The organism is Psychrobacter immobilis (genome assembly GCF_904846185.1).
Taxonomy (GTDB): Bacteria; Pseudomonadota; Gammaproteobacteria; order Pseudomonadales; family Moraxellaceae; genus Psychrobacter; species Psychrobacter immobilis_B.
The window spans coordinates 1-115343 of the sequence record NZ_CAJGZQ010000008.1; the positions used below are offsets into that span (position 1 = coordinate 1).

91 protein-coding genes and 1 tRNA gene (1 of these 92 running past the window's edge) are annotated in these 115343 nt (G+C 43.3%); 26 read left to right on the plus strand and 66 right to left on the minus strand.

Annotated elements, in window-relative coordinates; translation table 11 throughout:
• Together JMW94_RS14855 and JMW94_RS05820 are read right to left on the minus strand one after the other, a co-directional pair.
• A partial coding sequence (locus JMW94_RS14855) for a hypothetical protein (protein WP_227685433.1) occupies positions 1–183 on the minus strand: 183 nt, incomplete at its 3' end.
• Positions 184–930: 747 nt separating this feature from the next.
• Positions 931–3864, minus strand: coding sequence for a valine--tRNA ligase (locus JMW94_RS05820; RefSeq protein WP_201602823.1), 2934 nt, complete (start codon positions 3862–3864; stop codon positions 931–933).
• 317 nt (positions 3865–4181) lie between these two features.
• On the opposite strand from JMW94_RS05820, the gene JMW94_RS05825 reads away from it, so the two are divergent.
• Positions 4182–5285: a formate/nitrite transporter family protein gene (locus JMW94_RS05825; protein ID WP_201602826.1), complete on the plus strand. Its 1104-nt coding sequence runs from the start codon at positions 4182–4184 to the stop codon at positions 5283–5285.
• 101 nt (positions 5286–5386) lie between these two features.
• Here JMW94_RS05825 and JMW94_RS05830 read toward each other — a convergent pair whose 3' ends face one another.
• The 6 genes from JMW94_RS05830 to JMW94_RS05855 all read right to left on the minus strand — a co-directional run bounded on the left by JMW94_RS05830 (position 5387) and on the right by JMW94_RS05855 (position 10807).
• Positions 5387–6310 carry a bile acid:sodium symporter family protein gene (locus tag JMW94_RS05830; RefSeq protein ID WP_045443973.1) on the minus strand — a complete coding sequence of 308 codons (924 nt, stop codon included), beginning with the start codon at positions 6308–6310 and terminating at the stop codon, positions 5387–5389.
• 702 nt (positions 6311–7012) lie between these two features.
• The gene (locus JMW94_RS05835; RefSeq protein ID WP_193009056.1) at positions 7013–7483 is read right to left on the minus strand and encodes a YbjQ family protein; all 471 of its coding nucleotides are present in this window, start codon (positions 7481–7483) and stop codon (positions 7013–7015) included.
• Positions 7484–7543: 60 nt separating this feature from the next.
• Positions 7544–7993, minus strand: a complete 450-nt coding sequence (locus JMW94_RS05840; protein WP_193009057.1) for a YbjQ family protein — start codon at positions 7991–7993, stop codon at positions 7544–7546.
• Positions 7994–8078: 85 nt separating this feature from the next.
• Positions 8079–8636, minus strand: a complete 558-nt coding sequence (locus JMW94_RS05845; RefSeq protein ID WP_055124803.1) for a YecA family protein — start codon at positions 8634–8636, stop codon at positions 8079–8081.
• A 283-nt stretch (positions 8637–8919) separates the two neighbouring features.
• Positions 8920–9156: a PA3496 family putative envelope integrity protein gene (locus tag JMW94_RS05850; RefSeq protein ID WP_045443968.1), complete on the minus strand. Its 237-nt coding sequence runs from the start codon at positions 9154–9156 to the stop codon at positions 8920–8922.
• 184 nt (positions 9157–9340) lie between these two features.
• Positions 9341–10807, minus strand: a complete 1467-nt coding sequence (locus JMW94_RS05855) for a hypothetical protein (RefSeq protein WP_201602829.1) — start codon at positions 10805–10807, stop codon at positions 9341–9343.
• Positions 10808–11301: 494 nt separating this feature from the next.
• On the opposite strand from JMW94_RS05855, the gene serB reads away from it, so the two are divergent.
• From serB to hemJ, 6 genes are all read left to right on the plus strand, one after another.
• Positions 11302–12492, plus strand: a complete 1191-nt coding sequence (serB, locus tag JMW94_RS05860; protein ID WP_201602832.1) for a phosphoserine phosphatase SerB — start codon at positions 11302–11304, stop codon at positions 12490–12492.
• A gap of 176 nt (positions 12493–12668) precedes the next feature.
• Positions 12669–13664: a DUF368 domain-containing protein gene (locus JMW94_RS05865; RefSeq protein ID WP_201602835.1), complete on the plus strand. Its 996-nt coding sequence runs from the start codon at positions 12669–12671 to the stop codon at positions 13662–13664.
• A 239-nt stretch (positions 13665–13903) separates the two neighbouring features.
• Positions 13904–14305: an AciT family ciprofloxacin tolerance protein gene (gene aciT, locus JMW94_RS05870; protein ID WP_227685434.1), complete on the plus strand. Its 402-nt coding sequence runs from the start codon at positions 13904–13906 to the stop codon at positions 14303–14305.
• A gap of 402 nt (positions 14306–14707) precedes the next feature.
• Positions 14708–15214, plus strand: a complete 507-nt coding sequence (locus JMW94_RS05875; RefSeq protein ID WP_201602853.1) for an SCP2 sterol-binding domain-containing protein — start codon at positions 14708–14710, stop codon at positions 15212–15214.
• Positions 15215–15549: 335 nt separating this feature from the next.
• A complete protein-coding gene (gene bioB / locus JMW94_RS05880) occupies positions 15550–16611 on the plus strand; it encodes a biotin synthase BioB (protein ID WP_413786187.1) in 1062 nt (353 codons plus the stop codon).
• Positions 16612–16700: 89 nt separating this feature from the next.
• Positions 16701–17135, plus strand: coding sequence for a protoporphyrinogen oxidase HemJ (gene hemJ, locus JMW94_RS05885; protein WP_201602859.1), 435 nt, complete (start codon positions 16701–16703; stop codon positions 17133–17135).
• Between the two features lie 115 nt (positions 17136–17250).
• Here the strand turns inward: hemJ and JMW94_RS05890 are convergent, their stop codons facing one another.
• From JMW94_RS05890 to JMW94_RS05910, 5 genes are all read right to left on the minus strand, one after another.
• Positions 17251–18021: a hypothetical protein gene (locus JMW94_RS05890; protein WP_055124810.1), complete on the minus strand. Its 771-nt coding sequence runs from the start codon at positions 18019–18021 to the stop codon at positions 17251–17253.
• Positions 18022–18369: 348 nt separating this feature from the next.
• The gene (locus JMW94_RS05895) at positions 18370–18861 is read right to left on the minus strand and encodes a hypothetical protein (RefSeq protein ID WP_055124811.1); all 492 of its coding nucleotides are present in this window, start codon (positions 18859–18861) and stop codon (positions 18370–18372) included.
• Positions 18862–18938: 77 nt separating this feature from the next.
• Positions 18939–19655, minus strand: coding sequence for a ribonuclease PH (rph, locus tag JMW94_RS05900; RefSeq protein ID WP_045443953.1), 717 nt, complete (start codon positions 19653–19655; stop codon positions 18939–18941).
• Positions 19656–19896: 241 nt separating this feature from the next.
• Positions 19897–21621, minus strand: coding sequence for an AMP-binding protein (locus tag JMW94_RS05905; RefSeq protein WP_413786188.1), 1725 nt, complete (start codon positions 21619–21621; stop codon positions 19897–19899).
• A gap of 653 nt (positions 21622–22274) precedes the next feature.
• Complete coding sequence (locus tag JMW94_RS05910; RefSeq protein ID WP_055124813.1) at positions 22275–24002, minus strand: AMP-binding protein; 1728 nt, start codon at positions 24000–24002, stop codon at positions 22275–22277.
• A 571-nt stretch (positions 24003–24573) separates the two neighbouring features.
• Here JMW94_RS05910 and parC point away from each other — a divergent pair.
• Both parC and JMW94_RS05920 read left to right on the plus strand, forming a co-directional pair.
• Entirely contained in the window at positions 24574–26880 is a 2307-nt protein-coding gene (gene parC / locus JMW94_RS05915; protein WP_201602865.1) for a DNA topoisomerase IV subunit A, read from the plus strand.
• Positions 26881–26925: 45 nt separating this feature from the next.
• On the plus strand, positions 26926–27933 hold the full coding sequence (locus tag JMW94_RS05920; RefSeq protein WP_201602868.1) for an NYN domain-containing protein: 1008 nt from the start codon (positions 26926–26928) through the stop codon (positions 27931–27933).
• 80 nt (positions 27934–28013) lie between these two features.
• Here the strand turns inward: JMW94_RS05920 and JMW94_RS05925 are convergent, their stop codons facing one another.
• Positions 28014–28493, minus strand: coding sequence for a BLUF domain-containing protein (locus JMW94_RS05925; RefSeq protein ID WP_201602871.1), 480 nt, complete (start codon positions 28491–28493; stop codon positions 28014–28016).
• Positions 28494–28870: 377 nt separating this feature from the next.
• Entirely contained in the window at positions 28871–29386 is a 516-nt protein-coding gene (locus tag JMW94_RS05930; RefSeq protein ID WP_201602874.1) for a hypothetical protein, read from the minus strand.
• A 300-nt stretch (positions 29387–29686) separates the two neighbouring features.
• Between JMW94_RS05930 and JMW94_RS05935 the strand changes: the two genes are divergently transcribed.
• On the plus strand, positions 29687–30517 hold the full coding sequence (locus JMW94_RS05935; protein ID WP_227685435.1) for an HAD family hydrolase: 831 nt from the start codon (positions 29687–29689) through the stop codon (positions 30515–30517).
• A gap of 75 nt (positions 30518–30592) precedes the next feature.
• Here the strand turns inward: JMW94_RS05935 and JMW94_RS05940 are convergent, their stop codons facing one another.
• Positions 30593–30856: a hypothetical protein gene (locus JMW94_RS05940; RefSeq protein ID WP_193009072.1), complete on the minus strand. Its 264-nt coding sequence runs from the start codon at positions 30854–30856 to the stop codon at positions 30593–30595.
• A gap of 404 nt (positions 30857–31260) precedes the next feature.
• Here JMW94_RS05940 and JMW94_RS05945 point away from each other — a divergent pair, with 404 nt between their 5' ends.
• Complete coding sequence (locus tag JMW94_RS05945) at positions 31261–32382, plus strand: ABC transporter substrate-binding protein (protein ID WP_201602877.1); 1122 nt, start codon at positions 31261–31263, stop codon at positions 32380–32382.
• Positions 32383–32627: 245 nt separating this feature from the next.
• On the opposite strand, the gene JMW94_RS05950 is transcribed toward JMW94_RS05945, so the two are convergent.
• From JMW94_RS05950 to pilM, 12 genes are all read right to left on the minus strand, one after another.
• Positions 32628–33863 carry an FUSC family protein gene (locus tag JMW94_RS05950; protein ID WP_087814763.1) on the minus strand — a complete coding sequence of 412 codons (1236 nt, stop codon included), beginning with the start codon at positions 33861–33863 and terminating at the stop codon, positions 32628–32630.
• Between the two features lie 245 nt (positions 33864–34108).
• Positions 34109–35344, minus strand: a complete 1236-nt coding sequence (locus JMW94_RS05955) for an FUSC family protein (RefSeq protein ID WP_201602880.1) — start codon at positions 35342–35344, stop codon at positions 34109–34111.
• Between the two features lie 162 nt (positions 35345–35506).
• Positions 35507–36928 (minus strand): glutamate synthase subunit beta, encoded by a 1422-nt coding sequence (locus tag JMW94_RS05960; protein WP_201602883.1) that lies wholly within the window; start codon positions 36926–36928, stop codon positions 35507–35509.
• A 180-nt stretch (positions 36929–37108) separates the two neighbouring features.
• Positions 37109–41572, minus strand: coding sequence for a glutamate synthase large subunit (gltB, locus tag JMW94_RS05965; RefSeq protein WP_201602886.1), 4464 nt, complete (start codon positions 41570–41572; stop codon positions 37109–37111).
• Positions 41573–42483: 911 nt separating this feature from the next.
• Entirely contained in the window at positions 42484–43557 is a 1074-nt protein-coding gene (locus JMW94_RS05970) for a hypothetical protein (protein ID WP_201602889.1), read from the minus strand.
• Between the two features lie 129 nt (positions 43558–43686).
• Positions 43687–44796 carry a 3-dehydroquinate synthase gene (gene aroB / locus JMW94_RS05975; protein WP_201602892.1) on the minus strand — a complete coding sequence of 370 codons (1110 nt, stop codon included), beginning with the start codon at positions 44794–44796 and terminating at the stop codon, positions 43687–43689.
• Positions 44797–44914: 118 nt separating this feature from the next.
• Positions 44915–45475 carry a shikimate kinase AroK gene (gene aroK, locus JMW94_RS05980; RefSeq protein ID WP_045453412.1) on the minus strand — a complete coding sequence of 187 codons (561 nt, stop codon included), beginning with the start codon at positions 45473–45475 and terminating at the stop codon, positions 44915–44917.
• A gap of 164 nt (positions 45476–45639) precedes the next feature.
• Complete coding sequence (gene pilQ / locus JMW94_RS05985; protein WP_201602895.1) at positions 45640–47991, minus strand: type IV pilus secretin PilQ; 2352 nt, start codon at positions 47989–47991, stop codon at positions 45640–45642.
• Between the two features lie 27 nt (positions 47992–48018).
• A complete protein-coding gene (locus tag JMW94_RS05990; RefSeq protein WP_045453409.1) occupies positions 48019–48552 on the minus strand; it encodes a pilus assembly protein PilP in 534 nt (177 codons plus the stop codon).
• On the minus strand, positions 48552–49286 hold the full coding sequence (locus JMW94_RS05995) for a type 4a pilus biogenesis protein PilO (protein WP_045453405.1): 735 nt from the start codon (positions 49284–49286) through the stop codon (positions 48552–48554). The genes JMW94_RS05990 and JMW94_RS05995 overlap by 1 nt, the downstream gene beginning before the upstream one ends.
• Positions 49283–49945, minus strand: coding sequence for a PilN domain-containing protein (locus JMW94_RS06000; RefSeq protein ID WP_201602898.1), 663 nt, complete (start codon positions 49943–49945; stop codon positions 49283–49285). Before JMW94_RS06000 ends, JMW94_RS05995 begins: the two co-directional genes overlap by 4 nt.
• The gene (gene pilM, locus JMW94_RS06005) at positions 49945–51000 is read right to left on the minus strand and encodes a type IV pilus assembly protein PilM (protein ID WP_201602901.1); all 1056 of its coding nucleotides are present in this window, start codon (positions 50998–51000) and stop codon (positions 49945–49947) included. The genes JMW94_RS06000 and pilM overlap by 1 nt, the downstream gene beginning before the upstream one ends.
• Before the next feature lie 193 nt (positions 51001–51193).
• Between pilM and JMW94_RS06010 the strand changes: the two genes are divergently transcribed.
• Positions 51194–53851, plus strand: coding sequence for a penicillin-binding protein 1A (locus JMW94_RS06010; protein WP_201602904.1), 2658 nt, complete (start codon positions 51194–51196; stop codon positions 53849–53851).
• Positions 53852–54036: 185 nt separating this feature from the next.
• Here the strand turns inward: JMW94_RS06010 and JMW94_RS06015 are convergent, their stop codons facing one another.
• The 15 genes from JMW94_RS06015 to JMW94_RS06085 form a co-directional block, all read right to left on the minus strand.
• Complete coding sequence (locus JMW94_RS06015) at positions 54037–54558, minus strand: DUF6586 family protein (RefSeq protein ID WP_060491871.1); 522 nt, start codon at positions 54556–54558, stop codon at positions 54037–54039.
• A gap of 167 nt (positions 54559–54725) precedes the next feature.
• Positions 54726–58958, minus strand: a complete 4233-nt coding sequence (gene rpoC, locus JMW94_RS06020; RefSeq protein ID WP_060491872.1) for a DNA-directed RNA polymerase subunit beta' — start codon at positions 58956–58958, stop codon at positions 54726–54728.
• 188 nt (positions 58959–59146) lie between these two features.
• A complete protein-coding gene (gene rpoB / locus JMW94_RS06025; RefSeq protein ID WP_201602907.1) occupies positions 59147–63265 on the minus strand; it encodes a DNA-directed RNA polymerase subunit beta in 4119 nt (1372 codons plus the stop codon).
• A gap of 791 nt (positions 63266–64056) precedes the next feature.
• Positions 64057–64428, minus strand: coding sequence for a 50S ribosomal protein L7/L12 (gene rplL / locus JMW94_RS06030; protein ID WP_011514491.1), 372 nt, complete (start codon positions 64426–64428; stop codon positions 64057–64059).
• Between the two features lie 126 nt (positions 64429–64554).
• Complete coding sequence (rplJ, locus tag JMW94_RS06035; protein ID WP_045443904.1) at positions 64555–65082, minus strand: 50S ribosomal protein L10; 528 nt, start codon at positions 65080–65082, stop codon at positions 64555–64557.
• A 446-nt stretch (positions 65083–65528) separates the two neighbouring features.
• The gene (gene rplA / locus JMW94_RS06040; RefSeq protein WP_045443901.1) at positions 65529–66230 is read right to left on the minus strand and encodes a 50S ribosomal protein L1; all 702 of its coding nucleotides are present in this window, start codon (positions 66228–66230) and stop codon (positions 65529–65531) included.
• Positions 66231–66662: a 50S ribosomal protein L11 gene (gene rplK / locus JMW94_RS06045; protein ID WP_010201717.1), complete on the minus strand. Its 432-nt coding sequence runs from the start codon at positions 66660–66662 to the stop codon at positions 66231–66233.
• A gap of 93 nt (positions 66663–66755) precedes the next feature.
• Positions 66756–67286, minus strand: a complete 531-nt coding sequence (gene nusG, locus JMW94_RS06050) for a transcription termination/antitermination protein NusG (protein ID WP_045443893.1) — start codon at positions 67284–67286, stop codon at positions 66756–66758.
• Between the two features lie 57 nt (positions 67287–67343).
• Complete coding sequence (gene secE, locus JMW94_RS06055; RefSeq protein WP_201602910.1) at positions 67344–67832, minus strand: preprotein translocase subunit SecE; 489 nt, start codon at positions 67830–67832, stop codon at positions 67344–67346.
• Positions 67833–67883: 51 nt separating this feature from the next.
• A tRNA-Trp gene (locus JMW94_RS06060) sits at positions 67884–67959 on the minus strand.
• Between the two features lie 380 nt (positions 67960–68339).
• A complete protein-coding gene (tuf, locus tag JMW94_RS06065; protein WP_055124836.1) occupies positions 68340–69530 on the minus strand; it encodes an elongation factor Tu in 1191 nt (396 codons plus the stop codon).
• Positions 69531–69754: 224 nt separating this feature from the next.
• On the minus strand, positions 69755–71881 hold the full coding sequence (fusA, locus tag JMW94_RS06070) for an elongation factor G (protein ID WP_201602913.1): 2127 nt from the start codon (positions 71879–71881) through the stop codon (positions 69755–69757).
• Positions 71882–72226: 345 nt separating this feature from the next.
• Positions 72227–72700, minus strand: a complete 474-nt coding sequence (gene rpsG, locus JMW94_RS06075; RefSeq protein ID WP_021814163.1) for a 30S ribosomal protein S7 — start codon at positions 72698–72700, stop codon at positions 72227–72229.
• A gap of 206 nt (positions 72701–72906) precedes the next feature.
• Complete coding sequence (rpsL, locus tag JMW94_RS06080) at positions 72907–73281, minus strand: 30S ribosomal protein S12 (RefSeq protein WP_011281154.1); 375 nt, start codon at positions 73279–73281, stop codon at positions 72907–72909.
• Between the two features lie 457 nt (positions 73282–73738).
• A complete protein-coding gene (locus JMW94_RS06085; RefSeq protein WP_201602916.1) occupies positions 73739–74932 on the minus strand; it encodes an EcsC family protein in 1194 nt (397 codons plus the stop codon).
• 496 nt (positions 74933–75428) lie between these two features.
• On the opposite strand from JMW94_RS06085, the gene JMW94_RS06090 reads away from it, so the two are divergent.
• Complete coding sequence (locus JMW94_RS06090) at positions 75429–76664, plus strand: beta-ketoacyl-ACP synthase II (RefSeq protein WP_201602919.1); 1236 nt, start codon at positions 75429–75431, stop codon at positions 76662–76664.
• A 2-nt stretch (positions 76665–76666) separates the two neighbouring features.
• The gene (locus tag JMW94_RS06095; RefSeq protein WP_201602923.1) at positions 76667–78367 is read left to right on the plus strand and encodes an anthranilate synthase component I family protein; all 1701 of its coding nucleotides are present in this window, start codon (positions 76667–76669) and stop codon (positions 78365–78367) included.
• A gap of 124 nt (positions 78368–78491) precedes the next feature.
• Here JMW94_RS06095 and hisC read toward each other — a convergent pair whose 3' ends face one another.
• The 8 genes from hisC to JMW94_RS06135 all read right to left on the minus strand — a co-directional run bounded on the left by hisC (position 78492) and on the right by JMW94_RS06135 (position 86672).
• A complete protein-coding gene (gene hisC / locus JMW94_RS06100; RefSeq protein ID WP_201602926.1) occupies positions 78492–79625 on the minus strand; it encodes a histidinol-phosphate transaminase in 1134 nt (377 codons plus the stop codon).
• Positions 79626–79704: 79 nt separating this feature from the next.
• Positions 79705–81000: a histidinol dehydrogenase gene (gene hisD / locus JMW94_RS06105; protein WP_201602929.1), complete on the minus strand. Its 1296-nt coding sequence runs from the start codon at positions 80998–81000 to the stop codon at positions 79705–79707.
• Between the two features lie 289 nt (positions 81001–81289).
• The gene (hisG, locus tag JMW94_RS06110) at positions 81290–81985 is read right to left on the minus strand and encodes an ATP phosphoribosyltransferase (protein ID WP_201602943.1); all 696 of its coding nucleotides are present in this window, start codon (positions 81983–81985) and stop codon (positions 81290–81292) included.
• 130 nt (positions 81986–82115) lie between these two features.
• On the minus strand, positions 82116–83384 hold the full coding sequence (murA, locus tag JMW94_RS06115) for a UDP-N-acetylglucosamine 1-carboxyvinyltransferase (RefSeq protein WP_201540651.1): 1269 nt from the start codon (positions 83382–83384) through the stop codon (positions 82116–82118).
• A gap of 105 nt (positions 83385–83489) precedes the next feature.
• Positions 83490–83741: a BolA family protein gene (locus JMW94_RS06120; RefSeq protein ID WP_010200621.1), complete on the minus strand. Its 252-nt coding sequence runs from the start codon at positions 83739–83741 to the stop codon at positions 83490–83492.
• A gap of 122 nt (positions 83742–83863) precedes the next feature.
• Positions 83864–84871: an alpha/beta hydrolase gene (locus JMW94_RS06125; protein ID WP_227685436.1), complete on the minus strand. Its 1008-nt coding sequence runs from the start codon at positions 84869–84871 to the stop codon at positions 83864–83866.
• 268 nt (positions 84872–85139) lie between these two features.
• Complete coding sequence (locus tag JMW94_RS06130; protein ID WP_087814772.1) at positions 85140–85970, minus strand: BON domain-containing protein; 831 nt, start codon at positions 85968–85970, stop codon at positions 85140–85142.
• A gap of 216 nt (positions 85971–86186) precedes the next feature.
• Complete coding sequence (locus JMW94_RS06135; RefSeq protein ID WP_201602946.1) at positions 86187–86672, minus strand: YraN family protein; 486 nt, start codon at positions 86670–86672, stop codon at positions 86187–86189.
• Between the two features lie 135 nt (positions 86673–86807).
• Here JMW94_RS06135 and rsmI point away from each other — a divergent pair, with 135 nt between their 5' ends.
• Together rsmI and JMW94_RS06145 are read left to right on the plus strand one after the other, a co-directional pair.
• Entirely contained in the window at positions 86808–87776 is a 969-nt protein-coding gene (rsmI, locus tag JMW94_RS06140; RefSeq protein WP_201602949.1) for a 16S rRNA (cytidine(1402)-2'-O)-methyltransferase, read from the plus strand.
• 54 nt (positions 87777–87830) lie between these two features.
• Complete coding sequence (locus JMW94_RS06145; RefSeq protein WP_201554850.1) at positions 87831–88850, plus strand: adenosine kinase; 1020 nt, start codon at positions 87831–87833, stop codon at positions 88848–88850.
• Positions 88851–88989: 139 nt separating this feature from the next.
• On the opposite strand, the gene JMW94_RS06150 is transcribed toward JMW94_RS06145, so the two are convergent.
• Both JMW94_RS06150 and nfuA read right to left on the minus strand, forming a co-directional pair.
• Positions 88990–90312 carry an O-acetylhomoserine aminocarboxypropyltransferase/cysteine synthase family protein gene (locus JMW94_RS06150; RefSeq protein ID WP_201602964.1) on the minus strand — a complete coding sequence of 441 codons (1323 nt, stop codon included), beginning with the start codon at positions 90310–90312 and terminating at the stop codon, positions 88990–88992.
• A gap of 206 nt (positions 90313–90518) precedes the next feature.
• Positions 90519–91202: a Fe-S biogenesis protein NfuA gene (gene nfuA / locus JMW94_RS06155; RefSeq protein WP_201602980.1), complete on the minus strand. Its 684-nt coding sequence runs from the start codon at positions 91200–91202 to the stop codon at positions 90519–90521.
• An 859-nt stretch (positions 91203–92061) separates the two neighbouring features.
• Here nfuA and JMW94_RS06160 point away from each other — a divergent pair.
• The 4 genes from JMW94_RS06160 to JMW94_RS06175 all read left to right on the plus strand — a co-directional run bounded on the left by JMW94_RS06160 (position 92062) and on the right by JMW94_RS06175 (position 96632).
• Positions 92062–93021 carry an alpha/beta fold hydrolase gene (locus tag JMW94_RS06160; protein WP_201602997.1) on the plus strand — a complete coding sequence of 320 codons (960 nt, stop codon included), beginning with the start codon at positions 92062–92064 and terminating at the stop codon, positions 93019–93021.
• Positions 93022–93198: 177 nt separating this feature from the next.
• A complete protein-coding gene (locus tag JMW94_RS06165; protein ID WP_055125886.1) occupies positions 93199–94248 on the plus strand; it encodes a bifunctional nicotinamide-nucleotide adenylyltransferase/Nudix hydroxylase in 1050 nt (349 codons plus the stop codon).
• Positions 94249–94381: 133 nt separating this feature from the next.
• On the plus strand, positions 94382–95779 hold the full coding sequence (locus JMW94_RS06170; protein WP_201603000.1) for a nicotinate phosphoribosyltransferase: 1398 nt from the start codon (positions 94382–94384) through the stop codon (positions 95777–95779).
• Between the two features lie 4 nt (positions 95780–95783).
• Positions 95784–96632: an SGNH/GDSL hydrolase family protein gene (locus tag JMW94_RS06175; RefSeq protein WP_201603003.1), complete on the plus strand. Its 849-nt coding sequence runs from the start codon at positions 95784–95786 to the stop codon at positions 96630–96632.
• 140 nt (positions 96633–96772) lie between these two features.
• On the opposite strand, the gene JMW94_RS06180 is transcribed toward JMW94_RS06175, so the two are convergent.
• Positions 96773–97054 (minus strand): type B 50S ribosomal protein L31, encoded by a 282-nt coding sequence (locus JMW94_RS06180; protein WP_011281173.1) that lies wholly within the window; start codon positions 97052–97054, stop codon positions 96773–96775.
• Between the two features lie 467 nt (positions 97055–97521).
• On the opposite strand from JMW94_RS06180, the gene JMW94_RS06185 reads away from it, so the two are divergent.
• Both JMW94_RS06185 and JMW94_RS06190 read left to right on the plus strand, forming a co-directional pair.
• A complete protein-coding gene (locus JMW94_RS06185; protein ID WP_201603006.1) occupies positions 97522–98145 on the plus strand; it encodes a YceI family protein in 624 nt (207 codons plus the stop codon).
• A gap of 228 nt (positions 98146–98373) precedes the next feature.
• Positions 98374–99462, plus strand: a complete 1089-nt coding sequence (locus JMW94_RS06190) for a GNAT family N-acetyltransferase (protein WP_201603017.1) — start codon at positions 98374–98376, stop codon at positions 99460–99462.
• Positions 99463–99578: 116 nt separating this feature from the next.
• Here JMW94_RS06190 and JMW94_RS06195 read toward each other — a convergent pair whose 3' ends face one another.
• The gene (locus tag JMW94_RS06195; RefSeq protein WP_045447953.1) at positions 99579–100013 is read right to left on the minus strand and encodes a hypothetical protein; all 435 of its coding nucleotides are present in this window, start codon (positions 100011–100013) and stop codon (positions 99579–99581) included.
• A gap of 503 nt (positions 100014–100516) precedes the next feature.
• Here JMW94_RS06195 and JMW94_RS06200 point away from each other — a divergent pair.
• Complete coding sequence (locus JMW94_RS06200; RefSeq protein WP_201603019.1) at positions 100517–102133, plus strand: FAD-dependent oxidoreductase; 1617 nt, start codon at positions 100517–100519, stop codon at positions 102131–102133.
• 138 nt (positions 102134–102271) lie between these two features.
• On the opposite strand, the gene JMW94_RS06205 is transcribed toward JMW94_RS06200, so the two are convergent.
• Positions 102272–102949, minus strand: a complete 678-nt coding sequence (locus JMW94_RS06205) for a TIGR00730 family Rossman fold protein (RefSeq protein WP_201603021.1) — start codon at positions 102947–102949, stop codon at positions 102272–102274.
• A 297-nt stretch (positions 102950–103246) separates the two neighbouring features.
• On the opposite strand from JMW94_RS06205, the gene JMW94_RS06210 reads away from it, so the two are divergent.
• Entirely contained in the window at positions 103247–104134 is an 888-nt protein-coding gene (locus JMW94_RS06210; protein WP_201603023.1) for an alpha/beta fold hydrolase, read from the plus strand.
• Between the two features lie 10 nt (positions 104135–104144).
• Here JMW94_RS06210 and JMW94_RS06215 read toward each other — a convergent pair whose 3' ends face one another.
• Positions 104145–104855 (minus strand): putative quorum-sensing-regulated virulence factor, encoded by a 711-nt coding sequence (locus JMW94_RS06215; RefSeq protein ID WP_201603031.1) that lies wholly within the window; start codon positions 104853–104855, stop codon positions 104145–104147.
• 208 nt (positions 104856–105063) lie between these two features.
• Between JMW94_RS06215 and JMW94_RS06220 the strand changes: the two genes are divergently transcribed.
• Positions 105064–105666 (plus strand): M23 family metallopeptidase, encoded by a 603-nt coding sequence (locus JMW94_RS06220; RefSeq protein ID WP_227685437.1) that lies wholly within the window; start codon positions 105064–105066, stop codon positions 105664–105666.
• On the opposite strand, the gene phoR is transcribed toward JMW94_RS06220, so the two are convergent.
• The 3 genes from phoR to dtd form a co-directional block, all read right to left on the minus strand.
• Positions 105663–106766, minus strand: a complete 1104-nt coding sequence (gene phoR / locus JMW94_RS06225) for a phosphate regulon sensor histidine kinase PhoR (RefSeq protein ID WP_201603033.1) — start codon at positions 106764–106766, stop codon at positions 105663–105665. The two genes, JMW94_RS06220 and phoR, sit on opposite strands and share 4 nt — an antisense overlap.
• Before the next feature lie 81 nt (positions 106767–106847).
• Positions 106848–107552 (minus strand): phosphate regulon transcriptional regulator PhoB, encoded by a 705-nt coding sequence (gene phoB / locus JMW94_RS06230; RefSeq protein WP_193008537.1) that lies wholly within the window; start codon positions 107550–107552, stop codon positions 106848–106850.
• Positions 107553–107708: 156 nt separating this feature from the next.
• Positions 107709–108164 carry a D-aminoacyl-tRNA deacylase gene (dtd, locus tag JMW94_RS06235; protein WP_201603035.1) on the minus strand — a complete coding sequence of 152 codons (456 nt, stop codon included), beginning with the start codon at positions 108162–108164 and terminating at the stop codon, positions 107709–107711.
• Positions 108165–108276: 112 nt separating this feature from the next.
• Here dtd and asd point away from each other — a divergent pair, with 112 nt between their 5' ends.
• On the plus strand, positions 108277–109113 hold the full coding sequence (asd, locus tag JMW94_RS06240) for an archaetidylserine decarboxylase (RefSeq protein ID WP_087814782.1): 837 nt from the start codon (positions 108277–108279) through the stop codon (positions 109111–109113).
• A 272-nt stretch (positions 109114–109385) separates the two neighbouring features.
• On the opposite strand, the gene JMW94_RS06245 is transcribed toward asd, so the two are convergent.
• The 6 genes from JMW94_RS06245 to fadB all read right to left on the minus strand — a co-directional run.
• Positions 109386–109991 (minus strand): DUF1287 domain-containing protein, encoded by a 606-nt coding sequence (locus JMW94_RS06245; RefSeq protein ID WP_045447939.1) that lies wholly within the window; start codon positions 109989–109991, stop codon positions 109386–109388.
• Positions 109992–110106: 115 nt separating this feature from the next.
• A complete protein-coding gene (locus tag JMW94_RS06250; RefSeq protein WP_087814783.1) occupies positions 110107–110736 on the minus strand; it encodes an HD domain-containing protein in 630 nt (209 codons plus the stop codon).
• Positions 110737–110916: 180 nt separating this feature from the next.
• A complete protein-coding gene (locus JMW94_RS06255; protein WP_045447933.1) occupies positions 110917–111492 on the minus strand; it encodes an isochorismatase family protein in 576 nt (191 codons plus the stop codon).
• A gap of 202 nt (positions 111493–111694) precedes the next feature.
• Complete coding sequence (locus tag JMW94_RS06260; RefSeq protein ID WP_201603044.1) at positions 111695–113413, minus strand: rhomboid family intramembrane serine protease; 1719 nt, start codon at positions 113411–113413, stop codon at positions 111695–111697.
• A gap of 235 nt (positions 113414–113648) precedes the next feature.
• Entirely contained in the window at positions 113649–114821 is a 1173-nt protein-coding gene (gene fadA, locus JMW94_RS06265; RefSeq protein WP_201603059.1) for an acetyl-CoA C-acyltransferase FadA, read from the minus strand.
• 258 nt (positions 114822–115079) lie between these two features.
• A protein-coding gene (gene fadB, locus JMW94_RS06270) for a fatty acid oxidation complex subunit alpha FadB (protein WP_201603074.1) crosses the window boundary here: on the minus strand, positions 115080–115343 show its 3' portion. 1896 nt of this gene lie beyond the right edge of the window; only the last 264 of its 2160 coding nucleotides appear in the window; the start codon falls outside the window, past its right edge — the gene reads right to left on this strand; the stop codon is at positions 115080–115082.

The window sequence follows — 115343 nt, forward strand, 5'->3', positions numbered from 1 at the left end:
ACCTACAAACTGTACAGAAACACCCAGTCTAAGCAGAGCCCCCCCATCTGGATAATATATGTATATTAAAATAAAAGGTATTGTAAATCCTATCAAGCTCAACCAAAAAAAATTTAAGTCGAAAAATAACCATTTTATATATTTTTTAATATAATATTTTGATTTAAATATTTTTTTATTCATATATTTCCAAAAATTAAACAACCTTTAAAATCAGTCTAATTAAAGTAAATTGAAATGTTAATCTAACTTTACTCCAAATCAATTATCTAGCAAAACTAATAAATAATAATACGATTTCAAAATTTACATTAGATTGCTTGCATAAAATATTACTAGTCATCGCACCTCAGCTAGCAGAAGTCAATGAACTGGTAGTTTTGCAAGAGTTAAATTCTTTATTACCAAAAAGATAAATTTTAAGATAGTATTTCTAAGCCTTTTATTTTCTTATATATAAACACGACTAATATACATACTATATCCTAAATAAAAAACATTACTTATCACACTCTTAATTCTTATCCCGACTACAAATATCAGTGCAGCTTACCCAAAATTAAAACGGATATATTTGATATACACAGAACTTAGCAAATCGCCTTATGCACATCAAGATATTATTAGAGTCGAGGAAGTACTACAATGCTTTCAACTGCTACATCTGCGCTGTCATGGTGGTTTACTAAACTTCTAGCTCAGTCAATTTCGTCTTCTCTGCCTCGACTACTTCCGTAGGTACTTTATTAGCGATAATTTTTGCAGCTTATATATATTCGAGTTCATACTAAATAGACTGTAAATAATAGCACACGAATATTGAGTTTTTTTCAAGCTTAAGAATTAATTAGTTGACTAATTAGTAGGCAATAAAAAACGCCATCACAATTGTGACAGCATTCTTTACTACTATAGATATTTATGCTTTAGTTACAACGCTTTCAACTGCTCCATCTGCGCCGTCATTGCGGTCAACTGCCCTTCTAGCTCAGCCAGTTTTGCTTTCTCTGCTTCTACCACTTCCGCAGGTGCTTTACTGACAAAGCCTTCATTGCCTAGCTTGCGGGCGATACCTTCAGATTGACCTTTCAACTTATCATATGACTTACCCAAACGTGCCAGCTCAGCCGTTGGATCGATCAGACCTTTCATCGGTACGAGTACGCGTAACTGACCGACCATGCTTGATGATGATAATGGTACTTCATCGCCTTCTTTTAGAATGGTTAAGCTATCGACTTTGGCAAGCGCTTTAAACTGATTGGCGATACGTGATAGACGCTCGTCTTCTGCTAGCGAGATATTTTGTAGCAGCACTGGCAAACGTACGGCGTTGCCCAACTTCATCTCACCACGGATATTACGGACGCTAGCGATTAGCTCCTGTAGCCACGCCATATCCGCCTCAACTTGCTCACTGATTTGTGCCTCATCCGTTTTTGGATAGTCAGCGACGACGATGCTGTCCGTGTTTTTGCGACCTAGCAGTGGCGCAACCGTCTGCCAGATTTGCTCGGTCAGATATGGCATGATTGGATGGCTAAAGCGTAGCGCCGTCTCTAGCACGTGCAGCAGTACATAGCGGATTTGCGCTTTGCGTTCATCCGATACCGAGTCATCATTTAGACTGGCTTTGGCAAGCTCAACATACCAATCACAGTACTCATTCCAGATAAACTCATAGATATCTTGGCTGACCATATCGAGACGATACTGAGCGAAATGCTGATGAATATGGGCAACGGTAGAGTTCAGACGACTCATGATCCATTTTTCTGGCAATTCCCATACCTCAGGGTTTGCCGCTTGGTCGATAGGCTTTGCATTGCCCTCGCTATCGACACAGTTCATGAGTACAAAACGGCTGGCGTTCCAGATTTTATTACAGAAGTTACGATAGCCCTCTACACGCTTGAGATCAAAGTTGATATCGCGACCCGTACTGGCAAGGGATGTAAAAGTAAAGCGCAGTGCATCTGTACCAAAGGCTGGGATACCTTCTGGGAACTCTTTACGCGTTTGCTTTTCGATTTTAGCCGCGTCTTTTGGATTCATCATATTGCTGGTGCGTTTTTCTACCAGCGCTTCTAGATCAATACCGTCGATTAAGTCAATCGGATCTAAGACGTTACCTTTCGATTTTGACATTTTTTGACCATTGCCATCACGCACCAGACCATGCACATAGACGGTCTTAAATGGTACTTGCGGCGTGCCATCTTCGTTTTTCACGAAGTGCATGGTCATCATGATCATGCGAGCAACCCAAAAGAAGATAATGTCAAAACCTGTCACCAACACGCTGGTTGGGTGGAAGGTGTCCATCACGCGTGGATCGGCGTTGACGTCTGCCCAGTCAAGCGTACTAAACGTCCACAGACCTGAGCTGAACCACGTATCGAGTACGTCATCATCTTGGCGCAAGATCACGTCATCGCTGAGACTGTATTTAGTACGGACTTCGGCTTCGTCACGGGCGACATAGATTTCACCCGTCGCATCGTCATACCATGCAGGGATACGATGTCCCCACCACAGCTGACGACTGATACACCAGTCTTGCAGATCCGTCATCCACGACATATACATGTTTTTGTACTGTGCAGGGACGAACTCGATGCTGCCGTCTTCTACCGCGTCAATCGCAGGCTTGGCAAGCTCTTTAACTGCGACATACCACTGATCGGTCAACCACGGCTCAACGATCGTACCGCCACGCTCAGCACGCGGGGCTTTGAGTGCGTAGTCTTCGATATCTTCTAGCCAGCCTTGCTCGCCTGCTTGCGCTACAAGGAACTTACGAGCGGCAAAACGCTCAAGTCCTGCATACTCGCTAGGTGTGGTTTCTAATTCTGGCTCACGCGTTTGCAAGTCAGGATAAACTTCCATCGCTGGCAAAATATTGGCGCGCTCATCGAGGATATTAATCAATGGCAAGCTATGACGACGACCCAACTCATAATCGTTGAAATCGTGCGCTGGGGTGATTTTTACGCAGCCCGTACCGAAGTCTTTTTCGACATAATCATCAGCGACGATAGGCACGACGCGACCAGTGATTGGCAAGGTAATGGTTTTGCCGACTAAATGTGCATAACGCTCATCGCTAGGATTGACCGCGACAGCCGTATCACCAAGCAATGTCTCAGGACGCGTGGTGGCTACGACCAGATAGTTTTTACCATCTTGGGTCAGCAGCTCTGTGTCCGTGAAATGATAGCGGAAATGCCACAAGCTGCCTTTTTCGTCGTGGTTTTCTACTTCTAGGTCAGACAATGCTGTTTGGAATTTAGGATCCCAATTGACTAAACGCTTACCACGATAGATAAGGCCATCATCGAACAGGCGAACGAACACTTCTTTTACCGCATTGGACAGACCATCATCCATGGTAAAGCGCTCACGCGACCAATCAACCGAGCTGCCCAAACGGCGAATTTGGCTGGTGATATTGCCGCCCGACTCTTCCTTCCACTCCCACACTTTATCGACGAAGTCTTCACGCGTCATATCACGGCGCTTAATACCTTGCGCCTCCAAACGACGCTCAACGACCATTTGGGTCGCGATACCGGCATGATCCGTACCCGGTTGCCACAGCGTATTGTCACCATCCATGCGGTGATAACGCGTGAGCGCATCCATAATCGCATTGTTAAAGCCATGACCCATGTGCAGCGAGCCTGTGACGTTCGGCGGTGGTAGTGCGATAGAAAATGACTTTTCTTTGTCAAACGTCGGCTTAAAATAGCCGCTTTCTTCCCAGCCTTGATACATGCCTGCTTCGACTTCCGCAGGATTGTACGCATTCTCTAACTGGCTTAAGGCCGCTTGAATAGATGTAGTGAGGTTGTGGTTACTCATAATGGCATTATCTTTTATTGATTGAATGTGATTAAAGCGAATATAAAAATTAGGAAAATCATGAATAGAGTGATTTTAACGCAGATGACCAGATTTTGTTAGATGCTAAGGCAATTTATCAGACTTGCAGAGTGGCATTGCCCCATTAATAAGCGCAAAAGCCCATAAAGACCCTCAATCGAATGAGATTCCAACAAAATAAGTGCTAGTGATGTTATAAAATATGGGTCATGCTATGAGGTATATTCTATAACATCACTAGCATATAAATGGCGTCTTTATCCTAAAATCATGATCTTATAAACAGCGAGCCGACCGTGTCCAAAGATACCGAGCACACCTATAACAATAGCAGCCACTCTCAAGCTGATGAATCTGACGCTAATGAAATAGACGATAAGCGCTTGATTGATGATAGCGCTTACCAACCATCTGTTACTGAAGATAAAGACGTTAGCAAAACTGAGATGCCAGATGATACCGAGGCGACAGAAAGTTTAGAAGACGAAGATTTCTCTGAAGATATGAGCGAAGCAGATAAAGAAACCATCAAAAAAGTCGCCAATGATGACAACTTGAGTCAAGCAAAGAGCTATGCCAGTATCTTGGTTGAGCAAGTGATGGATGCCAAAGAAACCTTTGAGCGTTCGCTTGGCTCGCTGTTTACCAGTGCCTTTACCGCTGGGCTTGAGATTGGCATTAGCTTCTTTATGATTTTATCGGCTTTTGCGCTGTTGAGTGGCGTACTGCCAAGCCAATACGCAATCGTGCTCGCCTCCCTACTTTACCCAATTGGCTTTATCATCGTCGTCATTGGTCAGTCGCTATTATTCACCGAACAGACATCGCTGTTAAGCCTACCTGTGCTTAACAAGATTGAACCGCTGCATAAACTGCTACGCCTTTGGGGCATTGTCATTGCTGGCAACATCGTTGGCGGTTGTTTGTTTGCCGCATTGATGATAGGTTTGGGTTTAAATATGCAGCTGTTTAGCGTGAGCGACATCGACACTTATGCCGAACACATTTTAGGATTTAGGTGGTGGGTCATATTTGGTAGCGCCATCTTAGCAGGTTGGATGATGGGCGTCACTGCGTGGCTTGTGACCTCAGCACGCGACACCCTTAGCCGCATCGTTTTGGTGACGCTTATTACTGGCAGTATTGGTTTTTTAGGATTGCACCACAGTATCGTGGGCAACATTGAGATTTTTTCTGCCTTGCTATACGGCAATACCGTCAGCTTGGGGCGTTATTTACTGTTTTTAGTAGTGATATTGCTGGGCAATACCGTCGGCGGCGTGGTGTTTGTGGCGGTACTCAAAAACCGTACCTTCTTATTTCAAATCGAAAAAGTGAAAGAACAAACGGCTAGTGAACAAGCGGAATCTAAAACCAGTATAAATACCCGCCGACCTTGATTGGTATTGGTTAATGCTAAATGCTAAATGCTATAAATAGATAACTCACCTATTACCCATAACAAGGTTCAATATTTAAACCTGTTATGGGTTTTCAGCATCTACAGCATACGCGCTGCCAACACGCTATCTTCTATTTCAGATTTTCTCAGCTTATCGTGTTGAGCGCTAAATATACGCACCAAAATCCCCGCGCTTAAGAACATCACCAAGGTATAAATGGCTGGCATCATTGACATATCGTAGTTAGATAATAACGTCAATGCCATAAATATCGACAAGGTACTGTTTTGTAGACCGACTTCTAGCGTCACCGAGGTTCTTTGCGCCCAGTTGAGACCGACCCATTTACTACTATAATAACCGAGCGCCATGGTTGAGAGATTTAATAATACCGATACGGGACCAGTAGCGATAAAGGCGTCGACAATGATATCGCGTTGGACATAGCCCAAAAACAGCACTAAAAACGTTAAAAATATCACCCCAAATCGAGACACATAAACTTGTGAGCGATCGGCAACGGTTGGTGCATAGCGTTTAATCAGCATACCGACACTAATAGGCACTATCGTCAGCACCACCAAAGTCAGCATCGTTTTTACTACTGGTAACTCAAACTCACTACCGCTGCCCATAAAATAAATCAATGAAAAGCTCAGCACAATGGGAATGGTAAAGACGGTAATCACGCTCGCAATCGCGGTCATCGTCACCGACAGCGCCACATCGCCTTTGGCTAAATAGGTAAATAAGTTTGAGGTAGTGCCACCCGGACACAATACGAGGAGCATAACCCCGACGGCATACTCTGGGCGTAATGGCATGATATTGGCTAACGCAAAGCCAATGATAGGTAACAGTATCAACTGATTGGTCAAGCCAATGCCGACTGCCTTTGGATATTTTAAAACCCGTTTAAAATCGTTGGTGACGAGGGTCAGACCCATGCCCATCATGATTAAAAACAGACAAATAGGAATGATAACTGAATTGACTAACGTGACTATGGCAAGACCTTCCATAACTACATCCTTGTAGATAAGAGCTGTTTATAGGTTCATTTTATAGATGAATTTTATAGACCGAGTATGCTGATTAAATGACGCCTGATTAGCAATCCTTGCTGAGGCGTGTCCTCATAATCAATAGCCGTTAAACACCGATAATCAATTAAAAAACAGCAAAAAATAAGACATGGTAAAAGCAAGTATATAGGGGTAAAGTCTGCCTTATCTATTTTATTCAACTACTCACCAGTCAGTATCCAAACGTAGGATATCCGCCATATAAAAGTATAGAAAAACTTTAAGGTATACCGTTATTTATATTTTTAGGCTGAGAACGAGCAGATTTGTCGCTAAGAAAGGAATCAATCACACCCGCCACCATCACCACCACTGTCACCACAAGAGTCATTGCTGCTATATCCGCTATGATTACTGTTGTTGATGTCATCTCCAGAAGATGAGCTGGAAGTACGCTTTGAAAGCTTTGTACGACTAGACCAGAGCATCACTTTAAACACACCATAAAACATCAGTAGCCCAAAAACAATCTGTAAAAGTAGCAGGAAGCCCCAGAAGAAAAGTTCAAGCATAATATAGTCGACTCTCTATAATTTCTTGTTAGACATTGATAGCAACGCAAGGATAACTAAGATAAGTGCTTATTTTGGGGATAAGAAAGAACATAAGATTAAGAATATATCTTAAATTGGCAGGACTTTAGTGACGGTCAGTACTGATAACTGCCGTACCATAGGCAATAGCTTCGACCATGCTGCCCAATTGATTGATATTGCTAACTTCTAGACGTAAGCCGTAGATATGGTTATAGCCTTTGGCTTGTGCTTCGGTACGCATACGTACAAGAGCCTCGCGGCGGGCACGGTCGAGTAAGGTCTCGTAAGTGGTCAAGTTTTTGCCAAAAATGCTCAACAGCCTAGCGATAATCATTTTGAAATAATCTTGGGCAATAACCACGCTACCAAGTACCAGCTCACCTTCAGTATTGGCAACAAGTTTCGGCACATAAAAGCGCTCACTTGAGACCATAATATGGCTTAATTCTTGCTCTGCAACGCTTAACTGCGCGAGATGTTGGCGCTCATGACGCGACCCAAAAAACCAACCAGCAGCGAATAGTAAAATAAACGGTGCGTAATTGATAAGCATTTGGGTAAGGGAATTATTCATGGCACGTCTCTTGTCATAAACTTATCAGAAAAAAATATCGATGCTTTAAGATTTGGTTAGCTAACCAAAAGGGTTGAAACGTGGCAAGTCATCGGTCGCTGTCGGTGCAGAATTTTGTAGATTTGGCTGTTGACCAGACTGATGATGATGAGAGTCGCTTGGTGGGGTTTGATAGACTTGCTGCGGCATCGGTATGGCTTTGACAGCGGTGCCATAGACAAACAATTCAGAAGCGCCTTGGGCAATGCTAGAGGTCGAAAACCGCAGACCTACCACGGCATCAGCACCCAAGGCTTCTGCCTTGATGACCATACGATCGATCGCTTCTTGGCGTGACTCTTCTAACAGCTCGGTGTAGGCCGTCAGCTCACCACCAACGATATTTTTTAGCCCAGCAAACAAGTCTTTGCCGACGTGTTTTGAGCGTACTGTACTGCCGTACACCACATCTAAACGCTCGGTGATCTGATAGTTGGGCAAATGCTCAAGATTGGAGAGTTGCACAGTCATAATACGACCTTATCCGTGACGTTATATAGACAGCGTCAACTTGGATATAGACCAAACCACGCTGTCCGTATATTGATAAAAAAGGCTAATCGTTGGTATGGAACAACAAAAATAACTCAGTCAAATTGCCTTCGATGCTATTGGCCATTTGTGCCAGCTTGTCTTCATCTTTACGCATCTCTGCAAGCTCTGGATCTTCATCATCGATACCGCTTAGCAAAATCATTGGTAAGGTCAAGACAGCCACATCTTCAGCCGTTTCTTCATCTTCAAACCAATCGCTGGCTTCATCGCCATACATCGCATCGACAAAGCCAATTGACCAAGCAACGATATCTGATTCATCTGAAAAATCAACGGCCACTTCTTCATCACCCGCATCTTCACCAAACGGTAGCTCAATAGGTGTCTCGTTTTTTAGCTCAGCGATAATAGAATCGCGCCAGCGCTGGATACCGTCGATGACATTTTCTGGGATTTCGCTAACATGGCCTTCAAACAGTGCATCCAGCCAATTCGGTAATGGACGCCCAATAACTGTCGCTGTCAAAAAACCATGCGCGGCGACACTATCAAGCACAAACGGGCTCTCTTGATTGTCCAAATAGTCTAATAATTCATCGAAGCTTAATTGGTTACTCATGATGTAATTGTCCTTGAAAGATAGAGTGCGGAAGTCGCCATAAACGATCGGTTAAGTGCAGAATAGTGGATAATTTGAAGGTAAAAATGGTTTCGGCAAAGCACCCAAACCATCTTTATAAAATAAGAATAACTGCATAGAGCGGGTTGCGAGCAACCGTCAAAAAGTAACGATCGCGATATCATTAGCATTACACTGTCAGCTAATATGCCGTTATTAAAAGGCTTTAGTCGGCTTAAATGACTGAGCACTTTCACATTAGGCTATGACTTAAGTTTAAAAACTAAAGATCGTCATCATCCCAATCATCGCCATCTTCATCGAAATTGTCTATATCGTCTAGATCATCCTTTAGCTCTTTGGCCAAACGCTTTTCTTCTAGCAAATTATCGATCAGTCGACGCTTCTCAAGACTACTTAAGCGCGTACGCACGCTCGTCTCGGCCTCTTCCACCATCTTTGCATCATCATCGTCGACAAAATCATCATCAAAATCGTCGTCAATATCAGCGTCACTCATGACAAACTCCTATCATTTTTAGCAAGGGTATTAAGAATACATTAATATATATATGCCTTATAAAGTCTCTACTTCACGTTGTCAATGCTTTTTATTATTACCGCCCTATTTTTAGGCTATATAAAGATAACGACAGAGACAATATCTCAGACAATTGTATAGTAATCAGCGAATATAAGTAGCATTAAATAGCCGACTCATCTGCGCTTTCAATCATCAATACCGCATTGCGCACATCTGCTAAGCGTTGGATCATCGAATCATTACCACCATCGAACACCGCACATTCACGCTCATAAACCGTGGTTGGGCGCATGATACTCTGTACCTGCACATGGTGGCTGATTTGCTTAAGACCTGCATTGGGTAACAAAATCAGCATTTGCTCTTTTTTGCCGACGCTGTGTAATAATTGTGTCATTGCTTGCGCCTGTGCATCATCGCTGACACCTGCTTTAGCAGGAAGGGCAAAGCGGCTTAGCTCAATGTGCTTGTCATGGATGATTTTGTTGAGCATCAAATACAGCTTGCCCAGCATCACGCCTGCTAACGCCACTTTGGCATGGCTATTGTCCGCCTTTAACAACACACTAGCACCCGTGTCATCGAAACGCGGCTCGTTCATCGCGCTGACACCCAACAACAATGGCTGCTTAAGTAACTCGGTCACCGCTTGGTTTAATAGCTGCGTACATAATGCCAAATAAGGTAAACGCTGAGCCGGTGCCAGACGCTCAAGCATATTGAACTCGTCATGGAATACAATCTGCACTCTCACACTGTCAAATGAGCGGGTAGCAGACAACCGAGAGGCGCTACCAGATTTAGGAGCGCGGCTTATCTCATCTTGGGCAGCACCATTTGCAGTATCATGCTCTGCTCGCTCTTCAGTCGTACTATCGATAGGCTGACTATTAGAGCCAGTGGTATCAGTCGCCGCTTGATTTTGTTGCGTTCTTAAATACTGGTTTACTTCACTATGTACATCCAATTTGTGTGCATTGGTTGGCTGACTGTCCGTTGCACTCTCTACAGAATGCTCCGATGCTTCTCTATCTGTATCCGTGGCACGGCGTTCAAAATCCCGATCATAACTGCGCTGATCGATTTGCATATACTGCTCACGATGCAAATCTTGAATATCGCGGCTGAGCGCGTTAATTTGCTCTTTGGTTGGACGGGCAAGGTAACCATAAACCAGCCAAAGCAACAAATGCAGCAGCATCGTACCGATGACGAACGGCCATTGCATAGCGATAATCTCGCCTTTGCTAATATCTTTTAACGTCAACGACACACTGCCAATCACCGAATCGCCATTGGTAGCAATCTGCCGAATGGTATCACCTTGCTGCATGGGCGCATTGCCAACAGGCACCAAGATGTCGTCGTTATTGTCTTTAATCAATATGCGCGTCACGTCTTGCTCGCTGGTATAGCGATTGGCAATGACACTTAAGCTGACACGGTCTTTATTTTCTAAAGACAACCTTGCTTCATCAATCAGCTGGGCGACCATCTGCTCGCCTTTTAACGCGCGACTTTTGCTCAGCTGTTGATCGGTGCTGATGACCAATAACAACGTCTGCAAACAAAAACTAACCAGAAGAATAATGGCAAACAACCCTTGCCGCGGCGCTAAATACGTCATGATATGGTAAACTTTTTTGGATAAGAGAAATTAAAAAAACAAGGCTATCCCTCATTTTTTGGCGAATTTAAAAAAACTATAATAGTACGCATCTTAATAAGTATGTATTGAACTTAAGTACCATAACCCGACACCTCTGTTGTTGCCTAAAATAACATTTACAACAAGGTTTGGTTACTTAAAAACTGCTGTCTCAAATACTAATACTCAGGATAATCTACGGCACATTTGGTAAGCGGCGACTGAGAGCATTATTGTGGATATCATCATGAATACAGTCCGCTTATCTTATCTACTATATCACCATAATAAGTCTTATAGCGTTAGTAGATTTATAAATTTATCATAATAATCACATTCAATTTCAAATGATTTTTCAATGATTGCTGCCATCTTTAATCGACGGTGATACTTTGCGCGTCATCTATAGGCGCTGCCGAGTAAAGCTGCTATTATTCCCAATCTTATATGAGCATACAAGGGACCATTGAGCCATGCCACACAATACATCTTACTCGTTACCAAAAGACAGCAAAGCATGGCAACAAGCCGTTGACTCTATTGCGTCACTGTTACCAGATAACACGAACTTACAAGATTTTGATGCGCTACAGTCCCTGCCAGTTTTTGCTCTTATTGTTGTGCTACCGACCAAAGTATCGACGCTTGATATCCACCAGTATGTGCAATCGTGGGTCGACGAACAGCCAAGCTGGCATTTGGTCACCGTCGCTGAAGATACTGATGCCAGTTTTATCAATATTACCGTTTCTGATACAGAGCCAACGGCAGCAAACGCACAGCGCTTGCCTTTTACTCAAGCACAAGTGTTCCGCTATTTGTTGGTTCCAGTCACTGATACGCTCATGCATCCTGGCAAAAAGACCGCGGCAGCTCACATCATTGATGATCAGCTGACCACGCGCTTGCGTCACGACTTGACCGAAGCTTATAACGATAGTCATCAAGCGAGTAGTGCTAAACGCTTGGACATTGTCGATTGCCATATTTTATCAGTCGGTCATATGCTACGTACCCACAAGCTTGCCTGCTTTGATATGGATTCCACCTTAATCGAGCAAGAAGTCATCGTTGAGTTAGCAAAAACAGCGGGCATCGGCGAAGAAGTCGAAGCCATTACGGAAGCGGCAATGCGCGGTGAGATGGATTTTGACGAATCTTTTGCACAGCGAGTGGCGTTACTAAAAGGCATCTCGACCGATGTATTAGATGATGTCTGCAATCGTTTGACGCTATCAATGGGTGCTCGCACTACCATCAGTGCATTAAAGGCTTTGGGCTACCATACCGTACTGGTATCAGGCGGCTTTACCTACTTTGCACGCTACATCGCTGAGCAATTAGGCATTGACGAAGTTCACGCCAACGCCCTAGATATCGACGAAGGGGAAGTCACTGGTCACGTACAGTTGCCCATCGTTAATGGTGCCAAAAAAGCGGCTATCGTTGAGCATACTGCGGAGCGCTTAGGCATCGAGATGTCACAAGTGGTCTGTATCGGTGACGGTGCCAATGATTTACCGATGATGGCCATTGCTGACCTAGGCGTCGCCTATCACGCCAAGCCCATTGTGCAAGCACGTGCTGATGCCGCCATCAATGTCACAGGGCTTGAAGGCATATTTTATGCCCTTGGTTATCCAGCACTTGCGCCCACGGAGTAACGACTACACTCGCAATACCATACCATGGAGCTAGATTAGTGTTTTTAACATTAATCTGGCTTTTATGTCTTATTACATTGCTACATTGCGACAGTCAATTTTCGCATCACTGTATTAGCATACTTAGCGGCATCGCATTAACTTTCACTGTGTTTTTAAATAAAAAAGGATTGTCCATGACGGCATCACCATCACCGCGGCAAAATGAGCCGTCAGCGCCACAACCACTGGATAAGAGCAGCACTGCTGCATCCTCCGATAGTCCAAAGCAACTATTTGGGGTTTATATCAGAGGAATGGCCATGGGGGCAGCGGATATCGTACCGGGTGTCTCTGGCGGTACCATTGCGCTGATTGCTGGTATTTACGAGCGCTTGATTAATGCCCTGAGTAGCATCGGCCCCAATCTCTGGCAGATATTTCGACAGAAAGGCGGAATCAAAGGTTTGGTTGCGGTATGGCGACAAGTTGATGCAACTTTTTTGTTGTTTTTGTTATTGGGAATCGCCACCAGTTTTGCTACTTTAGCCGGTATTATCAAACATCTATTGGATAATCAACCGTTATTTATTTGGTCGTTCTTTTTTGGACTGGTTGTCGCAACGGTATTTATATTATTGAGTGAGATTCAGCGTTGGAATATAGGGCGGGCAGCACTATTCGTGACTGGTCTTGTTGCCGCTGTGGTCATTAGCAGCTTACCATTGCTCACGACCACACCAAGCTTGCCTTATTTGTTTTTTGCAGGGGCAGTCGCTATTTGTGCCATGATACTGCCAGGTATATCTGGGTCTTTTATCTTATTACTATTAGGTGCTTATGACGCAGTATTACAAGCCGTACATAGCCTTAACTTTACGATAATCTTCACGGTCATTGCGGGTATGGCAACGGGATTGTTATTATTTACTCGCGCACTTAAATGGTTATTGTCTCGCTACTATCAGGCAACTTTGGCCTTGCTCACAGGTTTTATCGCAGGCTCGCTTGTGAAAGTATGGCCATGGAAAGTAGATGCGTTAGGCGCGCTTAATAGTGACGCGATCAACAACGTGATGCCATGGCAATATCCTACTGGTCCACATTGGCTAACCACTGTAGGACTGATGCTGCTAGGCGCGATTTTAGTCTCACTATTGTCTTGGTGGGGCACTCGTAGCAATCGCGCTTAACCTTACCTTAAACCTGCATCAGTCTCTTTTTAAAACCCAAAAACTCTCCTATATACTCTTAATAATAAGCGCCCATCCTTGCGGCGCTTATGCTTAAACCTTGCCATACAAAACCATCAAAATGTGCTAAAAAACCAAACGTCAACGGTTGTCGCAAAGTCGCTTGTCCCCTCTTTAGCTTTGTTCCCCAAACTTTCATAATGACCCTATTGGAATTCACCTTATGAATAGCGAGATGAATGATGTTACTGACTATATTTTCGGTTATTGGTATAGAAACGTGGAGCACGGCGGCACTGCTTGGTTATAGCTTGCTGGCAGGCTTGATTTTGGCGTTTGCCTTATCCTCACAGCGCTGGCTGCTCTGGTATCTATTTGGTGGTATGGCATATTGGCTAGCAGTTGAGGCGATTCAAAGCATTGTGGCGGGTCGTCCTATGCTATCAGAGCTGTCAGAATGGCACAGCTATATCATCGCCATGGGTATCAGTTGGTTGCCTTTAGCGGGCTGGGTGCTGTATCGGGCACTACGTTACGAGGATGTCAGTCAATCCGTTCAGCAGCAGCGTCAATTGCAAGCGGCACGCTATATCGAGCATACGCCTGTTTATGATGACGACTACCAACCACGCTTCCACTGATAGAGTCGCACTTATATCAACGAGCGACGCTGTTAGGTTGGCTCATTTTCTGTTTGCAGTACTTTCACTTGCCTTTTATATAGCCTGTATTACATTATCTTTATTCGACTGTATCTCGTCCAAAGATTACGATTAACCTGCCATCACATTCGCTCAATCTAGCATAGGTAGTGCGAGCATTCATTTTCGTTGCTATTCTCTTTTCTACTGTCATTTTTATAAATATTAACAACTTGTTTTAATCAAGATGACATCATTGAATGTTACAAGATACTTAACGCTCTCTACGTAACGCCTAAAGAATAGCAACCTCTCTATCGTTTATAATCTAGTTATATATTTGTCACAAAAATTGTTATAAAGTACGCATTATTTTGCGTCTCATTCTTTAGGAGTTCGATTATGTTTACTGTTCCTGTATTAGATATTAAATCTGATCCGTTAGATGTGCTATTGGCTGTGATTGGCTATCGTTTGTCCATGCTTGCTGATAGTGATAACGAAGATGTGAAAGCACTATTTGCTGATCGCAATGTGACGATTGAGCTTGCCAGCACTGAAGCGGATATCGCCCGTTATTTTGTCTTTGATAATGGTAGCTTCAGCCAATACAGTGGTCATGCTGAAAAAGCAGACCTCACCATCAATTTCAAGGATTCGATGACAGGTGTTAAGCTTTTGACCAAAGGCAATCTTCCTGCCTTTATGACTGCTGTACAAGAGGGTAACCTCAGCATCGAAGGCGATTACAGCCTAATGATGTGGTTCAATAAACTTGCTAAGCATATCGTGCCAGCTGTTCCAGAAGAATGTAAACCTTATATCCAAAAAGCCAAGCCTTATGCTTATAAAGCACAAAAACTTGCCAACCATTGGATTGGGGTTGCTAAGCACAAACTTGGCAAATAATGACGTAAATAGATCGACGTAAATGAAGAAAACAGATCACGATTATTTAGCGCTCAGTTACTTTACTCTTTCGCAGTGCTCTGATTTTCTAAAAAGGTTGCGGTATACTATATCGCAGCCTTTTTTATTATCTAAAATTTTATGGCTTTACACACAACTCTTTTAACCACTATTCTCTTCAAAATAATTGTTTCAAAAACTATTATAAAAGGAATTATATGATGGCAGGATTACTTAACATCTCAGAGCCTAATGCCAGTAGCCCCACTGACACGTTCAATAATAAAAATAACAGCCACAGCGGCTTGAATAATGACTTTTTAAACAACTTAGCAATGGATGCCACCACAGCCAGCCAACAAATGGCCCATAAGCATAACCGCGAAGAAATCGCCAAACTGTTTGATTTGCCTTTAATGGATTTGTTGTTGCAAGCGCAAACGATACATCGGGCGCACTTCACTGCCAATGAAGTACAAATCAGTACTTTGTTGTCGATCAAAACAGGTAACTGCCCCGAAGATTGTGGCTATTGCTCACAGTCAGGTCACCACCGCGACACGACTAAATTACAAGCAGAGAAGCGCATAGAGGTCGATAAAGTTGTTGCTGCGGCCAAACGTGCCAAAGCCAGTGGCTCGTCACGCTTTTGTATGGGTGCAGCATGGAAACATCCAAGCGCCAAAGACATGCCCTATGTGGTTGAGCTGATTAAAGAAGTCAAGGCCTTGGGACTTGAAACCTGTATGACCCTTGGTATGCTAGATACCAATCAAGCGACTCAACTGGCGGATGCTGGATTAGACTACTATAATCATAACCTAGATACCTCTCGCAGTTATTATGAGCAAGTTGTCAGCACACGCAGCTATGACGAACGCTTAGATACGATAGACAATGTGCGCAACTCAGGTATCAATGTCTGTAGTGGCAATATCGTCGGTATGGGTGAAAGCCGTGACGACCGTATCGATTGGGTACATGAGCTGCTAAAAATGCCCAAAGCACCAGAGTCAATTCCGGTCAACTTGCTTGTGCCCATTAAAGGCACACCAATTGGCGACAAAGTATTGGCAGAAGGTCAACTGTCAGTGATTGAATGGATTCGTACTATTGCCGTAGCACGTATTTGCTGCCCGACCAGCTATGTGCGTTTGTCTGCTGGCCGCGAAAGCTTGTCCGACTCTGAACAAGCCTTGGCCTTTATGGCAGGTGCCAACTCATTCTTTTATGGCGATAAACTGCTGACTACTGGCAATGCAAGCCAATCAGGCGATGACAGACTCATGCGTGAGCTTGGTCTAACAAAGCAATTTGCCGCGCCAAGAGCACCCAAAGTATTGCCAGTGATGGATGCGATGAGTGGTCATCAATCGCAAGTGGTGATGGCAGAGTAGCGTTTTTTATCGCTACCATTATTGGATAATCTGAGCTAAGCTTGCCGACATTATTGATGATAAAATATTAAATCGTAAGAGAGAATGTGATGGCAGATTATTTCAATTGGATTAAAGCGGCACATATTATATCGATGGTCTGCTGGTTTGCGGCGATATTTTATTTGCCACGCTTATTTGTCTATCATGCGATGAGTGACGACAGAATCAGCCACGAACGCTTTGCTATTATGGAGCGCAAGCTCTATCGCGGTATTATGACGCCGTCGATGATAGCAACATGGATCTTCGGTCTATGGATGTTGGGGCTAGGTTGGGAGGTGTATAAAACCCAAGGCTGGTTACACGTCAAGCTATTATTAGTGGTGCTACTCTCTGGCTATCACGGTGCTTGTGGCTTTTATCGTAAAAAGCTAATGGATAATCCGCATTATAAGACGCATAAATTTTGGCGCTGGTTTAACGAAGTACCAGTGTTTGCATTGGTCATTATCGTCATCTTAGTAGTAGTAAAGCCCTTCTAAAATCCAGTAAATATGCTCATAACTGATTTTTAGATCTGAACACCTCTAAACTAAAAGCGTCCGTTACTTATTAAAGTAACGGACGCTTTTTTCAGGACATCATAAATATGACACCTTAAACACTAGGGCGCATGATTTGATAGACATTACTCAAATCATAAACACGGTAACGCGCAGGTTCGCGGCGGTTTTCGCCCGCATAGCTGAGGATCAGCGCTTGCTTTGCGCGCTCATCAACCCAACCGACAAACAGTCCACTATGCTCGACGCCATTATAGCCATGATTGATATAATAGAGCCAATCCCCAACTTCAATCTCGCCGCTATTGGCATAAGGACCTTGACCATAAGTACCTTTATGAATGGTATCGCGTGTCACCCCAGCGCGTTTAAACACGGCATTCAGATAGTCCCAGCAGCCACCTTGAATGATCGCGCGCTCGTTCAACGCCATCTTGCGTGCGGTGCTAACGACTTCACGGGCGGCCAAACTACTCTGCATCTCCGCACTGCTCAGTAACGGTAAATACTCGCTATCGACATTATCATAATTACCCGATAAAAAAGCGGGCATCACTGCTGGTGCTTGACGCGCTACTTCAGGATAACGATAGGATGTCTGAATCACTGGTGGAGTACTGGCAGAATTTGAGCGATAAGTTCCTGCACGTTGAATGGTAGAACGCGTGCTGACTTTCGCGGAGGGCACCGCTGAGTATGATGGTGTATAGCGAGCACTAAAATCAGATTGCACAGATTTTTGGGCGATCAGAGCACTCATACTATCGGCATGGGCCTGACCTACTAGGCCAACGGTAAATAATAAAAGACTGCACGACGCGGTAACCGACGACGACATAGACAATGACACAGGCAAACGCGACATGACCAACTCCTTGTCAATAAAATATAAATGACAACATAAACCATAATAATAGGATGTTCTAATCTTACTTATAAACCATTTAGACATGACGCTGCAAGCATTATTCGGCTCAAATAGCCGATAAAAGGTATAAAAACACAGACTAATGGTTAGATAAGAGGAGCACGTAGAAGAACGATGGAGAGCTGGCGCTAAATAAAAAAGAAATAAAATAAGCAGTTTTAGATTAAATACTGCGTAGATAGAGTACTGAGCAGATAAAATATTATCTGAGATAGAAGATTGCTGAGAGAAAGCCACTTAGGTTTTTTATAGCCCAATCCAGTAAGTAATAAGCTAAGAAATAAGCTAATCGTTACTCATCTTGATATTCACATGGCGCTTGCCCAATGCTTGACCTTGCAAAATAGCTTTGGCAGCGGTTGCCTCTTGGATACTATCAAAGCCGCTAATATGGTATTTGCGTATATCATCACAATCAACAATCTGTAATTGCTCACCAATAAGCATGACTTTATCACCGTCGGTCAACTGAATATGCTGACGCTTACCTTGATTGTCATGCACCAGCTCACCCGCATGCAGCCACAAGATGCCGCTGCTGATGACACCAGCCATGGCTTTTTTCTGTTGTTGGCGTTTTCGATTAAAGATAAAACTACCAATAATCAGTAGCGCCAATGCCCCTATAGCCAAGCGCTCAGGCAGCAGACTCATTGCCAAAGCAACCGCCACTGCTCCTATTAATAATGCTGAGCCAAACCAAAACATGCCATCTTCAGTCGTTTTGGGCTGATCTTGTAGCGTGATTTTGGCACCATCGTCTGTCAGCTTGAGCATGCTTGACTACCTGTTACAGAGTAATAAGAAAGTAAGAATTTAATGAAAATACGATGAGCAAGTAGTCATCAATAGGACTACCAACCCAAGGCTGTTTTTTGCATGGCAATCAACTCAGCGATGCCTTTTTCGGCAAGAATCAGCATATCGTCGGCTTGAGCGCGGGTAAATGGCTTTTCTTCCGCTGTTCCTTGTAGCTCAATAAATTCGCCTTTTTGGGTCATAACCACATTCAAATCGGTATCACAGCTGGCATCTTCTTCGTAGTTTAGATCTAGATACGCTTTGCCGTCTTTCATACCAACAGAGACCGCAGCGACCAAACCAATCAGTGGATCTGCCTTGAGTTTTTTGCTTTTTTGGATACTCTCTAATGCATCGATAAGCGCAATAGCAGCCCCTGTCACACTAGCAGTACGAGTACCGCCATCGGCTTGCAAAACATCACAATCAAGATAAATGGTATTTTCACCCAGCTTACTCAAGTCAATCATCGCTCGTAAGCTACGACCAATCAAACGCTGGATTTCTTGGGTACGACCTGATTGTTTACCGCGTGCCGCTTCACGTTGGTTACGGGTATTGGTCGCGCGTGGCAACATACCATATTCAGCAGTGATCCAGCCTTTGCCTTTACCTTTCAACCAGCGAGGTACGCCAGACTCGACGCTAGCAGTACATAGTACTTTGGTATCACCAAAGCTGACTAACACTGACCCTTCGGCATGCTTAGTATAATGGCGCTCAAAGCTGATCGAGCGAAGTTGGTCAAGCTCACGATTGTCAATACGCATAAAAATCCCTAGTACAATGTTTTAAAGGCGGTGTCATAAAATGGGGTGTCTGTCATTATGTGGCTAACCATCATTTATCTAGCAAACTATTAATAAGCTAAAATAAATAATGATTGGATGCCATATCAGACGTAAATATTGAGATATCCTAACGTGGCAGCGGCGCAATAGCAAGATTCGTTCGAGCTATTGCGCCGCTACTTGAGCCAGTCATTGGCTTAACAAAGAAATAGCACCAACTTTATTCTAACCCTTCCATCTTACGCAATTCTTTACGCAGGATTTTACCCACGTTTGATTTTGGTAATTCATCGACGAACTGTATGTGACGCGGACGCTTGTAACCCGTCAGTTGCTTTTTGCCAAAATCAAGCAACTCTTGCTCGGTCACATCGCCTTTTTTGACCACAAACAACTTTGGCTCTTCACCGCGGTCATCGTTTGGAATACCGATAGCGCCGCATTCTACCACAGCTGGATGCTCGCTCATGGCTTCTTCAATTTCGTTAGGATAAACGTTAAAACCAGAGACCAAAATCATGTCTTTTTTGCGATCAACGATTTTGATAAAACCTTTTTCGTCCATGATACCGATATCGCCAGTTTTCAGAAAGCCATTGGCAGTGAACGTTTCAGCTGTTTCTTCTGGACGATTTTGATAACCTATCATCACCTGCGGGCCTTTGACACAAATCTCGCCGCGATCACCCAATGCGACTTCATTTTCATCATCATCGATTAGTATTATATCGGTGCTAGAGGCAGGAATACCAATTTTACCCGTGAATTCAGCAATGGTCATCGGGTTAAAAGCAGCCACTGGTGAGGTTTCTGACAAACCATAACCTTCCACGATAGGCAGACCAGTGATTTTATGCCACTCTTTTGCCACGCTTGGCAAGACAGACATACCGCCACCGATAGACGCTTTTAGGTTAGAGAAATCTAAGTCTGCAAAGCCGTCTTTGTGTACTAGACCGTTGAACAAAGTATTCACCGCAGGGATAAAGGCGGGTTTGTATTTGGCCATCTCTTTAATCAAACCATCAAGATCACGAGGGTTTGGGATAAGCAAGCCTGCATAACCTCGGTACATGCCATACATGCCGCAGACCATAAATGAGAATACATGATATAGCGGTAGTGCCGTCAGGATGACATCATTGGCATCAACATCATCATCAAATGCACTGTCCATCAATGCACTAATCTGTAGCATATTGGCAACTAAGTTACCGTGGGACAGCATTGCACCTTTGGCAACCCCTGTCGTACCGCCAGTATATTGCAATAATGCCACGTCGCTTAAATTCAAATCAGGGCGTTTATATTTGCTGGCTGATACTGCATTCAAAGCGTGCTTAAAACTCACGCTGTTTGGCAGACTATAAGCCGGAATCATTTTTTTGACATGGCGCGCAACGAGGTTAACGACGGCTCCTTTCACTGTTCCTAGCATATCGCCAATCTTACAAACGATGACATGCTCAACCTGACCTTTGTCTTCCGCCTCTTGATAAGTGTTCGCAAAGTTCTCAACGATGAATAAAGCTTTGGTGCCACTATCATGCAGCTGATGCGATAACTCTCGGCTGGTATATAAAGGGTTGACGTTGACCAACACCATACCTGCACGGATGATCCCCAGAGCAACCACTGGATATTGCAGGAGGTTGGGCATCATCACCCCAACTTTATCACCTGTTACCAAGCCTAATGATTGTAAATAACTGGCAATTTGGCGACTGTATAAATCCAATTCCTTAAAGCTGATCGATGCACCCATACAAATATAGGCCTTTTTTTTCCCATAACGGCTAAAGTTACGCTCAAACACATCAAGTAAAGAGGTATTGTCATCAGGCATATCGATAGTCGCATCAATGCCATAACGCTCATAAGTTTTCAACCATGGGCTGTCACTATCTATCGTCGGCATAGTAGGAAATACGCTGTCTTTATTCATTGCAGCGTTATCGTTTGTGGTCTCTTTATTGATACTGTCGGTCATAATTTTCCCTAAATGTTACCGTTAAAAACGTAGAATAATCTAATGAAAACACCATTATTTTTTGTGATTGATCAATGACAGCAGAAGCTTGTGAATAAAAAACGTGGTAACAAAAAAGGTTTGTCATTCACAAGCTTTGTCAATCAAAGCGCAACGTTAAGTCCTTAATAAATAGCACAATAACTCGGCATTGCCGAATTAAAAACCCCTTTATCCCTGATAGTTTTATCAGAGATATAGCGCAAAACTAACGTCATCTCGTCGATAAATAGACAAATATGTCGGTAAGCACTATAGCAGTTTTGCTAAAAATTCTCTATCTCTACCTGACTGGGTCATAGCGACAAAAAAAGCAATAAATACAAAAAATGATAAGGCAGCATACCAGCAACCTTACCATTTTTGGATCACGACACCCAGTATCACAACCACCACTATCACGACGACTTAGCATCCTGATAGTTTCTTTCAGATTTAGTTCGTAGCGTTAGTTTGTAGCGTTAATTTTTATCATTAGTATCGTGGTGACTTATCATGATGACTTTACGAGTGCCTAACAAACAGTAGCAGACACTCATAAAAATACTCTGCCGCTGAAAGCTAGCTGATTAACCGTGGTTCTTTTCTTCCAGCACGCGCAAATCTTTGTGCAAAATCTTACCGACATTTGACTTCGGCAACTCATCGATGAACTCAACATAACGAGGACGCTTATAACCAGTTAAATTCTCTTTGCTATAAGCAAGCACTTCTTCTTTAGTCAAACTGTCATCACTACGCACAACATAAATCTTTGGCACTTCGCCGCTCTTTTCATCTTCGATACCGATGACACCGCACTCCAAAATCTTTGGATGACCTGACATCACATCTTCGACTTCGTTTGGATAGACGTTAAAGCCAGATACCAAAATCATATTCTTTTTACGATCAACGATTTTAAAATAGCCTTCTTCATCCATCACGCCGATATCACCCGTACGGAAATAACCGTCAGACGTCATGACTTCAGCGGTGGCATCATCACGTTTCCAGTAGCCTTTCATCACTTGTGGACCACGAACACAAATCTCGCCGCGCTCACCCAGTGCGACCTCATTGCCTTCTTCATCCAAGATAGCCATGTCTGTTGCTGGCATCGGTAGACCAATATTGCCTGAGAATTCGCCCGTACCTTCTGGGTTTGCTGACGCCACAGGAGACGTCTCTGACAGACCATAGCCTTGTACGATTACATTACCAGTAATTTTTTGCCATTTGTCAGCGGTGTCTTTTAATACTGCCATGCCACCGCCCATCGACATCTCAAGCTTGCTATGATCTAAGGCTTTAAATGGATCGCTATTTGCTAAAGCATTAAACAGCGTATTGACCGCTGGGAAAAACGCTGGTGGATAATCTTTATAAGCTTTGATTAAGCTTGCGCCATCACGTGGGTTTGGCACCAGTAGCCCGATACAACCGCGATATAAGCCAAACATGCCGCAAACGGTAAATGAGAAGATATGATATAGCGGCAAGGCGGTCATGATAACTGGCTGCTCATCCATACCTTCAAACTTATCAAAAGCATCGCCAAGATAGGTATCACATTGAATCAGGTTGGCGACTAAATTACCATGCGTGAGCATCGCCCCTTTAGCAACACCTGTGGTACCGCCGGTATATTGCAAAACAGCAATGTCATCAAGGCAGATGTTATCTGGACGTTTGTAATTTTTGGCTGAGAAACGATTCAGCGCTGTTTTGAAGTTGGTGCTGGTTTTAAGGTTATAGTCAGGTACAAGCTTCTTCACGTGACGCACGACCATATTGACGATAAAGCCTTTCAATGGACTCATCAAATCACCCATCGACGTCACGACGACATGGTCAACCAAGTCTTTACCAATGTCTTCATAGGTTTTAGCGAAGTTCTCTAAAATAAATAGCGCTTTGGTATCAGAGTCGGTTAGCTGATGCTCAAGCTCTTTTGAGGTGTAAAGCGGGTTAACGTTAACCAAGGTCATGCCAGCACGCAGCACACCCAATACCGCAACTGGTAGCTGCAAAATATTTGGCATCATGACGCCGACTTTATCGCCTTTTTTTAACCCAAGTGATTGCAAGTAGGCAGCAATTTGTTTGCTATAACGATCTAAATCTTCGTAGGAGAGTTTTGCATCCATACAGACAAACGCTGTCTTGCCAGCGTGCTTCGTAAAATTCTGCTCAAATATATCGATTAAAGAAGTATTAGCGGCTGGCATCTCAATGTCGTATTGAATACCAAGCTTTTCGTAAGTTTTGACCCATACTTTATCGTTACGACGAATTAGGTTACTGTGATTTTCCATAATCTTTTCTCTCCTAGTAATAGTACGCTACCGTCAACCCATGCGAATCACAGTGTGATAAAAATATAAAAACTCAGAGCGCAGGCTTGTCATCGTAATAGCAAGCTTGGCTGTGAGGTAATCATATGGTGATGAGCAAACAATATAGCGGTAAATAGCCCTCTGTTCATTAACATACACACTTTATACAGACTACTCAATATAAAAGATTGCTACTTGAGTTCGCAAACTGTCTTGACGGTCAATAATGTCATAGTTATCAAAACCTTAATAGCAATAATCGATAATCTTTCAGCGATTTATTAGCAAACATTTATTCATTAATACTCTTTATAGTGTTTTATCGTTAACTATTTTTTACCTTTACTATCAAGGGCAGTAGCAAGCTCTGTTAAGGTCACAAATTTACGTCGTGTACCCTTTTTATCATTATCCAGCACGTCACGACCTGTCGTCTATTCTGACTTATGCCTTTTTAATTTTGCCAATATCCTTTACGATAGCGCTATCCTATTTGTACGCTTGCACCAATTATTTATACCTATTAAAACTGATAAGTGAACCCTATTTTATGTCCGATGTTATTGATCATACGATTGACCCTATTATTCCCAATGAACCGATGGATACTCGCTCAGTCGCCGAGTTCACTGAGCAGGCCTATCTCAACTATGCGATGTACGTCATCATGGATCGGGCGCTGCCAAATATCGCTGACGGTCTAAAGCCTGTCCAGCGTCGTATTGTTTACGCCATGAGTGAGCTGGGGCTAAAATCAACGGCAAAGGCGAAAAAATCTGCACGTACCGTCGGTGACGTATTGGGTAAATACCATCCGCATGGTGACAGCGCTTGTTATGAAGCCATGGTGCTCATGGCGCAGCCGTTCAGCTATCGCTATCCGCTCATTACGGGTCAAGGTAATTGGGGTAGCCCCGACGATCCTAAATCTTTTGCCGCCATGCGTTATACCGAAGCCAAAATGTCCGCTTATGCCAATACTTTGCTTGCAGAACTTGGGCAAGGTACGGTCGATTGGCAAGATAACTTCGATGGCACCATGCAAGAGCCAACCACCCTACCTGCCCGCCTGCCTAATATTTTATTGAATGGTACGACCGGTATTGCGGTCGGTATGGCTACCGATATCCCGCCACATAATCTCAATGAAGTGGTGCGTGCAGCGATTCGTTTGCTTAAAAATCCAGAGTTGTCCGTTAAGCAGCTCACGCAATCAATACCAGCACCTGATCTGCCAACACCTGCTGAAATCATCACCAGCAAAAAAGATTTGCAAGCGATGTATGAGACTGGACGCGGTAGCTATAAAATGCGCGCAACGTTCCATATTGACCCTAAAGAAAAGAATCTCGTCATCATCGATGCACTCCCTTACCAAGTCTCAGGCAACAAGATCCAAGAGCAAATCGCGAAGCTAATGACCGATAAGAAATTGCCTTGGATTACTGATATCCATGATGAGTCAGATCACGAAAACGCCTGCCGTATCGTGCTTGAGCTCAAATCTACCCGCGTCGATGTGGCCCGTGTCATGAGTCATTTGTTTGCCAGTACGGAGCTTGAGAGCAATTATCGCGTCAATATGAATATGATTGGACTAAATGGTAAACCACAGGTCAAAAATCTAAAAGAAATCCTTGATGAATGGCTAATCTGTCGCCGTTCAGTGGTCACCCGTCGTCTGCAATATCGCCTCGATAAAATCGACAAGCGCTTACATATCCTCGCAGGTTTGCTGATTGCTTATCTTAATATTGATGAAGTCATTCGCATCATTCGCGAAGAGGACGATCCAAAATTATCGTTGATGCAAGATTATGACCTGACTGACATCCAAGCCAATGCTATTTTGGATATTCGTCTGCGTCAACTGGCAAAGTTAGAGGAAATTGAGCTGCGACGCGAGCAAGATGAGCTGGCTGCCGAACGCGCGATCATTCAAGAGTATCTGGACAATCCAGACAGCCTGACCAATCTGATGATTGATGAGCTGACCGCTGATATGAAAGAACATGGCAATGAGCGCGTATCACCACTGGCAGAGCGCGAAGAAGCGCAAGCATTAAAAGAATCTGACCTTGTACCGAGCGAACCAATCACTGCCATCCTATCAAAGGCAGGTTGGATTCGTGCTGCCAAAGGTCATGATGTTGGCGCTGCTGGCATGAGCTATCGCTCAGGTGACAGCTATCAAGCGCACGTCCGTGGCAAATCCAATGAGAAAATCTACGTGCTCGATAGCACTGGACGCAGCTATAGTATTGACGCACATAGCCTTGCTTCGGCTCGTGGTCAAGGCGATCCTCTGACCAGTGTGTTAAAACCACCAGCAGGTGCTAGCTTTGAGCAGCTATTAACGGGTGCTGACAACCAGCGCATCATCCTCGCTAGCTCCGCAGGGTATGGTTTTATCAACACCATCGGTAATCTTGATAGTAATCAAAAAGCGGGTAAAAACATCATTAACCTAGCGGCTGATAGTCGTTTGCTCCCTGTTGCGCGTATCGATGCGCCAGTAGAAACAGCTAATAATGCTGACAGTGACAATACCAATGCAAATGTAGCGCCTGACCATATTGCTGTCGTGACCAATGCTGGATATTTGCTGATATTTGCCCTCGATGATTTACCTGAACAGGCACGCGGTAAAGGCAATAAGCTAATTAAATTGAAAGAGAATGAGGAAGTGCTCGCCATTACGCCTCTCAGTCAGCAAGACAGCCTGATTATTACAGCAGGTAAGCGTCATGTGACACTCAAGCCAAATGATTTGGCTAACTATACGGGTGTGCGCGGCAATCGTGGTGGTCAGTTGCCAAGAGGCTTTCAGAATGTGACGAGTGTTGAGGTTGGGTGAGACGTATAAAGACCTTTGAATATATATTGAAATGAGAAAGTAAGAATGAAAAAATTTGCCGTGCTAATTGACGCTGATAATTCATCACATCGTCATATTGAACCTATCCTAGAAGAAATTGCTAAATATGGTATTGCTAGTGTAAAGCGTATTTATGGGGACTGGAGTATCGAGGCACTACTATCATGGAGGGATAAGCTTTTACCTAACGCTATTACGCCTGTACAGCAGTTTGCCTATGTAACTCAAAAAGATGCTACAGACATGAGGTTGGTGATTGATGCTATGGATATATTATATGCAGGAGATTTAGATGGTTTTTGTATCGTATCAAGTGATAGCGACTTTACCCCACTCGCATCTCGTATCCGTGAAAGCGGTTTATTGGTGTATGGATTTGGCAGACAAAGTACGGTTAAGTCATTTGTAAATGCCTGTGATAAATTCATTTACGTCGAAAACTTATTACCTGAGCCTGAAAGTAAAACTTTAATCGCAGATAATTCATCCTATCAGGTTCATTCGGATACAATCAAAATCGATAGGAAAACAGCAACTTTACAAGCAAATTCCATTGATAACGAAAATACCGAGATTGACATACCTACTCTCAATTTAATTTATAAAGCCATTAAAGATAATTCTGATGATGAAGGTTGGGCAAGTTTAGCAGTAGTAGGAAAATACATTAACAATGTCAGACCGGATTTTGATACCCGAACTTACGGACGTACAACTTTATCAGGTTTATTAAAAAAACTGATAAAGTTTGAATGCAAGGTTGAAGATAGTCATATGTTTGTCAGAAAATTCAACTTTCCCGTCTTCATTGAAATAGTTCGCACAACCGTTGATAAGATGGTTAGGAAGCAAGGTGTGAATAAAAACTGGGTTAATCTATCTGAGCTTACTGAGCAGCTAAAATCTCAGATTATTCACCATAAAATACTAATCCATCTTTCAGAACATGAAATTGAACAGAAGATTTTGGTCATTGACCCAAAGTACATTAACTTCAACCGTGATAAAAGTCTTGTCAGTATCAGTGCATGAAACAAAGCTGCTTCCCACTAAAAAGCCGCCTACACAATGTATAGACGGCTTTTTTACGTTAATCAGAATAGAGAACTTATCTAAGGCTTATTGGATTCAGCATCTTTAAAAATTGCTGTCAAAAAGCTTTTAATCTGAGCACTTGTCATTAGATAGGGATTATAGTCAGAACCTGCTGAGAAGCTTTTTAAGGCATACTCTTCATCTTCAGCGCTTGATGTTAGATGTTTCACTAAAAACCCATTCCATTGACGCGACTCTATTTCCTCTATATTAACAATATTGGGAAAAATGGTTGAATGCTCGTCAAGTATTTTTTCTAAGGCAATATTGATAGCGGGCCTTGTCCCTTGAAAACTTTGAACGAAATAACCTTCACTAATGACTAAAGCTGAAGCTATATTGTTTTCTTCAAAATACCTTCGCCAATACTCAAGTGCACGAGTCAGCTCGATTCCCGAATCTAGGTCGACATTTTTGGCGATATATATCATGTTGATAAGAATATGCTCGCCATTTATTTTTTTGCTTTCTGGAGTATGGCTTGTCGCTATAGTCATGAGAAACCTTATTTATAAAAACCTGATCTAATTTAAGATAAAGTATAATCAATAAAATTTTTTTTCTTAGTGGTTTTTTGTCATCTAGCATCATTGTATTTCTAGAAATAACCATTGGAATTTTAATGGGATAAGACGCCTATACTTCTCGGAGTACAATTGTACTATAAAACTTGGCACAATGACTGCGATATCATTAGTCTAATAATTAACAAGTCTAATCTATATCTTCCTATAGCACGGTCTCAACCCTAACATACGACTGACCCACGCTTACTCATGGCTCCGTCGTTGCAAACATCACTTACTCTTACTAAAAATCCGTCTATACACGCGGTATAGACGGATTTTTTACGCTCATTAAAACGACTAAGGCATCAATACCGACCCATCTCAACCGTTGTCTCAGCAAGCACACTATCGCCTTGCCATGCCTGCACATCTACCGTATACAGATGGTTTTTGCCACCTGAACAAGGTGGTTTATACGCCCCTCCCGCTTCCCCTGCACGGCTACGATATTCCGCGACCATCTCAATCCCAACTGGCACTTCATAAGTATGCCCAAACACACGTGGAATCTCAGCACTCGTAGCACCTTCTGGTAGGTTAAACTCTACAATGCCATGTCCACCATGTTGCATACGTTTATTACTCACATCGTTATAAACGAAAACCAAGCTCTCCGCGCCCATCGGAATGTTTGAGACCGTCATGCTCGGCGTGGCTGGATTTTTGCCATCATAGTTTAGACACTGCTGCCCTTCAGGTATTTTTTTGCCATTCCAAGCAGCATTGTTAAACTTAACATCCATTGCAAAGGCATTGGCAGATAGTGCCAATGTTGCCAGTGCCGTCAAAGCGGTGACTGATTTTAAGGTAAAAATTTTCATACTAGCTCCTTCAGGTAGCGGATACACTGATAAAAACCGTTCATCATTTTATTAACTGATATTGATCGTTAATCTTAACCTTATAATAAATAGCCACTCTTAAGTTAATTATATCGTTTAGGGTTTTTGTTAACCCTTCGAATAAGCGCAAATCAATCGCAATGCCAGCAACGCGAATACCGCAGCAGTAGCCAAATTTGCATCATCGCAGGTTACTCTATAGGTATTTATCTCTTTGGGTGTGTTGTAGTAGTATCTAAATCATTGGTATTGAAACGACTAAAAAACAATAGGATCATCATGTTTATCGAAGACAAAATCGCCAAAGAAAGTATGACTATCAAAACTCCGACACCCAAGATCATCTTTTTTGACATCGATGATACCTTGAGCCGCAATGGCATCATCGCCGAACACAACAAAGCGACCCTTGAGGAGCTTGCAGATACTGATATTAAGCTGGTGATTTCAACGGGACGCTCCAAAGCCATATTGCCAGCAGATATTTTAGCCTTGCTCGAAGCTGATGTCTTAGATGCGATTATTTGTATGAATGGACAGTATAGTTTTGATAAAAAGGGTCGAATTAGCCACTATCCGTTGTCCGCTGAGCAAACGGATACAATCGTGCGTCTGTGCCAACAGAGCGAGTTGATTCATAAGTTTGACTCTGCCACCCATATCGCTTGGTCAGGTGAAAATGAACGCTTGCGCGAGTTTAATGCCATCACGCCAAACTCTATCGTTGACCCTGAATACCATAAAGGGAATACCGTCTATCAGTGTTCAGTATTTTTTAACAATCAACATGAGAAAATGCAGGACGTCGATTTTGCCCAGTACGATTTAAAGCTCGTCCATTGGCATCATATCGGCGCAGATATCTTACCGATAGAGGCATCCAAGGCGCGAGGCATTAAAGACGTCTGTCAATACTATAGGGTAGATGCCAGTGAGTGTATGGCGTTCGGTGATGGAATGAATGATTTAGAGATGTTTGACTTGGTCGGCTATGCGGTGGCAATGGGCGATGCAAAGCAAGAATTGATTGCACGTGCAGACTTTGTCACAGGTACGATTGAAGAGCGCGGTATTCAGTCGGTGCTTGAGCAGTTTCATATTGCGTCTTAATAATCAGACTTTGCAAATTGCTATTTATCTAGGACGTGTTTTCATTTTTAAAATAAGGACACGTCCTAGCAAAATCTAACCACGCTTCGTCATTAAACTATAAATCCAACTACCGATTTTATAAAATCCGACAACAATCAAAATAAGCACCACCGCTGCCAGCACATAGGCCAACCAAACAGGCACATTACTCAACCAGCCAATCGTAAATGCCAAACCCATGTACGTCTCAACCGGCCAATTAACGATAGGTGTCGGCGAGCCAGCGTTAAACATGGTCATAAAGGCAATTATGCCAAGCACAGCAGTAATCAGTCCAGCGCGTTTACGATTATTCATCTTTTGCCTCTTTTAATTCGAACCATTTAATTAACATTCGATTGTTTTTATTTTATCGGTAATCTTTGCATCTTATAAAAACCACGTTGTAAACTCATGGCTTAAGGGTAAAGCAGCTCTCATCATAGCATGATTATTTACGCTTATTATCTTACTCAAATTCAGCAGTAAATCTCATATTTGTGCTTTTATAGATTCTTCAGCCATTCATCAGCGCCACTTTTAACAATATTATGAAGAACGAACGTCTTCCTTGCCCTTTAAATTCTTAACAATCATAGCCATAATAGTTTCACAACTGGCTCGATACCTTATATTCAGCACTTAGTATTTAGCCCTTAGCTTCCATTATCTATCACTTAACTTTTTACTCATTTGCATCATTCTTATTTAGGAGAGATATTTTGACTCATTTATCATCGCCCCAAAACATTGCTCGTAGCGCTCGTATACTACCAAAAGCACTATTAGCCGTGGCTGTTGGGCTAGCACTTGCTAGCTGTAGCAAGTCAGACAATACGGCGGCTGATAGTACAGCGGCGAGTGCTGAAACGCTCAATCTGTATAACTGGTCAGAGTATATGCCGCAAGAGATTCTCGATGGCTTTACTGAAGAGACAGGCATTCGGGTCAATTACACCACCTTCGATTCTAATGAAGCCATGTATGCCAAGCTTAAATTGCTCGATGACTCTAGCCAATATGACTTAGCGATTCCGTCGACCTATTATGTCGAAAAAATGGCCAAAGAAGGCTTACTGCAAGAGCTCGATAAATCCAAGTTGAGCAATTTTAAGAATCTCGATACCTCATTTACCAACACCAAGGTTGATCCAGAAAACAAATACTCGATTCCTTATATGTGGGGCAGCACCGGTCTTGCCATTAATGGTGACAAGGTCGATCCTGCAAGCGTAAATAGCTGGAACGATTTATGGCGTCCTGAGTATAAAGGGCAAGTGATGCTGATGAACGATATGCGCGAAGTGTTTGGCATGGCGCTATTGACCCTTGGGCATTCAGGTAATAGTAAAAATCCTGACGAAATCAAAGCCGCTTATGAGAAACTCACGACCTTGATGCCAAATGTGAAGACCTTTAACTCGGATGCCTCGCGCATGCCTTATATGGAAGGCGAAACCACGGTTGGTATGAGCTGGAATGGTGAAGCTATCATCGCCAATAACGAAGGCTTGACCAGCTTGGTTTATAAATATCCAACTGAAGGCGCTATCTTGTGGATGGATAATTTTGTGATTCCGAAAAACGCCAAACAAGTCGATGCAGCCCATAAGTTTATTGACTACTTGCTGCGTCCTGAGAACTCTAAAATCGTCAGCGAAGAGATTGGTTATGCCTCGCCTAATATGGCTGCGCGTGAGATGATGCCAGAAGAGGTGAGAAACAATCCAACCATCTATCCGAGCAAAGACGTACTGGCAAAAGCGGAGTTCCAAGAAGATGTCGGCGATGAAGCATTGCAAGTCTATCAGCAGTATTGGGACAAGCTAAAAACTGGTCGTTAATCACTGTTTGTTGATAGCTGTTTTTTATAGCTCGTTTTAATAACTTTTTTTAATAACTGTTACCGCAAAAAAACGCTGACTTAATAACGTCAGCGTTTTTTATTTATTTATTCTTTCTTGGCTTTTATTTAGCTTTTATAGTCGGTTCAATATAATTTGGATACAAGGAAGGCGAGCGAAATTATTAACAATAGTAGACTAATCGAGCCTGACACCGTATCTGATTTATATAGGATTTACTATATTTATAAGTGCAAATCAGTTTCACTACCTTTATGCTCAATACGGCGCTGTTCGCGGCGCTGATAGCGTAGACCAGAGGCAGCAAACCATTGCGGTTTGGTGGTTTGTAATAAATCACTAAGTCGCTGCAACTGTACTTGTAAGGTTTGGGTCAGCCAAAAATAGCCTTGCCATTCAAAGCCTAAGTTTTCTACACTTGGATATTCTGATACGGCGATGCGCGTAATCGGTCGAAATACTTCATCATTTGGACTACGTAATACCGCCGCCATATGCTGCATCGCTTGCGTCAATTCGTGCTGATAATGAATAAGCAAAATATGGTTTTCATCATCAATCTCAATATTAGCCAAACGCGGTGCCGCACTTAACAGTAAATCAATCGTACCAATAATATTACGATGGGTACGCTGAATAGTCTCTAGTGTTTCCTTTTCAATACCCGATTCGCTAGCTGTCGCTGCGATATGCGGACGCACGGCAAGCAAACGCTTATTGATTTTTTGTAGCGCTTTCACCAAAGACTTATTGACGGGTGTATCTGGTATAGAGCTGTTCGATGGATAAATAATACTGGCCGAACTGGTCGCCTTACTATACTTAAACGGCTTGGGCACTAAGACATCCGCATCAATATGATTGCCAACCCCTGCATACAAATTGCTGCAGGTTTCAAGATTACTGGCCAACAAAAACCGCCACATCAACGTTGACTTCAACGGTAAAATTAACGTCGCGGCCACTGCTACTCCTGCACCAAGCAAAATATTGAACGCGCGATATAAGCCATCTTGAGTAATATTGCTGTGGTCAGGACTCGACACAATCATCAGCATGGTAATACCTGTCAGCAGACCGATATAGCCCAATTGCTTGACTGCCACATAACCGATGATGCCACTGATAATGCCAATCAGCCCATAATATAACCACAGCCAGCCACCGATATCTTTAATCAGCCATAAGAAGCTAAGTCCAACCACTACCCCAAGCAAAGTACCCAATATCCGCTCTTTAGCCTTGGTATAAATCGCCCCTTGATATTGTAACAAACCCAAAATCACAAACACAGTAATGGTCGTCCACTCACCATGCGGCAAGTGCGTAAACTCATTTAACAAGAGCGCAATAAGTACAGCCAGACCCAAACGTATGGCATGCAAAACATCTGCATGCTGATAACGGGCATAAGGCTCTACAAACGGGGCGGTAAATCGTTGCCAAAAAGTCGGTTTCACGCAGGGTATCTCTTATAAGTGAAGGAAGAAAAAATCGGTTAAATTCTAGCTACTGGCTTAACCACTGATAAAGCACGGATAAAGTCATGATCAAAAAATAACGCCTTTTACCTATTAAAAGATAAAAGACGCTGAAGGTCAAAACATGCTAGCACATAACGACAAAAAAACACCCTAACAACATAGCATTTGGCTATTGGTAATGCTGAAAGGTGCTGACAAATACTTGCCAGCATCTCCTATATTTACAAGTGTAAATCGGACTCGCCCCCCTGCTCTTTCATTCTACGCTGCTCACGCCTTTGATAGCGCAGACCAGAAGCAGCATACCACTGCGGTTTGGTCGTTTGTAGCAGATCACTTAACTGTTGCAGTTGTGCTTGCAACGTTTGCGTCAACCAAAAATATCCTTGCCACTCAAACGTTGCATACTGTACGCTAGGATATTCTGATAGCGCAATACGCGTAATAGGTCGAAAAGTCTGATCGCTTGGACTGCGTAGTACTGCCGCGATATGCTGCATGGCTTGGGTGAGCTCGTGTTGATAGTGAATCAGTAGCGTATGATTATCATCGTCGATATCGATATTCGCCAAACGCGGTGCTGCACTGAGCAATAAATCGATGGTACCGATGATATTGCGATGGGTACGCTGAATCGTTTCTATCGTCTCTTTATGAATGCCGGACTCGCTTGCTGTTGCAGCGATATGTGGACGTACTGCGAGTAATCGCTTGTTTATTTGCTGCAGCGATTTTATCAACGCTTTATTGACAGGCATATCTGCAGTAGTGCTATTTTGAGGATAAGACAGGCTAGCTGAGCTTTTTGCTCTAGTATAGACAAGCGACTTGGGAGCCACTATTTCAGCATCAATATGATGTCCGACACCAGCATAAAGATTACTACAGGCTTCTAAATTATTTGCCAATAAAAATCGCCACATCAACGTCGACTTTAGAGGTAAGATCACTGTCACCATGACCGCAATACCTGTACCGATTAAGATATTGAGTGCACGATAGACACCATCTTGCGCCATATTAACTTGATTCAAGTTAGAGACGATCATCAGCATAGTAATGCCAGTGAGTAACCCAGTATACCCTAGCCGCCTGACCGAAAAATAACCAATAATCCCACTGACGATACCAATAAGCAGGTACTCTATCCCTAGCCAAGCACCCGTCCCTTTATTGAACCATAAGATTGCAAATGCCACGACAATACCCGAAACCGTGCCTAGTACTCGCTCTTTGGCTTTGGTATAAATAGCGCCTTGATACTGTAGCAATCCCAAAATAATAAAGACGGTAATCGTCGTCCATTCCCCATGTGGAAAACGGCTTATTTGATTGGCTAACAGCGCAAACACGATGGCTGCACCGATACGTATGGCGTGCAAGATATCAGCGTGCTGATAGCGCGCATAAGGTTCAATGAATGGTGCAGTAAATCGTTGCCAAATTTTTGGTTTCACGCACAGGTACTCTTATTAATTGAAGAATATATAGTCAATGAAAAGTAATATCGAACCATCATGTACTGCTGATATCAAAAAAAACGTCTCTTACCTGTTAAAAGGCAAAAGACGTTTGAGATCGAAATAGAGCTGTCAATAATTGGATGTAAACCAAACCCATTATACCTCTAAGAAGTCCAAAATACCTTCAGCGGCCTCACGACCTTCCCAAATCGCAGTCACGACCAAATCAGAACCGCGTACCATATCACCACCAGCAAATATCTTGGGGTTTTTGGTTTGGAATTTAAAGGTTTGCTTTTCCGCTGCCAGCACGCGACCAGAGCTGTCCATTGCCACTTGCTGAGACTCAAACCAGTCAGCAGGGCTAGGACGGAAGCCAAAAGCCATAATTACGGCATCACATGGGATAATTTCTTCTGAATTAGGAATCGGCTCAGGACGCTGACGACCACGGTTGTCTGGCGCACCCAAGTGAGTCGTGACGACTTTGACGCCATTCACTTTACCATTCAAGCCAATGATTTCTGTCGGTTGACGATTGAATAGAAACTCAACGCCTTCCTCTCGAGCATTGACGACTTCGCGGCGCGAACCTGGCATGTTCTCTTCGTCACGGCGATAGGCACAGACTACTTGCTCAGCGCCTTGGCGAATACTGGTACGGTTACAATCCATCGCAGTATCGCCACCACCTAGCACCACCACTCTTTTGCCCTTAAAGTCGATATATTCTTCAGGATTTTTTTCCCAATCGTTGCAACGATTGACGTTGGCAATTAGGTAATCTAGCGCATCATGAACACCGGAAAGCTCTTCACCAGCAAAGCCGCCACGCATATAAGTGTAAGTACCCATGCCCATAAATACCGCATCGTACTCGCTTAACAGTTCATCAATACTAATATCAGTACCGATTTCCGTCTCAAGACGAAATTCCATGCCCATGCCTTCAAAGATGACACGGCGGTTACGCATGACGTCCTTTTCCATTTTAAATTCTGGAATACCAAAGGTCAGTAAACCACCAATTTCAGGACGCTTATCAAACACAACTGGTTTTACGCCATTTCTAACGAGTATATCCGCACAGCCCAAACCTGCTGGCCCTGCACCGATGATCGCGACTTTTTTATCTGTCCAAACCACATCAGACATATCCGGACGCCAGCCAAGTGCAAAGGCGGTATCGTTGATGTACTTTTCGACATTACCAATGGTCACAGCGCCAAAGCCATCATTTAAGGTACAAGCGCCTTCACATAAGCGATCTTGTGGACAGACGCGACCGCAGACCTCAGGCAACGTATTGGTGCGGTGACACAATTCAGCCGCTTGAAATATCTGCCCTTCGGTAGCCAATTTGAGCCAGTTAGGAATGTAGTTATGTACAGGGCACTTCCATTCACAATAAGGGTTACCACACTCCAGACAGCGGTGCGACTGCTGCGCAACGGCTTCACTCTCAAACGGTTTATAAATTTCAACAAACTCCGTTGAGCGCGTGGCGATGTCTTTTTTGGTCGGCTCAAGCCGTGGTACATCTAAAAACTGAAAACTATTTTCTAAGCGTTTTGCCATGGTATTGTCTCTTTAATATGAGGCTTTTTATATCAAGCTTTTTTAAAGTGGGCGGTGACAGTCAACGATGTCTCATTTATCGCAAAATTAAGAGGTTTATATCGTGACCGTCACTTACCTGCTGAAAACCTTTGAGTTAAAAGGCTTTTAAAAGCGGAACATTGGATAATCCAAGCAAAGCTATTGTGGGTCAGCCATGGTGGTTTTGAGAAGGCTCGCAATGTTTGCCGCTTTAGGCTTCACCAAATAAAACTTACGAACATAGTGCTCAAAGTCAGCCAATATCGTCTGACCCCACGCGCTGCCTGTTTTATTAACATGCGCTTCAATCACTTGCTGCAAATGAATACGATGCTCTTCGGTTTGCTCACTTGAGATACGGTTAAGATCGATCAGCTCATGGTTACAACGGTCAAAGAAATCACCTTCCATATCAAGCACATAAGCGAAGCCACCTGTCATACCTGCCCCAAAGTTGAGACCCGTACGCCCAAGAATAGTGACAATACCGCCTGTCATATATTCACAGCAATGATCGCCTGTGCCTTCGATGACTGCGTGCGCGCCAGAGTTACGCACCCCAAAGCGTTCGCCAGCAGTACCAGCTGCATATAGTTTGCCGCCCGTTGCGCCATATAAGCAGGTATTACCAATGATGGCGGTCTCTTGCGCCGTAAAGCTTGAGTCTTTTGGTGGATAAATAACAATCTCACCGCCAGCCATGCCTTTGCCGACATAATCATTGGCATCGCCTTCTAGCTCAATATTTAGACCACCTGCATTCCAGACGCCTAAACTCTGCCCAGCAGTACCAGTCAGATGCAGCTTAATTGGCATATCACTCATGCCAAGGTTGCCCCATACTTGCGCAATCTCACCAGAGATACGCGCGCCGATAGAGCGATCACAGTTACCGACATAATAGCTATAATCGCCGCCATTACCTTGACGAATATTGAGCAGCATATCACTAATCATCTGTTCAGCAAGTAAGCCTTTATCAAACGGCTCATTACGCTCAACTTGACAGGTTTGGGCTTTACCACTACTGGCCGGATGGCTAAATAGTAATGGCGTTAAATCCAAATGACGCTGCTTATCCGTGTTGCCTTCTAATACTTCAAGCAAGTCAGTCCGTCCGACCAACTCTTCCATACTACGCACACCAAGGGCGGCAAGCCATTCGCGCGTTTCCGTTGCTACAAATTTAAAGAAGTTAATCAACATCTCCGCTTCGCCAATGAAATGCTCATCACGTAGCTTGGCTTTTTGCGTCGCAACTCCAGTCGGGCAATTATTAAGATGGCAAATGCGTAGGTATTTACAACCAACGGCAATCATCGGCGTGGTACCAAAGCCAAAGCTTTCTGCCCCAAGGATGGCGGCTTTTACCACATCAAGTCCTGTCTTTAGACCACCATCAGTTTGAATACGAACTTTATGACGCAAGCCATTTACTCGTAGTGATTGGTGGGTCTCAGCCAGTCCTAGCTCCCATGGTGAGCCTGCATGATGGATAGACGATAGCGGAGAGGCTGCTGTGCCGCCATCATAGCCTGAAATAGTGATTAAATCGGCATAGGCTTTTGCCACACCAGTCGCGATAGTACCAACGCCCGGACGTGAGACCAGTTTCACCGATACTAAGGCATCTGGATTGACTTGCTTTAAGTCAAAAATCAGCTGCGCCAAATCTTCGATAGAATAAATATCATGATGCGGCGGAGGTGAAATCAACGTCACACCCGGTACAGAATAACGTAAGCGCGCAATCAGAGCATTGACCTTACCACCCGGCAGCTGACCTCCCTCACCCGGCTTGGCACCCTGTGCAACCTTGATTTGCATCACTTCGGCTGAACGCAAATACGCTGGGGTGACGCCAAAACGACCCGAGGCAATTTGTTTGATCTTTGAGTTGCGCAACGTGCCATAACGTACTGGATCTTCGCCGCCCTCACCAGAATTTGAGCGTCCACCGATGGTATTCATCGCCATGGCAATCGCTTCATGGGCTTCAGGTGACAATGCCCCTAACGACATGCCCGCCGAGTCAAAGCGCGTCAGAATGGATGAGATATCCTCTACGTCATTCACATCGATAGAGTTATCTGTTTTTAATTGCAATAAATCACGCAAGGTCGCCACAGGACGGCTATTAACCAAATCAGCATAATGACGATAATTATCATAATTACCCGTACGAACCGCGGTATGCAGGCTATTAATCACGTCTGGGTTAAAGGCATGATATTCTTTGTTGAAGACAAACTTCAGTAAGCCACCTTGATCGAGTGGCGCGCGGCGCTTGAAAGCATTCGCCGCTAGCTGTGCTTGATCGGCAGCTAAGTCAGCAAAGGTTGCACCTTTAATACGACTCTGTACGCCTTTGAAACACAGGCTTACCACCTCTTCAGAGAGACCCACTGCTTCAAATAACTGCGCGCCTCGATAAGAAACAATGGTCGAGATGCCCATTTTTGATAAGATTTTTAGCAAGCCTTTATCCAAGCCTTTACGGAAATTAACCCGCGCTTGAATCGGATCGCCAAGCAGCTCGCCAGTCGCTACCAAGTCATCAATAACATCATAAGCCAAGTAAGGATAAACGCAGGTCGCACCAAAACCAATCAATACTGCCACTTGATGCGAATCACGTGCCAGACCAGTCTCAATGATTAAATTAGCATCAGTACGAATACCTTGACCAATCAAATAATGATGCACCGCACCAGTCACCATGATGGCGTTGGCTGGTACTTTATCGGCATCGATGTGTTTATCAGACAACACAATCAAAGTGTGACCAGCTCGGATGCTGTTAGCCACTTGCTCGCAGATAGCCATGATGGCTTCTGATAACTTAAGGGTGCGATCATAGTTTAAATCAATACGCGCCATTTTAAAGGCTGGATCGCCCAAGGTCTCAAGCTGCTGCATCTTGCTGGCTGACAGTACAGGCGACGATAAGATAATACGGTGTGCATCTCGCGCTGATGGCGCAAACACATTGGTCTCAGCACCGAGGCAGGTCTGCAATGACATCACGATAGATTCACGCAATGGATCAATCGGTGGATTGGTCACCTGTGCGAACTGCTGGCGGAAAAAGTCACCGACATGGCGGATTTGCTGCGACAGCACTGCCATGGGCGTATCATCACCCATTGAACCGACAGGCTCTTGACCATTTTCGGCGTTGGGGCGGATAATTTCAGTACGCTCTTCATTGGTGATGTGATACATTTTTTGCAGTGTTTTTAGCTCATTACCACGGCATGTTTGCGCTGCTAATTCTTCTTCTAAACGCTCATCATCACGGATACGGGTTGCTTCTTCACGCAGCCATTTACGGTACGGATGGGCTTTTTTCAGTAACGTCGCAATCGCTTTAGTATCTAAAATTTGACCCGTTAAAGTATCAATAACGAGCATTTGACCAGGGCCAACGCGTCCTTTTGCCAATACATCTTTTGGCGAGTAATCCCACACACCAACTTCAGAGGCAACGGTGATATAGCCGTTCTTGGTCGTCACCCAGCGCGATGGGCGTAGACCGTTACGATCAAGCATACAGACCGCATAGCGTCCATCTTGAATCACCAAACCTGCTGGACCATCCCACGCTTCCATGTGCTGCGAATAAAACTCATAAAAGGCGCGCAAATCCATATCCATGCTATCGACATTCTGCCAAGCAGGTGGCACGAGAATCGACATCGCATGGAATAGATTCATACCACCTGACATGAGGACTTCAAGCATATTATCTAAGCTTGATGAGTCAGAGCCCGTACTGTTCACCAGTGGCGTCAATTCATTCAAATTGGGCAGTTTGTCTGATTTTAGTTTTGGCGTCCGTGCCTCAGACCAGTTGCGATTGCCTGTGATGGTGTTCAACTCGCCATTGTGGGCAAGATAACGAAACGGCTGAGCCAAGGGCCAACGCGGCAAGGTATTGGTGGAGAAACGCTGATGAAATACCACGATATGCGATGCCAAACGCGCATCTTGTAGATCCAAGAAAAATGCTGGCAAGTCTGATGGCATCACCAAACCTTTATAGATAATCGTCTGACAGCTTAATGAGCACACATAAAACAGCTCATCATCAGCCAAGCGCTGCTCTGCTTTTTTGCGTGCGACAAACAGTTTACGGTTAAAGTCATCCGCTGCCAAATCATCGGGTGCGTTGACAAACACTTGCTTAAAATCAGGTAAAGTCTCACGGCCAATGTCACCGACGATGCTCAAATCAAGCGGCACATCACGCCAGCCAGCAACCTCTAATCCTTGGGCGACAATCTCATCGCTAAGCACTTGCTGGCTATCACAAGCTTTTGTCTCATCTAAATTGACAAAGATCATACCAACTGCAAAGTTGTTAGTAATCGCGAACCCTTGCTCAGCAGCAATACCTCTAAAAAACTCAACAGGCGTCGCCAGTAGTAGACCACAACCATCACCCGTTCTACCATCAGCAGCAACACCGCCGCGATGGGTCATACAGCTTAGACTATGAATAGCAGTTTTTACCAAATCATGGCTGGCTTGTCCCTCAATATGAGCGATCAAACCAAAACCACAGTTATCAGAAAAGTCATCTGGCGTGGCCAGGTGGGTTTGCGAGGAAATCATTGACATGGCTAGTCCTTTTAGGTGAACGGGCAATTTATGCATCCAATGCAGATCATAAACTGAAGACCGTAAGCAGAACGGGCTAATAATTAATATTCGTATATCCGAATTAATAAATGGTGTGACGCTCATAGACATCATACTTTGAGACTAAGGTGAAAGCTCTGGCACTCCCAGTCATTGAATGATGTTTCAATAGATCATTAACATATTAAAAGATAGTAAACGGTCGCCCTTGGCAATGACATACAGCCCTGTATACCCGTTACCTAATCATCAATAACGCAATGTCGCTATCTTGAGTGTCACTTGTTATCACACCATGCCTAGCAATCCAGACTGATTGACTACGCATGTAATAACCGTGCATTTGATTAATTTTGAATATCTGACGCTCTGTAATCAAGCGCTTCATTCACTCTAAAGAGAGCGATAATAAGAGAGGTTGCGCCACTTGCGATAGCTTAATTATAGATAGCAAGTGACAACGCTTGAGACAAAAAATTTTAGTAACGTATCTTTTAAATGATAGAAGTTTACCAATTCATTGTTAAAAAACAATTTTTACGATAACTATACAGAACGTCGCCCACAGTTATATTAGTTAATGACGGACAAAAAATCTAGTCTTTTCTATCGATTCACCCACCATATTTTGTAAGAGAACTTATTACTATTGGTTATAGGATGATTAAATGTTCTATGCAAATTTTGATACATAGTATCTGTGACAAGGCTTAGTTGAGATACTTAATTAAGATCAACTTCTTTTGGAAATGTATTTTTAGCACTAATTATATGCTTTATGATGCTCCACAAAAAAACCCACTAACCAGCTTGTCAGTGGGTTTTTGTCAATCATAGTGGTAACGAGGTTATCATAACTATCAACGATATGCTCAAAGGACAAACATACTCTAATTAGTTTTGTCTTCTATCAGTGTTTTTATGCTGTCGTTATTGCTCTTAGGAGGATTGGTATTCTTGCTAGTAGTGTTTGCGCCAGAATTTGTGCTACTGGTACTACTTGGCGGCTTTGGTGTTGCGACTACTGGGGGTTTTTTAGTGGTATTTTCAGTGCCTGATGTCGCTGGTTTTTTATTCTCTGATTCAGACTTAGTTCCACTACCTTCATTTTTAGGCGTAGTAACAGATGATACTTCCTCTTCATTGCCAACAATACGCTCTTCAGTGACTGATAAAGTATCGGAGGTATCCGCTGACTGACGGATACTTTCATTGTCGCTGTTACTGGCAGTTTCTTGACTGCTACGACCAGCATTGTCCCCATTATCCGTTTCTGGCAGTGGCTGGCGCACTGGCACTTCGCGCTTAGTCGGTTTTAAATCAACAGAACGTGTGCGTCTGGTACTCAAATCTTTAACTGGATCAGGGCGTTCATAATTATCAATGATACCGACATAACGATTGATCTCTTCTGGCAACACGCGCACATTGGCTGGCAACTTAAAGTCTATCAGTTTTGCCGCGCCAACGGCTTCTTGTGGACTACTCATGAGCCCATAAGTTAACATATAGCGAACTTGATTTTCATCGTCAAGATAACGGAAATAAGCAAATTTATTACGGTCTGCGCGTCCTTCTAGATAACTGACAATCACATCGTTTTCGGCGACATTCATCACCTGCACTGTCCACTTACCTTTATTCGCCAACAAATAACGTTTGTCTTTAAACTCAGCAGGATAATTGCGCAAATCACGCACCGTCGTATCAAAACTAATGGGCTGCACGTCGGTATCAAGCTCGTGTAACGACTCTATTTTTAAGGGCTGCTCAAGCTCAGCACTCAATGGTTGCGGTGCTGATATGGGGGCATTTTCAATTTTGGCACCCATCGCTGGCGTTTGACTAAACATCCAAATCAGAGCCGTAACCACACCCAGCAGCAAGGTCATTATCAGCCAAATCAACGCTTGACGGCGATATGACTGGCTAGCGGTACGCGGCGTCGATCTTGAAGCTGCCATGGGAGTATCCTTGGTGAAAATAAAGTTGACCGCATTCAAGAGATGCGCAGTAAGTAGAATGGCGGCGAGCCAGTCTGCTTTAAACCGTTGAGTTCAGTGAGTATTCATGAGCACTAAAGCTTTAAGACATTATACGCGGTGTTGTGACAATACCTCGAGTAAAAGATCTTCATCGAAATCATTGGTCAATACGGCCTGACCTAGTGATTTTAACAAAATCAGGCGGATTTGTCCGTGTTTCACTTTTTTATCATGTCCCATCAAGCTTAGCGCCGTTTGTGTATCAATGCGTGGCGGGGTGATGGGCAAATTTGCTAAGGTTAAAATACGCTTAATACGAGCAACGTCCTCGGCCGTTAACCATCCCATTCTTTGTGATAACTCTGCGGCTTGTACCATGCCAGCAGCGACTGCCTCACCGTGTAGCCAATTGCCATAGCCTTCATGTGTTTCAATGACATGACCAAAAGTATGACCGAAGTTTAACAATGCTCGCACGCCTGACTCTCTTTCATCTTGCGCGACGACATTCGCTTTATACTGACAGCAGCGTTTTACGGCATCACCAAGTACCGCTAAATCCAAATCCATCATCGCTGGCAGATTGACTTCCAGCCAATCTAAAAACGTGACATCCATAATGAGCGCGTATTTAATAACCTCAGCCAACCCGGCTGACAACTCGCGCGCTGGCAAAGTCTTGAGCGTACTCATATCAGCAAGTACCATTTGCGGCTGCCAAAAAGCGCCAATCATATTTTTGCCTTGAGGATGATTGATGCCCGTCTTACCACCAACGCTCGAATCCACTTGTGACAGTAGCGTGGTTGGAATCTGAATAAAATTCACACCACGCATAAAGCTTGCTGCAGCAAAGCCTGTCATATCACCAATAACGCCACCACCTAGAGCAATAAGCGTAACGTCACGATTAAAATGCTCGGCCATCAATACATCGTAAATTTGATTGATACTGGTCTGATGCTTATATTGCTCACCATCTGGCAATACGCAAACACGCACAGTGAACTGCTCTGTTAACTCTTTCTCTAAAGCGCTTAGGTATAAAGGCGCAACAGTATCATTAGTGACAATCAATACTTGGCGACCACGAATATAAGGTGTGATCAGCTTTGCCATACTGTTGTGATCTATCGCTGTTTTTTCAGTAATGACGATTGGATAGTCATGGCTTTGCGTATGAACCGTTAAACCGTCATGAAACAGTGGCGTTGCCATTAAACACTCCCTAAACATTTTGAATAAGATAAAAGTAACTGAGCTTAACTAGGGCGCGTCCTGATTTTTATCGCCATTTTTAAATGAGGACACGCCTTGATAAAGTTTATCATTATGGTTAATTTTCTTTATCTTCTGGTGCTATAGCAGTCGAGTCAGTAAATGACTCTAGTTGCTGTAAGAGCTGATTGACCATATGACGGGGATAAGTATGACCAGTTGGCATAATAATATGAGCGACTTGGCGATATAAGGGATCACGAGTGCTATATAAATCTTGTAAGATTTTTCTAGGATTTGGCTGCTGTAACAGTGGTCGTGATTTGTCTTTAGCTGTGCGAGCCATTTGCACATCAACTGGCGCATTCAAATAAACCACGATACCGCGCTGATGCAAAAACGCTCTGTTTTCAGCACACATTACAGCGCCACCACCAGTCGCTAAGACGATTTGGTCTTTTTGAGTCAACTCATCGATGGCGCGCGTTTCACGCTCACGGAAGCCCGCCTCGCCTTCTTTAGCGAATATCCAAGCTATATCAGCCCCTGTCTGCGATTCAATGTACCAATCGCTGTCTACAAAGGTGCGCCCCAACTGCTTAGCCAGCAATTTACCGATGGTTGTCTTCCCTGCTCCCATCGGCCCTACTAAAAACACCGACGGCAATTCCTCCACCATAATACTTACTCAGCTAAATTAGCTATGATACAACGTCATTGATATTCTGGCTAGTAATGAGCGTTGATTATTGTTAGTAAAATTCAATCAATATGAAAATTTTCCCATAAAAAAAGCAAGCGTTGATGCTTGCTTCTTTTAAGCGAAAACCAATCAATAAATGATTAATCTATGCGGCTAATACCATCATTGATTAATTTTGGCGTGATAAATATCAATAACTCTTCTTTAGAATTACTACGCACGTCTTTACGGAAAGCGCGACCAATATAAGGCAGGTCTCCCAAGAACGGTACTTTATCGACACCATTGCTGGTACGATTCTTAAAGACACCACCCAACACAACCGTTTGACCATCTTCAACAATAACATTGGTCGAAATAGAATCTTCAGCAATAGCAACTTGCCCATCTAGTGATCTTACTGGTGTGCCGTTAGTGATTAACAACTGCAAACCGATTTTGCCATCTGGGGTGATATTTGGTGTGGCCTCTAAACTCAATGCTGCTTCTTTAAAGCTAGTAGTGGTTGCTCCACTGGCAGACGCTTCTTGATAAGGAATTTGCGTCCCTGAAGAAACTTTCGCCGTTTGCTTGTCTGCTGTCAGAATCTTCGGCGTAGAAATCACTTCACCGCGATTATCCGCTTGCAGTGCTGACAATTCAAGATCAAGCATTACATCTGACATGCTCAGCAAGCCAAAGGCAATACTACCGGCGGGGTTAGCCACACCTAAATCGACGTTTAAGTTATCAGGACGAGTAATATCGTATGAAGGATAAGAAACCGTTTGACCATTTACCGTCGTCGTTTCTACATCAAAGTCCTTTAAATCCCATAGCGTTTGATTACTACCACCGACCAATAAATTACGGTTGTTGGCGGCACCATTTGACAAGATACCCCAACGAACCCCAATCTCTTTACTAAAGCTATCAGTGGCACTCACAATACGCGCTTCAATCATGACCTGACGGACTGGAATATCAATTTTACCAATCAACTTATGAATATTCTCGATACTGTCAGCCACATCTTTAATAATTAAGGTATTGGTACGCTCATCTACCGTTACCGTTCCACGATTAGACAATAAGGTATTGTTATCCGTAGAGTTTGAATTGGCCGTGTTACTACCACCTGATGAGCCACTGCCTTGAGAAATAAGTGTCAAAACATCTGGCGCTTTTGCATAGCTAAGACGAATATATTCTGTGCGTAATGGCGCAAAAGACTCAACAGCTTGCTGCGCTTCAAGCTCACGTGCTTCTTGCTCAGCAAGCTCGGTGGAAGGCGCAACCAAAATGACATTGCCATTTTCACGCTTACCAAGATTCTTACTCTTTAGAATAATATCTAGCGCTTGATCCCATGGGACATTAATCAGGCGTAAGGTGATATTGCCCGCGACTGAATCACTAGCCACAATATTCATTTCTGTGAACTGCGCTAGGATATCTAAGACACTGCGAATCTCAACGTCTTGAAACTCCATAGATAGTGCTTCACCACTATAGACTTTTTCTTCAAGTGTTGGCTCACGTAGTAGCTCAGGTTTTCTGATATTAATATTCAGCTGATTGCCTGATTGATAAGCCTGATACTCATAATCTTCTTTGACATTAATAGTAATTACACCATTTTGACCTTGGTTTTTAGTATCAATACTATCAACCAGACCACTATTAATATTCAAACGGCGCAATAAATTTCTTGGCACGGTGCTACCCGTTAAGCGTACCACTAACTTATTGCCTTGACGTTGGACATCAACGGGAATGGCTTCATTGGTAAGTGCGATGCTAACGTTGCCACCACCATCATTTCCTGCGGCAAAATTGACGGCACTCAAACCATCATAGCTATATTGCTTACTCACTTGCGATGCAGCAAGTTGTGGGCTTAATAATGGGTTAACTCTGACCACCATGGTATCAGCAGGCAATTGATTTTTAACCACCGTTTTACTGGCTATATTGACTGCCGGTGCACTACTGATTTCTACAATCGGTGTAACGACTGCTGTCGTTGTGATCGCATTATTGTCATTGAGTACGTCTTGGATAGGATCATTGGTCATTACTGGACGGTTAGGATCAGTAATGGTCAATAGTAAATCGTTACCCTCAATCGATGTCGTATAGTTACCGGCCTGTTTTAGCTCAACAATCAGGCGCGTGGTACTGTCACTATTTAAAGTCGTGACCTTATCAATCATACCAATATTGTATTCATTAAAGCGACTAGCAAGTCCATTCTGCACTTTTTCAAAATCTAGTACCAAACGGCTAGGGTTATCAAGCTGATAGGCGGCAGGTAACACTGGTAAACCGTCAAATCCCAAACGCATTTGCGTCACTGCTGGTGCAATTTGTACCACAGAAACTTCGTTAATGCGCTGTGCGGCATGGGCACTATTACTCACTGCTACCATGCTGATTGCCAATGCTGAAATGGCAAAAGCAGAAGATACGCGGTTGCTCATCATCATTACCTTGTTATTGCGTACTGTCATTATTTATTCCTCAAAAAATCTGCCGACTTAGCTTATGGGTGAAACCAACGACTGGGGTTTTTCAACAAACCCAGCGCGGCTGTCTGGCACAATTTCAATCAAGTTAATCTGGGTCGGCGTGATTTCAACAATACGGCCGTCATTTAGTCCAAGATAATCACCTACTTTAACACTCGCGACTGAACCATCAGGGCGTTGTACCAACGCATATCGCTGACCTTCAGGTGAAATTACGACACCACGAAAAATCAGTTGCGATAGCTCATATTGCTCAAGAGGTTCTTTCACTCTGGTAATGTCAGGACGCACACCATCGATGGAAGTGGTAGGACCTTGGACATTGACTAAACTCGGTGGTAAGAATGGACTGCGCTGTGCGCTGGCACTATAAACAAAGTCTTCTACTAGCTCAGCTTTGGGCGGTGGTTCAATAGGTTGAGCTGGCTGATTACGGATATCGGTCATTGATTGCTCTGCCATACCAATGCGATCCGCACACCCTGTTATGGACAATACAGCCATGCTTAAAACCAATAGTGTAGGCAGTTTTTGAATATTCATTAGTTGCCTCCTGCATTATCAGTGGTTGCAGCGTCAGTGACAGCAACCGTTTCATCACCCTCAGGGTCAGCTTCTTTTGAACGATAGGTTTTGGTTTGTAATACCAAATTAAGCTCTGGCAAGACATCCAATGTTGGCTGCGGATTGCTGACCTCAAAATCATGCATAGTAATGATTCGTGGTAAGGCGGCAAGACCACTAATAAAGCTACCAAACTGATGATATTCGCCCAAAGCAGCAATGCGGATAGGTTGCTCAATAAAAAATTCGTTTTCAATCTCAGGCTCTACTGAAATGTCTTGAAAACGTATATTGCTGCCGACACCCGTCATGTTAATGCCTTCTACCAGCTCTGATACACGCGTATCTTTTGGTAACTGATCGAGTAAGGTATTGAACTCTGCTTCCATTTGGACAACTTGTTCTTGGTAAGCTTTTAAATGACGCGCGCGTGATTCTTTTTCACGATAGCTATCAAGTAATGTTTGTTGCTGGCTCTCAGCAGCATTGATCTCATCGATCTTACTACTAATCGGTAAAGCCCACGCCAACGCTGCGATGAGCGTAATGATAAGCCCTATTACCGTTACCTTTACAGGTAATGGCCAGCTGCCGTAGTTTTCAGAGTCTAACGACTCAAAACTGCGGCGAAACTCCTGTAAATCAAACTGTTGCTTTGGTTTCAAGGCTGTTTTTTTGGTTTTAATCAGGCTTTTTTTACGGTTAAGCTTCATAACTCACCTCCAGGTACAGTGGTACCCTCAGCACCTTCTACAGGAACGGCTGTTTCCGACTGTACTTTGGTCGTGATCACAAACTGTACATAACTGTCTTCAGGATAAATAGGACGCAGCTGTTCGCCAGCGGTGACCGTATTATTAAGCACTGGTGCAGATTCATAAGCACTGATATTTTGTTGGATATTACTAACGGCTGAATCACCCATCCATTTACTATCATCAAGATTACGAATCAAACTTGATACAATATTTGGATTATCAGCTCGACCTGTCAGCGTCAAAACATCGCCTTCACGTTTGAGGTTATTCAAATAGAGTGCCGGCGGGATGGCTTTAGCAAGATCATCCCATAAACGAACAGGCACAGGACGTCGACCCTGCAAGTCTTGAATGACTTGCATACGTGAAATGATATCGTCACGGCGCTGCTCCAGACTATCAATTTCAGTCAAAGCCGTATCTAAACGCGCATTTTCTTTTTCAATCAATGCGTTCGCATCAAGTTGTTCATCAAGCTCGTTGTTAAAGTAGCTCCATGAAGCAAATGCAGCCAATAAAGTGAGTAAAGTCACTGCCACTACTAACGTGAGAAATTCTTTATTGCGACGCTCGCGCTCTTCTTGGCGCCAAGGTAATAGGTTAATACGAGCCATTAGTCGAAGCTCCTTAACGCAAGACCGCATGCAGCAATTAAACTTGGTGCATCAATGGCCAGTTGCTCATTATCGATATTTGGTGCAATAGTCATATTGATAAAAGGGTTGGCAATACTGACAGTCACCCCAAGTTTTTGCTGTGCCATGCCGGCAAGACCAGCAATAGAGCTACTACCACCAGCAAGAACCACATGATCGATACTACTGTATTGGCTTGAAGAGAAGTAAAATTGCAACGAACGAGTAATTTGTTGAATGGTATTCTCAATAAATGGCGTCAATACATCAAGGTAGTAGTCATCTGGTAAGGTACGCTCACGCTTACTGATAGCCGCTTCTTCAGCAGATAGTCCATAACGATTTTGTATCGCTTCTGTTAACCGAACACCACCAAATAGTTGTTCACGGCTATAGATAAACTCACCGCTTTTAGCGATATATAAAGTCGTTTGATTGTGACCAATATCTATCAGAGCCACTAACTCAGGAGCATTTGGTAAGTTATTTACCATGAGTCCAAAAGCACGCTCTATCGCATGGGATTCAATATCCATGACCTTCGTTTGAAGACCACCAAAGGTTAAGGCATCAACTCTTTGGTCAACATTCTCCGAGCGTGATGCGGCAAGTAAGACTTGCACCATGTCATCACTTGCTAAAGAAGGCCCTAAAACTTCAAAGTCTAGGTTGACGTCTTCTAATGGATAAGGTATGTATTGATCAGCATCTAAACGTATCTGCGCTTCACGCTCAACGTCGCTTAGCGCAGCATCCATATCAATAATTTTAGTGATTACTGCTGACCCTGACACGGCAGTTGCAGCACTACTACCAGCGACATGACAACGTTTAGCTAAGTTAGCAATAATATGACCAACCGCTTCAGTATCTACAAGAAGTTTATCGACGACTATACCTTCTGGCAGTCTTTCAATACCATAAGATTTTAGATGAAACATGCCCTGTTGGCGCTGTATGTCAACCAACTTTACTGAAGTGGCACAGATATCCACACCAATTAAATTCTGACTTTTGGAAGTAAATAGCCTCACAAACTCTATACCTTATATTAAGTGTACAATCTGATAGTTATTTGTAATAATTCAGTACAATACTTTACTTAACAGATAGATTCAAGCATTTAAACAGGTTATTAAGGTCAACTTACACATTTATTATGACCTGCTGATTTTGTTCAAGGTATAATGTTTTATCTGTTGCAAATTTTAATTGATAAGTCTTCTTATGACCAAAAAAAATGCTACCGCCCGTCTCATTCACTTTTTGGTGGGGCTTGTTATTGCCTGCTTGGCATTGGCAGTTATCTTAGCACTTGCTGTGCCCATTGGTTTTTATGGGATGGCGATGTATTTATCGCCTACCCTGCCTAGCATTCAAGAGATTAAAACAGCAAATTTAGAGATGCCATTACAGATATATAGTAGTGATGACAAACTCATTGGCCAATATGGTAACCGTTTATCTTTACCCGTTACTTTTGAAGATATTCCTGAAAATTTGACTCATGCTTTTTTAGCAGCAGAAGATGCGTCCTTTTTTCAGCACAGCGGTATTAGTATTAAAGGTCTTGGTCGCGCAGTGACAGAAGTAGTGACTGACGACGACAGCCAAACGGGCGGCTCTACCATTACCATGCAGGTTGCCAAAAACTACTTCTTAAGTCCAGAGCGCACCTTAAATCGCAAATTGGTCGAGCTATTTTTAGCACGTAAAATAGAAGATGAGCTCAGTAAAAATGATATCTTGACGCTTTATGTCAACAAAATCTATCTAGGCGAAGGCGCTTATGGTATCCGCGCCGCGGCCAAAAAATACTATAGTAAATCCCTAGAAAACCTCACTATTGCTGAAACAGCAATGTTGGCAGGTCTACCCAAAGCCCCTTCTAAATATAATCCTGTTGCCAATCCAAGTCGCGCCCTCACTCGCCGCAACTGGATCATTGGACGCATGCACGAGTTAGGCTATATCACCAAAGCACAACGCGACGAAGCGATCAGCTCACCAGTAGGCATTAACCTCTATAAAGAGAAGCTCGACGTCAATATGCCGTATTTGGCAGAAATGACACGCTCTATCTTAGTTGATCGCTATGGTGAGCAAGTGATGCATAGTGGATGGCGGGTACGCCTTACCGTTGATAGCAAAGCACAAACAGATGCGGAAGCGGCGGTACTGACAGGTTTAGTGGCTTACGAACATCGTCATGGTTGGCGCGGGGCTGAAGCAAATGATGAACCGCTAGAAAATTTCCGACGCTATAGCAATATGACTCCTGCCAAAGTCACCAAGGTTAATGCTCGCAGTTTTGAGGCGACAATGCCTTCTGGTGAGAATGTGACCGTTGGTTGGTCTGGGATGAGCTGGGCACGCAAGTATATTTCTGCCAATCGTATCGGTTACTTTCCTGACAACGCCCGCCAAATTGTCAATAAAAACGATATCATTCGTTTGATACCGACCGCGAATGGTAATTGGCAGCTGGGACAAATTCCCAAACTACAAGGAAGTCTGGTCTCCTTGAATCCAGAAACTGGCGCTGTTAAGGCATTGGTCGGTGGCTTTGACTTTAATCACAGTAAATTCAATCGTGCTCTACAAGGCTGGCGTCAACCAGGCTCAACCATTAAACCGCTTGTCTATACCGCTGCTCTAGAAAAAGGCTATCGTCCAGATAGCATTGTTTCGGATCGACCGATTCAAGTGGGGGACTGGAAACCGAAAAATTCTGACCAACGTTTTTTAGGCGAAATCACTTTACGCCGTGGACTGTATTTATCTCGTAACTTAGTCTCTATTCGTCTCTTACAAGCCATTGGTATCTCTGATACGCGCGACCTATTAGATGAATTCGGACTTGATAAAGAAAAGCTACCGACGACGTTGTCGTTAGCGTTAGGTGCAGGACAAGCAACACCGTTACAAATGGCAACAGCCTATGCCACGTTCGCGAATGGTGGTCACCGTGTACAGCCGTATTTTATCAAACAAATTTATAATTATAATAATAACCTTCTCTTTCAGGCAAACCCACGCCAAGCGTGTGCCACCTGCTTCAATGAAAAACTTGAAGACCTCAATAGAAATCTCATCGAAGATTATAAGAAGTCAATTGAAAATGAAGACAGTGCTATCGATGATGAAGTGACGGTTAAAGAACAAAATTTAGAGAACAATGATGATATTGATAACATTGAACAAAGCGGTAAAACGCTAAATCTAAAGGTTTATGATGCTAGTCCACAGGCCGATCGCTTAAAAGCGCCAGCGGTTCAATATGCACTGGCTAAGCAAGCACCTCGAATCTTACAACCCAGAGTCGCTTTTGAGATGGCAGATATCTTACGTGACGTCGTACAGCGTGGTACGGCAGTACGAGCCAAGGCTTTAGGTCGTGATGATATTGGTGGCAAGACCGGTACCACCAATGAAGCAAAAGACGCTTGGTTTGCAGGTTTTCATCCTACCAATGCAACTGTCGTGTGGATGGGTTTTGATCAACCATCAACCATGGGTCGTCGCGAATATGGTGGTGTGGCAGCTCTACCCGTTTGGATGGATTTTATGAAAGCCCAACTTAAAGACACGCCTCATCAATGGGTATCTATCAATAACCGCGCCAAATCAAAAAAGCAAAAGCAAAAAATTATAGAAATGACTGATGATGGTATTCTGGCCGATGATGAAGATACGGATAGCAGCGAATCAGAAAAACCAGTTAAGACGCAGACTCAACAGCGTAAATCACCACCAGCTGAGCCTGTTGAAGTACAAACTAGCTCTCAAGCAGCCAAACCTAGTAACAGTCGTAGTAATGATAGCGTGCCGCAAAACCCTTTATCGGTAACACCCGTTGAGCGCATGCCACCGATACCAGAGTAGACAACCATTAATAATATAAACTTATGACGCAAAAAAAGGCTTATTTGGCACTCGCTAAATAAGCCTTTTTTATACTCAATACTTTGCTCAATACCACTCTATTAAAGGATAGTCATCAGTCAACTAGAACATGTCTTCATTTTAAAAATGGTGATAAAAATGAGATAAATTTTTAATAACTATTTTTAGAACTCAACCATACCAGCACGTAGTTGCTCAATCAGCTCTAAAAACTGCTGACGCCATTCTCGTATTGTCGTCTCATCTGGCAGCCATTGATTCGACAAGGTCACAACGTTAACAATAAGATCAGGTGAGGCAGTATTGCTTGGTGTTTGATCTACGATAGTATCTGGCGGTACGGCGTACAGACAACGCTGATACGCACGCTCTATATTGGCCAAAAAACCCTGCTGCTGTAACTGCTGTAACCGCTGAATCTCAGGCGATACTTGGGTACGCTCGCTCAATGCTTGCTCAATATCTGACAATGTTGGTGCGCTCATGTTTAAACTATAAAAATAACCTAGCTCTTGGGTAAATGCGAGAAAGGCACTGTATAGATGAAAAATAGCAGTTTCACAATGAGCTTGGTATAGCTGCTTATCATCGGTACTTCCCGCTGCTTGGCAGGATAGACGACAGAAATACAGTTTTTGATTGGTTCGATCTGCTTGATATTTGGCAACGCGGGTTTTACCTGCCATTTGCGACTTATCCTTATATGAAGTGTAAATTAGGGCATATTTTCCAGTGTACTATTTTTTTAGATAACAGTACCATGCATTTCTCACTTTATTGCACACACAAAAAAGCCAGCAACTTAGGCTGGCTTTTTATCACATTAACAATAAATCAAAGACGCTTAATACTATTAATTATCCTGATTAAGCTCTTGTGCAAAGGCTTCATCAAAGCTTGCAAAGTCTTTACTATCCGTGCTCGCTGACATATCAAATGCTGCATTGTCAAACCCTGCTTTAAGATCTTTATCTAGCAGTTTTTGCTCCGCTTTCTCTTTGCGTGCTTTATGATAAGCAAGACCAGTACCAGCAGGAATCAAGCGACCAACAACGACGTTCTCTTTCAGACCACGTAGTTCATCCACTTTACCAGTCACGGCAGCCGCAGTTAGTACACGGGTCGTCTCCTGGAATGATGCTGCTGAGATAAAGCTTTCTGTTGCCAGACTTGCTTTGGTGATACCTAGTAATTGACGCTCGAACTGTACTGGGAATTTATCTTCCGCTTCCAGCTTCGCATTCAATGCTTTGATATCAGAGTACTCTGCTTGATCGCCTTTGAAGTGGTTTGAATCGCCGCCATCGGTAATCTCAACTTTGCGCAGCATCTGACGAATAATCACTTCGATGTGTTTATCGTTGATTTTTACACCCTGCAAGCGATAAACGTCCTGTACTTCGTTAACGATGTAATCAGCAAGCGCAGTCTGACCTTTCAAACGTAAGATATCATGCGGGTTCTGTGGACCATCAGCGATCACTTCACCACGTGCTACCGTTTCGTTTTCAAAGACGTTGATTTGACGCCATTTCGGGATTAGCTCTTCATGAATCTCACCATCTTCATTGGTGATGATGAAGCGGTTTTTACCTTTAGTCTCTTTACCAAAGCTAACCACACCTGACATTTCTGCCATGATTGCGTGATCTTTCGGACGACGTGCTTCGAACAAGTCAGCAACACGTGGTAGACCACCGGTAATATCTTTAGTACCTGAAGAGGCTTGTGGTACACGACCCAAAATCGAACCAGCTGCTACTTTTTCACCATCGCTGACGCGAATGATGGTTTCAGCTGGTAAGAAGTAAACCACTTCTTTACCTTCATCAGTGTTCAAGATAATCGCAGGACGTAAGTCTTTTGCTGAACTTGAACGGTCACGAGTAGCAAGAATCTCAAATGAGCTCATACCAGTCGCATCATCAACTTTTACGGTAGCAGTTAAGCCATCAGTAATCTCACTGAAGCGTGCAGTACCAGCAAATTCTGTGATAATAGGATGCGTGTGCGGATCCCATTTAGCGATGGTTTGACCAGCATCAACCTGATCTTCGTGTTTCACAAGCACGCTAGAACCATAAGGCACTTTATAGCGCTCACGCTCACGACCAAGCTCATCGGTCAAGGCGATTTCAGCTGAACGCGATACGATGACTAAGTGACCATCGGTATGTTGAACCGTTTTCATGTTTTCGAAATGCGCTTGGCCAGCACTACGAACTGAGATGCTGTTATCCACTGATGCTGAGCTTGCTGCCCCGCCCACGTGGAAAGTACGCATCGTTAACTGAGTACCAGGCTCACCGATAGACTGAGCGGCCATAACACCGACTGACTCGCCAATGTTCACTTTATGACCACGAGCCAAATCACGACCATAACACTGTGAACAAACACCATGCTCAACATTACAAGTAATAACTGAGCGTACCCAGATATCATCGATCGCATTATTATCAAGCACGTTTACCCAATGCTCGTCGATCAAAGTACCTGCTGGAATCAATACCTTATCGGCATCATCGTTATAAGTCACATCACGAGCCGTCACACGACCTAGTACTAGCTCACCTAACTTCTCAATGATTTCACCACCTTGAATATGTGGTTTCATGAGCAAGCCTTGCTCAGTACCACAGTCATCACTGGTAATAACCAAATCTTGTGCCACATCAACCAAACGACGCGTCAAGTAACCTGAGTTAGCCGTTTTCAGTGCCGTATCCGCAAGACCTTTACGTGCACCATGCGTTGAAATAAAGTACTGAAGTACGGTCAAGCCTTCACGGAAGTTTGCTTTAATTGGCGTTTCGATAATTGAACCATCTGGCTTAGCCATCAAACCACGCATACCAGCCAACTGACGAATCTGAGCCGCACTACCACGAGCACCAGAATCTGACATGATAAAGATAGAGTTGAATGACTTCTGCTCTTCTTCTTCACCTTTGGCGTTCATGATTTTATCAGTGGCTAAGTTGTCCATCATCGCTTTAGCGACTTTGTCATTGGTACGTGACCAGATATCAACCACTTTGTTATAGCGCTCACCAGCGGTCACAAAACCTTGCTCGAATTGATCTTCGATTTCTCGAACTTCGCCTTCTGCCACTTCGATGATTTGCTTTTTCAGTGGTGGAATGACCATGTCATCAATACCGATAGACACACCAGACAATGTCGCTTGAGCAAAACCAAGATACATCAATTGGTCAGCAAACATGACACTTTCTTTAACGCCAACTTTACGGTAGCAAGAGTTAATCAAACGAGAAATGTTTTTCTTCGTCATCTCTTGGTTACATTCATCAAAAGACATACCTTTAGGCATGATGTTCCAGATCAATAAACGACCTGCAACCGTTTCTTTTAAGCTGATTTCTTTAGTCTCATTGCCATCTTCATCAATATGCGTCTCAGTAACACGCACTTTGATCTTAGCGTTTACATGCAAATCGTTTGAACCAATCGCACGCAATGCTTCATTAACGGTGGCAAAAATCATGCCCTCGCCTTTGGCATTGATAGACGAGCGGCTGATGTAATATAGACCCAGTACAACATCCTGTGACGGTACGATAATTGGATCACCGTTCGCAGGCGACAAGATGTTATTGGTAGACATCATTAGCGCACGTGATTCAAGCTGTGCTTCTAGGGTCAATGGCACGTGAACGGCCATTTGGTCACCATCAAAATCGGCGTTGAACGCGGTACAAACGAGCGGATGCAATTGGATTGCTTTACCTTCGATAAGTACTGGTTCAAATGCTTGTAGGCCCAAACGGTGAAGCGTTGGTGCACGGTTAAGAAGCACTGGATGCTCACGGATAACCATGGCCAGCATATCCCACACTTGCGGCTCTTCACGCTCTACCATCTTTTTGGCAGCTTTAATTGTCGTAGCTAAACCATGAGACAATAATTTGTTATAAGTAAATGGTTTGAATAATTCAAGTGCCATTTTCTTTGGTAAACCGCACTGATGTAAACGTAGCGTTGGACCAACAACGATCACCGAACGACCAGAATAATCGACACGCTTACCAAGTAAGTTTTGACGGAAACGACCTTGCTTACCTTTGATCATATCAGCCAAAGATTTCAGTGGTCGCTTGTTACTACCAGTGATTGCACGACCGCGACGACCGTTATCCAGCAAGGCATCCACTGATTCTTGCAACATACGCTTTTCGTTACGTACGATGATATCAGGTGCGCTCAGCTCAAGCAGACGCTTTAGACGGTTATTACGGTTGATCACGCGGCGATATAGATCGTTTAGATCTGAAGTCGCAAAACGACCACCTTCTAGTGGTACTAGCGGACGCAAATCTGGTGGTAGAACTGGCAAGATGTTCATCACCATCCACTCAGGCTTGTTATTAGAATCACGGAAGGCTTCTAATAATTTAAGACGCTTAGACATCTTTTTAAGCTTGGTTTCAGAACCAGTTTGCGGAATCGCTTCGCGCAAATCATCGATTTCAAGATCCAAATCGATATCTTTCAATAGGTCTTGAACCGCTTCAGCACCCATTTTGGCAGTGAATTCATCGCCAAATTCTTCAAGGGCTTTATAATAGTCTTCATCATCAAGTAGTTGATACTTCTCTAGAGAAGTCAAACCTGGCTCAGTAACAATATAGCTTTCAAAATACAGAACGCGCTCGATATCACGTAGCGTCATGTCTAGCAATAGACCGATGCGGCTTGGTAATGATTTTAAGAACCAAATGTGCGCCACTGGGCTGGCTAAGTCGATATGACCCATACGATCACGACGTACTTTCGCAGTCGTCACTTCTACGCCACATTTTTCACAGATAACGCCTTGGAACTTACGGCGCTTATATTTACCACATAAACATTCAAAGTCTTTTACTGGACCAAAGATTTTGGCACAAAATAGACCATCACGTTCAGGCTTAAACGTACGATAGTTAATAGTTTCAGGCTTTTTCACTTCGCCATGTGACCATGACTTAATGACGTCAGGTGAGGCTAAAGTAATTTGAATGCTATCAAACTCTTGATTACCGTTGCCGGTAGGGCTTTGCATGATATCGAGTAAATCTTTCAAGTTGCTTCTCCGTTATCTTTATAATCATCTGATAGCGTATAGTTGACGCAAATAAGATGAATGAAGGCAATGAATAGGGTTGAGACAAATCACTAAAAGCAGCAGCGATGCGCATACTGCTTTTAGGTTGACCACTAAGGATAATAATCAACTGAGACCATGTTAACGATAGTCTCAATCAGCCGTACTTAATGGGTTTGTTTTAACTCAATATTAATACCCAATGATTTGATTTCTTTGGTCAGTACGTTAAACGATTCAGGCATACCTGGATCCATATACTGCTCACCATCAACGATGTTTTTGTACATACGCGTACGGCCTTCAACGTCATCCGACTTCACAGTCAGCATCTCTTGTAGCGTATAAGTCGCGCCGTAAGCTTCTAGTGCCCACACTTCCATCTCACCGAAGCGCTGACCACCAAACTGAGCTTTACCGCCGAGTGGCTGCTGCGTCACTAATGAGTAAGAACCGGTTGAACGCGCATGCATTTTGTCATCAACCAAATGGTTAAGTTTGAGCATGTACATATAACCAACGGTTACTTTACGGTCAAACTTCTGACCAGTACGACCATCATACAACGTCTGTTGACCATCACGATCCATACCAGCAAGCTCTAACAGATCCTTAACTTGGCTTTCTCTTGCGCCGTCAAATACTGCTGTGCCCATTGGTACACCAGCGCGCAAGTTATCTGCTAGCGCCATGATGTCATCATCACTCAAGCTATCAAGATCAACTTGCTCACCGCCGACTTGGTTATAGATTTTGTCTAAGAAGTCACGTAAATCTTTGATCGCTGCTTGCGATTTGAGCATACCATCGATCTTCTCGCCCAAGCCTTTCGCTGCCATACCCAAATGCGTTTCTAGAACCTGACCGATGTTCATACGCGATGGGACACCCAGTGGGTTTAGTACGATATCAACGGTATTGCCATGCTCATCATAAGGCATGTCTTCGACCGGCATAATGCGTGATACCACACCTTTGTTACCATGACGACCAGCCATCTTATCACCAGGCTGAATACGACGCTTAACCGCAAGATATACTTTAACGATTTTTTGTACGCCGTGTTGCAAGTCATCACCAGCGGTTAGTTTGCGTTTTTTCTCAGCAAACTTAACATCGATGTCTTTTTGCTTATCAACCAAGTACTCGGCGATTTGCGTGAGACGCTCAGAGATTTCTTCTTCAACAGGCTGGATGTCAAGCAAAGTCTCAAGGCTCATATCTTTCATATCAGCCAATGCCATGACCGTACCAGCTTTTAGACCAGAACCACCACTGACTTTTTGACCATCTAAAAGATTACCAATACGACCACGAGCCGCATCTTCAAAGATACGTAGCTCTTCTTTTAAATCTTTACGATAGCTATCAAGCTGTGATTTTTCAATCGCTCTTGCACGGGCATCTTTTTCGACGCCATCACGGGTAAAGACTTGGACGTCAATAACCGTACCTTTGCTTGATGTTGGAACACGCAATGAGGTGTCTTTAACATCAGCCGCTTTTTCACCAAAGATAGCCCGGAGCAATTTCTCTTCTGGCGTCAGTTGTGTTTCACCTTTTGGCGTCACTTTACCAACTAAGATATCACCAGCGTCAACTTCAGCACCGATATAAACGATACCTGCTTCATCAAGACTTGATAGCGCCGCTTCGCCAACGTTTGGAATATCCGCAGTAATCTCTTCGGTTCCAAGCTTGGTATCACGTGCCACACAAGTCAATTCTTGGATATGAATGGTCGTGAAACGATCTTCTTTAACCACTTTTTCAGACAGCAAGATTGAATCTTCGAAGTTGTAACCATTCCACGGCATAAATGCGATGCGAATGTTCTGACCCAATGCAAGCTCACCAAGATCCGTTGATGGACCATCAGCTAAGATATCACCTACAGCAATAGCATCACCTTGGTTGACGATAATACGTTGGTTGATACAAGTGTTTTGGTTAGAACGCGTATACTTAACTAAGTTATAGATATCAATACCAGCTTCACCAGCAATCATCTCATCTTCATTGACACGAACCACAACACGTGATGCATCAACGTCTTCGATCACACCGCCACGCTTAGCGATCACACAAACACCTGAGTCACGCGCAACGTGACGCTCCATGCCCGTACCTACTAACGGCTTATCAGCACGTAGCGTAGGAACTGCCTGACGCTGCATGTTCGAGCCCATCAAGGCACGGTTAGCATCATCATGCTCTAGGAATGGAATTAGACCAGCAGCTACCGATACAACCTGACTTGGCGACACGTCCATATGCGTCACTTTTTCCGGTGGCATACGGACAAATTCACCATAGCTACGTACACTGACCATTTCATCAGATAACGCGCCTTCTGCGGTTACTGGTGAATCAGCCTGTGCAATGACCGTACCTACTTCTTCAATCGCTGATAGATACTCAATGACATCCGTTACTTTACCGTCAACCACACGGCGATATGGCGTTTCTAAGAAGCCAAAGCTGTTGGTTTTAGCAAAGGTTGCCAATGAGTTGATAAGACCAATGTTTGGACCTTCAGGAGTCTCGATCGGGCATACACGGCCATAATGGGTATCATGTACGTCACGTACTTCAAAGCCTGCACGTTCACGAGTTAGACCACCGGGTCCTAGTGCTGATACACGGCGTTTATGGGTAACTTCCGACAACGGGTTGTTCTGATCCATAAACTGTGACAACTGGCTTGAACCAAAGAACTCTTTAACCGCAGCCGCAACAGGCTTCGAGTTAATCAAATCTTGTGGTGACAAGTTATCAGATTCCGCTGAGCTTAAACGCTCTTTGACCGCACGCTCTACACGTACTAGACCAACACGGAATTGGTTTTCTGCCATTTCGCCTACAGAACGAATACGACGGTTACCCAAGTGATCGATATCATCGACTTCACCGCGACCGTTACGAATCTCAATCAATTCTTTTAGGACATTAACGATATCAGCGTTGGTCAATACGCTACGAGCTCGTTGAATGTCTGGATCATCAGTATTATCAAACTCTAACCCTAAACGGCGGTTAAATTTCATACGACCGACGTTCGATAAGTCATAACGATCAGCGTTAAAGAACATGCTGTCAAATAGTTTTTCAGCGGTCTCAACCGTTGGTGGCTCACCTGGACGCATGACTTTATAAATTTCAATCAATGCTTCTTCACGGCTTGACGTACTATCAGCACGCAAAGTGTCGGCAATATAACTGCCTTGATCGATATCATTGGTGAATAGAATGCTGAACTCTTTGATAGATTCGCTGGCTTCAAATGCGCTTAATTTAACCAATAATTCATGGTCAATTAGCGTATTCGCTTTAGCGATAACTTCATCATTTACCACGATATCTTCAGCTAAGATACGCTCATAGAGATACTCATCAGGTATTGCAATCTTCGTCATACCTGCTTCTTCAAGCTGACGAATACGGCGTGCATTAATACGCTTGCCCTGCTCTACGATGACATCACCTTCTGGTGATACGATATCGAACTGAGCCATCTCACCGCGCAAGCGATCAGCAACCAGATCAATCTCGAACTGCTCTTCACCTTTATAAACGGCTACTTTATCAAAGAACAAATCTAAGATTTCAGACGTTGTCAAACCAAGCGCACGTAGAATAATTGAAGCCAATAGCTTACGACGACGGTCAATACGAGCAAAAACTAAGTCTTTGGCGTCAAATTCAAAATCTAACCATGAACCACGGTAAGGAATGATACGCGCGTTATAAAGCACTTTACCACTTGAATGCGACTTACCTTTATCATGATCAAAGAACACACCAGGTGAACGATGTAGCTGAGATACGATAACACGCTCAGTACCATTGATAATAAAAGTACCGTTAGCCGTCATCAACGGCATTTCGCCCATATAGACGCTTTGCTCACGGATATCTTTGATAGCCGCTTTGCTGTCTTTATCTTTGCTGTCTTTGTCTTTGATGATCAGACGGATTTTGACACGCATCGGTGCAGCAAACGTTGAGCCACGCAAGATACACTCACGCTCGTCAAATTCAGGCGTGCCTAAATAATATTCAACGAATTGTAGCTCTGCGTTACCAGAGTGACTCTCAATTGGGAAAATAGAGGAATACGCAGCTTGCAAACCAGTATTCTCACGAGCTTTTGGCTTTTTGTGCTCTTGCAAAAATTGCTCGTAAGAATCTACTTGAATAGACAGTAAATAGGGAATGTCCATCACAGTGGGCAATTCAGCAAAACTTTTGCGAATACGCTTTTTTTCAGTATAAGAATATGCCATCGAGAGTCCTTACAGTAAACGTGGAAACAAATTAAAAGCGTGGCCAGCGTGCATAAATACGATGCAAACTTGGCGACGTAAACGATAATATAAAACAGGTAATCGTGTTCAGTTGATATCTTTTGTCAATTACTACTTCTGCTATCAGTGCTTAATTAGCACCCTTACTTTCATTTTATGATCGGTATCTAAGTCAGTCTATATGACCACTCAGACAACCAAATTCAATGTCACATCATCTAAAACATATTGCTTTTTAAGCAAAACTTACTCATAGAGGTAAGAAAAAATGACTCGTTCAAGGGTATTTCTAAGTTATCTGCTATCAAAACTGATTGTATTTAGTCATTTTTCTTTCAAAAAACCGGCTCTTTCAAAACCAACAATTCTATCAAAACTAATATCGTCGCTGATATGTACCGTCTATAAGCCTAACTACTGACAGTAATACTCTGCGAAACGGACAACCTAAACTTAATAGTTTTTCAGAATTAATAATAATCGGGGTAACTATAACTTTTAGAATCAGTATAAACTATAGTGTTAATGGGAAAGCATGCAGACACAAAAAAATGCCAAACATCTATGGACGTTTAGCTTAAATTAACTGATTTCAAAAACTGGCATGTGTGCTTGCATGTATATCGTCTGTCCTTTTGATGGGTATCCACCGTGATGTTGCATACGTATGTTGGCAGACACAAAAGGTCAAGCTACGAATTATAGTAAAAAAAAGCTGGCAATGCAAGGCATTACCAGCTTTTTTTGTACAACACTAAGATAAGCGAAGCTTATTTTAGTTCAACAGTTGCACCAGCTTCTTCAAGTTTCTTTTTCAACTCTTCAGCTTCAGCTTTGTTAACGCCTTCTTTGATTGGAGCTGGAGCGCTTTCAACCAAATCTTTCGCTTCTTTCAAGCCAAGACCAGTAGCTTCACGTACGGCTTTAATTACGCCAACTTTCTTCTCGCCAAAGCTGGCAAGAACTACGTCAAACTCGTCTTTTTCTTCAGCAGCAGCAGCAGCAGGGCCAGCAGCAGCAGGTGCAGCAGCAACAGCAGCTGTTACGCCGAATTTTTCTTCCATAGCGCTGATTAATTCAACGATATCCATTACTGACATTTCAGCGATTGCGTTTAACACGTCATCTTTAGATAGTGCCATGAGAACTCTCCGTTATCTGATAAAAATTAATTGATTTTAAAATCGCTTAGATTGCTTGCCAAATTTTCAAATAGTGTTGGCAATAAAGTGCAATCGGCGATGTCAAAGTTACGTTAAAACAAGCAATTATGCCGCTTCTTTTGCGTCTTTGATTGCTGCTACCGTGCGAACAAGCTTACTAGGAACAGCGTTCATAGTTTGAACAAGCTTGGTAACTGGTGCATTCATAGTAGCCATCAAGATAGAGATTGCTTCGTCGCGAGTTGGTAGCTTCGATACGCGCTCTAGCTCTTCTGGACCATAAACAACACCACCAACTGATACCAATTTGGTCTCTAAAGCTTTGTGATCTTTACTGAACTCGAAAACAACTCGAGCAGCAGATCCCAAATCTTCCATAGAGAAAGCCAAAAGTAATGGACCAGTCATACGGTCTGACATGCTCTCAAACTTAGTGCCTTCAAACGCACGTTTTGCTAGGGTATTTTTTACCACTTTCAAAACGACGCCTTTTTCACGGGCTTGTTCGCGCAGCTTAGTAAGCTTTGCAACACCAATACCATGATATTCGGCAGCTACTGCTGAGTAAGCATTAGCAGCAACTTCAGACACTTCAGCCACAACTTGTTGTTTTTGCTCTAGCGTTAATGCCATAAGTTGACTCCTTTAATCTTATCAATCAGCTGAATATTTAATCATTTAAACCTAAGCTTTTAAGCATTGGCATTCAATAATTAAACGATTCGCTTAGACTGACTTGATACGACACGTTATCAGCATATTTATTAATAATAAATTTACTCATAACGACTGATTACGGCACCGTTATCAGAATGACATCAAGTGATAGATTGAACTATCGGCTCTTATCAACAACTGGGTGGGTCACCGTCTGCGTAGGACAATTGAGATTTTCATCTTTCGTCGATTAACAAAAGCAGCTCGTTGTTATTACTAATGATCCGAAAACAATTAATAAAAACGTAAAACCGCTTTCTACCTACGGTCTTAGACAGCATAGCGTTTGCTACGCTGACCTAATTCTTTAAAATATTTTTGCAGCCTTTATTTAAAATCGTCAAATAAAGGCACATATATAATTATTTTGCTGTGCGATATGGAACTGGATCAATACTTAGACCAGGACCCATCGTGCTAGACAAGGTAATTTTCTTAATGAAAGTACCTTTAGAAGTAGCAGGCTTAGCACGTCTTAAATCTGCAATCAGTGCTTCAGCATTCTGGATTACTTGCTCAGCAGTAAAACCAACTTGACCGATAGTCGTGTGGATGATACCTGCTTTGTCTACACGATACTGTGCTTGACCGGCTTTAGCGTTAGTAACCGCTTCAGCAACGTTAGGCGTAACCGTACCGACTTTAGGGTTAGGCATTAGACCACGTGGACCTAGGATAGTACCTAGTTGACCAACAACACGCATTGCATCAGGAGCAGCAATAACGATATCAAAGTCCATGTTACCAGCTTTGATTGATTCTGCTAAGTCTTCAAAACCAACGATATCTGCACCAGCTTCTTTGGCGGCTTCAGCAGCAGCACCTTGAGCAAATACAGCAACGCGTTTGGTTTTACCAGTACCAGCAGGTAGGTTGGTAGCGCCACGAACCACTTGATCAGATTTACGTGGGTCAACACCCAAGTTAATCGCAATATCAATTGACTCTTTGAATTTAAGAGGTGGTAAATCGTTTAGGATTTGAACCGCTTCTTCAACTGTATACTGCTTTTCATGTACGATACGGCTTTGAATTTCTTTTTGACGTTTGGTTAGCTTGCTCATTTACACACCCTCCACGGTAATACCCATTGAACGTGCAGTACCAGCGATGGTACGAACAGCAGCATCAAGATCAGCAGCAGTTAAATCTGCATCTTTGGTCTTAACGATATCTTCTAGTTGTGCACGGTCAACTTTACCGACTTTAGCGGTATTTGGTGTACCAGAACCTTTAGCGATACCAGCAGCCTTACGTAGTAAGTATGCAGCTGGTGGTGACTTCATGATGAAAGTAAAAGACTTATCGCTATATACAGTGATCTCAGTAGGAATCGGTAGGCCCGGCTCTTGGTTTGAGGTCGCAGCGTTAAATTCTTTACAGAACGCCATGATGTTCACGCCTTTTTGACCCAATGCTGGACCAATCGGTGGTGAAGGATTTGCTTTACCTGCAGGGACTTGTAGTTTGATGTAACCATCAATCTTCTTAGCCATGATTTTCTCCTAAATGGGTAATAGCGCCAAATCAATATTGTATATAAACCTTATTGACTAACAGCTCCCCGGTTGATGAACTTTTTTGCTGATTTAGTCTAGTTTCTCAACTTTACTAAATTCAAGCTCGACCTGAGTCGGTCGATTAAATACGTTTACCGTTAAATGTAGTTTAGACTTCTCGTAATCCACTTTTTCTACCAACCCTTTAAAGTCAGTAAATGGACCATCGATAACCAACAGCTCTTCGCCCGGCTCAAATAGAGTCTTAGGACGTGGGTCGGTTTCAGTCTGATTCAAACGGTTTAAAATACGATCTGCTTCTACTTGCGTAATTGGCGCTGGTGTTTCAGGTGTACCACCGATGAAACCCATAATACGTGGGCACTCTTTAACGATATGCCAAGTATTGTCGTTCATTTCCATCTGGATCAATACATAACCTGGAAAGAACTTACGCTCACTCTTACGCTTTTTGCCGTCTTTCATTTCGACGACTTCTTCAGTAGGAACCAATACGTCACCGAATGATTCAGCAAAGTCACTACGATTAATACGATCAGTTAATGAACGCTGTACTTGCTTTTCATATCCTGAAAACGCTTGGACAATATACCAACGCATATCACGCTCCTGATCATTATAATTAAATTTTGGGGTAAGACTCACTAATACGTGCGACTAACCAATAAAGATGCCAACGAACCAATTGAAAAAGTTATCTAATAACCAAACCAGAAAACCAACAATGGCAATCATGGCAATGACCTGCCAGGTATATTGAAACGTTTCATCTTTACCTGGCCATGTCACTCGGCGCAATTCAACAGCAGCGTCTTTCAATAATATTTTAAAAGCGCGGCCTTGATGCGTTAATGCCAAGCATACTAAGGCAAATACAATAAGGGCAACGATAATACCAATACGTACCCAGACATCATTGGCAGGTTGCCAATAGCCAGGTAAATACTGATTAACTAACGTCGCCCCGATTAATACTGCTGCGGCAAGTAGCCACAGTACCACATCTTTTATTGAACCTGTTTTAGCCACTTCAACAGCAGTTGTTTGATTGCCCGCTGAGATGTGCTTACCTTTAGACAGCATTCCACCAGCACCCGCCTTGGCATCAGATAACTTAGTCTCGAGGTTATCTTGATCATTGCTCATAAAGAACTCGCTTCGGAGATGGTGAGGTATAACAAAGATGTGATAAGAAGATGGCAGGCGATGTAGGACTCGAACCTACAACCCTCGGTTTTGGAGACCGATGCTCTACCAATTGAGCCAATCGCCTATGGGTGTAAAGGACAGCATTATACAATATTTGATATAAAATGCAAGCCTTTAGCGATAAAATTATTATTTTTACCTAGTTTTGCTCTTATTTGAATGTGCTACTGAATCATCATTACTTTAACAAAATGGAAATGTAAGCGGCTAATAAGAAGCAGCGTTAATATAGCAAGCTCCGCTTAGAATTACAATAGATTGGAAAGTAAATTATAAACGTTATAGGTATAACTGGCTAATCATGTTGCTAAGACAACGAAAGGTTTGATCATACTACTGAAGAATAACCATATTTCCTGATCATTTGATCTAAAAAAAGCCACCCTTGATTAAGGATGGCTTTTTTTATGACTAATTTATAAGCTCATTACTGAGACTGACAGATTAGTTTAGTACGTTAGCAACAACACCAGCGCCTACAGTACGGCCGCCTTCACGAATTGCGAAGCGAAGACCTTTGTCCATAGCGATTGGGTGGATAAGCTCTACGCCCATCTCAACGTTATCACCAGGCATTACCATTTCAGTACCGTCTTGTAATTGGATTGCGCCAGTTACGTCAGTAGTACGGAAGTAGAACTGTGGACGATAGCCGTTTAGGAATGGTGTGTGACGACCACCCTCTTCTTTTGACAATACATAAACTTCAGCGTCAAACTTGGTGTGAGGAGTGATTGAACCTGGCTTAGCTAGTACTTGGCCACGTTGTACGTCTTCACGCTTAGTACCACGTAGTAGTACGCCACAGTTTTCACCTGCACGACCTTCGTCAAGCAGTTTACGGAACATCTCTACACCAGTACAGGTGGTTTTTTGAGTGTCACGGATACCGACGATTTCGATTTCGTCGCCTACGCGTACGATACCAGATTCAACACGACCTGTTACAACAGTACCACGGCCTGAGATTGAGAATACGTCTTCGATTGGCATTAGGAATGCTTTGTCAACGTCACGCTCTGGCTCTGGGATGTAGGTGTCAAGAACGTTAAGAAGTTCTACAACCGCTGGTTGGCCGTATTTTTCTTGTGAGCCTTTTAGGGCTTCAGTCGCTGAACCATGGATGATTGGGGTGTCATCACCTGGGAAGTCGTAGTCATTAAGAAGTTCACGAACTTCCATTTCTACGAGTTCTAGCAATTCTTCGTCATCAACAACATCACATTTGTTCATGAATACGATGATGTACGGTACGCCAACCTGACGTGAAAGCAGGATGTGCTCACGGGTTTGTGGCATTGGGCCGTCAGTTGCTGATACGACTAGGATTGCGCCGTCCATTTGAGCAGCACCAGTGATCATGTTTTTAACATAATCGGCGTGACCTGGGCAATCGACGTGAGCGTAGTGACGTGCTGGGGTGTCATATTCTACGTGTGAGGTGTTGATGGTGATGCCACGTGCTTTTTCTTCTGGTGCTGAGTCAATAGACGCGTAGTCTTTGGCTTCGCCACCAGAGGTGATTGCTGCTACCGTTGCGATGGCAGCTGTTAGGGTTGTTTTACCGTGGTCAACGTGTCCGATTGTACCGACGTTGACGTGTGGCTTTACGCGTTCAAACTTGGCCTTTGCCATGGGTATTTCCTCTTTTTTTGGGGTCAAATGCTAGGTTCGTATCAATACGATAACTCAAACAATCCTGACCACTTTAAGATAATTGTTAAAAGGGTACACATACTAATGTGCAGATATTATAAGAAAATCACCGCCAATAACAAGTCTTTTAACCAATTATTGGCGTATTCTTCTATGACAACATAGAGATAATAGCTACATTGTCATATTTAATAGACGATTACTTACTCGTCATCATCTTTATTGTTGAATTTAGAGATGATGTCAGCAGCAACTGATTTTGGAATCTCAGCGTACTTTTGGAATTCCATTGAATAAGTAGCACGGCCTTGTGACATTGAGCGCATTTGTGTGGCATAACCAAACATTTCTGCTAATGGCACTTCAGCACGGATCTGCTTAGTACCGCCAGGTAGGTCTTCCATACCCTGAACCAAACCACGACGACGGTTAAGATCGCCCATGATATCGCCCATATAATCTTCAGGCGTTTCAACTTCAACTTTCATGATTGGCTCAAGTAGCGCTGGATCTGCTGCCATGAAGCCTTTTCTGAATGCCATAGAACCAGCCATCTTAAATGATAGCTCATCCGAGTCGACGTCATGGTAAGAACCGTCATACAAGGTCGCTTTTACGCCAACCACTGGATAACCAGCAAGTACGCCATTTTTCATGCGTTCTCGGATACCTTTATCAACAGCACCATGGAATTCTTTCGGTACAGTACCACCAACAACTTCTTCAGCGAATTCATATTCAGTATCGCCCGCTGGATCAAGTGGCTCAAGACGTAACCAAACGTGACCGAATTTACCACGACCACCAGTCTGACGTACGAATTTGCCTTCTTGCTCAACTGTGTTACGAATCGTTTCACGATAAGCAACCTGCGGCGCACCGATGTTCGCTTCAACGTTAAACTCACGCTTCATACGATCAACAAGAATCTCTAGATGCAGCTCACCCATACCACTGATGATTGTCTGACCAGACTCTTCGTCAGTATGGACACGGAACGATGGATCTTCTTTCGCCAAACGACCTAAAGCGATTGACATTCTTTCTTGGTCAGCTTTGGTCTTAGGTTCAACCGCTAGGCTGATAACTGGATCTGGGAATTCCATGCGCTCAAGCGTGATAACATTTTGCTCATCACATAGCGTATCACCAGTCGTTACGTCTTTCATGCCGACCAATGCAGCGATATCACCGGTACGGATTTCTTGCAACTCTTCTTGAGAGTTAGCCATCATCTGTACGATACGACCAACGCGCTCACGCTTCATTTTAACTGGGTTATAAACGCTGCTACCTTGCGTTAAAACACCTGAATAAACACGAACGAAGGTTAAGTTACCAACGAATTTGTCATTCATGATTTTAAATGCTAAAGCTGAGAACGGTGCGTCATCTGATGCTTCACGAGTGCCTTCAGTTTCATCTTTGTCATCAAGGATACCTTTAATAGCAGGTACATCCATTGGTGCTGGAAGATACTGAATAACCGCATCCAACATCTTTTGTACACCTTTGTTTTTAAAGGCAGTACCACAAAGTAATGGAATGATTTGGTTATCAATAGTCAATTGACGAATAGCAGTGTTAATCTGCTCTACAGACAACTCACCATTTTCTAGATACTCATTCATCAATTCTTCTGTTGCTTCAGCCGCATTTTCTACAAGAATCTCACGATACTCTTCTGCTTTTTCTTGTAGTTCAGCTGGGATTTCGCGCTCTTCAAACTCCATACCTTGAGATGCTTCATCCCAATAAAGAGCTTTCATCGTAACTAGATCGATAACGCCTTCGAAATCATCTTCTTTACCAATTGGAATAACCAATGGCACAGGATTACCGCCTAGACGAGTTTTGATCTGCTCAATAACACGATAGAAGTCAGCACCAACGCGATCCATTTTGTTTACAAATGCAAGACGTGGAACTTTATATTTATTTGCCTGACGCCATACGGTCTCAGACTGTGGCTGAACGCCGCCTACTGCACAGTAAACCATGCAAGCGCCATCAAGTACACGCATAGAACGTTCAACTTCGATCGTGAAGTCAACGTGACCTGGGGTGTCAATGATGTTGATACGATGTTCGTCAAACTGTTTTGCCATACCTGACCAAAAACAAGTCGTCGCTGCTGAGGTAATAGTAATACCGCGCTCTTGTTCTTGCTCCATCCAGTCCATAGTGGCTGCGCCATCATGTACTTCACCAAGTTTGTGACTAACACCGGTATAAAATAAAACACGCTCAGTAGTGGTTGTCTTACCAGCATCGATGTGCGCTGAGATACCAATGTTGCGATAGCGTTTTAGGGGAGTTTTACGAGCCATAGTGTTTTCCTAGGAAAAGTCGTGTATATAATAATGTATTGTGTCTCTACCTCATACTCTATGACAAAGCGGTCAGCTTCATATTACTTACTGATTATTGAGCCTAATACGGACAAAAAAAGAGCAAATACTAAGAATAGTGCGGCATCAGATTTGGGATGCTCTCTTGTGACAAGCATACTTAATTAAGAGAGACATCTTGATAGATGTCCGCCATCTCGTTGTTGATAGTCAAAAACTACTTACAACAAGATAAACGATGGCGGCAATCAATAGAATAAATAACAATGTAAGATGAGCTGACTTCAGCCAGCTAATCTAAAGCTACTACTAATAGACAGTAGCTTAGAAGCGGTAATGAGAGAACGCTTTGTTAGCATCTGCCATGCGGTGAACTTCGTCACGCTTTTTCATAGCAGCACCTTTGCCATCAGCAGCATCATTCAATTCGCCAGCCAAACGCAAAGCCATTGATTTTTCAGAACGCTTAGCAGCAGCTTCAGCTAACCAACGCATAGCCAAGGCAGTACGACGGGAGGGGCGTACTTCCATTGGTACTTGGTAGGTTGCACCACCAACGCGGCGAGCTTTCACTTCTACCATTGGGCGTACATTTTCTAAAACTTCTTCGAAGAAAGATACTGGATCTTCGATTTTACGTTTTTCGCTTACTGTTTCAAGTGCACCGTATACGATACGCTCAGCAGTAGATTTTTTACCATGACTCATTACATGGTTGATGAATTTTGCAACAGTTTGGCTACCAAACTTAGGATCCGGTAGGATCTCACGGGTAGCAACGACGCGACGTCTTGGCATAATAATAATCCTTTTCTTCAGGAGTGTCTGACATTCACAATCTCGCACCAATTAATATTGGATGGCGTTATATCGAGTTGTCAGTCAGCCTTACTGCACGGCGGTATGTTTTAACAGTGAATTACTAATTTAATAATACTGTCAACACCAGACCCATGCACAGTTAATGTTTGGTATAAAAAAGCTTAGCTAATAACGATTAGTTATTAAACTTTAGGCTTCTTAGCACCATATTTAGAGCGACCTTGCTTACGGTCTTTAACGCCTGCGCAATCTAATGCACCACGAACGGTGTGATAACGTACACCTGGTAGATCTTTTACACGACCACCACGGATAAGAACAACACTGTGCTCTTGTAAGTTATGACCTTCGCCGCCGATGTAGCTTGATACTTCATAGCCTGAAGTCAAACGTACACGACATACTTTACGCATGGCTGAGTTAGGTTTTTTAGGGGTAGTAGTATATACGCGAGTACATACACCACGACGTTGTGGGCACGCTTCCAACGCAGGAACTTTTGACTTTTCCTTGATGGTTTTGCGACCTTTACGAATCAATTGGTTAGTTGTTGCCATGAGGCATCCTTCTCCCGTTTGGTATAAAACAAAAAAATGGGGAAACGCACCATCCATCTGACTTTAATGACAGATTTTGGTACACCCATTTTTAGGACAGTGTATTATAAAGAGTTGTTGCTGCTATTTCAACCACTTATGCGTGATTGCACTTTACAACATTTGATAGATATGCATTCACCCTACTACTATAACACTTTATCTATTTTAGTTAAAAATCAGCTGAAAAGTAGATTGTCATAGAGTATATCGAAAGTAGCGTCACGAACGATTTAAATAGGATATTTAACTATAAATAAATAGCAATTTATAAATACTAAATGGCGATATTATCTTGTTTTTCAAGAGAAAGAAGACACTATCGCCAAAATTGATAGTAGATATCCAGCTCATAATCCTTCTATGATATAAGCTGGCTTAAGACAGAAGGTACTTAAGTCTGATTATTTAGACGCCCTTATTTGCTTTTCTTGTTAGCCGTCTTGTTTGATTTGCTGTCAGAGGATTTGTTCTGACTGCCTTGCTTGTCATTGTTGTCATTGTCGTCTTTCTGCGTTTCTTTCACGATCTTTTCATCAGCTTCTTGATGGTTGTTTTTTTCTTCAGCAGTGTCTTTCTTGCTATCGGTATCCTTGCTTGACTCTTTCTCAGCATCTTGCTGCTTGTCATTGTCAGCTGTTTTGTTTACCTTAGCTTCATTACCGCTATCATCAGTGATTGCGCGATTGGCAAGTTTGGCTTCTGGGGCAAAAGTCGCTTGAGCCACGCCAATCACTTCATCAATGAGCTGGCTGTTGTAGCGCATACCAACGATAACAGCAGTAACTGGTAAGAATTTGCGTATCCACGTTAAATTGATTTTATCCAAATCTATACCGACCTGACTGGCAATACTGTCAACTTGTTCTGCATAAAAGTTGACGTTTTTATCCTTTAGACCTAGGTTTTTTAGCTCATTATGTAGACCACTGCTTTGGGCATTATCCAATAAACCTTTGCCGATACCAATACCTGCTAGCAATGCTTGTTTTTCTTGCATCTTGCTCAGATCAGCATTCGCTAGCAGCTCGTATGCCATTTTGACGCCTTGCTTACCTGTGAGTGGTTTATTGTAGACAGCACCCAACTGATAGACGGTACGTAATGATACCAATAAAAGCCAAAGCGTATCAGCCAGTAAACCAGGAAGCCCAGCCAAACCTGTTAGGCCCCCTATCGTTGCCAATGCACGATTTTGATTGGCGATATCAGTAGCTAATGCATAACGCTCTTCATCATCCAAGCTTGCGATATTGGCGAAACGATGCTCATTAGGTAAATCGATCTGACTCCAGTTAGAAGCAAGATTTGCCACTTGTGCAAAAGCGCCATCGACCGTCGACTGAAAGAAACTGTTTGGCACTACTTTTTTGGCATATTTACCATAGGTGGCAAAACGTGGCCCTAACAACTGCTGAGTGGCTTTTAACGTTTGCTCACGGAATAAATCCTGCTGATAGTCTTCATCGCCTAAGTTGACTGCTTTGTATTGACGCGGTTTTCCCGTCTTAGCGTTCATACTATCAATCATAGCGCCCATGCGCTCTAGATTATTGCGAGTAAAAGAGCCAACGGTAGTGATACCTTTAGAGAGAGTACTACGCTTCGCCATCGTGATGTCCTTAATGTGATGAGTAATTTTGTTTTATTGTAAGCGATTTATAATAATAGATGTGCCATTCTAGTCAATCACTATAATCGATGTCAGTGCTAACAATGTTATCGCAATCACAAATTTTGTATCCAAAAGTATCACTTGATGTATGATTGATACCATCTTATAAGCTGTCTTCAATCAAATGGTCTTTTTAGATGGCTTTAGACAGCAAGCGCGATTTTGTCGTTATTTTGCACTTGTACAAAGATTTTGGACGCTCGATACGTTATCATGTGCCATAACTCACAGTACACTTGTACTTCTATTTATAAGTAGTCCGTTACTTATAGATAATCAGTTACCAAGCATATAGTTTTACTATGATCATCACAATGATTGTAAAATGAGGCTTTGACGCTCAATACACCCTAATATTAAATAATAGAAATACATACTTAAAAACGATTATTAAAAATAATTGTGAAAAATCGTTACTCATAAGGAATAGAATATGCGCCGCGTTGTTATCACTGGAGCAGGGATTGTCTCTTGTATCGGACATGATTTAGCCACGGTTACTGCCGCTCTAAAGCAAGGGCAGTCTGGCATTACATTTAATGAGGCTTATGCTGAGCATGGGTTTAAATCACACGTTAGCGGCAGTATCGACCAGTCGACGCTTGATACCAGTGGTATCGATCGTAAGTTGAAGCGGTTTTTTAGTGATGCCAGTCTATACGCTTATGTCAGTGCTTTAAACGCCATTGAGCAGTCTGGTTTGTCGCTTGAAACCATCAATAATAATCCACGCGTGGGCGTGGTCGCAAGCTCTGGCGGCGCATCGACAGAGAATATTGTCAATGCCATAGATGCCATGCGGGATAAAGGTCTGCGCGGTGTCGGCGCGATGGCTGTGCCAAAAACAATGGGCAGCTCAGTATCAGCGGCATTGGCAACAGGTTTAAAAATCCAAGGCGTATCATACTCGCTCACCTCTGCTTGTGCGACGTCGACCCATTGCATCGGTCATGCGGCTGAACTTATTCAGTTGGGCAAAGCAGATGTGATACTCGCGGGTGGTAGCGAAGCGGAACACTGGACACAGTCTTGTATGTTTGATGCCATGGGTGCAGTCAGTACGCAATATAATGAGACACCGCAGCGCGCCTCAAGAGCTTATGATAAAGATCGTGATGGCTTCGTGATTGCTGCTGGTGGTGCGATGGTAGTGGTTGAAAGTCTAGAGCATGCGCAAGCACGTGGCGCCAACATATTGGCTGAAATCGTCGGTTATGGTGCCAGCTCTGATGGCGCTGAAATGGTTGCGCCAAGTGGTGAAGGTGCCCTGCGCTGTATGCAGCAAGCACTGGCCGAAGCTGGTTTGCAAACTGTCGACTATATCAATAGCCACGGTACTAGTACGCCACTTGGTGACATCACTGAGCTTAAAGCCATTGCTAAAGCATTTGGTGATGATATCAGTCAAGTACCTGCGATCAGCTCTACCAAATCTATGACAGGTCATAGCCTCGGTGCCGTTGGTGCGCAAGAATTAATCTATTGCTTATTGATGTTACAAGAAGGCTTCATTGCGCCCAGTATCAATGTTGATAATTTAGACCCTGCGGCTGAAGGCTTTGATATTGTCACCGAAATGCGTGAAGCCAAGCTTGAGACGCTAATGAGCAACAGCTTTGGCTTTGGCGGTACTAATGCCACATTAATCATTAAAAAGTTTGACGCCTAACTATGCTCGTAGCACATCCTCTCAAAACTGAGCAAATGATGTCTGATCCATCGCCAGCTACTAAACCTAGCTGGCGTTTTGGTGACCTATCGTCTGCAGAACTTATGCCGCTGCTACAGCAGTATTTGATCGCACAAGATACTGAGGCAAACTGGCAATTGGTTTGGCTCAACAATGATGGTCAACCAGTGATTGGCTTATTGCCAAAAGTAAGCTGGTTTGTTTATGATTGTGCTGAAAAAACGTCAAACTCGAACGAACAAGCAGCCCTTTATCAAGTCACAAAAACCTGCCGTGACGCCGTTCACAATGATATCACTCATATGAGTTATAGCGACTGGCAAGATGAATTAATCAGTTATAGTCAAACTTATGATACTGATAATGAAAACCCAGAATCAGTAAGCGATTTAAATGAAAAACCAAGTTATCATCATGGTTTGATAGGTTTTATTGGTTATGATATTGCGGCTCATGAGCTAAGCCCGGCCGCCAAAATTGAGCGAGCAGCACAGCCTTGTGCCGTATTAGGACATTATGATATTTACCTAAGACCTGATGGAAATGATGGCAACACAGGTTGGAAATTAACGATAAAGGCAACTGCTAACGACTCTGAAAACGACTTTAATAGTCAGCAAAAAAATAAAATGATCACGGCACTTGTCTCTTATTTAAATATAGTAGATAAAAAGCTGGCTGATGACTGTCTCAATAAAACGCAACTGACAGCATCATCAACGCCTGCTCCTGTAGTATTGAAATCACGATGGCGCAAACAGGACTATCAACAAGCATTCAATCAAACCCAAAAATATCTACAGCAAGGCGACTGTTATCAAATCAACCTAACCCAAGAATGGCAAGGTTTTTTTGATCATAATCCTAGTGATAATGGCACTTTGCCGATGCTGATTGATTATTTGCCTGCTTTACATCGTAATACCCAAGCACCTTTTGCTGGATACTTAGCGGTTAATCCCTTTAACCGTGAAATCAAAGATAATACGTCCCAGCATCCGTTTGAGTTATTGAGCTGCTCGCCTGAGTTGTTTTTTACATTTACCAAGGATATCGATACTGGCAAGCACCATATCATCACTAAGCCCATCAAAGGGACCATGCCGCGCAGCACCAATATTCAACAAGACCATGCTTATAAACAGCAACTGACTGATAGTGAAAAGGATCGCGCCGAAAATGTGATGATTGTCGATTTATTGCGTAATGACTTGGGTAAATATGCCAAGATAGGCAGTGTAAAAGTGCCGCAGTTATTCGCGATTGAGAGTTTTAGTAATGTGCACCATATGGTCAGCACCATTACCGCAGAATTACAGACGGACACTCACCCACTCGCCGTTTTATTTGGTAGTTTGCCTGCTGGCTCGATTACTGGCACCCCAAAAAAGCGGGCGGTTGAAATTATATCTGAGCTAGAAACTGCACCGCGCGGTGCTTATTGCGGCACATTGGGCTATATGAACTTTGATGGTAGTGGTCAATGGAATGTACTCATTCGTACGCTGCAAGCTAACACTTCATCACATAATGAGTTGGATCAAAAAAGACATATTAGCTTATGGGCAGGCGGTGGTATCACTGTCGCCTCTGATTGCGATGCTGAATACCAAGAATGTTTGGATAAAGTCGGTAATCTATTAAGCGTTTTAACTCAAGAAAATACCCACAAATACCCTTAAAATTGTTCTAAAAAGATGATCGGAGAAATCCATCAAAAAGCCTGCGCAACATGATGTTGGCAGGCTTTTTATCAATATAAGCATCGTCATTCAATTATTAACTGTCAAAATCGCGAACCAGATATTAATCAGCAATAATTTCAGCCTCTTTCTGCAACATCTGTATAGCATCTATCAAACGGTTGTTTTGCTCTACTGTACCGGTAGTGATACGCAAATACTCATTGATGCGTGGCTTGTCAAAATGACGGACGATGATACCTTGCTCACGTAACGCATTCGCTACCATATTGGCATTACCGCCTTTAGGACGGGCAAAAACAAAGTTGGCATGCGATGGCAACACATCAAAACCTAACACTGTCAGCTCTGCTGTGAGAGATTGGCGTAAGTCGATGACTTGCTGGCAGGTCTGGGTAAAATACTCAACATCCAATACACTGGCAGTCGCCCCTACTTGCGCCAGCTTATCCAGTGGATAGCTATTAAAGCTATTTTTCATACGGGTTAAGGCTTCAATCAATGAGGCATTACCAAAAGCCATACCGACGCGCAATCCAGCAAGCGAACGTGACTTTGAAAAAGTTTGGGTCACAAGAATGTTGTCAAACTCATTGATCAGGCTCACTGCTGAAATTTCTGCATCTGAGCTACCGTCAGCTGCCCGCGCAAAATCAATATAAGCCTCATCAATCACAATCACTGAATTTGAGTGCTCACTAGCCAGCTTACGAATATCGGCAAGCGATAATAATAATCCAGTTGGGGCATTTGGATTGGCAATGATGATGCCGCTACAAGGCTGGCGATAGGCATAAGGATCAATACTAAAATCTTCTTCCAAGGCGATTTGTACCAGCTCGATACCAAAGGTCTGCGCATAGACTGGATAGAAACTATAGCTGATATCAGGTGCTAAAATAGGTCGCTCTTTCAGGAAAAAGCTGGCAAATACTAGCGCCAATACTTCATCAGAGCCATTGCCAACAAACACTTGGTTGATATCAATATCATAGAGTTGTGCCAATGCGGCACGCAAATCATCAGACTCAGGCGCTGGATATAAACGCAGATCATCCGCTTGCTGCTCTAGGACTTTTGCGATTGCCTCGCCTACTTTTGGTGACGGCGGGAATGGGTTTTCATTGGTATTTAATTTGCATAAATTTTCATGCTGAGGCTGCTCACCAGGAACGTAAGGTGACAAATTACGCGCTTTAGATGACCAAAGTCTGGTGTCTATCTTTAACTCACTCATAAGTTATCCTACTATTAGCCACATAAATTGTTAAATATAAATCTCAAAAGTACAATTCAAAAGTAATCATTAAGCCACGTTACTGATAACGGTAACGGGCTGAGCGCGCATGGGCTTCTAAGTCCTCACGTTGCGCTAAAATATCTGCGGTCTCAGCCAATGGCTTACTACCGGCTTCAGTACAATAAATAATCGATGATTTCTTTTGGAAATCATAAACGCCAAGCGGTGAAGAGAAACGCGCAGTGCCAGAGGTTGGCAACACGTGATTGGGTCCTGCACAGTAGTCACCAATCGCCTCAGGCGTGTGACGCCCCATGAAAATAGCACCTGCATGACGAATATCATTGAGTAGCGCATCAGGATGATCAACTGACAACTCTAAATGTTCTGGGGCAACCCGATTAATCACCACCATACCTTCAACGCGGTCTTTGACTAAAATAAGTGCGCCACGATTTTTTAGGGAATCGCGGGCGATATCGGCTTTTGGCAACTCTGCCAGCGCTTTTTCAATTTCAGCCGCGACGTCTGCAAGCTGCTGTTCACTGGTCGTGACAAAGATAGCTTGAGCGATACGGTCATGCTCAGCCTGTGACAATAAATCCATCGCCAACCAATCGGCGCGATCTTGCGCCTCGCCCTCTGCATAGACCAATACTTCAGAAGGACCAGCGATCATATCAATCCCAACTTGACCAAATACCGCGCGCTTTGCCGCTGCAACATATTTATTACCAGGGCCAGTGATTTTATCCACCGCTGGAATCGTTTCGGTACCATATGCCAAGGCAGCAACCGCTTGCGCACCGCCGATGGTAAAGACACGGTCGACTTGTGCCAAATGTGCGGCGGCTAGCACCAATGGATTGAGCACGCCTTTTGGCGCTGGCACCACCATGATGACCTCTTTAACACCCGCCACTTTGGCAGGAATCGCATTCATTAATACCGAAGACGGATAAGAGGCCAAACCACCAGGCACATAAATACCAACGCGATCAAGCGGCGTCACTTTTTGACCCAAGCGATTACCAAGCTCATCTTCATACTGCCAAGTCTCTTGTACTTGGCGCTCATGAAAAGTCTGCACACGCGTTGCTGCGGTGGTCAATGCGGATTTCACTGTATCATCAAGATTCGCAAACGCTTCCGCAAGTGCCTCTTTAGACAGCTCTAGCTCTTGCATCGTCGTCGCCGGATGCTGATCGAATTGCTGGGTTAATGCCAGTACGACGCGATCGCCATCACGCCGAACTTGCGCGATGATATCATCAACGGTCTTAAGTAAATCGGCATCATTGACGGTTTCAAAGGCAAGTAACTCTGTCAATTGACTGTCAAAATCGGCATCTTGGGTACTTAGTTGGCGCATGACTTAATCCTATATCTGAGCATAAAAGACTGCTGAAAATTAGCGATGTAAAAATGAGGGGTATTGAGTATTAATAATAATTGTGATGGCTGATATACCAGTTTCTATATATTTAGTTTGTTCAGATTATACTAACCTCATACTTTCTGGCAAGCAAATACAACAAAACCAGTTTAGCACGCTATATCTATCTTATAGCGCTAAACTGGTTTAAAAATTTGTATGACAATGCTTGAGATTACCAATGATTAGTATCGTTTGATAAAGCATTGATTCATTAGGAATTAATTTATGAAGCGCTGGCAATACTATTTTTAAAGCTATCTAAAATCGGCTCAAGTAACGCAAATTTACGCTTGTAGCTCACTTGATTGACGATAAGGCGTGAGGACACATCGCAAATATGATCGCGTGCTTCAAGACCGTTGGCGCGCAACGTATTACCTGTATCAACCACATCGACGATCAAATCACCCAATCCGACCAACGGCGCAAGCTCCATAGAGCCATACAGTTTAATCACATCGACTTGCTGACCTTGGCTCGCAAAGTAAGCGCGGGCGACATTGACGTATTTAGTCGCAATCCGTAGGCGACGATTGGGTAGCGGCGCATCTTTTACACCAGCGGTCATCAGCTTACACTGAGCAATTTTCAAATCAAGCAGCTCATAAACGTGATTGGCACCATGCTCAAGCAACACATCTTTACCCGCCACCCCAAAGTCAGCCGCGCCATGTTCAACGTAGGTTGGCACATCGCTGGCACGCAAAATCAATACACGCACATTCGGGTTTGAGGTTGGGAAAATAAGTTTGCGTGAGGCTTCAGGATCTTCTAACAATTCAACACCAGCTGCGCGTAGCAGTGGCATGGTCTCTTCTAGAATACGGCCTTTTGATAAGGCCAGTGTTAAGCCTGAAAACTCATCATTTACTTCATTTAATAAACCATCATTTGGTAGGCTATTGCTTGCGTAAGTCATAATGACATCATGTCCATGTACAGTTAACACCCCCGCTGAAGGGGGCTTTTAGTGGTAGGTTACTAAGCTATTCATATCAACGCCAATCGTATCAATCATTCAGATCATGGATTTGATAAGAAAATCGATATTAGTCATTAGTATTAATACGTTCGATATTGACCCCAAGCGCACGCAGCTTTTCTTCGACATGCTCATAACCACGATCGATATGATAAATGCGGTCGATTAAACTTTCACCTTCAGCAGTTGCCGCTGCCATCACCAATGACATAGACGCACGTAAATCAGTCGCCATCACAGGGGCAGCGGTGAAGTTTTCGACGCCTTTTACTACGGCCGTATGACCATCTACTTGGATAGAAGCGCCTAGACGATTAAGCTCAGGGACATGCATATAGCGGTTTTCAAAGATATTTTCGATAAAGGTACTCGTACCATCCGCCAGACACGCAATAGCCATGACCTGCGCTTGCATATCGGTTGGGAAACCTGGATGCGGCTGAGTACGGATATCAACCGCTTTAGGGCGACCTTTCATCTGCGCACGAATCCAACCATCACCAGTGGTAATAATGGCACCCATGTCTTCGAATTTTTCTAATACAGGTGTTAGTAATAGCGCAGAGGTGTTTTTAGTCAACACATCGCCACGCGTCATGAGTGCGCCAGCAAGGTAAGAGCCAGTTTCGATACGATCCGGTACCACTGAATATTCACAACCGTGTAAGCGCTCAACGCCTTCGATGGTCATGATAGAGGTACCAATACCGCTGATTTTAGCGCCCATAGCGACCAACATATTGGCCAAATCAACGACTTCTGGCTCAAGTGCACAGTTGCCTAAGACGGTCGTACCTTTGGCAAGTGCGGCTGCCATAATGACGTTTTCAGTACCGCCAACGGTGATCATATCAAAAGAGTAGTTACAGCCAATCAGCTTGCCGCCTTTTGGTGCTTGTGCTTTTACATAGCCATTTTCGACGCTAATTTCAGCACCCATCGCCTCAAAGGCTTTTAGGTGTTGGTCAACAGGACGTGAACCAATGGCACAGCCGCCGGGCAATGACACTTCTGCCTCACCAAAACGTGCCAGCAATGGTCCAAGCACTAAAATCGATGCGCGCATGGTTTTTACTAAATCATACGGTGCATAGAAATTATCGATATTCTTGGTATCGCAGGTGACAGTATCGTCCTGCTTTTGGATTTTGATACCCATGCCACCGATCAATTCAATCAAGGTCCGCACATCTTGTAACGATGGCACATTGTGCAATGTCGTTGGCGTCTCGGCCAATATCATAGCGGCAAGTAACGGCAAAGCAGCATTTTTGGCGCCTGAGATAGTAACTTCCCCTGCGATACGACTACTACCAGTGATTAAAAATTGATCCATAGAAGTGACAACCTAGCGATGAGTATTAAAATAGTGAAAATCAGACCAATCAAACCACGCCAATGTAATGGCCAGTCTAACAAGCCCAATCATATGTATAACGGTCTAGCCTTTTGACTGAACGTCCCATTCAGCAGGCGTCAATGCTTGAATATTGAGCGCATGAATATCGCCACTGGCAATCTTATCATTGACTAACGCATAGATCGCTTGCTGACGTTGCACGGCACGCTTACCTTCAAAACTGGCGTCAACCACGCGTACATCAAACTTATTACCTTGATTGGCAGCTTGAATAAAAGCGTCTGGGAAGTGAGTCTGTAAAAATGCAATCAAATCGTCAGCGTTCATGCTCATAGAATATTCTGCCTTAAAGTGTCAGATAGGGTATAGATTTAAAGTGACGACATTATAACAAGAGTTTAAGCATCTTACAGTACTGTCTTACGCAACTGCACCTAACTTCTGATTGCCATCCATTATTTGAGCATTTTATCCAAGTACGTCAGTACTTGCGCGCGTACATCATTGACCCAACGTAGCGGCGGTGCCATCGCACCAATACTGGTCGCATGACTGGCACCTTTTATTTCACCGTTTTCCACGGTGACGCCAGCCTCTTGCAACGCTTTGGTCATTTTAATCGTGTTGGTCGCATACACCACTTTGTCTTTTTCGGCAGTCAACAATAAATACGGGGGCTGCTCACCTTTAATTTGACGGTCTGGCATCACCTCATCTGGCGTAGCATCAGCAGCAAAGGCGGTGGCGCTATCAAATTTACGGAAGTCATAACTATAAGGACCAGCAATACCAACGACCGCTTTAATATCCTTTGGCTTAATACCATAAGGCGCTAAAAAATCTTCATTGGCGACCGCTGCAACCGCGTTAAATGCACCAGCAGAATGTCCCATTACCGCCAAGCGTTTAGGATCAGCATGTAAGCTAGGAGCATTATTGATACTCCAAGCAATCGCTTGCGCCGTATCTTTGACATAATCAGGGTATACATGCTCAGGCGCTTTACGATAATTAATCACAGCGGTAACATAACCTGCTTGCGCCAAACTCTGACCGACAAAGGCATACTGTTCTTTACTACCACTCTCCCATGAGCCACCGTGGACAAACACCACCATCGGATAGCTATCATTAATCACACCATCGTTGATGGCGCTTTGGGCTTTCATCGCTTGTGCTAATGGCTTGGGATAATAAATATCCAAATCTTGATCAGGCTCATCACCATAGAGAATGTTTTTGCTGACGCCAACGCCGCCACTAGCAGTAATGCCATTAACGATAGCGAGTGGCGATAGGGCTTGCGCATTCTGGGTGGCTAGGGCAACGCTACCCAGTGCTAAGGCGGCGACACCTGTGAATTTTAGAATGCCTACTTTGCTAGCAGTATTATTAATCATGCTTTCATTATTTATTTTTTGACGACTTTTATTATATTCTAAGCGCTTATTTGCATCCTTCATTGCCAGTATCCCTATTATATTTATACATGGATCAAAATTAACAGCACTGCGACAGCCGTTTTATAAAATAATCACTAATACTGTCTCGTCTATTCTTCGCTTTTTATATCTTACTGGCTGGCTCAGACGTTCTGGTGTTTTTCCTGTTAACAGTGTTTAGGTTTATTGTCATTAAACACGATTTAAACTGACGGGGCAAATAGCTTACCCTACAAGCTATTTAGCCACTGTTTTATTAATAAATAACAGCTATGTTTTAGAACACTTTTTACGGATCTTGATATAGGTCTATATATGGGCTTGATGACGGTTGCTCAACGGTTGTGCCATCTTCGGTCACGACGATAGGAGTCGATGTGCCAACGGACGCTGGCGCTTCAGAATTATTAACGCTAGCAGCATCCACAACGACTGGCGCTGAAGCAGGATTTACCAAGTTATTTTCAGACATAATGTCGTCTTTACTTATCTTTACGCCCCTGTCATCAACGACGGTCGTCAGCAGCACCAGCTCAGTCACACCAACGGTGCTATTGGCAATATCGATTAGGTGACTCTGCTGAGTCGGTGTCATACGTCCCATAATATAAACCACACCATCATTGGTCACGGCTTTGATCTGTGAGGCTTTGACGCCATCACTCGCGGCGACTTTTGCCAGCAGCTTTGAGGTGATATAGCCATCATGAACCGTCGAGCTATAGCCTTTAGACGCGCTGACGTTTAGCTCATTATAGACATGACGCACATCTGGCATAGAGCTGACGACTTTTTCGACTTCCACTTTGATGGCCTCAGTGGGTACTTCACCTGTCAATAACACTTCACTATTAAAGCTATCAATACCCATACGACTGGTTTGCTGCAGGTCTTCTTTTAACCCATAAACATTGATTTTGACGGTATGTTCGATACTGCGATCCAGTAGTCTCTGCGGAATGGTACGCTCTGTCATCGGTACACCATACGTACCTTCTGTACTGTTGGTCAAATAATTGGTGGTACAGCCCGTAGTGACGATGCTGGTCATTAGCATAACGCCTATCGCGGTGCGGCGTGATGAGCCAAAAATAGCAGTGCGCAAATGCATCCGTGTCATGATTTACCTCTTAGAACATGAGTGTGACGATCGTATAAAGTCAATTGATTGAGCCAGTTTTAATCTAATAACATTTGTTTTGACAACTGTTAATTCAGTTAATAACAACTTAGCTACTTTACTTAATTTTTACTATCAGCGGTTAGGTTTTTGGTAACGCTCACTCGATGATAAGTACTTACTACCTTCTAGTTGGGTAGCTTTTGCATCCTAATATCACGTATCTGCTATAAAAGCACCTTTGAGCCATTGTGGTTGATTTGCTATGTTTTGACCACTAGTCTTAATATGAGTACCTACCGTATCATAAGCGATGACATCGAACCGGCAGTCATAATCCTCATACTCAGGATGCTGTTGCAAAAAATATTGCGCCGTTCTAATCACTTTACGTTGTTTGCTTGCCGTCACGCTCAGTGCAGCACCACCAAAACCTGAACGCTGCCGTTGACGCACTTCGATAAATACCAATGTCGACCATGCTGAACCTGTCTCCAGCATAATCAAATCCAGCTCACCCACTTTGGGCTGCTGCCAGTTTTGGGCAATCAAAATCAATCCTTGCGATTGTAAAAACTCACACGCCTGCTGCTCGAACAGACTGCCTTGGCGCTGCTTTGGTGAAGTGAGGTTCAAAGGTTTATGACTGGACATAAGGTCGATAGGTCTGGTTAACATTTCAGAATTATCATAGCACATCATGCTAAACTAGCCACTTTCGCGTGCAGATGCTGGTATGGTGTTTTATGCTTTGCTTAAGTTCTATTTTTGACCAGTTTTGTCAGTCAGCGCGCCACATTATATTTTCATTCCCGCTTTTAATACTCCGAGGTTTTCATGTCCAGCCCTACCGCGATGCCAGCTTGTCTATATATCGTTGCCACGCCGATTGGCAATTTAAGCGATATGACGCCGCATGCCATTGATGTTTTAAAGCAAGTCGCCATCATTGCCTGTGAAGACACCCGTACTTCAGGTAAGCTATTGTCGCATTTTGGCATTGATACCAAAGGCAGTAAAGCCGACGACGCAAAAGAGTCAGAAGCTCCTAACACTAAAAATAATACCGATAATAACGTAACAGACGCTGATACCGCGACCAAGCAAAAAGGTCATAACAAGCTTTGGGCATATCATGAACACAATAGTGCCATTCAAACACCCAAAATTATCGAGATGATCGGGCAAGGTCATTCGGTTGCTTTGATTAGTGATGCCGGTACGCCACTCATCAGTGATCCAGGTTATCAACTGGTACAGGCCGCTCATGCCGCAGGCGTTAGAGTCTCTCCTATCATTGGTGCCTCTGCTGCCATTGCTGCACTGTCAGTCGCAGGATTGCCCTCAGACCGCTTTAGCTTTATTGGGTTTTTACCCGCCAAAACCCACGGTCGCCAAAAGCAATTAGCAGCATTAAACACACGTACTGAAACATTGATATTTTATGAAGCGCCGCATCGTATTATCGCCAGTTTAGAAGACATGGCGGCGGTATTTGGCGCAGATCGTGAAGTCACTTTTTGCCGTGAATTGACTAAGACCTTTGAGACTGTCCATAAAAGTACCCTTGGGGATTTGGTAGAATTTGTCAAATCTGATGACAATCAACAGCGCGGTGAGATAGTCGTGGTCGTCGCTGGCGTGAATGTGGCGCAGGATGCGGATGACATCAGTATTCATGATAAATTATTGCAGCGCTTGCTTGAGGACTTATCGGTTAAAAAAGCCGCTGCATTGGGCGCTGATATCACTGGCGTCAAAAAGAATGCGCTATATCAGCGCTTACTTGAGCTACAAGCTGAATAATTTTTGGATATTAATATTAAAGACAGTTATAAAACCATTGAGGAGAAGTGAGCAATGTACAATGTAATGGCGATAGGCAACGCATTGGTTGACCATGAATATGTGCTGTCAGATGCGGCGCTAGAAGAGACTGATTTGACCAAAGGCAATATGACGCTGGCAGGTATCGACGAGCAACAGCAATTATTGGCGTATTTTAAGCTGGCAGAAATTGCACCATCAAAGCAGGCTGGTGGTGGCTCAGCGGCCAATACGATGTATACCTTTGCTAGTTTAGGCGGCAAGCCATTTTATGCCTGTCGCGTCGGTGACGATCAACAAGGCGAGTTTTACCTCAAAGACTTACATGAAGCAGGCGTTGCAACTTCAGAGAAATCTATCCATGCAGGCGGAGTAACGGGTTCATGTGTGGTCGCAGTGACTGAAGATGGCGAGCGCACCATGCAAACTTATCTTGGTACTTCAAGCGAAATCACCGCAGAAAATGTCGATTTTGATGCGCTGACACAAGCTGACTGGTTATATATAGAAGGCTACTTGGCCATGACTGAGAGTATTCAGCCTGCCATGACTCAGTTGCGTCAACAAGCAGGGATTCATTCTGCAAAAATTGCCGTAAGTTTTGCTGATCCTGCCGTGGTGAAGTTTGCCAAAGACGGTTTACTCAATATGCTGGGCAATAAAGTGGCAGTGATATTCTGTAATAGTGAGGAAGCCAAACTCTTTACGGACAAAAAACAAGTCAAGGCAGCCGCACGCGCACTGCTTGAGTATTGCCAGACGGCAGTCGTCACTGATGGTGCCAATGGTGCAACGATCGCTCATAAAGCTGATGATAAATCAGAGATTGAGATTTATGAAGTTGCTACACCAATCGTTACTAATGTCATTGATACCAATGGTGCCGGTGATAATTATGCAGGCGCATTTTTATACGCGTTGTCGCAGCACTATAGCTTGCCTGAATGTGGTCGTCTTGCCAGCGAAGTGGCGGCGCAGGTGATTCAACAGTTTGGACCACGATTAGCCTCACAAGATTATAGAGATATTGCAAAGCGTGTACTATCTGCTTAACTTATAAAAATCTGTCATTGCTGATAATAAAAAAGCCCATATCGATTGATATGGGCTTTTTTATTATTAATTATGAGACAAATTATTCAGTTCACATTGCTCAGCTCACATGGCTCAGTTCAATAAAAAGCGTTTAATACTAAGCCGAGGCTAATGCTTGCGCAAGATCCGCTTTGATATCTTCGATGTGCTCGATACCAATTGATAAACGAACCATATCAGTGCTTACACCTGCATTTTCGAGCTCTTGCTCATTGAGCTGGCGATGCGTGGTCGTCGCTGGATGACAGGCTAGTGATTTGGCATCACCGATATTGACCAAACGAGTAATCAATTGCAGCGCATCGATAAAGCGCGCACCTGCTTCTAGACCACCTTTGACTCCAAAGGTCAAAATAGCAGAAGGCGTGCCTTTCATATATTTTTTGGCAAGCTCATGCTCAGGATGATCCGGTAACCCTGCATATTTCACCCAAGCAACTTTATCATGGTCACGTAGATATTCTGCAACGGCTTGGGCATTCTGTACATGGCGCTCCATACGTAGACTCAATGTCTCCATACCTTGCAAAATACCAAAGGCATTCAATGGGCTAAGTGCCGCGCCAGTATTACGCAGCGGTGCCACACGAGCACGAGCGATAAAGGCTGCTGCACCCACGTCTTTGACAAAGTTCACACCGTGATAACTATGATCTGGCGTATTCAATAAGGGAAAACGCTCAGGATAGTCGCCCCATGCGAATTTACCACTATCGACAATCGCCCCACCAATCGAGGTACCCGTACCACTCATATATTTAGTCAATGAATGAATCACGATATCCGCACCAAACTCAAAAGGACGACATAACGCAGGCGTGGCAACCGTACTATCAATCACGACTGGCACACCATATTCATGAGCAATATCACTTAATGCCTGAATATCTACGATATTGCCCAATGGATTACCGATACTTTCTGCAAAGACCATTTTGGTTTTGTCATCAATCAAATCACGAATCGCCTCAGGGTTTTTGTGGTCAAAGAAGCGGACTTCGATACCTTGACGCGGCAATGCGTGGGCAAATAAATTATAAGTACCACCATACAAGGTCGACACAGCAACGATATTATCGCCCACTTCACAGATGGTTTGAATCGCATAAGTGATGGCTGCCATGCCAGATGCTACTGCAAGGGCACCGATACCACCTTCGAGCGCCGCGACGCGTTCCTCCAACACGGCATTGGTCGGGTTCATAATACGGGTATAGATATTGCCTGTAACTTTTAGATCAAACAAATCAGCACCATGCTGAGTGTTATCAAAAGCATACGAGCTGGTGTGATAAATAGGCACTGCGACCGCTTTAGTCGTTGGCTCAACGCTATAACCGGCGTGAATCGCCAAGGTTTCAAGACGTTGAGGAGTCGCTGATTCTTGGGCTATTTGCTGGGCTGCTTGTTCGTCACTCATCATATATTCCTTTATTTCGATAAAAGTTATTAATCAATAAATGACTAATCAACAAATTATTAATTAACAATATGTCACTGAAAATTCAGCTAAAAAACAATCTACCAAATCATAGCAATAAAAAAAGCCAAGTTCATCAAAACTTGGCTTTTTAATTAAAATAACTCTTCAGACATTACTTAACGCTTTGGCTTTTACTGAGATTTCTATTTATAGTAAGCGTTTTCTGTACGGGTATGATCGGTTTCATCAATGACTTGGGTCAGCTCTGGAATTTGTTGTTTCAGCTGCACTTCAACGCCTTGACGTAAGGTCATGTCAACGGCTGAACAGCCTTGGCAACCACCACCAAACTTCAATACCGCAGTCAGACCAACGCCTTCTTCATCAATCAGTTCAAGCAACTGTACGTCGCCACCATGCGCCGCTAAGCCGGGATTAATCTCTGACTGCAATACGTAGTTGATACGCTCTTCGACACTGGCATCCGCACCCACTTTAGGCACTTTAGAATTTGGCGCGCGGAAGGTCAGCTGACCACCAAAACGGTCTTTATTATAATCAATCACCGCATCCTCTAAATAAGGAACAGACGCCGCTTCGATAAAGGCAGAAAAACTGTCATACGTAAAACGCAGGTCAGCGCGATCCTCTTCGCCCGGTTGGTTATAAGCCATACAGCACTCTGCACGCGGCGTACCTGGATGCTCAACGAAAATACGCACGCCGATACCATCGGTATCCTGCTTGGATAACAAATCTGCTAAGTAGCTTTGGGCTGACTCAGTAATAGTAATATTGCTTTTTGCTACAGTTTGCTCAGTATCTAGCGCTGATTCATAGTCTGCTGACTGATCTAGTTGGCTCTCAGCTTGGTTGTGCTCACTCATAATATGTCCTATGCGTTATGACACAAACGCTATATCTGTCATGGCTACTGTGTCGTGAATTTAAAATTAGGTAGCGGGTATAAGTTATGCGGGTTATCAATCATTACGGTCTGTTGTCTTAAAATACGGACTGCCGTTGTTATAACATTTTGCTCAATTTATAGCAGCTATTATAACGTACTCAGACGACAATTCCGACTGCGCTACTGTGAATTAAACCAAAATGCTCACAAATGACTGCTATCGGTTTTATCAATGCTTTATTAACAATGACGAAATAGTTACGATAAATAGCGCTTATCTAATGATTGATATATCCCCTACTATATAAAGACAGCAACCGTGATTATCAAGCACCTAGAACACTAACTAACCACCTACTTTCTTCCCCATGCTACGGTATGTCTAACAATGTGTAAGACCATACAACCAAAGCACTTATCATGCTTGCTATTTTCTAGCGCTAGTTTTAGATCTATTTACAAGGTAAAGTGTGTTGTCCTAAATATCTTTTTATAGGTTTACTTATTGATTATTATATTAGGCATTCTTGTTGCCCTTATTATAGTCGTCGCGCTTTTAGTACCGGAGGGTGTTGACTATACCAAAGCTGTAAAAGAAATTATGTCTCGCTATATCAAAATTCATGTAGCGTTGGTATTTTTTCGTCATCCATTACTCCAGTTGACATTCTTTTATATTGACTATAGAGATCGCTTAGATATCGAAGAAAAGAGGATGTTCAAGCGTTATTTTATAACGCAATTTTTTAGCATCTTTATATTTATTACTATAGTTTTCATTGTTAAACATTACATTTAAGCTAGCAGAAATTTCATATTTTAGTTGAATCAATCTTATGATGACACAAACACTGAATCTAGTAACGACCAAAGACGACGAACAAGTAGCCGTTTGGAAGATTGTAGATAGTACAAAAGACGAAACAAAGAGCGATACCCCTACCACCAATACCTTTGTCATAAAATCGCAAAACATATTTTTGACGCACGGCACGTTTTCGGACAAACAAACCTGTTTGAAAATCGCTGAGTATCTAGCCCGCCTCGGTCATCATTGCTACATCATGGAATGGCGCGGTCATGGCGCAAGCTCAATACCCAAAGAAAAGTTCAACTTCGAAACGGTTGCAACCTATGACTATGAAGCGACTTTTCGCTATCTTTTTGAGGAATTAAAACTCGACAATCTACATTGCGTCACCCATAGCGGCGGCGGAGTTGGTTTAACGATGTTTTTGATCCAGCATCCCTGCTATATCGATAAGATTAATAGCGCCAGCATGTTTGCCTGCCAAGCTTATGGCGCTGCAATAAATCCGATAAATCATACTAAAATTCTTGTAGCAAAATTATTCACGCGGCTGGTTGGCTATATCCCTGCTAAAAAAATCAAGCTAGGGCCTTTTAATGAAAGCTATCATATGATGAACCAGTGGTACGACTGGAATCTACAAAAAAACTTTAACAGCAGTTTTCTTAAGCAACGTACATTTAATACAGCCAGCATGGATACATGCGCCGCTGATGATGCACCTTTAGACTACCGGCAACAGATGCCAAAAATCACGATACCCATCTATGCTATCAGCGCAAAAGGCGACAATTTCATCTCCCCTACTCGTGGTTGTCAGCTGTTTTTTGAACCCTTTAAAAACTCTGCCAATATCTTTCGAGAATACTCGCTCAGCCATGGGGATTTGGACGATTATACGCACAGCCGCATTATGATTAGTCGTAACGCCGCCCACGAAATTTGGCCAACAGTTGCCGCATGGATTGAGCAGCATGCCCGTTAAAATAGCGGTGCGGTTGTAGCCTAACTACAGCATGGTACGGACTATAATCAGAAACCGCACACCTCTAAACATCTTTATACTTGTCAGCGAGTGATAGGCTGTGTCAGTATTGGCGTCATTACTTTTTACTCAATAAATTTTAACCAATGAAATATCCGTAGTAGGAAAGTGGCGTATATGAGCGAATCATCAGAGCAAAGTTCAGCTAAAGACAATAAACACTATCGTTATTTGGTTTTTATCGGGCGTTTCCAGCCCTTCCATCGTGGACATAAAGCGGTCATCGACGAAGCATTGAAGCGTGCTGATAATGTCATTATGTTGATCGGCTCTGCTAACTTACCGCGTAGTTTACGCAATCCCTTTAGTGTCGCTGAGCGTGCTGCCATGATTAAAGGCGCATATTCAGCAGCAGAAGCGGCACGCATTCACTGCGTTGCTCTAGATGATGCACTCTACAACGACACGCGCTGGCTACAGTACGTGCAAGCAGGCGTGAAGTCTGTCACTGGTGACTTGCAAACTGATATCGGCTTGATTGGTCATTCCAAAGACAGCTCCTCGTATTATTTATCGCTATTCCCCAACTGGGCGTCCGTCTCTGTACCGAGCTATCACAATCTATCCGCCACCCCAATTCGTGATAGCTACCTAATGGGTGCGACCCCGACTCCTGAACGCACGCCTGAGTCGACGCGCAAGGTTTTGAATGACTTCAAAAAGACAGACGAATATCAAAATCTGCACGAAGAAGCCGACTTTATTGATAAATATAAAAGACAGTGGGAATCAGCGCCTTATCCACCAACCTTTATGACAGCAGATGCCCTAATTGTCCAGTCAGGACATATTCTATTGGTTGAGCGCCGCAGTATGCCAGGGCGCGGACTGTGGGCATTACCAGGTGGATTTTTAAACCCCAAAGAGACCTTGTTTGATGCCTGTATCCGTGAGCTACGTGAGGAGACTCGCCTAAAAGTCCCTGAGCCAGTATTGCGCGGCTCTTGTCATAGTCAGCATACCTTTGATGACCCATATCGCTCAGCACGTGGTCGTACAATTACTCAAGCCTTTTATTTTCAACTTAAAAATGACCCAAAAGGCTTGCCAAAAGTAAAAGGCGGCGACGATGCAGCCACGGCTTTTTGGCTACCACTCGCTGAGCTTGACGCCACCATGATGTTTGAAGACCATTATGCAATTATTACTAAAATGGTTGGTTTATAGAATTTTATCAGACGATTATCCGATTTTTAATTAACAATTTTCCACGCCCAAGCTGATAGACAGCAAGGGCTAACCGCCGTAACTGTTCTTTCATTAACGCAGCTACGGCATCTCAAAGCAGAGGAGTTCTGTGATGTATACCAGCAATTTAAACAATTTAATTCTAAATAGCGACAGCTACAAAACCTCACATTGGGTGCAATACCCAAAAGGTAGTGAGTATCTGTCCAGCTATATTGAGGCGCGTAAAGGCGACTACGATGTGGTGTTCTTTGGCTTGCAAGCCTTTATTAAAGAATATCTAAGCACGCCAATCACTCATCAAGACATTGATGAAGCCGAAATGGTCATTCAAGCACACGGTTTGACCTTTAACCGTGCTGGCTGGGAGCGTTTGGTTGATAAACATGGCGGCTACATGCCACTGCGCATCGAAGCCATCCCTGAAGGCAGCATCGTACCCGTGTCCAACGTCGTCTGCCAAGTTATCAACACTGATCCTGAGTTTTATTGGCTGCCAAGCTATATCGAGACTGCTTTGCTTCGTGCTATCTGGTATCCATCAACCGTCGCTAGTGTCTCGCATTATTGCAAAGGCATCATTCGTCAAGCGTTAGAAAAATCTGCGGACAATACCGAATCGCTCACTTTTCGTTTGCACGATTTCGGCTCGCGCGGGGCATCTAGTCAAGAGTCTGTCGCGCTCGGCAGCTTAGCGCATTTGGTGAACTTTGCTGGAACCGATTCGATGACAGCGTTGGTGGCTGCCAGCCGCTGGTACCACATGGATAAAGACATGCCGGCGTTTTCTATTCCTGCCGCTGAGCATAGCACCATGACCGCGTGGGGTCGTGACGGCGAAACCGCTGCTTTTGCCAATATGATTGAGCAGTTTGGCGGCGCTGGTAAAAGCTTCTCAGTGGTCTCTGACAGCTATGACTTATGGAACGCCATTGATAATATTTGGGGCGGCAGCCTGAAAGACGACGTCAAAAATATGGGCGGGACTTTGGTTATCCGACCCGATAGTGGTGAGCCTGCCAAAGTGGTTCGCGAAGCCTTAGAGCGCTTGGCAGTAAAATTTGGAACGACGATTAATAGTAAAGGCTATAAAGTGCTGCCTGATTATGTACGTGTCATCCAAGGAGATGGCATTAGCCCACAAAGCTTAACTAAGATCATTGAGGTGATCATGAAAGCAGGCTTTAGCGCAGAGAATGTGACCTTTAGTATGGGCGGTGGTCTATTACAACAAGTCAACCGCGATACCATGAGCTGGGCGATGAAAGCCAGTGCTATCTCTATCGATGGCACATGGACAGACATCTATAAAGACCCGATTACCAGCCGCTCTAAACGCTCAAAGAAGGGACGTTTGGCGCTGGTCAAAAACAGCAATGGACAGCTAAAAACCATCAAGGCTGAAGACCTATCTGCAGACGCAGATAACCTACTGCGTGATATTTATGTCGATGGTAAATTATTAATTGAAGACAATCTCACCACTATTCGGGAGCGTGCAGGATGGTAGCAATATGATAAATAGCAATAAAATCGCCTCGGTGGCAAGAGATGTACTGCTTGCTCCTATTTATCTTTATCAAGGGCGCAAAATTAAGCGTGATACGGTACGTCTACCTGAGCCAAATGGTGAAAGGCACGGGCAAGTTCAATTAAATGACGCGATTGAATCGCTAAAAGAAGCGCACAAGCGAACATTAAACCTAATGATCGTTGGCGATTCGGCGGCGGCTGGCGTCGGTAGTGAGACGCAGCAAGAAGCGCTTGTCGGTAACTTAATTCCTGTTTTGACGCAGCAGTCTGCTATCCAAAATCAGTTTGATATACTGAACTGGTCATTGCAAGCGACGACGGGGCATACCAGCTTTGATATCTTGCGTAGGCTTTATGTTCTACCCGCGCCTAGCCAGCCTGTTGATGTGATGGTGCTGAGTGTCGGCGTCAACGACACCACCTCTAAAGTCTCTGTGGATAAATGGCAACAGCAAATTGAAAGTATTATCGCTATTGCTCAGCGTAAATTTGGCGTGCGAGAGTTGATTTTTTTAAGCCTGCCGCCGATGGCACAGATGCCTGCGATACCTGCCCCGCTAAGTAACTTTGTGGGTGCTAAAGCCTCTATCCTTGATAAGACATTGCAGCAAGTTTGCGCCGCTCATGATAGTGTCACCTACATGGCCACTGACTTTCCACGAATGATAGCAGAGCATTCGAACGGTACTCCAATCGATATCAAAGTGATGTTTGCCAGTGACGGTTTTCATCCTAGCAGCCTCATGTATGGCTATTGGGCGCAGCAATTGTCAGAGTTGATTATACAGTTACTGAATCCTTCCCCTTACGATGGTGAGTTGACTGATTAAAAACCATTGAGGCGTTACTTCTAAAAATCTAAACAAAAAAAACCGCTGAATAGTCAGCGGTTTTTTTATGTTCTTAATACTATAACTGTGCATGTTTGAAAAAACACATGCTCAAAATAATATCACGCAATACGTGTGAATTATTCTGCAGCGTCAGTATCAGCAGCTTTCTTACGGCCACCAAATGCACCAAAGCGTTTGTTGAAGCTAGCAACACGACCTTCAGTAGAAGTTTTGCGTTGTTCGCCAGTATAGAATGGATGCGACGCACTTGAGATATCAAGTGGGTAGTATGGATATTCTGACCCTTCGTATTCACGAGTGGTTTTGGTTTTAACGGTTGAACGAGTTAAGAAAAAAACGTCAGCGTTAGTGTCATGGAATAAAACTTCTTGGTAATTAGGATGGATATCTTTACGCATAATAAACTCTCTATGTCCGATGTATGTATAGCGCTCTTGAACACCATCTTAGACGATGTGTCAAGCAAGTCATGACATACGTAACTGAGGCACTAAGGGACATTGATAAGTATGGCAGCTGCGTCACTGGCTTATTCCAGCACCCAACACCATTCCTCTGCTCACTTAGCCTTTCCCCAGCGGGAAAATCAAACCGCGATTTTAACGGTTTTTACCGCTAGACGCAAGCAGCAGTTGTGAGTGATATATGTGATAAGTTGTCACCAAAATCTCTATTTTGTTGAGAGGTATACGGTATGTAAGTATAATATTAAATTAGTTTAAATAATCAATAATTATTTTAAGTTTAGATTTATTTAATAATTTATTTTTGATATTCGTCATTTGTCAATGATGATGGATACCGTCTGATGTCGCCTCATTAATCAAGCACCCACTATTTATAAACACTCAATAAGGACAATATAATGATAAATACTGTTATGAAGAATAGCGCAAAAGCCCTGCTTATCAGCTCAGCACTGGCAGTCACCACTGTTGCAAGTGCGGCATTACCTAGTCAATGGCAATTAGACGACTCGCACACCCGTGTGGGATTTTCTGTCAATCATTTAGGATTTTCGACCACCATGGGTCATTTTAACGACGTCAAAGGGGTCGTTAATTACGATGTTAAAGCACCCAGTAAAACCAATATGAGCTTCACCATTGCAACCGATAGCATTGACACCAATTGGGATGCACGTGATGAGCATTTAAAAAAGGCTGAATTTTTTAACGTCGCCAAATATCCAACCATGACCTTTAAATCAACCAGCGTAAAATTTATAAATCCGCAACAAGCCAAGGTCACAGGTGACTTTACTATGTTAGGTCAAACCAAACCATTAACTTTGGATGTGACTTTGAATAAAATCGCCAATAGCCCTCTTACCAAAGAGCCCGTTATTGGCTTCCGTGCAACGGGTAATATTGATCGCGCAGCCTATGGTATGACAGCTTTCGCAGATGGTATTACCACCGATGTCCCGATCCAAATCGATGGTGAGTTGATAGAGAAAAAAGCGCAAACCAACAAAAAATCTAAATAAGTCTAGTTTTTAGCCAAGCACAAATCGCTACTTCCTCTACATACTCTAAAAAAAGCAGCCATCATAGTGGCTGCTTTTTTGACAATAATGAATCAACTCACTCGACATTTATATATATTCAATAAATCACATAAATACTTTCCATTTGCTTGTTAACCTCAGTTTTTATTGTTATATTCATATATACGGATTTACGAATATAAAACATAACGCTGAGGGAGCAGAAAGATGGATACAGTACAGGTAGACTTTGCCGAGATAAATAAAGACTGGGATAAAAACATCGCTGATTATCACTTTGATATTTATCACTTATCTGGTTGGATTGCTGCGTCAGCTATTGTGGATAAAGGCACTCCTCAAGGAGTGATTGCCACTTATAACAATAAAAAAATCTTTTTACCTCTCATTATAAGAGAACTCGACTCAGAGCATTGGGATGCGACTTCTACTTATGGTTACGGCGGTCCTGTCATGGACAAGTCTCTCACTGATGCCGAATTAGACATAATATTGGCAGAAGTAAGGGGCTTTCTCTTAGCAAAAGGCTGTGTGTCTTTATTCATGCGACTGCATCCAATCATCAATAAAGAGTGGCTACCAACGGTCGGCAAAGCACTCACTCATGGATTGACATTGATGTCTGACTTGGGTAAATCTGAAGAGGAGCACTGGAGTGAGACTCAAAATCGTCATCGTAGAGGCATTAAAAAAGCCTTAAAAATGGATGTCGTGACAAAAATTGAGCGTTTAACCAGAGAGAATGCAGTGATGTTTTCCAATATTTACAAAGAAACGATGGCGCAGGTGAAGGCAGATCAGTACTACTTCTTTGATGATGATTACTTTTTTAATCTGCTCGAAAATTTGCAAGACAGAATACTACTGATAACTGCCTATCAGGATAATAAAGCGATTGGTTCTTCTATCTACACAATCTGTAAAGAATCGGGCATTATGCAATTTCATCTCGGAGGCACGCTCAACGCCTATACCCATCTACAACCTTCCAAACTTATTACCCATGTGGCTCGTGATTGGGGTCGAACCAATCATTATAAATTACTACATCTTGGCGGCGGCGTAGGCTCTAATCTAGATTCTTTGTATGAGTATAAAAAGGGGTTTAGCTCACAAGAGTTATTATTCAAAACTTATAGACTCGTCGTTAATCCAGCAAAATACGCAGCATTAGTCGCTGATAGCTGGTTCACCGAAAATGATTTACGCTCCGACTTTTTCCCTTTATATAGAAAAGAGCTTACTAAAGAAACTATCTTGGAGACTGAACAAGCTGAAGCTTTGGCAGATATTTGATCGCGTTATTTTACTATTTTAATCAGTCAAGACAATTAGCATCAAAAAAGCAGCCATCGTAATGGCTGCTTTTTTGATGCTAATTGTCTTTCATTTCGGTAGACAATGGGCTTACTTTACTTGGTTTTGACGATGTGCCAAACGCCCAGTTTATTGTCGCCATCTTTATCGCCCACCTTTGTATCATTGGCATAGAAATATAACGGTTTACCATTTACCGCCCATTGATACTTGCCATCTTCGCGCTGAAACGCTGCAAACTGCCCTGAAGCTTTGGCATTACTCGGTGCCATAAATGCGGGCCAAGCAATTAGACAGGCACTACCACACTCTGATTTGTTCATCCCATCTTTGTCAAAGGTATATAAGGTCATGTGATTGCTTGCATCGACTAACATGCCGTTTTTACTCGCGACTGGCGCGGTATTTTTATTGGTGGCTTGTACATCATGCATGCCAGAATCATCATTGCCGAATACATTGTTTAACGTAGTACAACCAGTAAGCGTTAAAACACCGGTGAGAGCCGATAATATAAGCATACGTTTCATAATAACTTCCTTGTCATTTTGATTGTGATTGTGATTGTCATCATAAATTCTATTTGGATTTTTCTCATTGTCAGACGATTTAAACGGCAAAAAAACCTACCGCTGACTTTGAGCAGTTTTAATATAGCATATGCAACCGCGCAGTCGTTTCTATCCCTATATAAATTTACAAAAGCTTATGTATTTGCAAATTGGGTAAACTGGCATAGCCATTCATTGACAAAACTCACGTATCTACTTACGTATTTGCCATCATATTGGTTGTCATTTTTCGTAGAATACCCTATACACATTAAGAATTACTACACAATAACAAATATGACCGTTACGGCTTCATATGCATATTGAACTTGACGTCCTTTGCACGCATATCAATAGTTATAAACGGCTTGGAACAACATCCATTAGGACAAAAATTTTAAAATAAGATTTTAGAATAGAACATTTAACAAATACGCCGAGCATGACCTGCTGTAACTGCTATTAAGGATATAACAACGACAATGACTCACTCTTTCATTAAAAACCCAGTGAAAAACCAAGCGCACTCTGCCAAACGTGTCGGCATTCTTGGTGGTGGTACGGCAGGAGCAACCATTGCTATCCGCCTTGCGGCATTGGGGCTTGAAACTTATGTATTTGAAAAAAACAAATCGCTGATTGATGGTCCACCGATGTGTCACTTGCATGCTGGCGGCAATCTATACCGCGAAATTCCTGATGAAGATTGTGTGGCTCTCCTCAAACAATGTATCGATATATTGCGCCTTTATCCTTATACCATCGATGTTCGCCCAACAGTATTTGCCGTACCAACTCGCGATGAAGGCTTGCCAGAAGACTTGCTACCACGTCTAGATATCTTGACTGATGCGTATCGTAAGCTTATCGCCGAAGATGCTAATAACAAAGTGTTGGGCGAACCTGAAAACTATTATCAGCTTTATAGTCATGAGCAACTCATTGCGCTGTCAGAACGTGAACAAGTCACTGTGCCGCGGTCGATTGATGAATGGATGATACCAGTCGCTAAGTATTTGGACTTAAATAAAGTCAAGTTTCCACTGATTGTCGTGCAAGAGTACGGCTGGAATATTTTTCGCTTGGCGGCCTCTGCACAATTGGCCTTAGCAGATTATGAGCATGCTCACGTCTTTACCGATACACAGGTTAAGCAAGTCATGCCTGTTGATTGTGAAAACTGCTCAAACGCAGACCATCATGTCACTAAATGGCGTATTGATTATCAGCAAGCTGCTAGCTCTGCAACTAAGCTTACAATCGAATCTGAGACCAAAAGTACAACTGAATCTATCGAAGTGGATTACTTAATCAACGCTTGCGGTTTTCGTACGGGCGTCATCGACGATATGGTCGGGGTCAAAGTCACGCGTATGGTCGAGTTTAAATCTTCTTATATCACCCACTGGGATAATACTGGCGGACAGATACCAGAGATTATCGTTTATGGCAGTCGCGGCACACCTGAAGGCATGGCACAACTCACGCCTTACCCCAGTGGTTATTTTCAAATACATGGCATGAGCAAATTTATCACGCTATTCGATGATGGCTTGGTCGCCTCTAGCAAAGACAGCGCCCAACCTAAGCTGCCGCCGCAGTATGTGCACTATATCGAAGATGGCTGGGATAAAGCACCGTTACAAGCGCGTAGTCAGCAAGCGATTGATTATGTGGCGGAGTTTGTGCCGACCTTCCATAGCGCACGTACTGTCGGTAACGCGCTATATGGTGGGCAGCAAATTCCCGGTGAGGACGATACGCTGCGAGTGGCTGATGTAAGCTTGTACTCTAATATTCGCTATGCTCGTGCGGAAAACGTCAAAGCATCATCAACTTTGATTGCTGCCGATCAAATCGTTGATGAATTGACTGAACTTGGCTTAATCGATCATGACACGCCAGCCAACCGCAATCGTTATGCTCATAATTGGGCGTATTTGACAAAACACGATAGCATGGCGATTGATAAAGTCGCGCGTACACTGGCTGAGCAACGAGGCTTTCCATTAGCAATGGCTGATGTGAATCACGGTATTGGCGAGACAACTTTAAAGGGTTTCAACACGGCTAATGATGCAGGTGCTACTGAGATATAAAAAGCGTTCTATTAAAAATTGAACAAAAAAAGGAGAGAATGGCTAACGATCAGCCCTTCTCTCCTTTTTTATAGATGAAAACATTTATATATAAAAGCATTTACAGATCAAAGCATTTATAAATAAGAATATGTACTCTTAATTACCAGCCATTTTTTCGGTATCGACTGCATCGTCTATTTTTACGACTGTTTTTAATAGCTCAATGGCTTCATTAATCGTGTTACATACCACCAAACGCTCCAAATCTTCTTGTTTCATAAAACCTTGGTCAGCCGTATATGTTAAGTGCTCGATCATACGATCATAGAAACCATTGATATTCAGAATAATCATCGGTTTTTCATGTTGATAGAGCTGACGCCACGTGGCGATTTCCATAATTTCTTCTAAGGTACCAAGCCCGCCCGGCAAGGTAATAAAAGCATCGGCATACTCCGCCATCACGGTTTTGCGAGTGTGCATGGTATCGGTTAAATGCAGGCGAGTCAGCTGCTCATGAGCAATCTCATGTTTGAGCATAAAGGTTGGAATCACACCGACCGCTTGCGCGCCGCCTTGAATCACCTCATCTGCAACGGCACCCATCAGCCCGATGCTCGCGCCGCCGTAGACCAAACCCATGCCATTGTCAGCAAGCGCACTACCCAACTCGCGGGCTGCCTGCTCATAGACTTCATTATTGCCCAAACGCGAACCACAATAAACCGCTACCAACGGCATCGTTAACGTTGATTTATCCACTGCTTTTTCAATATTGGTAATGTCTTGACTGGTAATGACTTCATAAGTGTCATTGTTAATTTTCATTTGCATATAGCTTCCTTAATTTTTATATCGATTGTTTTTGTTAAATACTCGTTAAAACCCTAATGGATAATACCACCCCAGATAAATAGCATAGAACTTGAAAGTCACAATTGAACGCCTTGCTTGCCAGCATTTATCTTAACATAAGCGATGCTATCAGGTGGCTATCAGGTGGTTATCAGCTAATTTAAGCGGTTTATCACTACGTAATGACTACATTTTGAGAGCAGATTATTGATAAATAATTGCAAATAAATAGCCACTCCACACCGCATAGAACCCTAACAATATGAAGGTTAAAGCATGGAAAATAAACAGTGTCAGACGGATATTTACTCACTGAGCATCATGACTGAGCGCAATCAGGCACTGGCAGCGACTGTCTACCGTCCTAAAAATGAGGTAAAAAAAGCGGTTATGCTCGCGCCAGCAACGGGTATCAAGCGCCAGTTTTATCACAATTTTGCCACTCACTTAGCAGAAAATGGCTTTGGTGTACTAACCTTTGACAATGAAGGCATCGGTGAATCGCTGTCGTCTGCATTGGCTAAATGCGATGCATCGCTGATTAGCTGGGGTCGCCATGATATGCCAGCCGTCCTTGATGCGTTGCAAGATGAATTTTCCGACGCCACTTATCATTTAATTGGTCATAGTGCAGGCGGTCAGCTGATTGGTTTGATGCCAAATTATAGTGCGCTCGCTTCAGTGTTAAATGTCGCCTGCTCATCAGGTCGTATTAAAAATATGAGCATGCCCTATAAACTCAAGGCGATGGGTTTTATGGATGCCTTTATTCCACTCGCCAATTTGACGTTAGGGTACACGCCGTCAGATAAAATTGGTATGGGCGAACCGCTACCACGGGGCGTGTCTCGGCAGTGGCGCGAATGGTGTAATGGCGCAGGCTATATCAAAACAGCCTTTGGCAAAAGTATACAAACGCACTTTTATGATGATATTACTATGCCATCATTATGGCTGGGGTTTAGTGATGATGACATTGCCAATAGCAAAAATATGGATGATATGATTCGTGTTTTTACTAAAATGCCAGTTGAAAAGCACTTTTTACATCCCAAAGACTTTGGTCTAAACAGCATCGGTCATATGCGCTATTTTAGTAGCAGAACCAACGCTAAAGCACCACAGCTGTGGCAAATGGCGATTGATTGGCTAAAGAATCAATAGACTTCAGAGCCTATTTAACTACGGATTCGTCTATTGATTCTTTCATGTTTGCTGCCTGTTCTACTTTGACACGCTTGGTTAAGACAGAATAAAGCGACGGCTGCATATTATGGATATTACCCAGCATCCATTTTACGTAGCTGATTGGCACGTCTTTAATCAGCGTGCCTTTATGTTTGCCAAAGGGCATTTTGCTCACTGGATTGGCTTTATTAACGATAGCATGGACAGCAGCAAAATCCGTCGGTGCAATGGCTAGGCGCTCACAACACGCCTGATAGAGCAGATAACACATACGCGCATCACCCAGCGCATCATGAGCGGCAATCGTCATCCTGCTTGCTTCCTCTTTGCCTAATAATTGCTCGATACATTTGGACTGACCATAAGCACTCCACTCTGGAAAAGCCACACGCGCCAACCGAACCGTACATATCAACTTAGTAGATGGACTGCCAATAACCCGCCAATCAAAGCGGACATTATGTCCGATCAAATACTGCGGCAACTCAAACGCCTCTAAATCAAAGCGCTCAAGACCAGCGACATCCTCATCAGTAATGCCATGAATTCTAATGACAACTGGTGATATCGAACGACCACTATTAAAGTACTTCATCCATTCAAAACCCGTCATCGCATTAATAGTCGCCACTTGAATCGGACGCGGATCACGACCTTGGTCGGTTTCGGTATCGATAATCAGCGCAGTGTCAGTCATAAAAGTTCAGCCATGGATAACAATAATAGATAGCAATAATAGATAGCAATATTGGTATTTTATATAACGTTTTAAAAATACGTAAACTTTAAAAGAAGCGTTATATTTATGGGGATAAAAACTAGAGATAACAATGGCATACAAAGAATAGACGACTTCACTTATATAATAATAAGAAAAACTAATTTAAAAAACTAAAGAGAGATAGATGCCAGCAGATAGCAGTAACCCGCAATCAAAGCCAAAGAAAAAGCCGACCTTTTTAAGCCGTGTACTCAGTGTACTCATGAAAGCGGTCGTATTATTGATGCTATTATTTGTATTTGATAGGCTCTTACCCAGTATCAGCCAACAAACTCAGTCATTTGTGATGGCAAAATGGCAACAGCTCAGTTTATTACAGCAAGAACTACCGACGGAAAACAGCTTACCCAGTCCACTTCCAGAGCAACATCTAACAGATACATGGGGCGCTGCACGCAGTCAAGGTCGCAGTCATGAAGGTATCGATATCTTTGCCGCACGAGGCACACCAATACGAGCCACGACACAAGGCATTGTCAGAAAAGTTGGTGAAAATACGTTAGGCGGTCGTGTGGTGGTCGTGGTTGGACCAGGCGGCGCAGGGCATTATTATGCGCATTTAGAAGATTATGCAGATATTAGTCCAAACGACTGGGTCGATGCTGGCGATATCATCGGCTACGTCGGCGACAGTGGCAATGCAAAAGGTACGCCGCCACATGTGCATTACGGTATTTATATCAGCGGCAGTGCAGTGAACCCCTATCCACTTTTACAAAAAAATTAGGGTATCGCAGCTGATCTAATGTGGGCAGCTGGAAATACCATGCTGAACGTCGAGCCTACCCCTTCTACTGATTCAATTTGTAAATTAGCCTCATGCTGATATAAAACGTGTTTAACGATTGCCAAACCTAGCCCTGTACCGCCAGTCGCCCGACTACGACCTTTATCAATACGATAAAAACGCTCTGTCAACCGTGCGATATGCTCAGGTGCAATACCAATACCGTTGTCTTCGACGGCAAATCGGCAACCTTCTGACGTTTTTGTCCAGCTAATGGCGATATTACCGCCCTTGGGCGTGTATTTGATGGCATTAATCACCAGATTAGAGAGCGCACTATTTAGATACATCTCTGAGCCATACAGCCCATCATAAGTGTCTATCTGCAAGTGAATGGTATGCCCATACTCTTGATTGTACGCTTGCGCATCATCATAGACATGAGTCAGCAGTCTGGTCATGTCAATATAGTTGAGCTCGTGTGTTTCTTCGATTTCGATGCGAGATAACAGCAATAAGTCATTCACAATTCTATTCATACGCGCAGTCTGTTGGCTCATCAGCTCAAACCCTCGCTTCCAATGCGGCGGCATATCTGGCTGATCCGAAAAATTTTCTAGATAGCCCATCATGACGGTCAACGGTGTGCGTAACTCATGCGAGACATTCGCCACAAAATCGCGGCGCATCTCCTCCAAATGATGCAAGCGCGTCACATCATAAATAATGAGCAGCTTCTCGTCGCCAAAAGGCGTGAGCTCACACTTTAGATAACGCTTGGGCGCGCGCCACGAGACAATGTGTACACCATCCTGAGCACCATCGTTAGGGTTGGTCGTTGCCTGATAATACTGACGAAATTCAGGCGCACTAATAAAGTCAAAAATGCACTTACCTTTATCTGACAACTGTAACAACATTAAATCTTCGGCGGCCTGATTCCACCATTCAAGCCCATCATCGTCATTGAGCAAAACCACCGCATCACGCAATGCGCGTAGTGCGCTTCTAATTTTTTTGAGTTGATCCGTTGTATTCTGCTGAGTCGCTAGCAGTGACTTATTTTGTTGGTCGCCTTGAGCCGATATTAGGGTGTTCATCCATCATCCTTATCACTATTCGCCGTTTCTCACTGTGCTACGATTGACATACTGCTTTTATAGCGAATAAAAAACCGTCCGTTAAATTGGTTCAATAAAGCTAGAAAATCGATATCCTGTCCCACGCACTGTCTGTATCAACGTATCACATTGATGCGGTCGTAGTAATGTCCGCAAACGTTTGATATGCACATCAATGGTTCTATCTTCGATATATACATTACCGCCCCATACTTGGTCTAGCAGCTGCGTCCGCGTATAGGCACGCTCTGGATGACTCATAAAAAATGCCAGTAATCGATATTCCGTAGGACCAACATCAACCATTTTACCAGCCGCTGTCACTCGCTGACTTTTGGGATCAAGGCTCAGATTGCCGATTTCGATAGGTTTATCACTACTGAGCGCGTTACTACGCCGCAATACTGCTTTGATTCTGGATATCAACTCACGTGTCGAAAAAGGCTTGGTCATATAATCATCAGCCCCAGCGTCAAGGCCATGCACCTTGCTGTCCTCTTCACTTTTAGCCGTCAACATAATGACTGGTATCTCAGCGAGTAGCTCATCGTTTTTGAGCAATCGGCAAAAATCAATGCCACTTTTATCGCCGGGCAGCATCCAATCTAGCAAAATCAGCGCAGGGCGGTGATCGACCACTTGTTGGTGCGCCTCAGATACATCCGCTGCCTGCAGACTATCAAATCCCGCCATCTCTAGCGTCATGACGATCATTTCACGAATCGCAGGTTCATCTTCAACAATCAAAATTTGCTCATTATACATACGGCATTCTCAGTGTTAGAGGACAACATTTAGCTGACAAAAAAGGCGATAAATGCTCGCCTGCTGCTCCCTATTAAACGGGGTAATTATGACAGTTTAATGACATTCAACTTTTAAGCGGTTCATAGGTCTCGTGACGGCTAATGCTTGGTTTACTCAATTCACTTCTAACAAGAAATTCAATGGCCCATCATTGACGCTCGACACTTGCATATTAGCGCCAAACTGACCAGTTGCCACGTTTGGATGTTGCGTGTTGGCATAAGCGACCAATTGCGCAAACAATGCTTGCGCCGCATCAGGTGCCATCGCACCACCAAAGTCAGGGCGACGACCCTTGTCTGTTTTTGCCATTAGCGTAAACTGTGATACCAATAATAATCCGCCACCAACTTGCTGGACATTTTTATCCAGTTTGCCGTACTTGGCAGGATCATCATCATTGTCAAAAATACGATAGGTGAGGATTTTATCCACCATTCGCTGTGCGCTTGTTAGGTCGTCATCATGCCCCAAACCAATATAAGCCAATATGCCTTGCTCAATCGTACCAACACATTGCGCATCGACGGTAACACTAGCACGGCGTACGCGCTGTATAAGTGCTTTCATTTACGGATTCCTTACCAATTATGCCCATACAATAATACGCCGTCCATGATAAAATACGGCCATTCTCTTGCTTATTAATTATTACATCACACCCTATTTTGGTAGCCTCATTATGAATGTATTCACTACTTTACAACAGCTTGTCCCGCAGCAGCAACTGAGTAAAGTTGCTGGGCGTTTAGCTGCTAGCCGCCATCCTTATGTTAAACGCACGTTTATCCGTAGCTTTGCTAAAGCCTATAACGTCAGCTTAGACGAGTATGAGCGCCAAAGTCTCAACGCCTATGAGAGCTTTAATGATTTTTTTACTCGTGAGCTAAAAGAAGACGCGCGCCCTATCGACATGACGCCTCATGGTATCGTCAGTCCTGCCGATGGCATTATCTCGCAGTTGGGTCAAATTGACGACCATAAATTGCTCCAAGCAAAAGGGCGCTATTATGACGTTGGCCAACTGCTTGCTGACAGTGAAGATGGCCGCTATTTTGCGGATGGCAGTTTTGCGACGGTTTATCTTGCGCCCAGTAACTATCACCGTGTACATATGCCCTTCGCCGGTACTCTAACCAAAACCCGTTATGTACCGGGCACGCTGTTTTCGGTCAACAATACTACGGCGGCAAATGTGCCAGACTTATTTGCGCGTAATGAACGCTTGGTTTGTCTGTTTGATACAGCATATGGTAAAGCAGCGGTGGTGATGGTTGGGGCAATGATTGTCGCTGGTATCGAAACGGTGGCGACTGGTAAAATTGCTCGCACTGATGATATTCAAGAAGCTGAGCACAATATGAGCTTTGAGAAAGGCGATGAGCTGGGTCGTTTTTATTTAGGCTCAACTGCAATTGTCATTCTACCAAAAGGCGCAAAAGCGGATTGGCAAGACAATATGAAGGCCAATAGTGTGGTAAAAATGGGACAACTACTGGGTGTCGCTAACACTCCTTAGACGAGCGATTTAATGACTTAAAAAAAGCTCAATTCAGCATCCTAATCTATGTTGAACTGAGCTTTTTATTGTGGGTAATTATCTCATCGCAACATATTAGGGCGTGTCATCAATTAGCACATGAATACATTTAGTGGTCTTAAAATGGCTAAATTTTGCTAAACATCGTCAGAAATTTTGTCAATATATTCATATTAACGGCAATTTCTTCCTTGTTTATCTACAATTTTTCTCATTTTAAGCCTCACAATCTAATTGATGACACCCCCTAGTTAATAACGAAAGTGTTTGAGAATAGGATAAGCAAATAAGATGTTTTCTTCTTGCGTGCCGCGTCCGATATTGTGAATAATCAGCGGTGTACCATCCGCAGCGACTTTATCGGAGACGATACCTGTATGCGGCAAATTGCCATTCGGTAGTCGCCACGTCACCACATCCCCTGCTTGAAAACTGGCTTTATCAGTCGTCGATAATGTCTTTGCGTGACGCGCAAAAAACACTTCAAGATTGGGCACTCGGCGATGGTCGATATTCTTATCGGTTGATTTCAGCCCCCAAGTCTTTGGATAAGCCGACCAATTTGACTTCATATCATGGTTGACTAATTGCTGTAGATCTATATTTTGCAAGCGATAAGCACGGACGATAACATCGGTACAGACGCCAGTTTCTATCGGTACATCACCACGCGGAAAATCCAACTTGCGGTAAGCAGGATCATAGCTGGTGGTAATACCGATCTGTTTTTTAGCATCGTGCGCCAGTTTGTCACCATTACTAATAGGTGCGGCGGCCTGAGTTAGTTGCGCCAAAGTTAATAGGCTAACAAAGACGAGCGATTTAGCAAAAACCTTATAAGTGCCAGTGACTCTCATTTAACAATCTCTCTATATAATATGCTTAATCGCTCATTTAGCTAATTCTAAATGCTTTACTAGTTGAAAAAGATGAATATTTGCAAACATGTAAACGGCAAAATGATTGCTTTACTTAAGCATCAACCAACCATCCTTTCTGGGTCGCATAGTCGATATTTTTTGATAGCCAATCATGAATGGGAGGAAAGCTGTCTTTGATAAAAGCAAGTGCCGCAGTCACTTGCGAGCACGTGACGTTAGCATCAATCCACGTTTTTCCATTGGTATTTAAATTCAATAAAAAAGGCAATAAGCGATCAACCACTCTGAGCAGCTGGGTTTCATTGCTGCTACCCGTCTCCTGCTCTTCCCAAATCTCATTTAAATCCATGATGCCATTGCCACGCTCAGCTTGCAATCGAGCAATGCCCGCACGTTCTTCAATGTGCGCCTCGCTACGACTGTTTGCGAATAAAAACGTATCGCCAGCGTCAATCTCACCCAAGTCATGTACCAACGCCATCTTGAGTAGTTTTTCATGATTGACATCTAGCTCAAACTGTTCAGCGATAGACCAGCACGCCATGGCTAAATGCCATGAATGTTCGGCAGAGTTTTCTTTGCGTGTGGTATGCGTCACATAACTACGACGATTGATACGTTTAAGCGCATCAAGCTCTAATAAGAAATGAGTAACATGATCTATATCAATGTTTGAGGCAAGCGTTGGGTTGGTTAATAAAAGGGATTTTATTGATGGCATAAATTTTCTCTTAATTTTTCTACGAATATATAGCGCTTCATTTTACCTTTACGCATAAGCAATTATTATACATTTTATGAGCGCTATAAAAGAGCATGCCAACCTATAGCTAATTAGCACCACTATAAAAAATAGCGCTTATGTGAGTAAGCGCTATCGGTTCTATTTTGAATAAAAGAGCTATTTAATCAAGTTACTAATGGTTTTAAAAGCAGGGTCTTGACTACTACGGCAAAGCTCAAACAGAATGGTTTCAACCGTGGTAATCACGCCACCAGCACGGCGAATACGGCGAATCGCTTGCTTTTTATCATATGGGAAGCGTGAGCCGACCGCATCACCAATAATAACCGGCTGCATACCATTATCTAGCAAATCAAGCGCTGTTTGTAGTACACAGACATGTGTTTCTACGCCAAATAGCAAAACAATACTTCGATTTTGCTGCGCTAAATAATGCCACGAATCATCATTATCACAAGCGCTAAAAGTGACCTTTTCAAAGCTTTTGGCGTTATCGCCTTCTAATACCTCGCGTATTTCAGGTAGCGTATCGCCGAGCCCTTTTTTATACTGTTCATTGAGCATGATAGGGATATTCAGTGCTTGTAGACCTTTAATAAGCGTCACTGTTTTTTTGACGATGTTTTCATGGTCATAAATATGCGGTGTTAAGCGTTCTTGAACATCGATTATCATCGCTTGGGTATTTTCGCGAGCGATTCGATAGGTACGATCGGTAATCATAGTAGACATGGCACACTCCTTGTACGGCTGACTTTATTGTTAAAGGCTATGTTAGTTTTATCATTGATATTGTCTTTATTAGCCTTACTCTTATTTAGTCATAGTTTGCTGAGGGCGTCAATGGAGATAGTCTCTAATAATGATTAATAACAATTCATCACGTTTGATTCATACTGCTTAGCGTAGGTTTTTGATTATGAATAGCCAATAACTATATATTATGACGCCTAGCATTACGTAATAACGACTGTTTTTGAGTCATAACCATGACCACACCGAGAACAACGCCAAAACATAAGGTTAAAAGATAATACACCATATAAATGAGCGTGTTTATAAATGCAAAGAACATGCTGGTTAAAGTAATGATTAATATCGCAGCGATAGTACCGCCGAATAGCTCTCGATATTTTTTATTAAAAATCTTAAAGGCCACCAACGGTATCGCGATACCAAACAAGCCAAATGTAGCACCCCAAACACCTGCCATGTCCATATCAAAATATAGCACCCCTAAAACATTAGCGAAAATACCACATATAAAAAAGGCCATCGCAAAACGTATAGGACCCAATACTTTTTCCAAAATATAACCTGTCGCAAAAAGCATCCCCAGACTCATTACTAAATGCATAATTCCTGCATGTACAAAAAGCGATGTCACTACCCGCCAATACTTACCAGCTTGCAGCGCGTCCATCGTCAACCCACCTACACTATTTACCTGTCTAGATAAAGGGTCAATGATATCCATACCCATGAATACGGTCAGTATAAATGTACCTATACAGGTCAGTATTAACACCAACGTCGCAGGTCGCTCTTTATTACTTCTAAACAGAGCTACTAGACTCTTTGATACATCACTTACTGGTGCTCGTTTTTTCACAGGCTTTTGCTTTTGTATATGTTTTCGCTTTTGTATATGTTTTTGCGTACTTTTCTTTTCTTGACTATCAAACTCTGCTGCGAGAACGAGCAACAAGCACAGCACCATACCAATAAAAAACGAACCAAATCCCCAAACAAAATCACGATCTAAACTGTCAGTAAGTAATCCTGTTTCAGGCATCAATACCAAGTGTGGCAAATTAGATTGCCTATTAGCCGTAGAAATCGTGTGTAAGTAAGCATTTCTGCTATTTGATGATTTAAGTTTCTTAAAGTAGCTGATATTAGAGAGGTCTTTGGCTTCGTACTTATGGCGCGAGTCGTTAATAAACGCTGAGTATTGATGGTCTTTAATACTTTGGTCTGCGCGATTATCGTATTTCGTGTGGTAGCTAGAACCTAGCCAAATATTATCAGCAGCTATAAATGGCGTCGCAATGTAATAATCAATATGCAATGTTGAGTCAAAATTTCGTCCACTGACTACTTGTGTTTCTATATAAGAAACGCTCTCTAATTTGAGTGGCTCAAAATCATTTACTCTGAAATACTTTTGCTTTGGATAATGACGAATATCATTCAAGCTATTTACTTCAATAACTTCGTAGGCAGCTTTAGACAAATAGTTTTGGCTGAGAACGAGCGGTATCACTAATGCTAGAACCATCGTTATAAAAAAGTAGCCTGAACTACTGCGCTTAACCCACTTTAAGGTTAAAAGCTCATACCTCGGCCACATCCAAATACTAACGACTAAAACAGATAAGAGAAAAGGAATACCAAAATCCCAATAGCCCTCCTTTAAAGGTAGAACATCTAGATAAATATCAAGCAACCAGCGTAAAGCCCCAAAAAGCAGAATAGTCAGGATACTAAGACCTAAATATGGCAAGAATACTTGCTTTAGTTTTAGCTTGATCGATTCTTTAGCGCTTAGGCTTTGTGTTCGCTTCTGTTTATCCCTTTTGCTTACTCTTTTTTTGTTTCTGCTTCTATTTTTATTCTTATACCTATACTGGCTTTGCTTATTATTATCCATGCACTATCACCATTCATTTATAGTAAACCAAATTCTAATTTTGATAGCCTTTTTTACTCAACCAATAATGGTATGCTGGGGTTTAGCATAATTACTTATATTATTTTACTGTAGGCACAAAAAAGCGCCTCCAACATTAAGTGAGAGACGCTCATTTTACAAGACATTAGTGCAAATTTAATCGACAAATATCAGCTTTATTAATATTTACTGCTATTTGGAGATTAGATAAAAATTAAACACGCTCAATAATCGTCGCGATACCTTGACCAAGACCGATACACATCGTCGCAAGCCCAATTTCAGTATCCGACTGCTCCATGGCGTTTAGCAATGTTACCGTGATACGAGCACCAGAACAACCCAGTGGATGACCTAATGCAATCGCGCCACCGTTGATATTGACGATGTCTTGCTTATCAGTCAGATTCAAGGCTTTCAGTACTGATAAACCTTGTGCAGCGAACGCTTCGTTTAGCTCGATTGTTTGCATATCATCGATGCTCATGCCAGCACGCTTAAGTGCTTTTTGCGTGGCAGGTACTGGACCGTAACCCATGATAGCGGCGTCACAACCAGCAACAGCCATGCTACGGATACGAGCACGTGGCTTTAGACCTAATTCTTTGGCTTTTTGCGCGCTCATGACTAGCATCGCTGATGCACCGTCAGATAATGCCGATGAGGTTGCAGCAGTCACCGTACCGCCTACTGGATCAAAGGCTGGACGTAGCTTTTGCATTTGTTCCATCGTCGCATCTGGACGAATCACTTCATCAACAGTACATAGTTGCAAGCGACCCGCTTCGTCATGACCTTCGATACCGATGATTTCATTGTCAAAACGACCTTCGGTGGTCGCAGCCCATGCACGGCGATGCGACTCAAGACCAAAGGCGTCTTGCTCTTCGCGGCTGATGTTATTCATACGACCTAGCATTTCAGCGGTCAAGCCCATCATGTTTGAGGCTTTTGCATAGTGCTTTGAGGCTTCAGGGTTCAGATCAACGCCATGCATCATGCCAACGTGACCCATATGCTCAACACCACCGATGATGAATACATCACCTTGACCAGTCATAATTTGCGCAGCAGCAGTATGTAGCGCTTGCATAGAAGAGCCACATAGACGGTTAACGGTTTGACCGCCAGCAGTCTTTGGAATACCCGCTAGCAAGCCGATGTTACGACCGATGTTCAAGCCTTGCTCTAGGGTCTGATTGACACATCCCCAGATAATGTCTTCGACGTCACGTGGGTCAAAATCATTACGTTCAACCAATGCACGAACCAATTCAGCAGACATGCTATCAGCGCGGACATGACGGAACATACCGTTTTTGGTTTTACCCATCGCTGAGCGTACGCCATCTACGATGACCACGTCTTTTGGACTTAAAATTGTCATACTATCTTCCTTTTCAATTTTTATTGTCAGTGTAGTCAGTCCGCTTTAGTGCTATTACTTCGTCAATCTCACTTGAAGTACAATACGTACCTCTGCGCTCGATTTCCTTGTACTAGCATTAAGTGAAGCCAACTATAATCGTACGTGTGCTATTAAAGATTTGTTATTAAAAAATAGTGCCATTAAATATAAATAGATTAATAGCTCTCACCCTCAAACAGCACACTTACTGCACTTCATCTTAGTAATGACTGCCTATTACGCAGTTGCGTAAAAGGTCTCGCCCGCTGCTGCCATGTCGCGAATCTTCTGCGGGGCTTCATAAGCTTTACCAAGGTAGGCGTATTTTTCACACAGTGCCAAGTAGTTATCTAGACCCATTTGGTCGATATAACGGCAAGGTCCACCGCGGAATGGCGGGAAGCCAACACCCATAATCATCGCCATATCAGCTTCTGATGGCGTGCTGACGATGTTGTCTTCTAGGCAACGGACAGTTTCATTACAGAAAGCCAGCATAGT

Excerpts from the sequence above, each read along its gene's own strand:
- JMW94_RS05820 (WP_201602823.1), bottom strand. The coding sequence starts at position 3,864 with ATGAGTAACCACAACCTCACTACATCTATTCAAGCGGCCTTAAGCCAG.
- JMW94_RS05830 (WP_045443973.1), bottom strand. The coding sequence starts at position 6,310 with ATGGAAGGTCTTGCCATAGTCACGTTAGTCAATTCAGTTATCATTCCT.
- JMW94_RS05835 (WP_193009056.1), bottom strand. The coding sequence starts at position 7,483 with ATGAATAATTCCCTTACCCAAATGCTTATCAATTACGCACCGTTTATT.
- JMW94_RS05840 (WP_193009057.1), bottom strand. The coding sequence starts at position 7,993 with ATGACTGTGCAACTCTCCAATCTTGAGCATTTGCCCAACTATCAGATC.
- JMW94_RS05845 (WP_055124803.1), bottom strand. The coding sequence starts at position 8,636 with ATGAGTAACCAATTAAGCTTCGATGAATTATTAGACTATTTGGACAAT.
- JMW94_RS05850 (WP_045443968.1), bottom strand. The coding sequence starts at position 9,156 with ATGAGTGACGCTGATATTGACGACGATTTTGATGATGATTTTGTCGAC.
- JMW94_RS05855 (WP_201602829.1), bottom strand. The coding sequence starts at position 10,807 with ATGACGTATTTAGCGCCGCGGCAAGGGTTGTTTGCCATTATTCTTCTG.
- serB (WP_201602832.1), top strand. The coding sequence starts at position 11,302 with ATGCCACACAATACATCTTACTCGTTACCAAAAGACAGCAAAGCATGG.
- JMW94_RS05865 (WP_201602835.1), top strand. The coding sequence starts at position 12,669 with ATGACGGCATCACCATCACCGCGGCAAAATGAGCCGTCAGCGCCACAA.
- aciT (WP_227685434.1), top strand. The coding sequence starts at position 13,904 with ATGATGTTACTGACTATATTTTCGGTTATTGGTATAGAAACGTGGAGC.
- JMW94_RS05875 (WP_201602853.1), top strand. The coding sequence starts at position 14,708 with ATGTTTACTGTTCCTGTATTAGATATTAAATCTGATCCGTTAGATGTG.
- bioB (WP_413786187.1), top strand. The coding sequence starts at position 15,550 with ATGGATGCCACCACAGCCAGCCAACAAATGGCCCATAAGCATAACCGC.
- hemJ (WP_201602859.1), top strand. The coding sequence starts at position 16,701 with ATGGCAGATTATTTCAATTGGATTAAAGCGGCACATATTATATCGATG.
- JMW94_RS05890 (WP_055124810.1), bottom strand. The coding sequence starts at position 18,021 with ATGTCGCGTTTGCCTGTGTCATTGTCTATGTCGTCGTCGGTTACCGCG.
- JMW94_RS05895 (WP_055124811.1), bottom strand. The coding sequence starts at position 18,861 with ATGCTCAAGCTGACAGACGATGGTGCCAAAATCACGCTACAAGATCAG.
- rph (WP_045443953.1), bottom strand. The coding sequence starts at position 19,655 with ATGCGTATTGACAATCGTGAGCTTGACCAACTTCGCTCGATCAGCTTT.
- JMW94_RS05905 (WP_413786188.1), bottom strand. The coding sequence starts at position 21,621 with ATGAATAAAGACAGCGTATTTCCTACTATGCCGACGATAGATAGTGAC.
- JMW94_RS05910 (WP_055124813.1), bottom strand. The coding sequence starts at position 24,002 with ATGGAAAATCACAGTAACCTAATTCGTCGTAACGATAAAGTATGGGTC.
- parC (WP_201602865.1), top strand. The coding sequence starts at position 24,574 with ATGTCCGATGTTATTGATCATACGATTGACCCTATTATTCCCAATGAA.
- JMW94_RS05920 (WP_201602868.1), top strand. The coding sequence starts at position 26,926 with ATGAAAAAATTTGCCGTGCTAATTGACGCTGATAATTCATCACATCGT.
- JMW94_RS05925 (WP_201602871.1), bottom strand. The coding sequence starts at position 28,493 with ATGACTATAGCGACAAGCCATACTCCAGAAAGCAAAAAAATAAATGGC.
- JMW94_RS05930 (WP_201602874.1), bottom strand. The coding sequence starts at position 29,386 with ATGAAAATTTTTACCTTAAAATCAGTCACCGCTTTGACGGCACTGGCA.
- JMW94_RS05935 (WP_227685435.1), top strand. The coding sequence starts at position 29,687 with ATGTTTATCGAAGACAAAATCGCCAAAGAAAGTATGACTATCAAAACT.
- JMW94_RS05940 (WP_193009072.1), bottom strand. The coding sequence starts at position 30,856 with ATGAATAATCGTAAACGCGCTGGACTGATTACTGCTGTGCTTGGCATA.
- JMW94_RS05960 (WP_201602883.1), bottom strand. The coding sequence starts at position 36,928 with ATGGCAAAACGCTTAGAAAATAGTTTTCAGTTTTTAGATGTACCACGG.
- gltB (WP_201602886.1), bottom strand. The coding sequence starts at position 41,572 with ATGTCAATGATTTCCTCGCAAACCCACCTGGCCACGCCAGATGACTTT.
- JMW94_RS05970 (WP_201602889.1), bottom strand. The coding sequence starts at position 43,557 with ATGGCAGCTTCAAGATCGACGCCGCGTACCGCTAGCCAGTCATATCGC.
- aroB (WP_201602892.1), bottom strand. The coding sequence starts at position 44,796 with ATGGCAACGCCACTGTTTCATGACGGTTTAACGGTTCATACGCAAAGC.
- aroK (WP_045453412.1), bottom strand. The coding sequence starts at position 45,475 with ATGGTGGAGGAATTGCCGTCGGTGTTTTTAGTAGGGCCGATGGGAGCA.
- pilQ (WP_201602895.1), bottom strand. The coding sequence starts at position 47,991 with ATGACAGTACGCAATAACAAGGTAATGATGATGAGCAACCGCGTATCT.
- JMW94_RS05990 (WP_045453409.1), bottom strand. The coding sequence starts at position 48,552 with ATGAATATTCAAAAACTGCCTACACTATTGGTTTTAAGCATGGCTGTA.
- JMW94_RS05995 (WP_045453405.1), bottom strand. The coding sequence starts at position 49,286 with ATGAAGCTTAACCGTAAAAAAAGCCTGATTAAAACCAAAAAAACAGCC.
- JMW94_RS06000 (WP_201602898.1), bottom strand. The coding sequence starts at position 49,945 with ATGGCTCGTATTAACCTATTACCTTGGCGCCAAGAAGAGCGCGAGCGT.
- JMW94_RS06010 (WP_201602904.1), top strand. The coding sequence starts at position 51,194 with ATGACCAAAAAAAATGCTACCGCCCGTCTCATTCACTTTTTGGTGGGG.
- JMW94_RS06015 (WP_060491871.1), bottom strand. The coding sequence starts at position 54,558 with ATGGCAGGTAAAACCCGCGTTGCCAAATATCAAGCAGATCGAACCAAT.
- rpoB (WP_201602907.1), bottom strand. The coding sequence starts at position 63,265 with ATGGCATATTCTTATACTGAAAAAAAGCGTATTCGCAAAAGTTTTGCT.
- rplL (WP_011514491.1), bottom strand. The coding sequence starts at position 64,428 with ATGGCACTATCTAAAGATGACGTGTTAAACGCAATCGCTGAAATGTCA.
- rplJ (WP_045443904.1), bottom strand. The coding sequence starts at position 65,082 with ATGGCATTAACGCTAGAGCAAAAACAACAAGTTGTGGCTGAAGTGTCT.
- rplA (WP_045443901.1), bottom strand. The coding sequence starts at position 66,230 with ATGAGCAAGCTAACCAAACGTCAAAAAGAAATTCAAAGCCGTATCGTA.
- rplK (WP_010201717.1), bottom strand. The coding sequence starts at position 66,662 with ATGGCTAAGAAGATTGATGGTTACATCAAACTACAAGTCCCTGCAGGT.
- nusG (WP_045443893.1), bottom strand. The coding sequence starts at position 67,286 with ATGCGTTGGTATATTGTCCAAGCGTTTTCAGGATATGAAAAGCAAGTA.
- secE (WP_201602910.1), bottom strand. The coding sequence starts at position 67,832 with ATGAGCAATGATCAAGATAACCTCGAGACTAAGTTATCTGATGCCAAG.
- tuf (WP_055124836.1), bottom strand. The coding sequence starts at position 69,530 with ATGGCAAAGGCCAAGTTTGAACGCGTAAAGCCACACGTCAACGTCGGT.
- fusA (WP_201602913.1), bottom strand. The coding sequence starts at position 71,881 with ATGGCTCGTAAAACTCCCCTAAAACGCTATCGCAACATTGGTATCTCA.
- rpsG (WP_021814163.1), bottom strand. The coding sequence starts at position 72,700 with ATGCCAAGACGTCGCGTCGTTGCTACCCGTGAGATCCTACCGGATCCT.
- rpsL (WP_011281154.1), bottom strand. The coding sequence starts at position 73,281 with ATGGCAACAACTAACCAATTGATTCGTAAAGGTCGCAAAACCATCAAG.
- JMW94_RS06085 (WP_201602916.1), bottom strand. The coding sequence starts at position 74,932 with ATGGCGAAGCGTAGTACTCTCTCTAAAGGTATCACTACCGTTGGCTCT.
- JMW94_RS06090 (WP_201602919.1), top strand. The coding sequence starts at position 75,429 with ATGCGCCGCGTTGTTATCACTGGAGCAGGGATTGTCTCTTGTATCGGA.
- JMW94_RS06095 (WP_201602923.1), top strand. The coding sequence starts at position 76,667 with ATGCTCGTAGCACATCCTCTCAAAACTGAGCAAATGATGTCTGATCCA.
- hisC (WP_201602926.1), bottom strand. The coding sequence starts at position 79,625 with ATGAGTGAGTTAAAGATAGACACCAGACTTTGGTCATCTAAAGCGCGT.
- hisD (WP_201602929.1), bottom strand. The coding sequence starts at position 81,000 with ATGCGCCAACTAAGTACCCAAGATGCCGATTTTGACAGTCAATTGACA.
- hisG (WP_201602943.1), bottom strand. The coding sequence starts at position 81,985 with ATGACTTACGCAAGCAATAGCCTACCAAATGATGGTTTATTAAATGAA.
- murA (WP_201540651.1), bottom strand. The coding sequence starts at position 83,384 with ATGGATCAATTTTTAATCACTGGTAGTAGTCGTATCGCAGGGGAAGTT.
- JMW94_RS06120 (WP_010200621.1), bottom strand. The coding sequence starts at position 83,741 with ATGAGCATGAACGCTGACGATTTGATTGCATTTTTACAGACTCACTTC.
- JMW94_RS06125 (WP_227685436.1), bottom strand. The coding sequence starts at position 84,871 with ATGAAGGATGCAAATAAGCGCTTAGAATATAATAAAAGTCGTCAAAAA.
- JMW94_RS06130 (WP_087814772.1), bottom strand. The coding sequence starts at position 85,970 with ATGACACGGATGCATTTGCGCACTGCTATTTTTGGCTCATCACGCCGC.
- JMW94_RS06135 (WP_201602946.1), bottom strand. The coding sequence starts at position 86,672 with ATGATGTGCTATGATAATTCTGAAATGTTAACCAGACCTATCGACCTT.
- rsmI (WP_201602949.1), top strand. The coding sequence starts at position 86,808 with ATGTCCAGCCCTACCGCGATGCCAGCTTGTCTATATATCGTTGCCACG.
- JMW94_RS06145 (WP_201554850.1), top strand. The coding sequence starts at position 87,831 with ATGTACAATGTAATGGCGATAGGCAACGCATTGGTTGACCATGAATAT.
- JMW94_RS06150 (WP_201602964.1), bottom strand. The coding sequence starts at position 90,312 with ATGAGTGACGAACAAGCAGCCCAGCAAATAGCCCAAGAATCAGCGACT.
- nfuA (WP_201602980.1), bottom strand. The coding sequence starts at position 91,202 with ATGAGTGAGCACAACCAAGCTGAGAGCCAACTAGATCAGTCAGCAGAC.
- JMW94_RS06160 (WP_201602997.1), top strand. The coding sequence starts at position 92,062 with ATGATGACACAAACACTGAATCTAGTAACGACCAAAGACGACGAACAA.
- JMW94_RS06165 (WP_055125886.1), top strand. The coding sequence starts at position 93,199 with ATGAGCGAATCATCAGAGCAAAGTTCAGCTAAAGACAATAAACACTAT.
- JMW94_RS06170 (WP_201603000.1), top strand. The coding sequence starts at position 94,382 with ATGTATACCAGCAATTTAAACAATTTAATTCTAAATAGCGACAGCTAC.
- JMW94_RS06175 (WP_201603003.1), top strand. The coding sequence starts at position 95,784 with ATGATAAATAGCAATAAAATCGCCTCGGTGGCAAGAGATGTACTGCTT.
- JMW94_RS06180 (WP_011281173.1), bottom strand. The coding sequence starts at position 97,054 with ATGCGTAAAGATATCCATCCTAATTACCAAGAAGTTTTATTCCATGAC.
- JMW94_RS06185 (WP_201603006.1), top strand. The coding sequence starts at position 97,522 with ATGATAAATACTGTTATGAAGAATAGCGCAAAAGCCCTGCTTATCAGC.
- JMW94_RS06190 (WP_201603017.1), top strand. The coding sequence starts at position 98,374 with ATGGATACAGTACAGGTAGACTTTGCCGAGATAAATAAAGACTGGGAT.
- JMW94_RS06195 (WP_045447953.1), bottom strand. The coding sequence starts at position 100,013 with ATGAAACGTATGCTTATATTATCGGCTCTCACCGGTGTTTTAACGCTT.
- JMW94_RS06200 (WP_201603019.1), top strand. The coding sequence starts at position 100,517 with ATGACTCACTCTTTCATTAAAAACCCAGTGAAAAACCAAGCGCACTCT.
- JMW94_RS06205 (WP_201603021.1), bottom strand. The coding sequence starts at position 102,949 with ATGCAAATGAAAATTAACAATGACACTTATGAAGTCATTACCAGTCAA.
- JMW94_RS06210 (WP_201603023.1), top strand. The coding sequence starts at position 103,247 with ATGGAAAATAAACAGTGTCAGACGGATATTTACTCACTGAGCATCATG.
- JMW94_RS06215 (WP_201603031.1), bottom strand. The coding sequence starts at position 104,855 with ATGACTGACACTGCGCTGATTATCGATACCGAAACCGACCAAGGTCGT.
- JMW94_RS06220 (WP_227685437.1), top strand. The coding sequence starts at position 105,064 with ATGCCAGCAGATAGCAGTAACCCGCAATCAAAGCCAAAGAAAAAGCCG.
- phoR (WP_201603033.1), bottom strand. The coding sequence starts at position 106,766 with ATGAACACCCTAATATCGGCTCAAGGCGACCAACAAAATAAGTCACTG.
- phoB (WP_193008537.1), bottom strand. The coding sequence starts at position 107,552 with ATGTATAATGAGCAAATTTTGATTGTTGAAGATGAACCTGCGATTCGT.
- dtd (WP_201603035.1), bottom strand. The coding sequence starts at position 108,164 with ATGAAAGCACTTATACAGCGCGTACGCCGTGCTAGTGTTACCGTCGAT.
- asd (WP_087814782.1), top strand. The coding sequence starts at position 108,277 with ATGAATGTATTCACTACTTTACAACAGCTTGTCCCGCAGCAGCAACTG.
- JMW94_RS06245 (WP_045447939.1), bottom strand. The coding sequence starts at position 109,991 with ATGAGAGTCACTGGCACTTATAAGGTTTTTGCTAAATCGCTCGTCTTT.
- JMW94_RS06250 (WP_087814783.1), bottom strand. The coding sequence starts at position 110,736 with ATGCCATCAATAAAATCCCTTTTATTAACCAACCCAACGCTTGCCTCA.
- JMW94_RS06255 (WP_045447933.1), bottom strand. The coding sequence starts at position 111,492 with ATGTCTACTATGATTACCGATCGTACCTATCGAATCGCTCGCGAAAAT.
- JMW94_RS06260 (WP_201603044.1), bottom strand. The coding sequence starts at position 113,413 with ATGGATAATAATAAGCAAAGCCAGTATAGGTATAAGAATAAAAATAGA.
- fadA (WP_201603059.1), bottom strand. The coding sequence starts at position 114,821 with ATGACAATTTTAAGTCCAAAAGACGTGGTCATCGTAGATGGCGTACGC.